We start from the raw sequence: 115,343 nt of genomic DNA on the forward strand, positions 1-115,343 counted from the left end.
GAAAAGCCGCAGCCGAACGCAACTTGGGCATGGTGTTTCAAAACTACGCCTTGTTTCCGCATATGAGCGTATCGGAAAACATAATCTACGGCCTCAGAGTGCGCAAAGTCGCCAAAGCGACACAGCAAGCCTCGTTGGAACGTGTTGCTGAACTGATGGCGCTGAGCAAGCTGCTCGATCGCAAGCCCGCGCAGCTGTCCGGCGGGCAACAACAACGGGTCGCGCTGGCGCGTGTTCTGGTGTCGGACCGCCCGCTTGTCTTGATGGACGAACCGCTGTCCAATCTGGACGCCAAGCTGCGCGTGGAAATTCGAAGCGAAATACGTGCTCTGAACAAAAAACTGGGCATTACCGTGCTCTACGTGACCCATGATCAAAGCGAAGCATTGTCCATGTCGGATACGGTGGTTTTGATGAGCGAGGGTCAGGCCGCGCAAATCGGATCGCCCCAGGATCTCTATGACCGGCCGGCAAACACATTTGCGGCCAGTTTCATTGGTACGCCACCCATGAATTTATTGTCGGCAGAGGATGTAGAACTGCCAGAATGGGTCGCGTCTCACGTCAAGGGGCAGGTCTCTGATGTATTGGTCGGCGTGCGCCCGGAAACCATGCGGTTAGCACCGAAAGGCGCCGATTTCAGCGCCGCGTGCAAAGTAAACAGTGTTGAGTATGAAGGCAGCGTCTTTCTTGTTCATCTCAAAACACAATCAGGTGCCAGTTGCATTCTGGCGCATCATGGATCTGACGCGCCATTGCCCGGTGATGATATCACGGTCGGTTGGGACACCACCGCCGCACACTTGTTTTCCAGAACGTCAGGACAACGCATTCAGAGCAGCTAATCCAAAAGGCGAGATAACCGCCCAGTCCACAACTCAATCGGGGAGGAGACCCAATGAAGATTTCTAAATATTTCGCAAGCACTTGCTGCACGGCGGCAATGTTCGCCCTCAGTTCCACAAGCGTTTCGGCGGCAGATCTGGAATTCTATTTTCCTGTTGGTGTGAATGCACCAGCCGTTGAAACGATTCAGGCTCTGACCGATGCCTGGGCGGCGCAGAACCCGCAGCATAGCGTGAAGGCGGTTTATGCCGGCAACTACGAAGAAACCACGACAAAGGCGCTGACGGCTGCGAATGCAGGCCAACCGCCGCAAGTGGCCGTGCTGCTGTCCATCGACCTTTTCACATTGATTGAAGAGGATGTCATCGTGGCGATCTCGGACATCGCAAACACGCCAGAAGACCAAGCATGGATTGACGGGTTTTACGGCGGCTTCATGAAGGATGCGCAATTTGAGGGTAAAACCTACGCGATCCCGTTTCAGCGCTCCACGCCGGTTTATTACTACAACAAGGACGCCTTCCGGGCTGCAGGTCTGGACCCGGACGCTCCGCCCACGACGTGGGACGAAATGCTGGAAATTGGCAAGAAGCTCACAATCAAAGACGACAATGGCAATGTCAGCCAATGGGGCACGCGCATTCCGACCCTCGGTTTGGGTGGCGCATGGTTGTTTGGCGGTCTGGTCGTATCCAAAGGCGACGTCTTGACGACGGAGACGGGCATCGAGGCACGTATGGATACACCTGCCACCAACGCGTCCCTGGAATTCCTGCTGGAGTTGTCAGAGCAGGGTGTCATGGCCCCGGGTGGCATCTCTTGGGGGGACACGCCCAAGGCGTTTCTTGAGGGTCAGACAGCGTCGATGTGGACATCAACTGGCAACCTTGCCTTTGTCGAAGAGAACGCAACCTTCGACTGGGGCGTCGGTTTCCTTCCGGGCGGTGATGGTCCGGGCGCGCCTATTGGTGGCGGGAACTTCTACATCTTTGAAGATACAACCGAGGAAGAGCGCGAGGCCGCGCTGGACTTTATCAAGTTCATGACATCGCCTGAAAACGCGGCCAAATGGAGCATTGCAACAGGCTATGTGGCTCCGCGTCCTGATGCCTGGGAGACCCCGGAGATGAAGGCCTATGCCGAACGCCTGCCGCAAGCGCTGGTCGCGCTTGATCAGCTTAAATATGCTGAGCGTGAGTTTGCGACGTTCCAGCGGGCGAAGGTAACGCAGTATCTTGTCGATGCGATCGAAAGTGTCGTGACAGGAAATGCTGAACCGGCCGAGGCCCTCAAGGCGGCGCAAGAAGGCGCTGACAGCGTTTTGAGCGACTACCAGTAAGAGGTGACCCAAATCCCCGCGCGTCAGATTGCACGCGCGGGGTTCCGCGCGACGCGCATGTAAGGACGGCTGATCATGAACAAGCGATTACCATTCGGGTTGGCGATGATACTGCTCGTCGCGCCTTGTCTGCTGCTAGTCGCTTTCACGCATTACCCGGCGTTGCGCGCCCTGCTGAATTCTTTTTGGAACAATGCCAGCTCGCGACGCCCCTCAAAATTCGTTGGCGTGGAGAATTACCAGACCCTGCTGGAAGATGACCGCCTTTGGCAGGTCATGCTGAACAGCACATTCTACGCTTTAGGGACCATTCCACTGGCCATCGGGCTTGCGATCGGGATGGCGCTTCTGGTGAATGCCAAATTGCCGGGCACATCGTTGATGCGCCTGTCCTTTTTCATGCCTACAATGTTGCCGATGATCGCAGTGGCCAACATCTGGCTGTTCTTCTACGCGCCCGGCATCGGGCTTGCCTCACAAATCCTTGGCCTTTTCGGCCTGCCGCCAATCAACTTTCTGGGCAGCACGGAAACGTCGCTGGTCTCCATGATGCTCGTCGCCGTCTGGAAAGAAGCCGGTTTGTTCATGATCTTCTACCTAGCAGCGCTGCAGGCTGTCCCCGAGAACCTGAAAGATGCCGCCAAGCTCGAAGGCGCGGGCCCGGTGCGCATCTTCTTTGACATCGTACTGCCGTTGCTGCGACCGACGACCATTTTTGTTGCAGTCAACGCGCTGATCAACGCCTTCCGACTGGTGGATCATGTGATCGTAATGACCCGCGGCGGGCCCAACAACTCAAGCGCGCTGCTGCTCTATTACATCTACGAGGTCACCTTCTCGCAGCGAGACTTTGCCTATGGTGCGACCCTTACCGTCTTGATGGTGTGCCTGTTGGGGATCCTTGCAGCGGTACAATACTGGGTGCTCAACCGAAAGGCGCATTATCAATGACGCAAGGCTTGAACAGAATTATGTGGTCTACTTTCGGCCTGCTACTGGCCGCGCTCTGGGGGTTGCCGTTTCTCTATTCGGTCTGGACGGCGTTTCATGACGAGATTTATTCCGCCAATTTCGTCTGGAACGCCCCGCTGACGCTTGAGAACTTTACCGAAGCGTGGCGGGCGGCGCCGTTTGCGCTCTATTTCCTGAATACCGTCATATTGATCACCATCGTTCTGATTGCAAACCTGGTGCTGTGCACGTTGGTGGCCTACGCGTTCGTACGATATCGGTTTCGATGGGCAGGCTTCATGTTCGCGCTGATCATGGTTCAGCTGCTGGTCTCGCCCGAGATCCTGATCGTCGAGAATTACCTGACGTTGTCGAAAATAGGCATGATCGACACGATCATGGGGATCGCGCTGCCTTATCTGACCTCCGCCTTCGGGATTTTCCTGTTGCGTCAGACCTTCCTGACCGTTCCGATATCGCTGGACGAGGCAGCGCAGATCGAAGGCGCTGGTGCATGGCGTGTTCTTTGGAACATCTACGTGCCCCTCGCCAAACCCGTCTATCTGGCCTACGCGCTTGTCTCGATCAGCTTTCATTGGAACAACTTCCTTTGGCCGCTGATTGTCACCAATTCGCCAGAAGTGCGCCCCGTGACAGTCGGTCTCAGCGTGTTCGCAACAGTGGAAAGCGGCGTGGAATGGTCGCTGGTCAATGCGGCGACCCTGATGACGACAGCACCGCTTATCATCGCCTTTATCATCTTCCAACGCCAGTTTGTCGCAAACTTCATGCGCGCGGGTATCAAGTAGGGGCTTCGGCCAAACCATGCTGATCGCACATATCTCGGATTTTCATATCTTCGCCGACGTACCGGAGACGTCGCTGGTGCGCGCAGACATCGCCGATGCAACCCGTAAAGTCGTGGCAGATATCTCCGCTCATCAACCCCGGTTTGATGCTATCGTTTTCACCGGCGATCTGACGGATGGCGGGTCCGGGGCGGACTACGCACTGCTGAAAGACATCCTGGCACCGCTCGACATGCCTATCTTTGTCGTTCCCGGCAATCATGACACCCGTAGCGGGCTGCGCGCCGCGTTTGCGGATGTTTTGCCTTTTGAGCAGGGCCCTTATCTGAATTACCACGCGCAGCTTGGCGATCTGCGGGTTCTGGCGCTCGATACGCTTGTTCCGGGCAAGGTGCACGGGGCGCTTGATCAGACCCAACTGAACTGGCTGGCGGACCATCTTTGCGCGCGGTCCCGCGGACCTACCGTGATTGCAATGCACCATCCGCCTTTTCCGTCAGGTATAACCGAACTCGACGCCATGGCACTGATCGAGGGGCGCGATGCGCTCGGGGCACTTGTGGCGGGATATGACGCACCGCTCTACATCCTTGCAGGTCACATTCACCGTCCGTTTCAGGCCATTTGGAATGGCGCATTCTGCCAGGTTGGCGGCGGCCCCTCCTTTCAGCATGCACTGGACCTGAGGCCAGACGCCCCGGAACCCGGCAGTGCTCCCGAACCCTACGCCTATTTCATATTGCGCCGGGACGCGCAGGATACTTTGACCATCAATAAAAGGTATGTTTCGCTGTGACTCAAGCCACAACAGATGACTGTGCTCGGACCGTCGAGACCATTGCCCGGACGGCAGGCGACCTGGCCCTCTCGCATTTTAACAAGCTCAATACGGTGCTGGTCGAGGCCAAGGGACATCTTGATCTTGTTACCGCCGCGGACCAGGAGGTCGAAGCCTTTGTTACGAGATCCCTGATTGAAGCGTTCCCCGAAGACGGCGTGTTCGGCGAAGAGGGGGCATCACGGCAAGGCGGCTCTGGGCGGACCTGGGTGATTGATCCGATCGACGGGACATTCAACTTCGTGCGTGGCGGGGATCAATGGGCGGTTTCAATCGGCCTGTATGACGGCGAGCGGCCGATTTTTGGTGTCGTATACGTCCCCGTACGCGGGCAAATGCTTGTCGGGGGCATCGGCCGCGCCAGCACTCTGAATGGCGCAAGAATGACCCGGCGCGCGGGCATGAAGGCCGAGCAGGCCGCATGCGGGGTTGGCTTTCATCCCGTGATCCCCGTTGATCTCAGGCTTGAAACACTACGCTTTGTGCTGGAGAACGCACAAATGTCCTTTCGGTGCTGTGGCTCGGCAACCCTCTCGCTGATCGAAATTGCGCAAGGTCAGGTGGACGGATATCTGGGCACTGGCGAATCCACTTGGGATCTTATGGCGGTCGTCCCGATTCTGGAACAAATCGGTATTGGCTGCACCGTCGATTGGGCGCAGACGGATCTGAGTGACAAGTTGCGATTTGCCTGCGGAACACCCGAATTTCTGGATGCCGTCGCTCCGATTGTGCCTTTTGGTACTGCTTTACGGCTGAACTGAACGCAAGCTTGTCTTTTTGCGGCGTTGCGAACGCGTCGATTGAGGGAACCGCAGCACGTCTAAGTGTTATTAATGTCGCGGCGGCTGCTGCACTCTCGCACTGGTCCGTGCGATATGTTGCAATCCCGATTGCAAAGGCAGGATTGCGATGTTTGCCCGCCGAGGGAGCAATGTTGTCCCACACAAACGGCGATTGAAGTTCTTAGATCACTACAGGAAACCGCTAGCGATTTTATACGCAATACTCGCAAAGCCGCAGTCCGGATGAGTTCGTTTATGCGATGAAGAAAATTTGCAACAGCCCAAAACCTATGGAAATTGGCAAGGCTGGTGCCGACGACGCAGATGATATCGGCGAAAGAGACGTCGGGCATCTCTGATCTACGCTCAGGACAAACCAAAGGCTGCCATTTTAAAAAGTAAAAAAGCGCTCCTGCGCTGCGGCTGTGCCAAAGGCCGCTCTGCGTGCCTCCCAACTTCTGAAGGCACCACTCTCAGACGCAGACATTAGCGCATCGCGGTACTGGAAACGGTGTTCTGGCCACGAGAATGCTCGTCAACCAACCCGAGACAGACTTCCGAAACCATTTTGATTCCCCAAGGCATTCAAAGGTGTTCGAGCCGCCAATCGGCAAACAGGCTTGATTGCTGTGAAAATGGCCGTGTATCGTAGCCCGCAAACAGGCTATCATGGGTGGCAAATACAGTGCGCCATCCACCGCAGCCTTGTGTATATCTGTATGAAATGTATCACCGAGCATCGCGATGTGGACCGGTGTCAACCGCGGTAATGACGCTTTGAAAAGTTGGGGTAGGGTCCGCCAACACTGACACAGCACGGGAAAATATCGGCAATTTAATAGCCAAAATGTCCGGGCTCAATCGAGAAACCATCATCGCGGGGGGGGGCGGCCAGATCTGCGTATGCGATGCGCAAACTCAGCAGTCATTGTTGCACGGACTTCACGAACAGATCTTGTCGCGTTGACGTTCAATTCGCCGTCGGCGGAATAAGAAACTGATCAACACTTTCATTGTGACCAGGGTGGTCTTTCAGGCGCGTCACTTGCTGGGGCAAATCGCGAGATGGATCTTTGTCAACCGCCATGACACTCCAATACCCGTTGCCCAGACCTTGAAGGACGGCCTCCCGGCTCGTGATGATTTCGTCATCCTAGATGCGCAATGCGAGGCGCTTGAACTCGGTAATTTCGCCTTTATGGTCGCAGCGGGCAGTATTGCTGAGGACGCGAATGGCACACAGTTGGTCCAGCCGTGCATCCGGGTCGGGGACTATCGTTTCTTTTCTATGCAGCCCGCCAGAAACGAAAAAAATATTGTCTTCGACTTGATTGCGGATGTCCAAAAATGACGTGACTTAATGCGAGCCTTCACGTCGCGCTACATTTGGGAACCATGCTCGACGTTCTGACGACAATCAAAATCGACTGCGTTGACAGCATTCTTGCCATTTCAGCATATCGCCGACCGCCGCATCATCGCGTTACAGGAAAATGTCACCAGCGAAAGGCAAAACAACAAAACAACAAAATCCAGTGAGCCGCAAATCCCATCTGGTGGCTTTTTGGTAGATTTGGCAAAAAATGTTGGCGTATGCGGTGTGAATGGTGGATTAAAATGTTGTTTTGTCGCTTCTAACGTTGCTACATACCCATAGTCGGGGAGTGGTATGTCATCAAAGAAGCAAAGACGACGCGAAGCGATCTCGGCTTTGGTTTTGGAGCGAGGCGCTGTGACTGTGGGCTCACTGGCTGAGCGGTTTGACGTCTCCATGCAAACGATCCGCCGCGATGTTGACGCCATGTGCGAAGGCGACATTCTGCATCGTGTACATGGCCGCATCGAGTTGAGTAAAGAGTTCCTCAATACGCCTTTTGATCAGCGTGCGGGCACCAACCTGATGGGCAAGCGCGCCATTGGTGAGGCCACCGCCAATTTGATCCCTGATGGTTCCACATTGTTCATCTCCATTGGATCCACCCCGCTCAGCGTGGCCCAAGCCCTGCGTTGCCGCAAGGGATTGACCGTCATCACCAACAATCTGAGTGCCGCGATGGCGCTCAGCGATGAGGTCTCGAACAGGATCATCCTGCCCGGCGGTGAAGTGCGTTTGCCTGATCGCGACATTCTGGGAAATGACGTGCTGGAATTCTTCGGCCGGTTTCGGGCAGATTTTGCGGTTTTCGGGGCTGCGGGGATTGCCGAAGATGGCGGCCTTCTTGAATTTCACACAACTGAAGTGCGCGCGACACAAAAGATCTGTGAGAACGCGCAACAGTCCCTCTTGGTGATTGATGGTTCGAAATTCGGACGTCAGGCGCCAGCACTGGGCAGCAATATTGACGACATGGACAGGATTATCACCGACCGACGTCCGTCCGAACTTTTTGCACCGCTACTGGCCCATATCAATGATCGCCTGCTTGTGGCTGAAGGACATATAACATGACGACATCACCGTTTGTGAAGCTTGACGGCGTGGCAAAGCGATGGAACGGCCAGTTGGGCGTCGAGGACATCACACTGGATGTACCAGAGGGTAGTTTCACAGCGCTTCTGGGGCCGTCGGGGTGCGGGAAATCCACGACACTTCGACTGTTGGCCGGGCTGGAGTTGCCGGACGAAGGCAAAATCCTGATAGATGGTAGGGACGTCACCACAAGCGCGGCATCCGACCGGAACCTTTCGATGGTGTTTCAGTCCTATGCCTTGTTTCCGCACTTGTCTGTTGCCGAGAACGTCGTTTTTGGCCTGAAAGTCCGTCGTGTCGCAAAAGCCGAACGTCAGAAAAAACTGCACCGCGCGTTGGAAATCACCGGGCTGCTCGGGCTGGAAGATCGCAAGCCCGGCGAATTGTCGGGTGGTCAGCGGCAGCGGGTTGCTCTGGCGCGCGCCATCGTGGCGGGGCAACGCTTGTGTCTGATGGACGAACCGCTTTCAAATCTTGATGCGAAACTGCGCAACGCGGTACGTAAGGACATCAAGAAACTCCAACGCGACCTTGGCATCACAGTCGTCTATGTCACTCACGATCAGACCGAAGCCATGAGCATGGCTGACACCGTCGTTCTGATGAAGGACGGACAAATTCAACAAGTTGGCGCGCCAGAGGATCTCTATAGCAGGCCCAACAATACCTTCGTTGCAGAATTTGTCGGCGCGCCGCCGATGGCATTGATTGACTCAGCCGTCCTGAACGGATTTGGCGTGGACAAGACCATCGGGATACGGGCCGAAAACATCCAGATTGTCCCGAAGGGTGAAGGGCGGATGCGCTGCGTTGTCAATGAAAGCGAATTCCTCGGCGCAGAGACATTGGTCGGTCTGGATCACCAGGGTACTGCGGGGCTATGCGTGATCAAGCCGGGATTGTCGCTGATGCCTGAAGGCAAAGAAATCGATATCGACTTCAGCGACGAAAATCTACACGTCTTTAACGCTGAAGGCCTGCGTGTGTCAGGGTGACAAACGACTTGCCGATACTAAGGCAAAAATAACCAAGGGAGAGAGAAATGAAGTTATTTTCAACTACTGGGCTGGGGTTGGCTACTGCGATGGCAGTTGGTCTTGCCGCACCTTCAAGCGCTGAAACCGAACTGACGATGTATTACCCGATTGCAGTCGGGGGGGCATTGACCGAAGTGGTGGACGGCATCGTCGCCGACTTTGAGGCCGCCAATCCCGACATCAAGGTGAACGCGATCTATTCGGGCAACTATGATGACACGCGCGTGCGGGCCTTGTCTGCACTTGCATCCGGTGAACCGGCGCAGCTGGCCGTGATGTTCTCCATCGACGCCTATGATCTGATCGAGCAGGACTTGATCCTTCCATTCGAGGAAGTTGCAACGTCCGACGCCGACAAGGAATGGCTGGGCAGTTTCTATCCTGCGCTGATGGCGAATGGTCTGATCGAAGGTCAGACTTGGGGCATTCCGTTCCAGCGGTCCACGATTGTTGCCTACTACAACAAGGATCTGTTCCGCGCGGCTGGCCTGGATCCGGAAGCACCGCCCACGACCTGGGATGAAATGATCTCGATGGGCAAGGCCCTGACCCAGGGCGACACTTATGGTCTGATGATCCCGTCCACCGGCTACCCTTACTGGATGTTCCAGGCGCTCGCGATCCAGAATGGCAAGGAAGTCATGTCCGGCAATGGTCTGACCACATACTTTGACGATCCGACGGTCGTTGAAACGCTGGAGTTTTGGAAATCGCTTTCGACCGAACACAGCATCATGCCGACCGGTACCGTCGAATGGGGCACGTTGCGTCAGGCATTCCTTGAGGGTCAAACCGCGATGATGTGGCATTCGACTGGCAACCTGACAGCGGTGAAGAATGGCGCAAGCTTTGACTTTGGCGTTGCCGAGCTGCCCGCCAATGTACGCAAGGGCTCGCCCACGGGTGGCGGTAACTTCTATCTGTTCAAGGACACAACGGATGAGGAACGTGCCGCCGCGCTCAAGCTGATGCAGTTCATGACATCCCCTGAACAGGCGGCTGCATGGTCCATCGGTACCGGCTACATGGGTGTGTCGCCGACCGCTTACGAGACCGAGGCGCTTCGGGCATATACGGCCGAATTCCCGCCTGCGCTCGTGGCGCGTAACCAGTTGGAAAACGCTGTCGCCGAATTTTCGACATTCGAGACAGCCCGCGTACGTGATGGCTTGAACAATGCGATCCAGTCTGCATTGACCGGCGCGAAAGAACCCGCTGACGCTTTGGCCGAGGCACAAGCCGCCGCCGTGCGCCTGCTGAGCGACTACCAGTAACGACCCGGATGGGCCTGTGCGCATCGCGTGGCGGCCCATCCTTTCGCCAACCCCGGAGACGCGCCATGTCAGCCCATGCCAACCTTGAACGTCGCAGGCAGGCCATCTATGGCTGGCTACTGCTGTCGCCCGCGGCCGTTCTGCTGACGCTGTTCGCGTTCTATCCCTCTATCGCGACTCTGTGGTCGAGCCTGTTTTCCCGCGGCACCCGACGCAAACCCACCGAATTCGTCGGTACCGAAAACTACGCCGAGCTTTTCGCCGACCCGACCTTCTGGCTCGTGGTCAAAAACAACCTCCTTTATGCGGGCGTCACAATTCCTGTGTCGATTTTCATCGCGTTGTCCATGGCACTTTGGGCAAATGGCAAGATCCGTGCGCGTGGCTTTGTGCGTACTGCCTATTTCACGCCAACTGTTCTACCGATGATCGCCGCCGCCAATCTGTGGCTGTTTTTCTACACGCCCGGTCTTGGCGTGCTGGACCAGATTGGCAGTCTTTTCGGCCTGCCGTCGGTCAACTGGCTGGGCCAGCCGGAAACGGCACTTTGGGCCATCATCATCGTCACGATCTGGAAAGAGGCGGGGTTCTTCATGATTTTTTACCTTGCCGCATTGCAAACTATCCCCGAGGATCTCAAGGAAGCCGCCGACATCGAAGGGGCAAGCCGATGGACCTATACGCGGCGCATCGTGTTGCCGCTCTTGATGCCCACGACGTTGTTCATCGCAGTGAATGCCATGATCAACTCGGTCAAGCTGATCGACCACCTGTTTATCCTGACCAAAGGGGGGCCGTCCGACGCCTCCAAGCTGATCCTATATTACATTTGGGAAATGGCGTTCGCCTTCTTTGATGCACCAAGTGCGGCGGCTATGACGATCATGGTGATCGCGGTCCTTGGGATTGTGGCGGCGATCCAGTTCTTTTACCTCGACAAAAGGACGCACTACCAATGAAGAGCTTGACCAATTTCATGGACAGCTTCGGTGCGATCCTGCTGGCGATCATCTGGATTGCACCTCTGCTGTTTGCGTTCTGGGCCGCCACCCACTCGACCTCGGATGCCGTCAACCTGAAACTCTTTTCGCCCTGGACGCTTGAGAATTTTCGCGTGGCCTGGGCCGGCGCCCCTTGGCTGAAGTACTTTATCAACACCTTCTTGCTCGTGACCGTGATCCTTATCGGACAGTTCGTTCTGACAACGCTGGCGGGCTTCGCTTTTGCCCAATTGCAGTTCCCCGGCAAAGACTTCTTGTTCATTCTGGTTCTGATGCAGCTTTTTATCCTGCCCGAAGTCCTGATCGTAGAAAACTATGCCATGATCTCACGTCTTGGGTTGTTCGACACGATCCTTGGCGTCGGCATGCCCTATATGGCCAGCGCCTTTGGCATCTTTCTGATGCGACAGGCTTTCAAAGGCGTGCCCATCGAATTGCACGAGGCCGCCCGCATCGAAGGTTGCGGATTGCTGGGTATCCTGTGGCGGGTCTACGTGCCCCTCGCGAAACCTACGTATCTCGCCTATGCGTTGGTATCGGTGTCGACCCACTGGAACAACTTCTTGTGGCCGCTGATCGTCACCAACTCGCCTGACACAAGGCCCCTCACAGTTGGTCTGTCGATTTTTGGTGCGCCGGAAAACGGCGTGGACATCAGCATTATTTCGGCTGCGACACTGATGTCTGTCGCCCCGTTGCTGATCGCCTTCCTGATCTTCCAACGCCAGTTTGTGCAAGCCTTCCTGCGTGCAGGGATCAAATGACGGCAATCTTGCAGATATCCGACACCCATATCGTGCCCGAGGGTGCGTTGGTGTCGGGGCGGCTGGACACTTCTGATGCGCTCGCGCGGCTAGTGGAACGGATCACCAGCATCCGCGACCAGATCGGACCGGTTGATGCGCTTCTTGTTAGCGGCGATCTAAGCGATGATGGCAGTGTCCAAAGTTACGCACGGTTCAAGTCACTCATCGCGCCTCTGGACCTGCCGTTATATGTCATCCCCGGGAACCACGATGCCCGTGATCCGATGCGGACTGCCTTTGATAACAAGCTGCCTCAATCCGGCCCGCTAAACTGGACCCACCAGTTGGGTGACGTCCTCCTGATCGGGCTTGATACAATGGTCGAGGGACAGGGCTTGGGAACGTTATCGCCCGACAGCCTTATGTTTTTGCAAAGCGCCTTGTCTCAGTCAGGTGGCGCGCCGGTGCTCTTGGCGCTTCACCATCCCCCCTTTGCCTGTGGCATCGGCTTTATGGATGAAATCGGGTTGACCAACAGGGATGACCTGCATGAAACTGTGGCTGGATATGCTGGCACGCTGCGCATGGTCTGCGGTCACATCCACAACATGATTGTCAGCGACATTGCAGGTCATATCGCCATCTCTGCGCCATCGCCCTGCAGCACCTTCGCCTATGATCGCCGCCCGGATGCAGTTGTCGGTTACATGACGCAGGAAGATGGATGTTTGTTGCACCGATGGGACGACGGGTTTCATACTATCCGTATTGGGCCGATGGCCGGATCGGGTCCATTTCTCTTCTGACCGTGCCAACTGACAGAAAGCAAAACCGGTGAATGAACCGCACATCTTCCAGATCTTGATCCATATCGCAGGTGCGGCAGCCCTGTTGATCTGGGCCGTGCGATTGGTTCGCACAGGCGTCGAGCGTGGTTTTGCAGCACCCCTGCGTATCTGGCTGCGGCATTCAGCCAAGAACCGACTGCTTGCGGCAGCAACTGGCATGGGTGCGGCTGTCTTGTTGCAAAGCGCCACCGCCGTTGCAGTTCTGGTGTCCAACTTTGTCTCCAAGGGCGGACTTGGGACGGCGACCGGGCTGGTGATCTTGTTGGGAGCCGATGTTGGATCGGCTGTGGTGACACAGCTCTTGATGGTGCGGCAGCCAATCCTTGTTCCATTGTTGCTTGTCATCGGGGTGGCTGTGTTTCTGCGCGGCGAAGGCAGCAACACACGGCAGATTGGCCGGATCATGATCGGACTTGCGCTCATTTTCGTGTCGCTGGACATGATCCGCGCAGCGACCGAACCAATGATATCCAACCCGGCCACGCAAGCGGTTATGGCCTATCTCGCTCATGATCTGCTGACCGCCTTTGTCATTGGCGCGGTGTTCGCTTGGGCGGTTCACTCAAGTGTTGCGGCAGTCTTGCTGTTTGTCACGCTTGCGGGACAATCCATATTGCCGCCGCTTGCAGCCGCCACAATGATACTGGGGGCAAATCTGGGGGGAGGCTTGATCGCATTCCTACTGACCTATTCTGCACCTATTGCCGTGCGACGGATGGTTATGGGCAATTTGCTCCTGCGTGGTGGCGGCGCCGCGCTGGCGGTGCTTCTGATTGCGGCAATGCCGGAAGTATTAAACCAACTTGGGTCAACACCCGCCCGACAATCCATCAATTTGCACCTTGTGTTCAATTTGTTGCTGGCGCTTGTTGCGCTCCCGTTTGTGGGGCCGATAACGGCCGCTCTGTCCTTTATCATGGTCGAAAAACCCGATCCGGACCGCGCTTTGAACATTGCCAGCGCCCTGGATCCCGCGCTGCTGGACCGCCCGCAACGCGCAATTGATTGCGCGGCGCGCGAACTGCTGGGGATGGGCCAGAAGATTGAACAGATGCTGATCACGGTCGAACCTCTCTATGATCAATGGAACGGTGCCACCGCGAACCTGATCGCCGATCAGGACAGGGCGATCAAAAAGACGCACCTGGAAATCAAACTCTTTCTCGCACGCCTTGGTCAGAAAGGTATGGATGAGGATTTAAGCCGCCGGTCGATGGAAATGGCCTCGATTTCAACCAGCCTCGATTCCGCATCTGATGCCATCGCGAGGACTATGCTGGAACTCGCCAAGCGTCTGGATATGCAGAAACTGCAATTCTCACCGCAGGGCCGCGATGAAATTCGCGATTTCGCGGATCGGGTCCAAAGCAATGTGCAGCTCGCCTTGAATGTGATGATGAACCAGAACCCGGCCGAGGCGCGCGAGCTTGTTGCGGCAAAGGAAAAGGTGCGCAAAATAGAACAGAAACTGCAACGCAGCCATATCGGCCGCCTGCGCGAGGGGTTGGCAGAAAGCATCGAGACGAGCAACATTCATCAGGAAACACTTCGGGCTCTGAAGCAGATCAACACCGCATTTTCGATGGTAGGCCACCCGATTCTACTTAAATCAGGTGATCTGTTGAAAAGCCGCCTCGCTTAGGGCCAGAGTCTCATCCCGGACAAGCGCGGCGGTATGCTGCTATGTCGGAGTGAGTTGTCTGACATGGTGTCTGTGGCGCTAGGGACCCAACCTGCAATGTCTGATCTGCAGTCATCCTGCTCTTTCGGACCAGGCGCAGCATCGGGCACCTTGGGTTAGCGGGCCGTCATGTGCCACGATCCGAATTAAAATCGGGTCTCACGGCTTGCGTTGGTTCACGTATAGCCAAGCCGATGGAGACGCGGTGCATTACTGAGTTTCCTTGAGAGGTTGCGGAACGACTTGCCCGTAGGGAGTAGCTGGAGTGTTCAGCTTTTCGGCGCTTTTTCAGAAGCCCGTTCCGGTCTGCTCCCAGCGGTCGAGAAAGGGCCGACGAACACCGGCTTACCCAATCACACCGTCTGCCTGTCTTCGCTCTTTGAGGGGCTAAACGACCCCAAGCCGTGCGGAGTTAGTGTGCAACATGGACGCGACAATCGGATCGTGGACCATAGGAAAGCTAGGAAGACCCAACGTCCCAGCCACTGCCGCAGCGAAACTGCTGTTGTACCTATGGTGGATTGTACGAGTGCACGTTTTATTCCAATGAGTTGATGGGCATCCTGTGCTCTGTGTGTGTAACATGATATCGCCTTCTGCCGCGCTCTATCAGGTGTTTGGTGGTTGTATGGCCTTGGTTAAGTCAAAGGTCGTTGGAACCGCAAGGTCTCGGGAGCCCCGGCCAAACCAACTGGCCAGATGTGCAGAAAGCCGAGGTATGCACGTGCTGCCAATGATGACGCAGCATTTATTCATAGCCACTGCAGGTCGTCGCTTCATTCCAGCTAATACCGTCATACCGGACATAAGAAAGCACAATTGCTGCCAGTCGGACTCCCGGCTTAAGACACGTCGGCTGTTTGCATCATGCTCGGGGGCAGTCTAGCTCAAGGTCTCGTCTTCAGCTTCGATGATCAGCTCGTTGTCATGATGACAACGCCCTTATTCGAAGGCCTATCAGGTGTCGCCGCTCAATCTGACAACGCGAGCGGCATGTCTCGACGCATACGCTCAAACAGTTGACCCGCATAATCAGAAGGAAAGTCAGTTCGATCCACGATACGTGCTTCAGGTGCTCGCGGGCATTTTGGGTCCTCGCGATGTGTCACGCCAGTCCAAAGAAATTCACCCTTTCGTTCGCCTTGCCGAGGCGGAACATGCACTCCTTGCGGGCTCCTTCCTTTGATTTGGACTGGGTTGACCAATTTCTCATTCTGTGTCGAACGCTTCCGCTATGCAAAACTGTTCTTTGCACGCTGCCTCGGCATCGGAAGGCGGGTCATATGCAATGACAATTAGTGCTGCCCCCTAAACGTCATCAACCGACCGGGAGCGCTGAAAACCCAAGTTTTCCGAGAAACCAGCCCAATGAAAAAACGTAACGTGGTCTCACCGGAGTCCAAGCCGCTGTCTTGGGTGCGTCCGGTCTAATTCACACTTGTTACCTCACGGCGATACACGCGATAAAAAGGGAAGGTGGTGGAAATGAAGAAGGTTACCAGACAGGTCAGAGCGACGGGTCCAAAAACATCAAATCCAAAAATCTCCACCATGAGGGCTATGGCAGTCAGAGGCGTGCGCAAGAGCGCCGCTAGTGCAGCCGCCATTCCGGTCACAAAAAGCAGCCGCGGATCGCTTGGCGGGGTCCAAGCGGTGGCTTCCAGAATGCGACCAACAAGGGCCCCGCTCACCGCCCCGAAAAAAGCGGCTGGCGTGAACAAGCCCACTGATCCACCTGACGATACTGAAAATGCGACAAGCGCCATGCGCCCGAGCAAGAGTGCCAAGAGGAGACTGACGGGTCCTGTTGCCAACCCGTCCGGTTGAAACACGTCAATCAGGGTCAGGTGAGCCATACCCAGCACATATTCCGGGTGAAGATCAAAAGTACCCCAAAGGGCAGCTGTCGTTGCGACGCTACCAAATGCGCCGATCAGGATACGCGCACCGGGAGTCAAATGCGCTGAAAGTTCGCGAACGAGTACAAGGATGCTGGTGAAAATCAAAGCGATGGGCCCGGCGACAAAAACAGCGATACCCGCAGCAATGAAATAGTCATTCACCCCCAAACTTACCGAAAACGAGACCGCGACGTCTGGTTCGGCCAAAAACAGGTGGGACAGCGAGAACGCAACCAAAGCTCCCATCGCGCAGCATAGAGCATCCTTGAGCTCTATTTTCTCACGGCGCACGGTCTCCATCGCGAAGAGAGCGCCCGCAATTGGCGCATGGAAAAGGGTGGTGCCCATTGCGGCGATTGCAACGAGACGGGAGGCCCGTTCAATGGCGGGCGGCTTTATCCCAGCCAAGCGCGCTGCCGCTGAACCGAAGGCATTTGCCGTCAGGACCATCGGTGCCGCTATTCCGCCTGCCCATCCGGGGCCAACGGTCAGGATTGTTGAAATGGCTTTACGAAAGCCAAAGCCAAAACCATACGCTGCAGGCTCAATGGGCTTCCAAACACCAGGCAGGCCGTGCCCCACTTCATGCACCCAAACAGGCCCGATGCCGAGCCATTTGCGTAGGAAACCAGAGCCGACAAGAACAGCAAACAACACCCCCATGCTCCTGGGCGTATCAAGAGTCGTGAGACCGGAAAACAAGACCAGATTCAATGCGATGACGCACTCTCGAACGCTCAATGTCACAGCCCAAGTCAGTGCCGCAGCAAGTGTCATGATCAGAGAAAAGCGAAGCAATTTTGCGCGCACTGCAATTTTCATAGGTATACTGAACATTTTATAGGCACGAAATTTCCCTTTACTCAGCGGTACTTCGCTAATTGTACGGGCCCAATTCCATCCATGTCCATGTTTATGCGATTATGCTTGCAGACCCTAGACAGCGCCGTAGTTTTTAGATGTTCTAGTGTCGCGGGAATGACAACGCGGGTCTCTTTTCCAATCAAAGAGAGTTTTGCTCAACAGAACTTCAATCAAAAGGGGGAGGCTAAATGCCAGTACATCCAATTCAAGATCACAGTGATCAGCACCTGAGCGACATTTATGCGTCAGAGACTTCGGAACGAAGTCTGCCCAAATACCGAATGCGGGAGGAAATGGCCGAACCCCATGCCGCGTATTCGCTCATTCGCGATGAGTTGCTGCTTGATGGTAATGCCCGACAAAACCTTGCGACCTTCTGCACCACCTGGATTGAAGATGAAGTGAAGCAGCTCATGGAGGATGCTGTTGACAAAAACATGATCGACAAAGACGAGTATCCCCAGACCGCAGAGATTGAAAACCGCTGTGTTCACATCCTGGCCGACCTTTGGCATGCCCAAAAGTCATGGGATACCGTCGGTTGCTCCACGACAGGCTCAAGCGAAGCTGCGATGCTGGGCGGGCTTGCTTTGAAATGGAAGTGGCGTCAGCGCCGTGAGGCCGAAGGTAAGGACACCAGCAAGCCGAACCTTGTTACGGGTCCGGTACAGATTTGCTGGAAGAAATTCGCCCGCTATTTCGATGTCGAAATTCGCGAAGTTCCGCTTGAGGGCGATGCCCTCGGCCTTCAACCGGAAGACTTGCGGAAGTATTGCGATGAAAACACCATCGGGGTGATACCTACGCTGGGTGTGACCTTTACCGGTATTTACGAACCTGTTGAGGCGCTTGCCCGGGAACTGGATGCGATGGAGCGCGAGCTGGGCATCGATATCCCCATACATGTGGATGCGGCCTCCGGCGGCTTTATCGCTCCCTTCATCCAGCCTGACCTCAAGTGGGACTTCCAGATTGAACGTGTCCGCTCGATCAATACATCCGGCCACAAATACGGGCTGGCTCCTTTGGGTGTGGGCTGGATCATCTGGGCATCGAAGGACGATCTGCCGGAGGATTTGATTTTCAATGTCGACTACCTCGGTGGGAACATGCCGACGTTCGCGTTGAATTTCTCCCGTCCGGGCGGCGAGATCATTGCGCAATACTATAACTTCCTGCGGCTTGGGCGGGAAGGGTACACGCAAGTGCAGCAAACCTGTGCTGACACCGCACAGTGGCTGGGTGAAAAGCTGGCTGAGATGGACATCTTTGACATCGTCTATGATGGCTATGGCGGTTTGCCTGCGGTGGCCTACAAGCTCAAGGACGGCAATCATGGATTTACGCTCTACGATCTTTCAGAGCGTGTGCGCATGCGCGGTTGGCAAATCGCGTCCTATCCGCTGCCCTCAAACAGGCAAGAGACGGTTGTGCAGCGCATTTTGGTGCGCCACGGCGTGACGCGCGATCTTGTCGGGCTTCTGATCGAGGACATCAAACGCGCGATTGAACACCTTAAGGAAAACCCGCAGCCGAACTCAAAGGCCGGGCCAACCTTCCATCACGGCGGCGGGGAACAGAAATAATGCGACACCTTAAAGCACTCTACCTCGGTCTTCTGACGCTGCTGAGCACGACAGCCGTGGCGATGGCCCAGACAGCGAATGCAGACGACGTCGGCGTGATTGGTCGCATCTTTGAGGAAATCGAGCCAGTCACTGAAGCCGGTTTGCATGGCTTTTTCCAACTGATGGATCACCAACCCATCGCCTTCATTTTGCTCGCACTTGCCGGCGGTACGTTCCTCGGCAAGTTCAGCTTGAAGGGAATCTCGCTCGGCTCAACGGCGGGCACCCTGTTGATCGGTGTCATAATTTCAATGACGGCGCAGGGGGTCTACGGGATCACCTATTCTATTCCGAGCATTCTTTCTTCGTTCATGTTGCTGCTGTTTATGTACGCCCTCGGCCTCAAGGTCGGGCCGCAGTTCTTTTCCGGTTTGCGCAAAGACGGCACGGCCATCATCGGGATCGGCTTGATCGTCTTTGCGCTCAACTGGGTGATCTGCTTTTACGGCGCGAGGATGCTTGATCTTGCGCCCGGCTATGCGACTGGCCTGATTTCCGGCAGCTACACGATCACGGCCATTCTGGGTGTAGGTCAAAGCGCGCTGGATAGCGGTGCCTATGTGCCACCTGAAGGCATAAGCGTTGAGGAAGTCGGCGCCAATATGGCGGCGGGCTACGCGATCAGCTACGTGTTTTCCAGCATCGGGATCATCCTTCTGATCCGGTATCTGCCGCGTATTTTTGGGCGTGATCCGGTTGCGGATGCGAAAACGGCCGAAGCTGATTTCAGCGGCGGCGCAACCCACCCTGTCCCGGGCGCACCGGGTGCGCTGACAATGGGTTTCTCGCCCTACGATCTGCGGGCGTTTTCTGTGACTCATCACGAATTCGTGGGCAAGAAGGTCTCTCAACTGTCGACTCAGCATCCCGAAGCGCCAATCCTGCGCATTGTGCGCGGTGATGCGATTGTCGAACTCAACGACGATCCCGTCATTGCAAAAGATGACATCATCACGGTTCGTGCCGACGTGCATGATCTGATCCTCAAGGAAGATGCATTGATCGGACCGGAATCTGACAACCTTTTGGCGCGCAGTGTGCCAATGGAAGTCGCGGATATCCGCGTCGGTTCGCATTCAGTGTCAGGCAAAACGCTGGAAGAATTAGCGCGGCATGGCACGGGTGGTGTAACCATCCAAGCATTGTTTCGCGGCGGGAACGAATTGCCACTCGGTCCTAACTCTGACGTGCGGTTCGGAGATGTGGTACGTCTGACCGGTTCAGATGTGGCGCTTCAAGGTGCCGCGAAAGTCTTTGGCGGGCGTGCGATCTTACCCACAATGTCGTCCGAAGTAATGTATCTCGCGATTGCCATGCTGATCGGATACCTTGTCGGTATCATCTCGGTTACAGTCAGCGGCATCCCCTTCGCGCTTGGCACCTCGGCGGGCTGTATTCTGGCCGGTGTCGGTGTGAGCTACATGCGCAGCCGCAATCCTGAGTTTGGCGGGCCAGTCCACGAGGGTGCGCGCAGCTTCCTACAGGACTTTGGCTTGAACGCCTTCGTTGCGGTCCTCTCCGCGAATGTAGGGCCGAAAGTCGTTTCGGCGCTTGGTGGTGACACGATCATCTGGCTCGCCTTGATCGGCGTCGCTGGTGCACTGATTCCGCCGTTCGTGGCGTTTTGGGTCGGCTTCAAGTTCTTCGGTCTCAACTCAATCATTGCGGACGGTGCAGCCACGGGTGGACGCAACAGCACGCCCGGCCTGAATGCCATCGTTGAGGAATCAAAAAGCTCAGTTGCCGCAGTACCCTATCCTGTGAGCTACGCGCTGACGACCGTTCTGGCACTCATCGGTGGCTACATGTCAATGATCTTATCCTGAGGCCGTGGTTTATCTAAACAGCGTCAGGGGGCGGCTGCAGAAACGCGCGCCCTTAAACTGATACCTCTCTCAAGGCCATGCTAGGCCCTGTAAATGGCATGACTGTTTGACCGGGTACTTCGACCGCCCGAACCGTCTCTCGTTGAAAGTAATGCATATGCCGACTGGCAAGTTACGCCTCCAACCCACTTCGTGACCTTCCTCCAAAAAACCTCCGGGCTCATTGTGTCGGCGGCCACATTTGGGACAATACACTACCTGTTCCTGCGTTTGCCCGCCTCAATCGGCATTCTGCTGGTCGCGCTGCTTGCCTCTCTGATGGTGATACTCTTGGACTTTATCGCGCCGGGGCTTGGTGCGGCAGCGGTGGTCGGAGATGCTGTTGCAAGCATCAACTTCTCTGAGGTGCTGTTGGAAGGGATGTTGGGTCTCTTGCTCTTTGCAGGGGCCTTGCATGTCACGCTGTCAGATTTGCGCCAAGAATGGCTTGTCGTGGGCGTCATGGCCACGGCGGGTGAAGTTCTTTCCAGGGCGGTCGTAGGTTTGGGTTTTTCATGGCCGACGGGCATGCCCATCGTGCTCGCCTTGTTGTTTGGTTCGCTGATTTCACCGACTGATCCTGTCGCGGTGTTTGGTATTTTGTGGCAAACGAACTTGCCAAACGATTGAGACACAGAACGCGGGTGAGAGCCTGTTCAATAATGGCGTCGGCTACGTCATATTCCCGATCATCTTTGGCGTCGCCTTTCCGCAAGGCGAAGCGCATGGCGATGGCTTCACAGGCGCGGCGGAACTATTTCTGCGAGAGGCTGTTGGCGGGGCAGTGTTGGGCGTTATTCCGGGCTGGTTGGTGTTTCGTGTCATGCGCCTTGTGGACGACTATGCGCTTGAGGTTCTGATCACGCTGGGACTGGCGTTTGGGGCGGGTATGAGATTGCGGTCTATCTGGATGTGTCCGCACCCATCATGGCCGTCTGCGCCGGTCTTCTTATCGGCGAAATTGGAACGCGCTACAGGATGTCCGAAGAAACCCGCCGTTTTGTTGACGCGTTCTGGAAGCTGATCCACGAGATTTTGAACGCGGTCCTGTTTCTGATGATCGGGTTCGAAGTCTTTTCGATCACCATGGACGTCCGGTATCTGACCGCCGGGGTTGCCGCGATTGCGCTTGCGCAACTGGCGCAATTCATCGCAGTCAGCGTCCCGATGATGCTTTTGCAGACTTTCCACAAGTTTCCAAAAGGCGTGGTGACGATCATGACGTGGGGAGGTCTGAAAGGCGATATCTCCTTCGCCCTCGCATTGTCATTGCCCGATGGTGACTGGAAGCCAGTCATTCTTACAGCCACCTACGTAGTCGTCGTTTTCACGGTCCTCGTGCAAGGACTTACGATTGGTCCACTCGCCAGCAAGTTCATTGGAGACACACAACAGTGGTGACCAAACCGGCCAACTGGCACAAGAGCGTATACTGATGTCCGTACTTTGGATGGATGATTTTCAACCAAGTCATGACGTCGTGTGCTAACGCGACGATTTGATGGCGGTGGGCCTCCAAAACTTCGATTTCGCATCAATTTCAGACTTCAGAATTTCGTCGCGCGCTTTTAGTTTACCGTTCGAAAACTGATGACCATCATGAAGCCTATGCTGGAAAGCCAGTTTCTCACGCGCGGCGTCATTTTTCATGGCAAGGTCATCGAGGCGGCTGTGCATTTAATCTCTGTTAGGCATTTAAGGCTCCTGATATTTTTACGCGAGCAATGACAACATGTCTCTGTCGCATCATCTCTGCTTTGCCAAATGACACAACTCACCAGTTGTGCGCATTAGGGCTGTTTCCTACGCCGTGCCGCGATACAGATTTTTCGTTCAACCGTCAGTTCCCACGATGAGAGCGCATGTGGTGATGTATTGAGACTTCTGCAATGGCTTGTTCCCGCCATTTTCGTCTGAGGCGACGAAAGTCCGGTTCAGACAATTGATATGAGATACATGCGGATCTGTTGATAGGGAAGCGCCGCCAAATCGATGTTACATGAAGAGCCAGTTTTTGGTGTGCAGTAATGAGCCGCCCAAAGCAGGCGTGCTTTCTGTGTTTTTGAGAGTCGCGTTCTGTGTCGGTTTTGCGGAAAAGGAGGGGCTCGAAATCACAAATCTACCCAATCACCGCCGCCTGCCTGTCTTCGCTCTTTGGGGTGGGGTGAACGAACATCTAGGCCGACGAATTCAAACTGTTGCCGGCAAGAATACTTTTAGAGCCTTTGGAGAGCCTGCGATACCTTTCAAAGGATTGATATTTGCAGTCGAGGTCGAGATCCGACTCTCATTACCCACGATGGCCTGAACCCGGACAGTGTTGCGATTTTTGCGGCACACTGCTGCGAAAGAAACACTAGACCTTATTGCCTGTTAAATGCGTTTCTTGGCCAATGAGGTTCCTGTGGGGTGCAGCAATCTCAGACAAAAAACAACTCTTGATAGTGAGTGAACAGGTCACAGCTACTGCGCACTTGGGATAGATATGTGACTGTTAAAACAAAAGGACTTTCAGCAACAAAGCGTGCAGCGCACACCGCGCCAGCATCAGCAAGTTTTGCCACATCTTGGATGAACAAATTGCGGTCTGCGTCTTGGGTCGTGCATATCACCGGACCTGCAATCTTGATCGCAATCTGGTGGGTCGCCTATGTGTTTCAATTGGTCGACAAGAACCTTCTGCCGTCTCCTTTTGCGACGCTCTATGACACCGGCGTAAACATCTTGAGCGGAGATGTTCTGACCGATTTTTGGTTCACCATGGTCCGGGTTTTTTATGCCTTTATCATAGCTGCGATTGTTGGTGTGCCATTGGGGATCGTTTTGGGGGCCAACACCAAAGTCTACCGCTCGGTCGAGTTCATCATCGATTTCTTTCGGTCCACGCCAGCCACAGCGATGTTCCCGCTCTTTCTTTTACTATTTGGTCTCGGAGACTTTTCGAAAATCGCAGTGGCCTGTTTCGCGGCACTCCTGGTGATTGTTTTTAACACTGCCTACGGGGTCATGAATGCCCGCCAAACGCGTATTTTGGCTGCGCGTTCCATGGGCGCGTCGCGCACTCGTATTTTCATTGGCGTAATATTTTTCGAAACACTGCCTCAAACTTTTATCGGATTGCGCACTGCGGTTTCGATGGCACTCGTGGTGATCATTGTCGCGGAGATGTTTATCGGCGCGTCCGATGGGCTTGGACACCGCATCATTGACGCGCAAATTTCTTACAATTTGACCGACATGTATGGCTCGATACTGGTCACCGGAGCCATGGGCTACGGGCTGAATATCTTCTTTCTGGCACTGGAAAAGCACTTTGTTCATTGGTCAGGAAAGTGACCATGGATCAAGAGCATGGATGCCAAAGCGCTCTGAAAAACTTCTCAACTCAAAGGACACGAACAATGAAAAAACAACTTGCCGCCGGGGGCCTTGCGGTCCTGTTGTCAGCCGGCGCGGCATCCGCCGCCTGCGACAGCTATGAAGAAGTAACATCGGCATGGCTGCCCATTATGCAGACCACAGCTTACTACGTGGCCCATGAAGAAGGTCTTTTTGAAAAAGCCTGCATCAAGGTCAACTCAAACAAAATGCAGTCGCCGAACCATATTATTGATGCTCTCGTCGGAGAGCGTGCTGATTTCGGCCCGCCGGGTGCGGCGGCTGGTATTGCCATGATCGCTGAATCGAAGTTCCCAGGCACGTTTAAGGTCTTTGGATTGCAAGGCGGCGGGATCGAGATCGATTTGATCAATGACGGTCTGATTGTAAAAGATGGCAGCGGGATTGAGTCCTTCGCCGACTTGAAGGGCAAGACCATCGGCCACGTGCCCGGCATTCAATGGCGCACAATCACGCGGCATCTTGTCCGGGCCGCGGGACTTGACCCTGACACCGATGTGACGCTGGTCGATCTTGCGGTTCCTCAGCAAGTCCCAGCCGTTTTGGGGGGGAGCGTTGACGCGACCTTATCGTTGGAACCCGTCGGTTCGATCGCCGCAGCCACAGATGGCGTCACCCGCGCCGTGATCAATCCGGTTGCGGCTGTCATCGCTGACCCGTTTTATTCCGGTGCTGCGGTTCTGACAACGAAGTTCATCAGCGAGCGGCCCGAAACAGCCAAAAAGATCGTCGACATCATTGACGAAGCCACTGCCTTGGCCATGGCTGATTTCGACAAGTACAAGGCTATCATTCCAAAATATACCGCGATACGCGACACGCAGCTTGATCTCCTCGCCAAGCCTTATCTGCGCAGCTTTGCCACCTTGAATGAAACGGACCTGAATTCCTATCAGGCTTTTGTGGATGTTTTTGTATCGGAAGGCGTGATGAGCGAGCCAATGGACGTGCGCACGAAGATGTTGAAAGATACAGATTTCGGGGGAAGCTAGGGTTCAATGCTGAATCAACCCATCATTGATCAGCCCAAAAGTAGCGAGGCCGTGAAAAGCGGCCTCGCGCATTCGGCACCGGCTCGCAAACGCAAGTTGACCATTGGAGGGCTGCAAAAGTCTTTTGACGACACTCTGGTCTATGACGACTTCGACCTAACGCTGCCGCTTGGATCATTCACCAGCATTTTTGGGCCCAATGGTTGCGGCAAAAGCACGTTGATAAACATGATTTCCGGGCTGATGCCGATGGATGCGGGCGAGGTCCTTTATGATGGTCGAACGATCCGGGAAACTCGGATTTCTTACGTCTTTCAAAACTACCGGGAAGCTTTGTTTCCCTGGTTGCGCGCCATTGATAACATTCACTACCCTCTCAAGTTGCAGGGCGTTCCAAAGGCGGAGCGCGAACGACGTGTCGATCAACTGGTGACAGACTTTGGGATCAAGATCGATCTGAATGCCTACCCCTATGCGCTGTCGGGCGGCCAACAACAGGCTGTCTCTATTTTGCGTGCCCTAGTGCGTGAACCAGAAGTCCTGTTCCTTGATGAGCCGTTTTCAGCGCTTGATTATGAAATGACACTCTTGATGCGGGAAAAGCTACAGATCATCTATGAAAAGACGGGGACAACCATGATCTTGGTGTCTCATGATCTCGAAGAGGCTGTTCAAATGGCGGATCAGGTGCTGTTACTCACACGCCGTCCGACACGGGTCGCGGCTTTGGTCGATAACCCACTTGCTCGTCCGCGGGATTCAGCGACGCTTGTGAGTGCCGACTTTGTCGCGTTGCGCAGCCAGTGTCTGGAGATCTTTCAGCGGGAAGCCAACGCGACAGCTTTATGAAAATAATGACAAAAAAGGAGAGTTGATGTGAAAGGCTACCACGACATCGGCGGCGACAAAGCCGGCGCTGTTCCTCAGAAAGAGCTGCCTTGGGTACATTGGGAAAAGCAAGTCGAAGCCATACGTAACTTGCTTGGGGACGGGACACGCCGCATTATCGCGCTTGATGAAATGCGTCGCGGTTTTGAGAGTTTTGGCGAGGACAAATACAAGGCGCTTTCTTTCTATCGGCGGCGTCTGGAAGCCATGACTGATATTCTGGTCGAGAAAGACATCATTACCCTGGCTGAGCTCGAAGCGGCAATCGAAGCCAGAAAGAAAGTCTGGGCGCCGGAAACGGAGGAAGGTGCCAAACCGTGAGCCAGCGCTTTGAACTTGGTGATACGGTCGAGGTACTTGCGCTGGAAAAGACGGGTCATGTGCGCATTCCGGTCTACATTCGCGGTCAGATTGGAACCGTCGTGCAGTATTGCGGTCGATATCTCAACCCCGAAGATCTGGCGGTCGGCAAAACGTCCGGGCCGGGCATCGACCTTTACAGGGTGGAATTCGAGCAACATCACCTGTGGGCATCACCTGAACACCCACCGCAAGACCGCCTGATCATAGAAATCTATGACCACTGGCTAAAACCGCAAAATCGCAAAGAACCGACACCGACTGACCACCAGGAGACGACATGAGCCATGCCCACCACCACGATGACCATGAAGCATTGGTCGAAGAAGACGAGGCTGGAAACCTTGAGGCTCAAATCATCATTGACGCCTTGCAGGACGTTCTGATCGCAAAAGGTCTGTTGACTGCGCCCGAAGTCACCAGCGAGATTGAGAAACTGGAGTCCAAGGGCATCCATCTGGGGGCTAAAATTGTCGCCAAAGCCTGGACGGAAGAGGATTACAAAGCGCGCCTGCTTGAAAACGGCAAAAGCGCCATTCAGGAAATTGGCGTGCCGGTCGGAGAAGCTCAGATCGTAGTCGTTGAGAACACCGAGAGTATTCATAATCTGATCACCTGCACGCTTTGTTCATGCTATCCGCGCTCTATTCTCGGGCAACCTCCGTCTTGGTATATTTCCAAAGCCTATCGCGCGCGCACGGTGCGCGAACCCCGCAGCGTGCTCTCCGAATTTGGCCTTGATTTGAGTGACGACATTCAACTCATTGTCCATGATAGCAATGCGGACATGCGCTACTTGGTGCTGCCTCAACCGCCTGAAGGTGTTGAGCAGCGTGACCTTAAAACCTTGGAAGCGATGATAACACGCAATCAGCTTGTCGGAGTGAGCCGCTAGAGCGCTTTTCGCGTGCCACTCAGACCGTTCCAATTGAGGTGCGCGATACATGCTCACGTTCTTAGACGCGTTTGACGAAATCACCGATGAAACCAGCAAGGCTTGTGTCGCCTGCGGGGATTGCTTTGAGGCATGTCCAATCACGGATGACGCGGGCCTGACCGGCGCAGATTGTGAAACCGTCACTGTCGGCATTCTGCAAATGATCGCAGAGGGCACCGGTCCAGATGCGGCAAAACAATGGGCGAATGCCTGCGTCCTGAGCGGCGATTGCATATCCGCTTGCGCGCATGGCGTAAACCCACGGCTCTTGTTGTCGATGGCGCGGATTGGCGAAACACGTGATGCAGCACCCCTAAAAGAGCGGCGGCGTGACGGTGTTGATGCCTTCAAAGGGCTGGGGCGCGATGTGCGGGTCTTGAGCCAGATCCAACTCAATGACGCTGACCTCTCACGGCTGAACCCATCTGTGGCAACGCGGGATAGACCAAAGCCGCCTGACGTTATCTTTTACACCGGCTGCAACGTGCTTAAGACGCCTCACATTGCGTTGCTGTGTCTCGATATTATGGACCTGCTGGGCGTTGATTACATGGTCCAAGGGGGCCCCAGCCATTGCTGTGGCATTCTGCAAATGCGGACCGGAGACATTGAGGCTGCAGGCCGCATGGGAGTGGCAACCCTGGACAAATTCGCAGCGACCGGTGCCAGTAGGGTGCTGACGTGGTGTCCTTCGTGCTTTGTCAACTTCAGTGAGGCGATCATTCCAGCAGCAAAGCGCGCTCAGAACAACATCGACACTGAAATGACGCCATTTGTTATCTACCTCCTCGAACGACTTGAAGATTTGCGGCCCCACCTGAAGCACCGCGTGCCGATCAAGGTCGCCTTGCATGCCCATCGCGGCGTCAAAGACGTACCGGAGGCCGCGCGGCAATTGCTTGCTGCGACGCCGGGGGTAGAAGTGATTGACCTCGGCATGCCTGATCCCGGTTTGATGAGCAATTCGTTCCGCGCCCTGCCGGATTTTCGGCGCGATCTGCATACGCGCGAATTGCGAGCAGCGGCAGACGCTGGCGTTGATGCATTGGCCGCTGTCTATCATGCCGATCACCGTGAGCTATGCGCCCATGAACGCGATTGGCCCTTCTTGATCGTAAATCTGCTCGACATTGTCGGTGCCGGTTTGGGGTTGCAGCAGGATGACATCTATAAACGCCTGAAGGTGACGCAGGACGCGGACGCGATCCTTGAAGATTGCGCGGAAAAACTGAAACAACGCGGTATTTCACTCGATGCAGCGCGGCCGGTTGTTGAGAATGCGCTACTGGCTGACCAACCGCTACCGCTTCTACCCGCCAGTCAAGAAACTGGTTGAATAAGCGCCAATAGCTATGCGAGTGCTCAGTTATTGCGCATGCCAAAGGCTTGCAATCGCGAACACAACCCATTTCCGAATGATTTCTTGACCAAAAGCCGTTCTTGCGAGGGGCTAGGGTCAGGAGCGCGTGAGTGCGCGCCATGGGGAAAAGGGGAATGCAATGATTTCATATATTAAGAGCATTTTGACCGCTGGTTTTGCTGTTGCCGCTGCAATCAGTCTTGGTGCATATTCTGCCACTGCGGAAGAGAGCTATCCAAGCAAACCGGTCCAGCTGGTTGTCGGCTTTGGTCCGGGTGGCCCATCTGGCATCGCGGCACGTTTCATGCAGAAACGTTTTGAGGCGGTGACCGGGCAAGAGTTGGTGATCATCAACAAACCCGGTGCCGGAGGTGCTAAAGCCTGGTCGCAAATCAACCAGGATCCGACAGATGGCTATCACCTTACCTTGTTGAACTTCCCGCACACGGTTTTGCAGCCGATCGCGCGGGGTGAGAACGCAGGCTACACCGATGAAGACATTCACCCGGTGCTCTTTTACACGTCTGTTCCGCAAGTGATTGCCGTGCCCAAAGACAGCCCCTTTGAGAGTTTCGAAGATCTGCTTGCCGCAGTTAAGGCCGCTCCCGGTTCCATCACCATTGCCGGGACAGGCATCGGCGGATCCAATCACTCAGCCTTCTACAAATTTACGCAGGCCGCAGGTGTTGAGGCCGCCTATGTGCCGTTTAAAGATACCTCCTCAACTGTAACCGCCTTGAAAAGCGGCGCAGTCGATGCGGCCTGGACTTTTACCACCCAAGGCGTGCGGGACGGCGACGCAATCCGGATGCTGGCCATTGCGTCAGAGGAACGCATGCCACTCTTCCCGGACGTCCCGACGATGGGTGAACTTGGGTATCCGATGATCGACAAAGCATGGTGGAGCATCGGGGTCCCTCCTGGGACTTCAGACGAGTTGCGCGCGCAAGTATCAGCCGCGTTCACAAAGGTCGTGAGCGATGAGGCTGTTGCAATGGACATGGAAACCGGCGGATACGCACCGATGCTGGTGCCGTTTCCCGACAGCAAAGAGTTCAAGGCTGGTATCTTAGAAGACTACACCGCCATCGGCCAAGCCCTCGCAACGACGAACTAGTGGTCCTTTGTTCCGGCTTGGGGGCTTTGTGATCTTTGAGGCCGGGAGTTTGGGCGCGAAAAGGGTCGAATGATGGAATTCCTCAGCTTGGCGTCAGAAGCATTCACGCTTTACAACGTCATGATCGCGATGGCGGGCCTGTTGCTTGGCATCGTGATCGGTGCCCTGCCTGGGCTGAGCTCTACTTTCGCGCTTGCCGTTCTGCTCCCGCTGACGTTCACCATGGGCGGAACTTCGGCCCTGCTGTTTCTCGGCACAGTCTATATGGGATCTACCTATGGTGGGTGTTTTGCAGCGATCCTTGTAAACACGCCGGGCACGCCGCAATCGATTACCACAACCTTTGACGGCTACCCGATGGCCAAACGTGGCGAAGGCGGGTTTGCGCTGTCGATTGCCTGTTTTTCATCGGTGGCTGGTGGTTTGATCGGCATCGTTGCTTTCTTGTTTCTTGCGCCCCAATTGGCGAAAATCGCATTGCTTTTCAGGCCACCTGAGTACTTTTGGCTCGCCATTCTGGGGCTGACAATCATTGCCTCGCTTAGCGAAGGAAACATGATCAAGGGATTGATCGCGGGATTTATCGGGTTGTTGCTCAGCCAGGTTGGCGTGTCCGTCGTTAGCGGCGATGCACGCTTCACCTATGAGCAGACCGCCCTGATTGGGGGCATTCCCTTTATCCCGGCCACAATCGGCCTTTTGTGTTTGCCTGTTGTTATCGACCTGATGGCGCAGCCGGGGCATCACCTTGATGCGCCCTTGGATGCGCGAGACGGTCAATTTCGCAGAGCCGCCCGCGAGGTTTGGACGCAGAAACTTAACGTTATCCGCAGTTCGGTCATCGGGACGGTGATTGGCGTTATCCCGGCTGCGGGAGGCGCTGTGGCCAGTCTTGTGTCCTACTCTGAAGCCTCACGCGCAGCGCGAAAGGGCCAACAGTTTGGCCAAGGAGAACCCAGCGGCGTGGTCGCATCAGAAACCGCAAACAACGCAACGGTTGGGTCCGGTCTTGTGCCGACCTTTGTCCTTGGCATTCCGGGCACGCCGCCTGACGCGGTGATCCTTGCGGCCATGCTTGTGCACGGTGTCCAGATCGGACCAAAACTGTTCACAGAGCATGGCGATGTTGTCTACACCTTTGTGGCGGGGATGCTCTTTGCGACTATCATGATGCTGCCCGTGGGTCTCATATTGGGGCGCTATATCTATCTGCTCGTTATGCAAACGCCCAAGGCGGTTCTGGCACCCACGGTCGCACTCATGACGCTGATTGGGGCATTCGCCATCCAAAACAGCTATCACGACGTGATCATCATGCTGGCGCTTGGTCTCTTTGGCTGGACGTTGACACGCTTTGGGTTCCCGGTTGCGCCCATCGTGCTGGGCTTGTTGCTGGGTCCCATCGCCGAACAAGGCTTTGCGCAATCGGTGATGATCGGGCGCGCCAAGGGTGACATCGTTGGATACTTCTTTAGCAACCCAATCTCGATCATCCTGATTACAGCAATCATTGCCGCCCTCATTTTACCCACGCTTCTGCGTATGTTGAGCCGAAGAAGATATCGCCATCTGCAAGAGACATCCCATGTCGACTAAAAATCATCATCACAAGGACCGGTCTACAAACAGCATCGCTGGTCTAATCTTTGCAGCCCTTGGCGTGCTCGTGATCTGGCAATCGCAGCAATTCGAATCCAGCGGTTCGGTTACGCCGATCTTCATTGGCACCGTGTTAATCCTCCTATCCGCCGCACTTATTCTCACGGCTTATCTCGCGCCGCACCAAATTCCAGCGATCAAAAGACCCGAGGGGTCTCTCTCACGTCGCTTCACCGCCGGTATGATCATTGCCCTATGGGTGGCTTTGCTTCCTTTGCTGGGGTTTGTAGCGACCTCAATCGTCGCGTTTCTGGCAATCTCGCGGACTGTCCCATCCGAGGACAGATGGCGCTTACGCACCTATCTCATACGCGGCTTCATCGGCGCAGTGATCGTCGTGCTCTTTTGGTTTACGCTGACGACGTATCTAGGCATCGCTTTGCCTCAAGCGCGCCTTTTCTTCCAAACTTAAGGATCATTTGAATGTTGGATCTTGTACATAGCCTTGTCCCCGGTGGACCAAAAACCGTCGGGCCCTTTCATCACGCTGTGACGGCGGGGGACTACCACTTTGTCACCGGGCAAATGCCGACGATGCCGGATGATCCAACGCAGGTTGTGCCCGGTGGGATTGAAGCACAGACCCGCAGGGTCATGGACAATCTTCAATTGGTTCTGACCGGTTTGGAAAGCGGTTTTGATCGCGTCGCCTTCGTCAGGGTCTATCTTGTGAACTTTCAGGACTTTGCCACCGTGAACCAGATCTATCGGACATACTTTGACGCTGACAAACTGCCGGCACGCACCTGCATCGGTGTAACCGGATTAGCCGTTGGCGCACTCATCGAGATTGATTTGATAGCGGCGTGTTGAGTTTCTATCTGCTCTCGAAATGCCGCGCTTTCAACGTCTTCGCAGCCAGCAAGTTGAGTAATACACAGCCGAATCCAAATATTCTCACACTCGAAGTCACAACAGATGCAGAGGCCTCAGACTACAAACTCGAAGACGAATTTGTTTTTGACTTCGCCTAAGGATATCCAGAGAAAAATTGGATCGAATCTGAGGCAGCACGCGTGAGTTGGACGTTGATATGCACCCCGGAGTAGTCAGCTTTTAGGAACCTTTTCCTATATCTGTCCTGGTCTGGACGACACGGAAGGGCAGGGGTTCAAGATCCTAATACCTGCCAATCACGAACGTTCACCTGTCTTTGCCCTCGGGGGCTAGTGCCCCAATTCTTGTGCAGTGTAGGTGCAACTTGAAATCGTCTTTTGTCTCGCTTCGACGGGCGTTTGGCGGTTGAGTGGGCTGGGTGAAATTGAAGAGCGTTGGAACCGCAAGACCTCGGAAGCCTGGCCAGACCTGCAACGCGACTTGTTCATGCGTCCTGCATTGCGCGGATCAAAGAATTAGTGAGTTCAAGGTCGCCTCGGGGCATTCTTTGATAAATGACTGTTCCGTTCGCCAGCCAATTCTGTTGAAAAACTCTTGCTTGATCGGGTGTCCGTTCGCTGATTCAATTCCTTAATTGGTTGGAGGATTTGGCGCTGATGGGAGCGAAACGAGAAGCTAAGGCGGCGCTATTTTACGAGTTTTCGCTTGAGGATCATGTCCCGCAAGATCACCTGCTGCGCTCGATTGATCGGTTCCTCGATCTGAACGACATCCGGGAATATTTGAATGAGTTCTATAGCCATACAGGCCGTACATCGATTGATCCCAAACTTCTGATCCGCATGCTGTTGGTGGGCTATTGCTTCGGTATCAGGTCAGAATGCCGTTTGTGCGAAGAGGTGCATCTGAACCTCGCATATCGCTGGTTTTGCCGGCTTGATTTAGTCGATCCGATCCCAAACCACTCGACCCTCTCAAAGAACCGACACGGGCGTTTTCGGGAAAGCAAACTGCTATGGCATCTGTTTGAGAAGACTGTTGCGCTGTGTATCGCAGATGGCTTGGTCAGCGGCCAGCGCCTTGCAGCAGACGCCAGTTTGATTGAGGCCGATGCGAACAAACAGAACTCGACGCCAAAGGAAGATTGGGATCGCTGTGCCATTGATCCGACCGATGCGCCGCGTGCCGTGAAGGAATATCTGGATGTCTTAGATGACGCAGCTTTTGGCGCAGCATCGGAGGTTGTGCCCAAGTTCACATCCCATTCTGATCCCGCCGGTCAGTGGACAGCGGCCCGCAAAGGCCCTGCATTCTTCAGTTGTTCGACCAACTACCTGATCGACACCGATCACAGCGTAATTGTTGACGTCGAAGGTACGAAATCAATCCGACAAGCTGAAGTCGGCTCTGTGCGAACCATGCTGGATCGCATCAAGAATATGCACAATATTTATCCCGAACGATTGATCGCAGACAGTGCCTATGGATCAGGACCGATGTTGGGCTGGCTGGTGGATCGCGATATCAAACCCCACATCCCTGTGCTGGATAAAGCAGGTCGCACAGATGGCACATGGTCCCGCACAGACTTTGAATGGGACCCTGAAAACAACCACTACGCTTGCCCAGAGGGCGAGCCGTCGAAACATTTCCGACGCGACTATTCTGAGTCCAACCGTGGGCCCACCGGCAAGGGCGTCGCCAAGTATCAAGCGCTCAAACACACCTGCAAAGCCTGTCCATCGAAGATGAAGTGCTGCCCAAAAGCAGAGGCGCGCAAGATCACCCGCGAAGAACATGAAGATGCCCGACAAGTCGCTCGCGACATCGCCAAGACAAAGCAATATACGATCTCAATGCGATTTCGAAAGAAAGTCGAGATGCTCTTTGCACATCTCAAACGCATCCTAGGGTTGGGACGGCTTCGACTTCGCGGCCCATGCGGGGCAAATGACGAATTCCTGCTCGCCGCAACCGCCCAAAACCTCCGCAAACTAGTCAAGATTTTTCCCGCACCGCAGCAAACGTGCAAAGCCTGATAAAAAAGGCGCTCAAACTTTATTTGGAACGCCACGTTCTGCACTCGCAAAAAGTTGTCTTTCTACAGAATCGGCGGGAAACAGACCTTCGCTGCAGGTGCGAGGTCAATGGCCCAATTGCGGACTTTCCCGTCTTTTGCTCACGCGGCTATTGCTAGCGCAGCATCCGTTAGCGGCTGCGGCACGCTCGCTGCTGCGTTGCAGTGAAAGTCATCAGATCGGTCGTTTAAATCCACGCTGAGCGACAAAACTCAAACGGTCCATTCGCCGCAGGCGGCTCCAACGATTCAATCGCGGAAAAACTGGACTTATGTAGTTGCGGCTATTTCTCAAGCAGATTGTCGTTGCGCATGCAGAGATTTTTTCACCGCACTGTGGCCAGATTCGGCAAACCGATCGTAGCCCAGAGGAAGCATTTAACACAAGCGACCCATTCCTGAAGGTCCTTGCCCTCAAAAGATCGTTCTGAGGTCGGTTATCTTGCTTGAAAGCCGATAAAGCGCGTGCGGGTCTGTTCGCCTCTAACGCTTCGGCGCATTACTGTTGCGTCGATAAAAGTGCCTCGACTTCTGCGCGACGTGGAAAACCAGACTCCAACAGAACACTTGCCTCGAGATTCATGGTGCCAGCCTCAATCTGGCCAGATCGCAGCTGCATGCGCCCCAAGAAAAAGCGGAGCCATGGGTCGTCGGGAGCAACTCTGATAGCGCGATTTAGCAGCGGCAGAACCTCACTGCCTTCGTCGTTTAGGGCCTTCGCAAGCGCGTATGTCCCCAGGACTGAGCCGTTATGTGGCAGCTTTGAATAGACGTAGTCCGCATGTACCAATGCCTCGTCAGCATGCTTGCCCGAACGGATCAACGCCATTGCTAGGTTGTTGGCCGCAACCACATTTCCTGGGTCGACTATGATTGCCTCTCGGTACAGACTTATTGCCTCGTCAGCGTTCTCCAATTCCTCGGCGACGTATCCACGAGCCACGAGAACCGGCGCCGTTCTGCGCTCAGACAGAGCTTCATCAAGGGTTGTGCGGGCCTCCTTGAGCAGACCAAGCCGCATCTGCGCATCGCTCAGCGCGACGAGAATCTCATATCTGCCTGCCTCTGCACGATCGAGGCCGCGCATGTACCAATAGCGGGCACCGATCTGGTCACCCGTTTCAGCGAAGAGGTTACCAAACCGAACCTCGGCCAGTGGCTGCGCGGGATGAAGCGCTTCAGCCTTTTGCAGGCTTGAATAAGCCGCATTGAAATCTGCAGCAGCAAACTGGTGTTCGCCAAGGAAATCCCAGACAAGGCGGTGCTCTGGGGCCAGTCGCGTTGCAGTAGCGTAGTAGTCGCGCGCCTTCTCCTGTTGACCCCTGAATTCATAGTAGCGACCGAGATTCAGCTTGGTGACAAAGAAGTCGGGGGCAAGTTCTTCGGCGCGTAGATAGGCTATCTCGGCCTCTTCAAGAGCCCGTGATCGCATCGCTTGCTCGGCACGGATGAGGTAGAAATGAGGGTTGGACGCATGCTTCTCCGATGCGGCCTCTAATTGTGCGCGGGTTGCCTCGGCATCGCCGAGGCCTTGCTGCACAAATACCTCTCGAACGTCGGCCATCACATCGTCGGGCGCATAGACCGGGTCAAGCTCGGCCGCCTGCGCCCAGTCCTCACGCGCTGCTTCTTTCATCCCGAGATGGTAAAGAACAGTGCCACGGCGATGAAGAAGAGCGGGCTCCTTTGGCCGTTCGGCAAGCGCAGCATCGAGCGCGTCGCGCATCTGTTGCAGAGGCGTTTCTGGTGTGACCTGCAGGTGCTCGGGAAGGTTTGGCGCGGGTGCCGGATTGAAGTTCAGGTCGACAGTTGCGGCCAGCGTGCCAAAAGGCAAAAGAGTAATAAGAATAATTGCAAAGAGACGCATCACAAACACCGTTACTTGTTTTAGGAAAATCCAGCATTGCCGGCATTGCCAGCGTCTGCCACAAAAACGGCCGGCCAATATGGCCAACCGTCGGTCGCATAGTGCAACATGTCAGGCGCGCCGTGCACGACGCAAGCCGAAGAGGGCCGCGATGCCGCCCAACAACAGCCATGCGGCTGCGGGAAGCGGAACCGCTGGAGGGGTATCTAAGGTGGTCAGCCGCACGTCCGACAATATCGGCGTAGCGGCGTTTGGCCCGCCTGGCCGTGTCAGAATTCCTCTGATCTGTGCGTACTGCCCTGTCAGACCCAGCGAGTCGCCACTGAGATACTCCGTCCAAAGCCCCCCCGCGAGGCCTGCAATCGTATCCGCCACGCGTACCTGCAAGTTGATGCTTGTACCGATGGGAACAGCGCCCTCTGCTTCTTCATTCCAGAACACTTTGTCCCACATGGCTCCGACGCCGCCGTCGATTGCACCCGACAACCAGGTTCCGGTTGGGTTCGTGATGCCACCAACCAGAGAACCTGTCATGTCAGAGTAATTGTAAGGCGAGGCACCCGCCCCGAGTTCAACCGTCAGGTCGACCGCGGCTACGCCGACCCCTCCAGCATCAGGATCAATACGCATAACGTCGTTGGACGCCAGATTGGTTACCCAGACCTTGCCATTACTATCCACCGACACACCGGTCGGGTAACCTCCGACAGCGATTTGTTGCAGAACGGTGCCATTGTTGTCCAACCGGGTCACGTTATTATTGTTACTGTTTGCGACCCAGATGTTGTTGTCAGCCGTCACTGCGACACCACGGCTGGCCGTATTTGTCCCCTGGCCGAGCGAATAGGTGCTGATAACGGTGCCCGCCGCGCTCAGTTTGGAGATGGTGCCGCTGTTATAGTGGCTGTTCCAGATATTGCCGTTGTTATCGACGGCCAAACCGTATGACGGTCCGCCAGTCGGAACGCTCCCGATATAGCTCGATCCGGGATCTGCTGCAGTAGTATCATACCGCGCAATCGTACTCGCGGACCAATCCGACGACCACAGGATGCCGTTTCCGTCGATCACGCCACCATAACCACCCTCACGCACAGTGCTGGTGGTCCCAACCTGCACCCCGGTATCGCCGTCATATTTGGCATGATTTCTGTTCCCAAGGCCACCGATCCAGACGTCGTTGTTTGCGTCGATGGCAACCGTGCGGTTGTTCGTACTGTCCGTGCGGATAAATTGTTTTATCGCCACATCCTGCGCCGTGCTTGTGCCGCCGTTCGTGTCGGCTCCACCGGCATTGGTCCACGCGAGTGCGTCGAACGTAGAGCCATTCCAGACCCCACTAGAGGTCGCTCCAGCACCTGGGGTCGAGGTGATCTTTGCTGCAGAGCCGCCGCCAGTGCTTGCATCGCGGTTCCCGACCCAGACGTCGCCATTGATGTCCACTGTCGTGCGGGACGGGTTGCCTGGTTGACCAATTGGCGCGGTTCGATACTCGCCAACCACGGCTCCGATGCCCGCAGCCGCATCGCTCAGCGACGACACCCCATCGGCATCCACATGGTCAGTGTCGATCAAGACGGCTGCATCACGCCCCGACGCCGCGACCCAGATAAAATCGAACTGCGTGACGATGTTCGGGTTAAGCTGTACCTGATTGTCGGCACCCGGAGGACCGCTATTCGTACTGCTATACGACCCGGTATCCCAGTCCGCGTCATTGGTGAATTTGAAACTATCCGCACCTGCTGTGCCGGCAGCAACCGTAAACGCAAGCGTGGTTGCCAATGCTGTTGAATGTCTCAATTTGAATCCCTCCACAATAATTACCCCAATGGCCTTCGAAAAAAATCACGAGTACCATTTAGTGTGTGAAGCCGCGGCTACGCACACATTTGCCAGAGTACAAAATGCTCAGCTTCATAAATTGATATTTATCAATATGTGAAAATCTCTTTAGAAACCTATGTCGCGCGGATTTGCAGTGGTCCTGCGCATGCGAAATGTAGCAGGATTGTCAACGAACCCTGTTCACTGGCTCGCTAAGGATGTTTGTGTCAGGCCATAACACACCTCAGCCTGATTTTGTGTTGCATTCACCCAAGTCAAGCAAGAAAACGCCAAAGCTCAGGCAATTCAACAGCGATGGCTTCCGCGCAGATTCTGTCTTTTGCCTTGATTGGCAATACACGGTGCGTCGAATTCAGCAACCGCTTTCAATAGCATGTGGTGACAGTGGGGAACTGTCTTGTCAGTGTGATCTGCTGCTGTCCCTTGCAAATAATCCGCCGACGTAAATGATCAATATCTGCTGCCGAGGTCGCGACGCGAGCGAAGCTATCGGTTAGATGGGGTGGGTGGATGAACACTGGTTTACAAGTAAAGGGGTGGAGCTGTAGGAGGAACCGACATGCAATTGTTGGAAGAGGCAGACCCTACCTTTTGGCGCAATCCGGCGCAAGAAAGCGTTTGCCAAATGGCGTCGAAAACAGCCTTGTTGCGATGTCGGAGGCCGACTATTTGGTGCTTCAAAGTTGAGATGCGTACCTATTCCTGGGCACGGGAGACATCGGTGCAAAGGTGGAGAGGCTCTGAAAAGCCCCGCGGCTTGTGAATGCGATGTCTGATACTCGCTGCGGTCCGCATGAATTACCGATCCTTTCGCTGATGCCGCATATTTGAGTCTGCGTGCACACGCAGCGAGAAAATCGAATTCACAGGTTGGGCTGACAGTGTTCATCAGAGGAACCTCTCAGGCATGCCGACCGCCGAAAACCGAGTGCCGCACCGCCGCTTCAAGCCTTTTTGCATTTTTCGGCGACGCAGCATTAACTCGATCAATGTTCATAAACCCATAATGAAGGTCAAGCGGATTGAGCTGCAAACACATTTTACTTACTGGCTGTTCGTGCGGCGGAAAATCGACGCTGCTGAAGGCTTTGAACCAACTGGGATATGCGACTGTATCAGAGCCGGGACGACGAATAATCGCGGACGAAACCGTTATGGGCGGCAAGGCTCTGCCATGGGTCGACATGAGGGCATTCGCGCTGCGTGCCGTCGAGATGGCGAGGTCGGATCTGGAAGCTGCCCATCAATATGAAAGCGTTGTCTTTTTTGACAGGGGTCTCATAGATGCAGCAATTGCTTTAGAGCATTCAGGTGGCCCATCAGTAAGGGAAACACTCGGCCAGACCCGCCCCTACGCGGAGTATGTTTTTGTGTTCCCACCTTGGGAAGAGCTTTATACGGGAGACACTGAACGCAGACATGATTTTAAAGCGGCGGTCCAAGAGTATCACCGTATTAATCAGGCGTTGGATGACCTCGGATACAGGATCAAAGAGATGCCTCTGACAACGGTTAGTGAGCGGGCTGATCTGATCATAAATGAGTGCAATGCTGTCTGATTTCTAGGTCCGGTTTGTCCGTACAGCCAACATCTACGTAGCTACAATAAGGAGCCAATGTCAGCTTCGAGCCCAACCTGTGAATCTGATTTTCTTGCTGCATGCGCACGCAGTGTAGTGTCTGACGTCAGCGCTTATGGATCCAAATAGGGTTATTTGCTAAGGGAGTGTTTGTTGCTCATCGTAACCACCGAGGAGTGGACGATGAGAAAGACAGCGAAGAGCCCTGGCGAGAAGATCGTCAAAGATATTAAACGTGCAACGCGCAAGCACTATTCATCTGAAGAGAAGATCAGGATCGTGTTGGATGGTCTGCGTGGTGAAAACAGCATTGCTGAGCTGTGCCGCCGTGAAGGGATATCGCAGGGCATCTACTACAAATGGTCGAAAGACTTCATGGAGGCCGGAAAGAAGCGGCTAGCTGGGGATACAGCACGCGCTGCGAACACTGATGAGGTCAAGGAACTGCGCCGCGAAGCCAAGGAGCTCAAAGAGGTGGTGGCAGAACAAACGCTCGAACTGCGTCTTCTCAAAAAAAGCATGCTCGGGCCCTCTCAGTGAATGCAAGACATTCACCTGCCGGGTAATAGATGGGGGCGACCACGAATGAGGTACCCCGCATCTGAGAAGCTTGAGATCATCCGGCTGGTCGAGGGGTCGCATCTGTCGGCCCGTCTGACATTAGCCAAGCTCGGCATTCCGCGCACCACGTTCTATCGCTGGTACGGCCGGTATCTTCAACGCGGTGAGGCTGGTCTGCAGGACCAATCGCCCAAGCCAAAGCATGTCTGGAACCGCGTGCCTGACGACGTGAAGCGCAAGGTTGTCGACTTCGCCTTGAAAGAGACAGAGCTGTCACCGCGCGAACTGGCAGTGACGTTCACGGATCAAGAGCGCTACTTTGTGTCAGAATCCACTGTCTATCGCGTGCTCAAAGCGCATGATCTGATCACCAGCCCAGCCTTCATCGTCATGAAAGCCGCCAGCGAGTTCAAAGACAAAACCACGGCCATCAATCAGCTTTGGCAGACCGACTTCACCTACATCAAGGTCCTTGGTTGGGGCTGGTTCTATCTCAGTACGGTTCTGGACGACTACAGTCGCTACATCGTCTCCTGGAAACTCTGCACGAACATGCGGGCCGAAGACGTGACCGATACACTGGACCTCGCGTTGCAAGCGTCTGGCTGTGATCAGGTCCATGTCGTTCACAAGCCACGTCTGCTCAGCGATAACGGATCAAGCTACGTCTCCGGGGATCTGGCGGAATGGTTGAAAGACAAAGGCATGAAGCACTCGCGCGGAGCCCCCTATCATCCGCAAACCCAAGGCAAGATCGAGCGGTGGCATCAAACCCTGAAGAACCGCATCTTGCTGGAAAACTACTTCCTGCCAGGTGACCTCGAAGCGCAAATCGAAGCCTTCGTCGATCATTACAATCATCAGCGATATCACGAGAGCATCAACAACGTCACACCTGCTGACGTCTACTTCGGGAGTGACAAAGCCATTCTAAAACAACGCGAAAAGATCAAACGAAAGACACTCGAAGCGCGACGCTTGCATCACCGCCAGCACGCCGCATAATCAAACCAACCAGATGAGCCAAACTCTCTCTTAGCTTAGGCCGCCTTTGGTGCCAAAAACCCTGACGACGGACAGGCTACGACATCCCGATGTAATTGCAACATTTGTTTTAACTCAATTGAAAAGGGGCTCGGGTGCGCTTGAAACGAACTGAAATGATGCACTGGCGGGATTGCATGCACTGCGGTAAGCGTCAGTAATAGAAGGAAAATCGAGTAATATCGTACCTTGGCGTATGTCTTGCGCCCCTGTGACGGACGGAACATTATTTCTATTTTCAATAATTTGGTGGGTGCCGTGTGCACTGTGTGTGCAACCTAATATCGCCTTCTGTCGCGCTCTATCGGGTGGTCTACGGTTCTACCTACTAACTCCTGCACCGCTTTGTTTCCGTCGGTAAAACCCGAACACCGAAGGGGACTATCTCTGTTTTTCAGAGATGTAGTGATCACGTCGTGGCAGGGTTGGGGATCGTTTGCGGGGAGGGCGTTAGTGAAACCTGTTTCAGAAGCCCGTTGGTAACTCCTCGCTCGCCAATTGCAGCGCATAGCCAAGCTGATATTGGATTATCATCAAGGAGCAATGCAAGAGTTCGAAAAATGCCGAGAGCACAGCGACAATCTCAGGCTTTGGTAAGGGTTATGTCTGCAAGGCTGGTCTCATTCAGTTCCTTTAGAAACGATGCCTCTGCCGCGCGGAGCCTTGATTTCAAACGACATCGTCCATCTAAAGTGCAGGTATTCGTCTCTTCGCTTAGACATTCAACCAACGGCTGATCCTCCTCGAGGAGACGCACAATTGTGCCAAGACGCAATTCGGATGGCGTTACTGCCATGACCGCACCTCCGCCCCCGCCGCGTTTTGTTTGTACGATCCCTTCACGTGAGAGCCGTTGCATGATTTTGCTCAGGTGGTTGCGGGACAAATTGAGTTCCTGTGCCAATTCCGCGGTCGAAAATGCCCGATCTGGCGCGCTGGCCATCCGCATCAACATCCGTAATCCATAGTCTGTAAAGGATGTCAGTCTCATTGCTATCCCGTTCTTGAATGGGTATTTACAATACCTATTACCAAGCGTATCGAAAGATACAAGCGAAAGCTTCCAAGGTCTCGTATATGAGCAGCACATCCGCACCGATCCGCAAATGGACGGGCGCCGCAATCTTAACTTACGGTTTTCGGCCCTTTTTCTTGGGGGCGGCCCTTTGGGCAGTCTTGGCAATGCTGCTCTGGATGCCGATGATCTCGGGTCTTATTACGCTGCCGACGGCTTTTGATGCTGTCTCATGGCACGCGCATGAGTTTCTGTTCGGATACCTAGCGGCAGTGGTCGCCGGGTTCTTGTTGACGGCAGTGCCCAATTGGACGGGCAGGTTGCCCATCGTTGGATGGCCGCTGGGCATGCTCGTAATCCTCTGGGTGCTGGGGCGGGTCGCGGTCGCGTTTTCGGCAGCGCTGTCGCCGCTTGTTGTGGCGCTGCTCGATCTTTCCATGCCAATTGCACTGGCCGGTGTCATTACCCGCGAAATCGTGGCAGGCAAGACTTGGCGCAACTTGCTGGTGCTTGGGATGCTGGTCATCCTTACGCTGGGCAGCGCTGTGTTCCACTGGGAAGCTGCCAAGGGTGCCTATGCCGCACAGGGGTACGGGATGCGGATCGGGCTGGGGGCAGGGATCATGATGATTGCTGTCATCGGCGGGCGCATCGTACCCTCATTCACGCGCAATTGGCTTGTAAAAAACACTTCAGAAATACTCCCGACTCCTCCTATGCAGACCTTTGACAAGATAGCGTTGCTCAGCTTGCTTGCGGCTCTCATCGCTTGGGTTTTCTTGCCTTCATCGGGTATTGCCGCTGTGTTGCTTGCCGTGGCTGGTGTGCTGCATCTTGTGCGGCTTACCCGCTGGGCAGGCATCCATACAAGAGGGGAACCGCTCGTGGCGATCCTGCATGTTGCCTACCTTCTCGTCCCGCTTGGCGCGATTGCATTGGTTGGCGAGATCGTTCTGCCGGGGTTGGCAGGCCTTGGGGCGGTGCAACACATATGGATGAGCGGGGCGGTCGGCCTTATGTCATTGGCCGTGATGACACGGGCAACCCTCGGGCATTCCGGACAGTCTCTGAAAGCCGGAGCCGGGACGGTCATGATCTACATTGGTATTTTGACGGCGACGATCCTGCGCGTCATTGCGGGTCTATGGCCTCTCTATGCATCCGTCTTGTACGGCGTTGCAGGCCTGATCTGGATCATGAGTTTTGCTGGATTTGCGGCCCTTTTTGGTCCACTGTTGTGGCGCGCTGCCCCGGCAAAGGCCATCTGATATGGGATGGGTGGAATTCGGTGCTGCCTTCGTGGCCTTTTTCCTCAGCCATTCGATACCAGTGCAGCCCCCCGTGCGCACAGTGCTGGTGCGCCACCTTGGGTCTCGTGGGTTCACGCTTGCCTATTCCGCGATGTCGCTTGCCATTCTCGCATGGCTGATCGTTGCGGCGGGGCGTGCACCCTATGTATCGCTCTGGGCGTGGGCCCCTTGGCAAAACCACATCGCAATGGCGGTAATGCTGGCTGTCTGTCTGTTCCTGGCTTTCGCGATTGCCACCCCAAATCCGTTTTCATTTGGCGGCTCGCACAACGAAAGGTTTGATCCCGATAACCCGGGCATTCTGCGTTTTTTGCGACACCCGCTTCTGGTGGTATTGGGTCTATGGGCCTTTGCTCATGTTTTACCGAACGGCAATCTGGCACATGTGATTCTGTTTGTCGTCTTTGCGGCATTCGCCTTGTTGGGGCAAAAGATTATCGACAGACGAAAGCAATGGCAGATGGGTGACGATTGGGACCGTCTTTGGGCACAAACGTGCGAGGCACGAATTGCGCTCCCACGGCAGTCGCTCATCCGGCTGATGCTGGCTCTGGGGATTTATGGTGTATCGCTGTGGTTGCACCCTGTCTTATTGGGGGTGAGCCCGCTGCCATAATCTACACACCACCAATGAGCAAAGGGTCGTCTGGGGTGATCCGATTGGGCAACAGTGTATGAAATTTCCGTTGTCGAAAACACACGCAGAGCCAAGATCACAAAGCGCAAGCGGTGATCGGTCATCAGGCGTCGTTTTCCCTTTGGGTTCTTATCGCACTATGCCATTCTTGAATGGCCAAACTGGCAGACCCACGAAGGAGAAGGATGTTTTAGCATTACTGCTCCAAAAATACCGGCAGGAGGAAAGCAGATGACGCAGCATGGGTTGTCAAGGCGCAGGGTCCTGCAGATTGCGGCAGCATTGCCAGTGGTGGGACTGTCCACTCGCGCAAAAGCGTCTGCGCCGGCCGCGTATTGGCGTGGAGTTGCTCTAGGTGCATCCTCCCAGATTGTGCTGGCAGGCCTGACCCAAGGGGAGGCAGCGCCTGTGTTCGCGCAGGTGCGTGACGAAGTTTCACGACTTGAGGGCATCTTTAGCCTGTTCCAGCGTCGTTCCGCTCTCTCGCTGTTGAACCAGACAGGCCATCTAGACGCGCCCGCGCCGGAACTCCTTGAGGTGTTGAGCTTGTCCCAAAGTGTTTGGAACGCTTCTTGTGGGGCATTTGATCCGACGATCCAGCCGACGTGGCAGGCGCGTTCGCGTGGGGCTAACCCCGCCCCCCATCGCAGCTTCAGCGATCTGCGGTTTAACGCCACGAAGGTGACTTTGGCACTGGGGATGGCGCTGACGTTCAATGGGATTGCGCAAGGCTATATCACTGACCGTATCACGGCCCTGCTTTCGCGTGCAGGTCTTGTCGATGCTGTCGTGGACGCGGGCGAACAGCGCGCAACTGGCCAACGTCCCGACGGCGGCCCGTGGCGTGTCGGCATTGCAAACCCTGCCGGTGTACTGCTGAAACAGGTCAGCCTTCGCGATCGGTCTTTGGCGACATCCTCGAGCTATGGCACGCGACTGGCGGGCGGCGCGGGCCACATCATTGACGCGCGCGATGGTCTGCCTGCAACGCGCTGGAGCACGGTCAGTGTGATGCATGACAGTGCCGCATTGGCCGATGCGCTTTCGACGGCGGCTTGTTGCCTGTCTGTCGGGGAAACCGACGCCATGCTCACCCACTTCCGCGATGCACGTCTGATCCTGCGCACGTAGGGGCGGGGTAGTCTCAGCGCTTGCTGATCAGGGCGCGTAGGGCTTCACGATCCTTGATCACGGCGTTCTGACCGCTTGTCTTTACGCCGTGTTGCTGCAATTCGGTGAAAGTCCGCGAAAGCTGTTGCGGGCTGGTTCCAATCTTTGCGGCAATCAGGGACTTGCTGAACGGTAAGGCAAATTGTTGGCCATCTCCGGTATTGTCAGAGTGCTGCAACAGAAATTTAGCCAGCCTTTCGCGGATTGTACGGGACTTGAGCCATTCCACATCATCCACCAACCCGTGCAATTTTTGAAAAAGCGCCGAGAGCGAATGTGTAAGGATCGCACGATTGCTCTGCATCAAATCGAGCAGCTGCGAGCCATTTATCGCAAGGGCGCGTATATCGGTCATGGCCTGACAGGACGCGGGATAAGCTTTGCCGAGCAAAGCAGGGGCCTCGGCCAAACAGTCACCTTTGTGAAATGACTCGACCAGCGTGTGCGACCCGTCGCTTTCATCGCGGGCGATCTGTGCCCAGCCATCCAGGATGAGGAACAAATTATCAGCCCGTTCGCCTTGCTCAAAGAGGTACTCCGAACGCTTCAATTTTGTCAGCGCCCCCCGCGCCGTGATGCTCGACAAATCCTCCTCGTTCATGGCGGAACACAAAACAGAATGTCGAAGTGCGTCACGGTCACTATCGTTCAGAAAAGCTAAGTTCACTGGGGAAGTCCTGAAGTTTCAAACATACCGGCACCCTACACTTTTGATAGGGATCGTAAACATCGCGCGCCCCAAGTTTGTCAGGTTGTTTTTACACTTTTGATCAGAATTGAGAATCCTCAAAGACAGGGTTTTGTTAACGATTAAGCTGGATCGCGTGGGGGTTTTTCTAGTTTCAGGTGAATCGCCAGACCACGCGTCGTTAGCCACCTCGCTTCGGAAGCAACAGAAAGACAATAAAATGAAAACCATGTTGGAGATAGCAGGGCGCGCCCCGATCTTTAAACACGTGCCCTTCGCTGAATTGGAGCGATTTTTGCGAAGGTCCACGGTACGCAAGCTGGATCGCGGAGCCTCGCTTTATTTGCAGGGCGAAGCGGCGCACAGCCTGTATTTGGTTTTGAAAGGCTGGGTGAAAACTTACCGTATGACGCCCTGTGGGAACGAAGCAGTCGTTGGCATATTCACGAGCTCCGGCAGTTTTGGCGAGGAAGCCGCGCTGGGAGATCAGCGTTTTTTTGCGGGTGCCGAGGCAGTGTCTTCCTGTGATGTTCTGCAAATCGACGCTCAGGTCGTGGCGCAGGCCTTGGCGGCGGACATGGTTCTTTGCCAGTCCGTTCTGGCAGGCGCGATGGAAAGCAACCGTTGTCTGGTTGAACATGTCGAGCAGCTCAAATCCCATACCGGCGGACAGCGTATAGCTGATTTTCTACTATCGCTTTGTGGTGCAAATACGGGAAACTGTACGGTAATCCTGCCGTATGATAAGGTGCTGATTGCAGCATGGCTGGGTATGAAACCTGAATCGCTGTCGCGCGCTTTCCGCCGCCTCAAAGGATATGGAGTGACGATCCAGAAGGACCATGCCATCATCGACTCGGTCGAAAGACTGGCCGAATATGCAGATGAAGACCCGGCAGAATCCTGGAGTGCCAAACATGAACGCAAAGCTGAACGCTGTACTGCAAGCCATTGATGCGGCGAATCTAGCCGACCCTGTGTTGGAGCCAGACGATGCAGGTGTCGATCACCCCGAGGCCTATCTTTACGGGCTGCGTATGACATCGGAGTTGGAGCAGCTGCTTGGGGATCAGGCCAGCGATGTGCTGCGTATTGCGGCCCGCGGCCAACACATTGAGCGATGGTTGCTCAAGCGGGCGACGTATCCTGAAGGCCGCGCAGGTTATCTTCAGTGGCGCCGTGATCAGGGCTCAGCGCATGGCGCGCGCCTGGCAGGGTTGATGCAGGATGCAGGCTACGGCGCCGACGCATGCGCACGTGTTGGCGTGTTGCTGCGCAAGGAAGGCATCAAGCGCGACCCTGAGGTGCAGCAACTTGAAGACATAATCTGTTTTACTTTCCTCAAATGGTATTTTGCGCCTTTTGCCGCAAAACATCCCGAAGACAAGGTACTGGACATCGTGGCCAAGACGGCTCGGAAGATGTCAGAGGAGGCCCGCGCCCGTGTGTTGGCCGAATTCGATTTGCCGGTGCCGCTTGCGGACGCCGTAAAGGCCGCCGCCTAAGCCGCAAGAAACAAGGTGAGCAACAGCGCAATGAAGCAAAACAGCCCAAAAAGGATACCACCGGACCACCCCGGTACGCCGCGAAGTTCCAGGTAATCCAGCAGCACCAACCTGGCCTTGAGCCCTGCCGCCAACAAGATCAGGCTTCCGGAAACGGTCGCGGGCATGGGGCTGAAATGCAAAACAGTTCCAAGTGCGGTAAAGGCTGTAAGAGCAAGCCATGCACGGATCAGATGCGCGCCAGTCACAGCAGATAGATGACGGGAAAGAGCAGCACCCAAACCAGATCAACCATATGCCAGAAGGCTACACCCGTCTGCATGACACGGTGCTGTGCGTGCCAACCCACCAAGGTCAGAATCACGATGCCTGCGATGACATGTGCGGCGTGAAACCCGGTCAGCAAGTAGTAAAAGGTGTAAAAGGCATGCGTCTCAAAATTGATCCCGGCGGCGGATTTGGCTGCGTATTCGATCCCTTTGAACCATAAAAACGCCATACCTAAAAGCGCCGCTGTCAATAGCCGGAGGCGCGCGGCGCGCTTGGTGTCAGCGATGCAGGCAAGCGCGGCAAAGAGGCCGGATGTCACCAGAATAATCGTGTTGACCCCTGCCAGTTCGACTCTCAGATGGCTTTGAGCGTTGGCGAACCCGATCGGATCCGTCAGGCGCACGCTCATAAAAGCGGCAAGCCCGGCACCAAACACTGCCAATTCGGAAAAGATAAGCACCCACATCATGACCTCGCCCGGCAGCCCTTGGGGCTCAGTACTCATCAGCCATCTCCGACCAGCTGCCGGTAGAGCGCGGGCAGGGCGGTGATCAGTTGCTCGGGCTGTGCGATCACCGCATAGCCGCCAGGTCCGAACATCCGGGGAAACCAGCTTTGTCCCTTCGGATCGACGGTTATGCCAAAAACAGATTGGCCTCGCATCCGCGCCTCATGCACCGCCTTGCGGGTATCCTCAATGCCGTGGCGGCCTTCATAGTGGTCGATGTCATTGGGTTTGCCGTCGGTCAGCACCAACAGCAGCCGCGCCGTTTGCGGTGTGGTCTGCAGATCCGCCGAAACATGCCGGATCGCAGCGCCTAACCGGGTGTAAAAACCGGGTCGCAGACTGGCCAGCTTGCATTCAATTTCGCCGCTCATGGGGTCAGTGAAATCCTTGCAGCGCTCCACATAGACGCGATTGCGGCGCAAAGAAGAAAACGCGTGGATCGCCAGCGGATCGCCACAGGCGTGCAATCCCCAGGCAAGGGCTATGAGCGCTTCGCGTTCGATGTCGATTACCGCGCGACCTGTCACGGCACTTTCGGTGCTGCGCGATGTATCAATGAGGATGGACACGGCCAGATTGCGCGACGTGGGCCGCGTCTGGCACCACAACCGGTCCTGCGCTGATCCGGTAGCGGCAAGATCGGCCCGCGCGCGGATCACCGACGACAAATCCAGCGTGTCCCCATCGGGTTGCGATTTCAGCGTGACAGGGCGGGGGCGAAACGTTTCAAATTGGCGGCGCACGTTGCGGATGCGGCGCTTCGCGGCGGCGTCCTGCGGGGCTGGGGCGTCGGCGGCCTCAGTATCGGAGGCATAGACGCAGCAATGATCGCGCAGATAGCTTTGGCTTTGCACGTCCCATTCGTCATAGGTGTGCTTGCCCGAAGCCGCCTCGCGATTCACATCCGCTGGGGACAGATCGAGGTTCAGTTTGAACTTGCTGGTCGGTGCTTTGGAAATATCAGTGAGGGAGAGTTCTTCAAGGTCATCCAATGCCTTTTTGGCAGCCTCCGGATCGTCATCATCGGTGCGCCGGTTCAGGTTCAGGAAATCGGCAAAACTCAGGATGGCCTCGAACTTGTGCAGGATGAGGCTGTCGCGCCGCTCGGTCTGGTCGGCGGCTTTGCGTGTGCCCTTCTTGGTGGTTTCGATGGCCTCATCGGCGTTTGTTTTGCTCTCGTCAGGTGCCGTGTCGGTCGTGTCAAAACCACTTTGCGCAGCCGGCAGCAACCGAGGCCAAAGCGGCACAGGACGCAGTGGCCGATACTTGCGCGGTGCGGCACCGGGGAGCGGTTCCGGGGCATCACCCTCACCAAGAACGTATCGAGCGAGCTGTTCGGCACTGGCCTCTGCACGGGGCAGGGCGGTGCGCGGGCGGACCGCAAGATGCGCGTCTTTCAAGGCGATAAACAGTGTTTTGAAGCCCGGGTAATCAGTCAGGGCGCGGAGGGCCATTTCCTGCCCCGCATGCAGGTAGGCAATATCGGCGGCCAGCAGATCATCGGGCGGCGCGGGGACATCCCGCACACCTGCCGAGCAGACCGTGAGCCATGTATAAAGCCCTCGGTTCAGCGCGGGATCGGCAAAGAGATCGAGCGTGCGGGGAAGGCGTAGGATCCCGCCGTCAAAGTTGGCTTGCGGCGTGTGTTCCGCCCATGTGCCCAGCCCACGCCTCCAGCTCAGACGGTGATGGCTAGCCGTGTCCATAACGGGGCGTATTTCGACCGAAGCGTCCCCGCCCAGACCCCGGAACAACACAGACAGTCGCGCCATCTCATCTTCCAGATGCACGGCCGCTTGCGGGTGTGTCGGTTCGGGCGCATCGAAATGACTGGCCCAGCGATGCCAGATCTTGCCAATGGTCTCTTCCGGTTCCCAGGGTTCCAGCGCGTGCGACATGGATCAGCCAAAGACCGCAGTCACAATATCGACGAGGCCCTGCTGCACGTCTTCGTCATCCGACAAGGGTTCGATCATCGCGGCATGGATGGCCTGTTGCAGGGGCATACCGTTTGCGATCAGAGTCGCGGCATAGATCACCAGCCGGGTGGAAACGCCTTCTTCAAGGTCCTGCCCCTTGAGCGTGCGGAACTTGGCAGCAAGACGCACAAGGTTGGTGCAGCGATCAGGAGCCAGCCCGCTTTCCTCTGCGACGATGGCGATTTCCTGATCCATCGGCGGGAAATCAAAGGTGGCAGATAAAAACCGCTGGCGGGTAGAGGGTTTCAGGGTCTTGAGAATGTTCTGATAGCCGGGGTTGTAGGAGGCCACCAGCATGAAGCCGGGAGCGGCTTCGAGCGTTTCGCCGGTACGATCAATCGGCAAGATGCGGCGATCATCGGTTAGAGGGTGCACCACGACGGTGACGTCCTTGCGGGCTTCCACGACCTCATCGAGGTAGCAAATCGCCCCCTCGCGCACCGCACGGGTCAGCGGCCCATCGGCCCAGACGGTATCACCGCCCTTGAGCAGATAGCGCCCGATCAGGTCCGCTGCCGACAGATCGTCATGGCAGGCCACCGTGTAGAGCGGCAGGCCAAGTCGGGCGGCCATATGGCTGACAAAACGGGTTTTGCCGCAGCCCGTCGGCCCTTTGAGCAAGAGCGGCATGTTGTTGCGTGCCGCCGCCTCGAAAAGTTCACATTCGGAGCCTTGCGGCATGTAAAAGGGGGCGTTGGCCGCCCCCTTATCGAGTTCCGGGATTTGCATGTTCATTCTGCGGCCACTTTCGCGGAGCCGGAAATGACCTCTTTGCGTGGAAAGGTTACCGCGTATATGAACAACAGCGCTCCGAGAACTACCGCGATCCCGGCGCCAAAGCGCATCCAGTAGAAAATGGCGATCGCGTCCTGCACATCCATGAAGTAGTCACCCTGCACGCGCTGTGCGTGGGTTTGTACGGTCCCCGCAAATGTCAGCACGAAGGTCATGAAGGTCATACCACCGGCCATCAGCCAGAAGGACGCCATGTTGAGCACCTGATTATAGGGATCACGCTGGCGCAGGATCGGGAACGCATAAGTAAAGATCGCGAGGTTCAGCGATACATAGGCCCCAAAAAAGGCGAGATGCCCGTGGGCTGCGGTGATCTGCGTGCCGTGGGTATAATAGTTGATCCCGTGCAGCGTATGCAGAAAGCCCCAGACACCCGCCCCGAAAAAGGCCAGCGTGGCACAGCCCAGCGACCACAGAAGGGCGGCCTTGTTGGGGTGATCCTTGCGGCCTTTCCAGACCATGACGAAAGCAAAGGCCATCATGCCAAAGAAGGGCACAACCTCAAGCGCAGAGAAGACTGACCCGATCCACTGCCAATAGCCCGGTGTCCCGATCCAGAAATAGTGGTGTCCGGTGCCGAGTATCCCTGAAAAGAGCGCCGTGGCGACGATCAGATAGAGCCACTTTTCGATGATCTCACGATCAACGCCTGTCAGCTTGAGCATCAGGAAGGCAAGGACGGAGGCCATGACGAGTTCCCAGGTCCCTTCGACCCACAGATGCACCACATACCACCAGTACATCTTGTCCAAGGCCAAGTTTGACGGGTTGTAGAAGGCAAAGAGGAAGAGCAGCGTCAGCCCCCACAGCCCCAGCAGGAGCACGTTCGTGATGGCAGTCTTGCGGCCCTGCAACACGGTCATGGTGATGTTATACATGAAGATCAGCGCGGCCACGACGATGCCCATCTTGACCCAGACGGGTTGTTCGAGGAACTCACGGCCCTCCTTGCCAAGCAGCCAGTTGCCCTCAAAGAGGTTGAACAAATAGGTAACCACGACGCCGAGTGTCCCAAGCACCATGATGGCGAGCTGCACATAGGCCAGCAGCGGGGAGTGGATCTCACGCTCTGATTCCTCGGGGATGACAAAATAGGCTGCTCCCATGAAGCCGAGCAACAGCCAAACGATCAGTGAATTGGTATGCAGCATGCGCACGATGTTGAAGGGGAGTATGTCGGACAGGAAATTGGGGCTGACATAGATCCAGCCTGCAATCAGACCTCCCGAAACCTGGACGACGAAAATCGCGAGCGCTACCGTAAAGTAGACCAACGCGATAGATTGAGATTGATACTTCATGAGCTTTCCTTATCCAGCGTCGTTTGGTGGCCAGTCCTGATTGCGAATCGTGTTGGTCCACAGCAAGAAATCGCTCAGGGCGCGGTATTCATCATCGTTAAGGCCGAAGTTCGGCATCTGCCGGCGTCCTTCGATGCCCGTGGGCATTGCATCCATCCACCCTTTGAGCGTTTCAAAAGCGGCATCAGGATCGTCTTCAACGCCCCAGCGCGTCATCACGTTGCCCAGTTCGGGCGCGAAGTAGGCACCTTCGCCAAGGATGGAATGACAGTTCACGCAGCCGTGGATTTCCCACAGATGTTTCCCGTGCGCGACTTTTTCGGTCAGGCTTGCCGCATCGGTGGAGGTAGTCACGATATACCTATGCGAATGAACCGACAGACCGACGAAGATAAGAATGAAAAATAATGACCCGCCATAGAATATGTTACGGGCCATGGAGGTCGTGAGAACGTCACGCATCCTTTGCTCCTTTTGATAGCAGGCCTATTCAGACAGGATGGTTAAGGCGACCACTTGCCGCCTTAACGAAAGTCAAGCTGTGCTCAGTCGAATGTCGCGAGGTAAGCGATAACATCTGCAACGTCGTCTTCTTTTCTCAGGCCCGCAAAGCTCATTTTCGTCTTGGGCAAGTACTCTTTTGGTTTAGTTAGAAATGCCGCCATTTCCTCTTCGCTCCAGACAAGGCCATCTGTCGCCTTTGCCAGTAATGCATCCGAGTATTTGAAATCCGGGTTCGCGCCTGCGGCAGCTCCGATGATGCCGTTCAATGTGGGCCCAACCTTGTTTTTGGCGTCTTCACCCACGGCATGGCACGCTTTGCATTTGCGAAAGACCTTTTCACCATTGGCCGCGTCACCTGACGCAAAAGCTGGGCTGCTAAGTGTGAGGGCCAACAGGCCGATAGAGAGTTTGTGGAACATGTTTTTTCCTTTGGATCAGGGTGATGTCGCGCGATTGCGACGTTTGAGAACCGTACAGGTGTGCGGTTCGTGGAAGATCATCTGGCAGCGAAGACAGAGAATGCATTCGTTTGGATTGATGCGCCCAAGCGGGTCGATGGCCCCCACGGTGCACTGTTGCTCACAGAGCCTGCATTCGCGTCCGCATTGGGGACGGCGTCGCAGCCAGTCAAAGATTTTCAGTTTGGCGGGGATGGCAAGTGCAGCGCCCAGAGGGCAGAGGTAACGACAGTAGGCGCGCTCTACAAAAAGACCTATGAACAGGATGGCACCGACAAAAAGCAAGAATGGCCAGCCACGCATGAACCGCATGGAAATCGCAGTTTTGAAAGGCTCTGCCTCTGCCAGTATCAACGCGTCTTTCATGGAATAGAAAGACAGGCCAAGAATGGCCAGAAACAGAGTGTATTTGAGGATCCACAGTCGCTCGTGGACTGCGTTTGGAACTGCAATCTGTTTAATGCCAAGTCGGCGCGCGGCCTGATTTGACAGCTCTTGCAAGGCACCGAAAGGACACAGCCAGCCGCAAAAGACGCCACGTCCCCAGAACAGCAGTCCAAGGGCCGTGAACCCCCACAGCACAAAGATCAGTGGTTCCATCAGGAAAACATCCCATTTGAAACCGTTTAGCAACGAATGGACAAAGGCCACGACCTGAACGACCGAAAGCTGTGCGCCAAGTATAAGGCCAAGCCAGACAAAGGTGACAGAAAGGAACGCGCTACGCGTCCAGAGCCAAAGACGCGGGCGTTTTACGAAGGCATCCTGAAGGAGGAGGATCGCGAAAAGTGTCGCCAACATGACCGCAAGACCAACAAGCGGCACTGTCTTTTGGGCCCATGCGTTGCGCCATGCAGGCGGTGGCGCGGCGACTGGTTGAGGCGGATTCAGGAAGGCCGCACCCAACTCAAATGGCAGGGACATTGGGAAAACAGCATCGCCGCGTGTCGCCGACACCGTGAGGGTGAAAGGTTCGGACAGGTTGATCTGGTCGCGGGGGACGGCAAAGAGGCTTGCCTCTTTTACGTCGGGTGCATCATCGGGTTCGAATTGGTTCAGGCGCTGATAACCGGACGAAAGCGGTGTGTAGTGCCGCCCGCCTTGTTCCAGCGCTACGCGGCCGAATACGCCTGACCTGCGCCAGCCTGTGCCACGGTGCGACTGCAGCCCCCGGCTGGCGATAAGCAGCGCATCGTGATCGGCGGGCAAGGCGGCGATGGCACGACGAAACTCCGGCGCGCCCAGCAGGTTTTGCCCGATCGTGGCAGGGTCAAGCACGCTGACCCAGACCTCCAAAAACGTACCGTCCTTGTCAGGGATCGCCGGATTAGCATCGGGCAAGGCCGCGCGGGCGTCGCGCAGCGTCACGACGCGGGTGGTAAAGGCGCCGAGACGGGTCAGATCGGCCCAACCCGCCGGTTGAAACGTCACCCGGTCAAGTCCGCCACCGTTTGATTGCGACAACAGCCGCGCCATGTGCAGAATCGAATCGCGAATCACGCCGGTTGACACGGTTGCACGGCTGATGATGTCCGGTGCGTCACCTGTCAGGCCCTCAGACTCCATGCGCAAACCGGCAAAGGCGTTCACATAGTCGGCGATATCCTGGTCCGAAATGCCAAGCGTCAGAATAGGCTCTGCATGTTCCATAAGACGCGCACCGGTGATGGTGCCCGTCATATCCACAGCGACCAGAATATCCAGTGGCTTACCGGAATACCCCGTGGATTGCAGCACCTCCCATGTAGAGGCGATCTTACCCAGTGGGCGACGGTCTTCAGCGGTCAGAACCTGCCATCCGGGCACGGGGTCTTCGTGCCGTTGCACCAGAATCTCGGTTTGATCGGAGTCCAACAATGCCCGAGCCAGCGCAAGATCGGGACTGGTCTGTGCCCACGCGCAAGCCACGCTCAAAACGAACGCAACTATCACGTGGGCGAAAAGGATTTTCATGCGTTTTTCCACCTTGAAAACAACAATGCCGAGCGTGGCCGAACGGTGTCTTGATCAAAGTCAAGGCAACACCCGACCCGCATCAACCAGCCTTGGGCGTATCGAATTTACCGCAATTGGAGCCGATATATGTCCCTATCCATTCTTACACGGTCTGTTGCCGTAAGCGCTTTACTGTCGCTTTCCGCCTCGTTTGCCTTTGCACAGGAAAAGCCTGCGGATCACGGCGATGAAGCGTCGGGTGCGTATCAACCATCCATGACAACACTCAGTCAGATTCAGGTCGAAATTCCGGGTCGCAAACCTGGTGATCCGGTGATGACACCGAGCGAATATCAGGATGCCAATACGATCTATTTCCAGCGGTGCGCAGGCTGTCACGGGGTTTTGCGCAAGGGTGCCACCGGCAAGGCGCTGACAACGGACATCACGCGTCCGAACGGGTTTGAGTACCTGCGCGATTTTATCACCTATGGCTCGCCTGCCGGGATGCCCAACTGGGGCACTTCCGGTGATATGACCGAAGAGCAGGTGGACGCCATGGCGCGCTATCTGCTGCTGGAGCCTGCCGTGCCACCCGAGTGGGGCATGGCGGAAATGCGCGACAGCTGGAAAGTCATCGTGGCCCCCGAAGATCGACCCGCCGAAAAGATGAACGACATCGACATTGACAATCTTTTCTCGGTCACGCTGCGGGATGCCGGTCAAATCGCACTCATTGATGGCGCAAGCTACGAGATCAAGACGATCATCGAAACGGGCTATGCCGTCCACATCAGCCGTATTTCCGCTTCGGGCCGCTACCTGTTCGTGATCGGCCGTGACGCCAAGGTCGTTATGATCGACCTTTGGATGGAAACGCCCGGGCCTGTGGCCGAGATCAAAGTTGGCTCCGAGGCGCGCTCGGTTGAAACCTCCAAATTCAAAGGCTTCGAGGATCAATATGCAATCGCCGGGGCTTATTGGCCGCCGCAGTTTGTCATCATGGACGGAGATACGCTGGAACCCCTGCGGATCAAATCGACGCGTGGCATGACATATGACGAGCAGGACTTTCACCCGGAACCAAGGGTTGCTGCGATACTGGGCTCGCACTTCAAGCCGGAATTTCTCGTCAACGTCAAGGAAACCGGCAAGATCATGATGGTGGACTATTCCGACATCGACGCTCTGAAGATCACTGAGATCAATGCGGAACGCTTCTTGCATGATGGTGGTCTGGACAGCACGCAACGCTACTTCCTGACTGCGGCCAACGCACGCGGCAAGATTGTGGTCATCGACACCAAGGAAAGCAAAAAGGTCGCCGTGATCGAAACCGAAGGCGAGACACCACACCCCGGCCGCGGCGCCAACATCAACCACCCGACCTACGGACCTGTCTGGGCAACGTCGCACCTTGGGGATGATACGGTCGCACTTATCGGGACGGACCCCGAAGGCAACCCCGATCACGCCTGGAAAATGGTGCAGCAGCTTTATGCGCTTGGTGGCGGGTCGCTCTTTGTGAAATCGCACCCCACATCAAACCACCTTTATGTGGATGCGACGCTGAACCCGGATGCGGAAACCTCAGGCTCGGTTGCGGTCTTCAAGATCGACGAATTGGTACAGGAGGAGCCGGAATACACTGTTCTGCCATTGGTTGAATGGGCCGGGATTGCCGAAGGCCAGCCCCGTGTTGTTCAGGGTGAATTCAATCAGGCAGGCAACGAGATCTGGTTCTCCATCTGGAACGCCGCAGATCTGGAATCGGCCATCGTGGTGGTCGACGACAGGACGCTGGAACTCAAGCACGTGATCAAGGATCCGCGGCTTGTGACCCCGACGGGCAAATTCAACGTCTTTAACACCCGCGCAGACGTCTACTGACACCATCTGCGCCAAGCTGGCGCGGCAGGTTTCTCCCACCTGCCGCGTCGCTTTCTCTCCCGTCATCTCGGCCAAAGCTCCAGCGTCAAGGATATGATATGTTGAAGAAAATGAACGATGGTCAGGTTTTTTTGGTGGGGGCAGGGCCCGGTGATCCTGATCTACTGACCCTGCGCGCCTTGCGAATGATGCAGTCCGCCGATGTTGTTGTTCATGACAGGCTGGTTTCGCGCGATATTTTGGCATTGGTACCTGCAGGCGTTCGGCGCATTAACGTAGGCAAGAAACCGAACCATCACCCCGTTCCTCAAGACGACATCAACGCCCTTTTGGTGCGGTTGGCGCAGGAGGGCGCAACCGTTGCCCGTCTCAAGGGGGGCGATCCGATGATTTTCGGACGTGGCTCCGAGGAAGCTGCCGTGCTGCGCGCGGCTGGGATTAAAGTCACTTATGCACCTGGCATCACCGCCGCTCAGGGCGTTTCAGCTTCAACCGGTGTGCCGCTGACCCATCGCGGACTGGCGTCCGGCGTGCGTTATGTTACCGGCCATTGTCAAGCCAACCGCCCGCTTGATCTGGATTGGGATGGGTTGGCCGATACTGACACCACGCTGGTCGTCTATATGGGCCATGCGAACATGCAGCAAATCGCGGCGGGGCTGATTGACCGCGGTCTGCCTGCCGAGCATCCGGTGCTGGTCGTGGCGAATGGTACGCGGCCCAACGAGAGCCATCTGATCACGCAACTGGGTGCCTTGCAGATCAAGCGGGCGAACATCCCCGTGCCGGGGCCGGTTTTATTTATTATCGGGCATGTCGTCAGCCTGATTGACGATGAGAACCAAAAGGTGGTGGAAGAAATCCTCGATGCTTCTCATTTGCAGAGTGTGCTGCATGGGTAAGACCGGTGCCTTGGTGTCTGTGGTTTCGGTTTGCGCAATTGGTGCGGGTGCAGAAGTATTGCCGCAGTCCCAACAGGACCGTCTTGCCCATTTGGTCGAACAGGATTGCGGGTCATGCCATGGCCTTAAACTGACGGGCGGGCTAGGCACGGCCATCACGGCCAAGGCGTTGGACGGCCAGACGGTCGAGGGTCTGACATCTATAATTCTGGACGGCATCCCGGGCACGGCAATGCCGCCTTGGCGTCCTCTCTTGAGCGAAACCGAGGCACATTGGATTGCTCAATATCTTTTGGAGGTCGGTGAATGACGCGCCTGACCCGCATGCTTTTGCTGTGCTGCATTTTCGCTTTGCCTGCAAGCGCCGAGGTAAAGGTCCATGCTACCGGCGACATGGGCGTGGTGATCGAACGCACGACGGGATCGGTCCTGATCGTGGATCAATCCGACATGGGGGTGATTGCGCGTGTTGAGGGCTTTGGCGACCTCTCCCATGCCAGTGCTGTTTTCTCCCCTGATCAGCGCTTTGCCTATATTTTCGGCCGAGATGGCGGGCTGACCAAGCTTGATCTGGTAACGCAGTCCATCGCGGGCCGCGTCATGCAGGCGGGCAATTCCATTGGCGGGGCCATTTCCGACGATGGTCGTCTGGTCGCTGTATCGAATTATGAACCGGGAGGGGTGAGGGTCTTTGACGCCAAAACGCTTGATCTGGTTGCTGATTTCCCGACAGCCTCCAAAACCATCGGTCTTGTCGATGCACCGGGCGGGCGATTTGTGTTTTCGATGTGGGACACGGGTGAGACCTGGATTGCTGATATGTCAGGAGGCGCTCCCGAGGTCACCAAGATCACCGGTATGGGGGCCAACCCCTATGACGCGCTGATCACCGGGGACGGGCGGCGTTACATCGTTGGACTATTCGGCGAGGACGGGCTGAGCACACTTGATCTGTGGTCTGAAGCCCCGGTAGTACAACGCATTCTGCCCGGTTATGGGCGCGGCGAGGAACCACTACCAGTCTATAAGATGCCCCACCTTGAAGGCTGGGCGCTGGCGGGTGATCGCTTTGCGCTGCCCGCCGTAGGGCGTCACGAGGTGCTCTGGCTGGACGCGCAGCGGCTCAGCGAACTGGGGCGGACCAAAACCCACGGCCAACCGGTCTTTGCCGTCGCCCGGCCCGACGGACGGCACGTCTGGGTGAATTATGCGCATCCAAACAATGACACCGTCGAAATCATTGAAGCCGCCTCGGGTGAGGTTGTGCAAACGCTGAAACCCGGTCCCGCCGTTTTGCACATGGAATTCACAGCACGCGGGCATCAGGTCTGGGTTTCTGTACGCGATGCCAACCGCATCGACATCTATGACACGCAAACCTTTGAGAAAATTGGCGAGGTTCCGGCGCAAACCCCCTCCGGTATCTTTTTCACCGCAAGGGCGCATCGCATTGGGCTTTGAGAGAAAACACATGACGCTGGATGCACTGGACTGGAGGCTGATGAACGATTGGCAACGTGCTTTGCCTCTTGTGTCGCGCCCGTTTCGGGACATCGCGCGTCATCTCGACACATCCGAAGACTGCATCATCGACCGGCTGCAAAGCCTGCTGGAAACCGGCGCGATCAGCCGGATTGGGGGGACGTGCCGACCGAACACTCTGGCCGCCAGCACGCTTGCTGCCGTGGCGGCCCCTGAGGGCAAGATCGAGGAAATCGCGCATATCATCAACGCGCAGGAGGGGGTCAACCACTCTTATGAGCGCGAAAACCAGTGGAACATCTGGTTTGTGGCCACCGGGCCGACACGCGCCTTTGTCGATGACATCCTGCGCCGGATTGCCGACCAGACGGGCTTGCGGGTGCTGGACTTGCGCCTTAAGCGGCCTTTCAACGTCGATCTGGGATTTGCTCTGGACGGGTCGAACAAGCTGCCGCAACCGCGCGAGGTCGATACCAATGTCAGGATCGAAGCAAGCGATCGGGCTATCATGCAGGCGCTCTCAGAAGGCATGGTGGCTACGGCTTGCCCCTTTGCGGAACTCGCCGACCGTCTGGGTCAAAGCGAAGCAGCTGTGTTGGAGCGGGTCAGGGCCCTGGTCGAGGCGGGGATCCTGTCGCGCATCGGCGTGATCGTGCGGCATCGCGCCTTGGGGTGGCGCGCCAACGCGATGTGCGTCTTTGTCGTGCCACCCGAAGACATCGAGGCCTGCGGACGCGCCTTGACCCGCGTGCAGGGTGTGACGCTGTGTTACGAGCGCCGACCCGTCAAGGGTGTCTGGCCCTACACCCTGTACTGCATGATCCACGGGCGCAGTCGGGCGGAAACCCTTGACGTACTCAGCCAGGCGCGGGTCACCGCACATATGGTGCCCTTTGAGTACCGCATCCTGTTCAGCACCCGGTGTTTTCGCCAACAAGGGGCCTTGATTGATTTCACCTCTGCGGGGCGCAAAACACAGGGGAGACAAGGAAGATCCGATGGACATTGACCAAACTGACCGCCAGATTATCAACGCGCTGCAAACGGGGTTTCCGATTGCGCCGTGCCCTTTTGCCGTGGCGGCAGATCGTCTGGGCTTGCGTGAAGATGATCTGATTGCGCGGCTTGCTCGGATGAAGGACGCAGGCATCATAACGCGCTTTGGCCCATTTTTGGATGCGGCCGCCATGGGCGGCGCGTTTTGTCTTTGCGCCATGGAAATCCCACAGGCCCAGTTCGGCGCGATGACAGATATCGTCAATGGCTTTGATGAGGTGGCTCATAACTATGCGCGCGATCACCGGTTGAATATGTGGTTCGTGTTGGCCACTGAGACACCTGAGGGCATCGCAGAGGTGGCTGCGCGGATTGAGGCCGCGACCAGCCTGTCGGTCTTTCAGTTCCCCAAACTCAAGGAGTTCTTTGTGGGCTTCCGGGTGGCCGCATGAGTATCCAGTCCGCAGACCGCGCCTTGATCAAAGCCTGCCAGGCGGGCCTGCCGCTGGTTGCAAAACCTTATGCGCAGATCGCGCGGCAGTTGGGTTTGCAAGAGGCAGAGGTAATGGAGCGTCTCGACGGGCTGCTCGGGCAGGGGGTGATCCGGCGGATCGGCATCGCGCCCAACCACTACAAGCTAGGCATGGCGGCAAATGGCATGACCGTCTGGGACATTGACGACGCGGAGGCCGAAGAGCTGGGCGCGCTTGTCGGCGCGATGGTGGACGTAACGCACTGCTACCTGAGGCCCCGGAAACGCCCTGTCTGGCCTTATAATCTTTTCGCCATGCTGCACGGATCGACCCGCGCGGAAGTCGAGGAGAAACGCCAACATATCCTGCAGCTGCTCGGGCCTGCGGTCCGCGCGCATGACGTTCTCTATTCAACGCAAATCCTCAAGAAAACCGGTCTGCGACTGGCCACCAAGGGAGGCACCTGATGTTTCGACTGACGCAATACATGGAGCAGTTGATCACCCCGACACAGCCACGCACCCGGCGGGGCCCGGTTCGGCCCGTGGTCATCTGGAACCTGACGCGCCGCTGCAATCTGAAATGCCGTCACTGCTATACGACATCCTCGGATAATGTCTTTCCGGGTGAGCTATCGACTGAACAGGCGTTCGGTGTAATCGACGATCTGGCGGCCTTCAAGATCCCAGCGCTGATCTTGTCAGGCGGTGAGCCGCTGTCGCGTAGCGACATCTATGAGCTGGCGCAATATGCCCGCAGCAAGGTCCCCTATCTGGCGCTGTCGACCAATGGCACGCGGATCGACACACATGCGGTGCAGAAAATCTCCGATATCGGGTTTGACTATGTCGGTATCAGTATCGATGGGGTGGGAGCCACCAACGACTGGTTCCGCGGTCAGGACGGTGCGTTCGACGCAGCCGTCGCAGGCGCACGGCTGTGCAAGGACCATGACATCAAGGTCGGCCTTAGATTTACGCCGACCGAGGACAACGCCGAACAACTGCCCGCAATCCTCGATCTGTGCGAAGCGGAAGGGATCGATAAGTTCTACATGTCTCATCTGGTCTACGCGGGGCGGGGCAACAAGAATCGCGGCGAGGATGCAGGGCACGCGCGTGCCCGTCGCTGTGTAGACCTTTTGATCGACCGGGCCTGGAACGCGCTGCAAGAGGGGCGGCATTTCGAGGTGGTGACCGGCAACAATGATGCCGATGCCGTGCGATTCCTCAACTGGGCGTGCGCGCGCTTCGGCACCGAACAAATCGATCATCTTAGGGCGCATCTTGAGGCCTGGGGCGGGAACTCATCGGGGGTGGGGGTCGCGAATATCGATCCAACCGGGAAGGTGCATCCCGATACCTATTGGTCCGATTACACCGTCGGAAATGTCAAAACAGGCCGCTTTTCCGACCTCTGGACAAGCTCGGACGAAATGCTGGGTTTGCTGCGCACACGGCCGCGTCCGCTCAAGGGGCGCTGCGGGGCCTGCGCACATCAATCGGTCTGTGGCGGTAATACGCGCATCCGCGCGCTGCAACTGACGGGCGATCCCTGGGAAGAAGACCCTGCCTGCTACCTCTCAGATGCCGAGATCGGCATTGATACGCCGGAAACCGGGCGGGTTGAGTTGCGTAAATTCACTGGGAGGCGACATGATCCAGCGCATAATTTCACTTAGCTTGCTAGCGGTTGCACCTTTGGGCGCGCGGGCAGAACCTGCGGTGCATTATGCAACCCATTGTGCGGTCTGCCACGGCGATGACCGTCTGGGCAGCCTTGGCCCCGCGCTGATCCCCGAAAGCCTGCGCAGACTAAGGGGCGAAAAGCTGGAGGCCGTGATCGCCAAAGGCCGGATCAGCACGCAGATGCCGGGCTTTGACGGTCAGATGACGGCAGAAGACATCACCGAACTTGCTGCCTATCTGCACACACCCTTGCCGGAGATCCCGGTCTGGGACGCGGCGCGCATCGCTGAGACTCTTGCAGTCAACCCCGACTACATCGCTCCGGATAAGCCGCAACATGATGCGGACCCGCTGAATATCTTTTTGGTGGTCGAAACCGGCGATCATCACATCAGCGTGCTGGATGGGGACACATTCGACGTGCTCGCACGCTTGCCCACTCCGCTGGCCGTGCATGGAGGGCCAAAATTCACGCCAGACGGGCGGTTCACTTTTGTGATGTCGCGCGATGGGTGGGTGCAAAAGATTGATCTATGGTCGATGCAGGAGGTCGCGCGCCTGCGGGCGGGCGTCAACAGCCGCAATATAGCCATGTCCAAGGATGGCAAATACCTCGCCGTGGCCAATTACCTGCCCCATAGTCTCACAATCCTGTCGACGGCGGATATGTCAGTCCAAAGGATCTTTGACGTGGTGGGCAAGGACGGCGATAGCTCTCGGGTGTCCGCCGTCTATCAGGCCCCGCAGCGCGACAGCTTCATCCTGGCACTGAAGGACATCCCCGAGATCTGGGAGGTCGCGACCGATCCCAATGCCGAGACCGTCTATGAAGGCTTCGTGCACAGCCACGAAAAGGATATGGTGGAGGCTATCGCTTCATCGGAGGGGCTTTTTGCACGACGCCGGATCGAACTAAGCGAACCGCTGGACGATTTCTTTTTCACGCCCGATTACCGGTTTCTCATCGGAGCCGCTCGGGAAAGCGACCGGGGTGTTGTGGTCAATCTGAACGTGGGCCGTGAGACGCATGAATTGCCGCTCTCAGGGCTGCCGCATCTGGGGTCAGGGATCTCTTGGGTGTTTCAGGACCGCCGCGTCATGGCGACGCCGCACCTGCGGGAGGGCAAGCTTTCCGTGATCGACACCGAAAACTGGGAAGTTCTGACTCAGATCGAAACAGATGGGCCGGGCTTCTTTCTGCGCAGTCACGAGAATTCACCTTACGTCTGGGCCGATGTGTTTTTCGGTCCCAACCGCGATGCGATGCATGTGATCGACAAACAATCGCTGGAGATCGTCAAGACCCTGCGCCCGGTGCCCGGCAAAACGCTTGCCCATGTCGAGTTTGACCGGGAGGGGCGTCATGCGCTGGTCAGCCTGTGGGAAGATGACGGCGCGATCCTTATCTACGACGCAAAAACACTTGAGGAAGTGAAGCGGTTGCCGATGCGTAAACCTTCGGGGAAATATAATGTATTCAATAAGATCACCTTTTCTGATGGCACCAGTCATTGACCGCCCCATCCTTGTTGTAACGCATGGATCGCCTTCGGACCCCGAACCGCAGGAGGTCGCGGTTCAGGCTTTGGCGACGCGGCTTGGTCAGTTGATGCCGGAGGTGCAGGTGCGCGGCGCAACTCTCGCCGCCGAGGGCGCATTGGCACGCGCCGTTCAACGCATGGATGCACCGATCCTATGCCCGTGGTTCATGTCGGATGGCTGGTTTGTCAAAACCCATTTGCCCAAGCGCCTTAAGGCTGCCGGCCTGTCGCACTGGCGCGCGACTGCGCCCATGGGTCTTTGGCCGGGTTTGCCTCAACTGATGCATGACCGTTTGCGCCTGCGTCTGGAGACGCTGGGCTGGGAGATGTCGCAGACAACCGTGATCCTTGCTGCTCATGGGTCTCCCAGCAGTGACAAGCCGCGCCAGGCCACCGAGAGCGCTGCAAAGGCTCTTGCTGGGTTCGGTCGTTTCAAGGCGATCCGCCCCTGTTATGTGGACGAACCACCTGCCATTCGTGACGTGGTTGCGTCGGTACGGCGTCCTGCCATCGTTCTGCCCTTTTTTGCTGCCCGTGCTGGCCACGTCACCGACGATTTACCCGAAGAGCTGCAAGCAGCGCGTTTTGATGGGCCGGTACTAGAACCTGTGGGCACGTGGCCTGAAACCCCGGCATTGGCGCTGGCTGTGATTGGCGCAGTGTACAGCGCAGAACTCGCATGAGCGCCGAACGACCCTGGCCGGTGGGGAAGCTGGCGCTGTTGCTCTATCCTTTCGTGGTTGGGGCGGTCGCGATCAACCTCTTCATGTTTGCCCTGATGGCGCCGGTTGTGGGGCTTGATCCACTGGAGCCGGTGAAAGCTCTGAAATGGGCGGTTGGTCTTGGGGTTCCGGCGGCATGGGCTGCTGGTCGTTGGGCGCGCCACTTGATGGACCGCGCGGACGGTCGGACTTAACCAAGGTCAAGGCTCTGGCCGGGTTCACCGGGTTTGATGGGTGAAACATCTCCGGGGGAGCCACCTGCATGAACTACGACGCCTTTTTCGCCGACCAGTTGGATCAGCTCCGTTCTGAGGGGAATTACCGCGTTTTCGCTGAATTGGAACGGGATGCCAGCAACGCGCCCCACGCCACGATGCACGGCGCGGACAGCCCGCGTGAGGTCACGGTCTGGTGTTCCAACGACTACCTAGGGATGGGCAAGGCGGGATTTGTGCGCCAGGCGATTGCTGATGCAGCGCTTCAGGACGGGGCAGGGGCAGGCGGTACCCGCAATATCTCCGGTACTGCCACGCAGCATGTCGCGCTTGAGGCGGAACTGGCCGATCTGCATGACAAGGAAGCCGCGTTGCTGTTCACCTCGGGCTATGTCTCGAACTGGGCAAGCCTAAGTGCGCTGGGCGCGCGGTTGCCGGGCTGCACGATCCTGTCCGATGAAATGAACCATGCCAGCATGATCGAAGGCATCCGACACAGCCGTGCCGATAAGGTGATCTGGAAACATAACGACCCCGAAGACCTGAACCGCAAGCTCAACGCGTTGCCACCTGGCGGGGCGCGGTTGATCGCCTTTGAATCGGTCTATTCAATGGACGGGGACATCGCGCCGATAGCTGAAATCCTTGATGTGGCCGAGGCGCATGGGGCCATGACCTATCTGGATGAGGTTCATGCCGTCGGGCTCTATGGTGCACAGGGTGGCGGCATTGCCGAACGCGAAGGTTTGGCGCATCGCGTCTCCCTCATCGAGGGCACATTGGGCAAGGCCTTTGGCGTGATGGGGGGCTATATCGCGGGATCTGCGGTGATGTGCGATTTCGTGCGGTCCTTTGCCAGTGGGTTCATCTTTACGACTGCCTTACCACCTGCGTTGGCGTCGGGGGCGCTGACGTCCATCCGCCATCTGCGGGGCAGCGATCTGGAACGCCGCCGGCAGCGGGCCAATGTGGCGAAGTTACGTGCGCGCCTTGATGCAATGCGCCTGCCGCATCTGCACAACGAAAGTCACATTGTACCGGTGATGGTCGGCGACCCGTTCAAGGCAAAATTCCTGAGCGACACGCTGCTCGAAAACTACGGCATCTATGTGCAGCCGATCAATTACCCGACTGTCCCAAAGGGTACGGAGCGATTGCGTATCACGCCGTCCCCTTTGCACGACCACCGGGACATCGAGGTGCTGGTGAACGCGCTCTCCGATCTTTGGTCGCAATGTGCGTTGAACAGGGCCGTGGCCTGATATCGGAGGACCGCGTCAAATGTTGATCGGTGAACTCGGCTCAGCGTCGGGCGTGTGAAGGTCGCAGCTTAAAAAGGGAAGGGTATGGAGCGAAAACCCGAGCACTTCAAAACGACATTCACAGCTCTTTTTGTGCTGTTTCTAGGGAGCTGTTTCGATCCGGAAACAGCCACTCATTCATGAAAAGCTTCTGCTCAGTTTTACTTGGTGTCTTACTGTCGGCGTGCTTGGCCTTTTACGGCCCGTATGGCATGTCTACAATGGACGACGGCGCAGTTTTCTCGATGGTGATCTGCGCGGATGGCGTTGTACAAACCGTTCAATTCGACGCGGATGGCAAACCGGTCGAGCCTTCGCAAAACTGTCCGGAGTGCCTGACCTGTTGTCCTGCCATCGGAGCGATGATCTCCGGGGTCTGCGCGTCCAACCCTAGCTTTGCGCTTTTGGACCTGCAGGAAGACCGGCTTGTCGCGTCGGGCACCAGAGTTGAAAGACGCAACATGCGTCCGCCGTTGCGCGGACCCCCGGCTGCGCAGTTTTCCCTGATGCAGAATATACGTGATCGGTCCCCGACCCGACATGTCGGGCACGCTCTGTTGCCGGGTGTTGCCACATGAAGTTCGTTTACTTCCGTTTAAAGCTCCTGACCCTCCTTGCGATGCTCATCTGCTTCGGACTTCCGGCCGCAGCGGAAACGGTACTGTCCAAAATCTTGCCGAAACTCGCCGCAGCAGAGTTGGTCGAGGGCGCGGATGGCTTTGGGATCACCCACCCCGACATTCCCGTGGTCGAAGTCTTGAAAGACGGCGCGCGGATCGGGTGGGCCTATGTCACCTCGGATTTCGTTTCCACCACCGGATATTCGGGCAAACCCATCCACACCATGGTCGTGATTGATGACGCAGCCCGGGTGATCGGCGTGCAACTGGTCAAACACTCTGAGCCCATCGTGTTGATTGGTATTCCAGACTCCAAGGTCAAGGCGCTCGTGGCCAATTACCGGGGCCTTGACCTTGTGGCAGAAGCAGAATCTGGCGGCACAGCGCACCAGCTTGATATCATTTCAGGTGCGACCGTGACGATCATGGTGATAGACGATTCCATCGTGCGGGCGGGTCTGAAGGTTGCGCGCCAACTTGGGTTGGGCGGCCTTGTCGTTGAGGACGAAGGCACCGGCCCACAGTTTGAAATAAACCCGGAGGCCGAGGCTTCTGGCGACTGGATGACGTTGGAAGGCGACGGAACCTTACGCCGGCTGTCGCTGGATGTGGGGCAGATCAACGCGGCTTTTGCCGCGATGGAGGACGAGCGCGCTGGCAAGCGCGCGTTAGACGACCCACCCGAAACCCCCTTCATCGATATGCAGGCAACGCTAGTTTCCCATCCGGCCATCGCACACGCTGTTCTAGGGGATGCCGTGGCGGGCAATCTGGCCGATTGGTTGGAAGACGGCGACCAGGCTGTCGCGATTTTCGGGCGTGGGCTCTATTCCTTCAAGGGATCGGGGTATGTGCGGGGCGGTATTTTCGACCGGATTGTCCTGATCCAGCAGGATGTCTCCGTGCGGTTTCGGGATCGCATGCACAAACGGATCAACACGATCGCGGCTAACGGCGCGCCGGTTTTCGCTGAAGCGGATCTGTTTAAAATCCCTGCTGACAGCGGCTTTGACCCCACCAAATCCTTTCGCATTCAGCTTCTGGTGCAACGTGAAGTCGGTGCGATTGAAAAGGTATTTACCACCTTCGATCTCGGCTACCAGTTGCCCGCGCACTATATCCGCGCCGTCCAACCGCCCCCCGCGAACATTCCGGACAGCGTTGAAACGGTCACATCACAAAGCGAAGCCGCCGCGCACCAGGAATTGTGGAAACGCATCTGGGTCGGGAAGCAAGTTGAAATCGTCGTCTTGGGGGTCATGCTGGCCCTGCTCACGGGTGTCTTTTTCTTCCAGAGTTTCGCCGTACGCAATGCGCGCGCATTTTACATTTTCCGGATCGGATTCCTTGCGGTGACGCTGGTCTATCTGGGCTGGATGACCAACGCGCAATTGTCGGTGGTCAATCTCATGGCGCTCTTTGGCTCCTTGGTCGCAGGCTTTAGCTGGCAAGCGTTTTTACTTGATCCGTTGACCTTCATCCTTTGGTTCGCGGTGGCGGCAGCGCTGTTGTTCTGGGGGCGCGGGGCCTATTGTGGCTGGCTTTGCCCGTTTGGTGCCCTTCAGGAGCTGCTCAATCAGGTGGCACGCAAACTGCGCGTCCCGCAATGGACTCTGCCGTGGGGGTTGAATGAACGTCTCTGGCCGCTGAAATACATGATCTTTCTCGGTCTGTTCGGCGTCTCTCTGACCAGCATCGAACAGGCGGAACGTCTGGCCGAGGTCGAACCTTTCAAGACCGCGATTATCCTGAATTTCATGCGCGCCTGGCCTTTTGTGACCTATGCCGTGGCTTTGTTGATTGCCGGTCTTTTCGTGGAACGTTTCTTTTGCCGTTACCTCTGCCCTCTTGGGGCGGCGCTGGCCATTCCCGCGCGGTTGCGGATGTTTGACTGGCTCAAGCGCTACAAGGAATGTGGCAGCCCTTGCCAGACCTGCGCGCATCAATGCCCCGTGCAAGCCATCCATCCGACGGGCGAAATCAACCCCAACGAGTGCATCAACTGCCTGCACTGCCAGGTGCTTTATCAGTCCGAAACAACCTGTCCCGTGGTCATCAAAAAGATGAAACGGCGGGAAAAAGATCAGGCTGGACCAGACCTTGAACGGTTTGTCGGACATCCCAATCAAAAACGCGAAGTTCCGAACACATGAAAGGAAAAAACATGCCTGTTGATAAAAAACTCTCCCTCTCACGGCGCGGTCTGCTGGGCGCGACGGCAGGGGGCGCAGCACTGGCCGGTACATGGGGCGGTCGCGCCCTGTTGGGCGCCGGTGCAGCCGGTACGGCGACACTGGCGACAACCACCAGCGCGCGCGCGGCGGCAGGGGCCGAGGTTGCGCCGGGCCAGCTTGATGAATTCTACGGGTTCTGGTCATCGGGTCAGGCCGGTGAACTGCGTATTCTGGGGGTTCCTTCGATGCGCGAGTTGATGCGGGTTCCCGTTTTCAACATGTGTTCTGCTACAGGCTGGGGCACCACCAACGAATCCAGAAAAATCCTCTCCGAAGGGCTTATGCCTAAAACCAAGGCGTATCTTGCCGCAAACGGTCTGGAATTCCCACAAAACGGTGATTTGCACCATCCGCATATGTCCTTCACCGAAGGCACCTATGACGGGCGCTTTCTGTTCATGAACGACAAGGCAAACACCCGCGTCGCGCGTGTGCGCTGTGACGTGATGAAGTGCGACAAGATCATCGAGATTCCGAACGCCAAGGGAATTCATGGATTGCGTCCCCAAAAATGGCCCCGCACCAACTATGTCTTTTGTAACGGTGAAGACGAAGTGCCAATGGTGAATGATGGGCAGATCCTCGACGCATCAGAGCAATATGTGAATTTTTACACAGCCATCAACGCCGATGAAATGACCGTGGCCTGGCAGGTGATGGTGAGCGGGAACCTCGATAACACCGATTGCGATTATGAGGGGAAATACGCCTTCTCGACCTCGTACAATTCGGAAATGGGCATGACGCTGGCCGATATGACCGAGGCTGATATGGACCATGTCGTGGTCTTTAACATCAAGGAAATCGAGGCAGGGATTGAGGCTGGCGATTTCGTCGAACTGAATGGCGTCAAGGTGCTGGACGGGCGCAAGGGCACGACCAACAAATACACCCGCTACATCCCGATCCCGAACAACCCGCATGGCTGCAATATGGCACCGGACAAGATACACCTCTGTGTTGCGGGCAAGCTGTCGCCAACGGTGTCGGTGATTGATGTGCGTAAACTGGATGCGGTATTTAACGAGGATGTCGACCCACGCAGCGTCATTGTGGCGGAACCTGAATTGGGTCTCGGGCCGCTTCACACCTGTTTTGATGGCAAGGGCAACTGCTATACCACGCTGTTCCTTGATAGCCAGGTCGTGAAATGGAACCTTGAAGACGCGATTAAGCTCTATAATGGCGAGGACGTCGATCCGATCCGCCTTAAGAAGGACGTGCACTACCAGCCGGGGCATAACTCGACCGTGATGGGCGAGACGCTGGAAGCGACAGATAAATATTACATCACGATGAACAAGTTCTCCAAGGATCGGTACTTGAATGTCGGACCTCTGAAGCCTGAAAACGAACAGCTTTTTGTGATTGACGGCGATGATATGACTCTGGTCCATGATGGGCCTACTTTTGCTGAACCACACGACTCTATCATCGTTGATCCGTCCAAAATGAACCCGAAATCGGTCTGGGATCGCGATGATCCGATGTGGTCGGACGCGCGGGCGCAGGCCGAAGCGGATGGCGTGGACCTTGATGATTGGCAGGAGGAAATCATCCGCGATGGCAACAAGGTGCGCGTCTACATGTCCAGCAACGCGCCCAATTTTTCGCTGGAGACCTTCACCGTTCAACAGGACGACGAGGTGACCGTCTATGTGACCAATCTGGATGATATCGACGATCTGACCCATGGGTTTACCATGGGCAACCACGGTGTGGCGATGGAGGTGGGGCCGCAGGCAACGGCATCTGTAACTTTCGTAGCGGCCCAGCCGGGCGTATACTGGTATTATTGCCAGTGGTTCTGCCACGCGCTCCACATGGAGATGCGCGGTCGGATGTTCGTCGAACCAAGGGCGAGCTGAACCAAGATGCGTGTTCTGATCCCATTTCTCACACTGCTCGCCGCGCTGCCTCTCTGGGCAGAGGAGCGGCATGTGATGGCGGGTCAGGGCAGGCTTGCCACTGCCATCGCCGGGGCCGGTCCCGGCGATGTGCTGATCCTCGCTCCCGGCCGACATGAGGGCACGGTCACCATTGATCGCCCCCTGACCCTCACCGGTGGGCAAGGTGCCATCGTCGATGGGATGGGGCAGGGCACGGTGATCAGCATAGATGCCTCTGATGTCACCATCCGCAATCTGACTGTGACCGGGTCAGGAATGAACAGCCAGAACACCGACGCTGGCATAAAGATCCTGCGCAAAGCGGACCGTGCCATCGTTGAAAACAACCGCGTCCTGGGCAATCTGCACGGCATCGACGTACATGGGGGGCACGATGCGCAGGTGCGCGGCAACACCATCGAAGGGACACGCCACCCACGCATGAATGATCGCGGCAACGGTATTTACGTCTGGAATTCACCGGGCACCGTGATCGAAGGGAATTCGGTGCGCTGGGGCCGTGACGGGATATTCTCCAACACATCGCGCAAGGGGACGTACCGCAACAACCTCTTTCGCGATCTGCGTTTCGCCGTGCACTACATGTACACTAACGACTCCGAGGTGTCTGGCAATGTGTCCATCGCCAATCACTTGGGCTATGCGATCATGTTTTCCAACCGGGTGGTCATCAAGGACAACCTGAGCCTGTCGGATCGAAGCCACGGTATCATGCTGAACTTCGCCAACAACGCAGATGTGTCGGGCAATCTGGTGCGGGGCGGGGCCGACCGCTGCACGTTCATCTATAATGCGCACAAGAACCTGATCTATAACAACCGCTTTGAGGGCTGCACTATCGGCATCCATTTCACTGCCGGGTCAGAACGCAATGTGCTGACGGGCAATGCCTTTTTGGGAAACCGTACGCAGGTGAAATATGTCGGCACACGCGATATCGAATGGAGCTTTGAGGGCAGGGGAAATTACTGGTCCGATCACGCCAGTTTTGATCTGGGCGGGGATGGCATCGCCGACAGCCCATTTCGTCCTAACGACCTGATGGATCATATTCTGTGGTCACAACCTGCGGCGGGGCTTTTGACAGGGGCGCCGGTGGTGCAATTGATCCGCTGGTCGCAATCCAATTTCCCCGCCACATTGCCGGGCGGCGTGGTGGACAGCGCGCCGCTGATGGTTGCGCCTAATATTGAAATACCCCCCGAATTCCGCGCGATGGAAGCCGAGAGGGCGGCGCGCGGATATGAAAGTGAACCAGATGACTTCGACCTTAACGATCTCTCATCTCACTAAGTCCTTTGACGGGGTCACGGCTCTGTCGGATGTGTCTTTGCACGTGGCCCCTGGCGAGCGGGTTGCTTTGCTGGGCCACAATGGGGCGGGGAAATCGACCTTGATGAAACTGATCCTGGGGTTGATCGCTGCCGATCATGGCGCGATTTCAGTTTGCGGTGCTGCCCCTGGGGGACGGGGGGCGCGCGCAAAGGTGGCCTACCTTCCGGAGAACGTCAGATTCCATTCTGCGTTGACCGGTCTGGAGCAAATTGCTCACTATTTACGCTTGCGGGGGCTGGAGGCCTCCGGGGCGCTGGCGTTGCTTCACAAGGTCGGACTGGGCGATGCGGCAAAGCGGCGGATCGGCACCTATTCCAAAGGGATGCGTCAGCGCGTCGGGCTGGCGCAGGCGTTGATTGGCCAGCCAAGCCTTCTTGTGCTGGATGAACCGACGAGTGGCCTGGATCCAGTCTCGCGCCGGGATTTTTATGAGCTTCTCGATGGGCTTGCGGCCAAGGGGGCAGCTATACTGTTGTCCAGCCACGCATTGACAGAGGTCGAGGCGCGCACGGACAGGTTGGTGATTTTGTCGGGGGGGCGGATCGCGGCGACGGGCTCCCTGAGCGACTTGCGCCGTGAGGCCGCCTTGTCGGTCTCCATGCACATCACCGCGATCAACGGGTATGTCACCGATATTCTTGCAGCGTTTCCCGATGCTATTCACGCGGGTGGGGCCGTGCAACTCAACTGTGCCCAAGACAACAAACTCGCCACCCTCGCACAAATTGCAGCACTTCAGGACAAAGTGGCAGATATCGAAGTCATACCGCCAAGTTTGGAAGACATTTACAGCCACTTCAGCCGGAGGGATGGCCAATGATCGCCCGCATTCTCGCGACGGCAATCTGTGAGGCGCACATCGCGCGCCGCAATCTATGGATTGTCATTGCCGTTGCTCTGATGGTGATGTTCTCCTTGGTTTTATCCGCGGTGGGATCCGTACCCAGCGGTGAGCTTGGCGCAGATCGGTTGTCCATCACAGTTGCCTCTTTGACCTCGCTTGCGGTCTATCTTGTTCCCTTAGTCGCTTTGTTGATGTCATTTGACGCGATTGCGGGCGAGGTAGAACGCGGCACGCTGCCTCTCGTACTGACCTACCCCATTGGGCGTTGGGAAATCCTTGCTGGCAAGTTGCTGGCACATACGGGCATTTTGATCATCGCGCTTGTGGCCGGATACGGCGCAGCGGGGCTCGTAGCGGTGCTCAATGACCCGGCGGCGGTCAGCGGCATCGACGCCCTCTGGCGCTTGACCTGGACGTCGGTTCTTCTGGGGGCAAGTTTTTTGGGCCTCGGCTATGCCTTATCGGCGCTGGCAGGGCGCGCATCGGGTGCGGCAGGCCTGGCGATCGGGGTTTGGCTGGGACTGGTGGTGCTCTATGATCTGGCTCTCCTGGCGGCGGTTGTCGTCGATCAAGGCGGCGCATTTTCCACGCAGATTTTTCCTTCGCTTCTGCTGGCCAACCCGGCGGATGCGTTTCGCCTCTTTAACCTGACGGCGTCACAGGCCACGGCGGCGGCCTCAGGGATTGCGGGTGCTGCCGGCGCTATCGCCTTGTGGCAATCGCTGCTCTCTCTTTTACTCTGGCCCTTCGTCGCCCTGGGGCTGGCTACGGTTGCATTCCGAAAGGTGGAACCATGATCCGTATCTCGGCTGTATTGGCGCTCGTGATGGTGACCGCGTGCAAGGAAGAGGTCGTTCAGGATGTATCAGCCTTGCCCTTCACGGTCGAAGCCGTCGGTCATTTTTGCCAAATGAACCTGTTTGAGCACGACGGCCCAAAAGCGCAGGTGCATCTGGGGGGGCTGCCCCAATTGCCGCTGTTTTTCAGTCAGGTGCGCGACGCGGTTGCCTATCAACGTTTGCCCGAGCAAACACACGAAATTCTAGCCATTTGGGTCAACGACATGGGCGTGCCAGGGGCGACATGGGCCACACCTGGCAGCACCAATTGGATCGCCGCACAGGATGCGTATTACGTCGTGGGCAGCCGGGTCATTGGCGGGATGGGCGCGCCCGAACTCGTGCCCTTTTCGCAAGCGGCCAAAGCCGGGGCCTTCGCGAAAGCGAATGGGGGCGAGGTCATGCATCTGGGTGATATCCCAGATGATGCCGTTTTGGCGCCTGTTGAGCTGGTGGATGACGAAGATGATGCGGATTTCGAACAACGGTTGCGCGCCCTGTCGCGTAATTCGGGAGGGTGATTTCATGACAACACGTCGTCGTTTTCTAGCCATTGCTGCCGCCGCCACGGCCAGTCCCGGCGTCGGGATGGCGCAGCCTCTTCATGTCTGGCAAGGGGTTGCGCTTGGTGCACGCGCGACCCTGCGATTGGCCCATCCGGATGCAAAGGCGATCGGTGCGCGGGTCGCCAATGAGATTTCCCGACTGGAAGATATTTTCAGCCTTTACCGCCCCGACAGCAGTTTGATGCAACTGAACCGCACCGGGCAACTTGTAGCGCCCCCCTTTGAATTGCTGGAGTGCCTGTCGCTTGCCAGGGCGGTGCATCGGGCGAGCAGCGGAGCTTTTGATCCTACGATCCAACCGATTTGGAAGTGTTACGCAGAGGCTGCTGCATTGGGGGCAATGCCAACAGAACACGCTCTGATGCGCGCGCGGGCTTGCACAGGCTGGCATCGCATAACAATGGATGCGTCCTCTATTGTCATGCAAAAAGATATGTCGCTTACCCTGAACGGCATAGCCCAGGGCTATATCGCCGATCGCGTGGCGATGATGCTGAGAGATGCAGGTTTGACGAACATCTTGATCGATACGGGCGAGTTTCGCGCCCTTGGAATGCATCCAGATGGTGGTCACTGGCCCGTAAGACTTGCAACTGGTGGCGAAGTCCCTTTGGCATCACGGTCGCTCGCCACGTCCGCGCCGTTGGGCACGACATTTGACCGGGATTCGACACTCGGGCACATCCTTGACCCACGCAGCGCGAGGCCGACATCCAACATCTGGCAGGAAATCACTATATCTGCGCCATCGTCAGCCCTCGCAGACGCACTCTCAACAGCGGCCTGTTTGTTTGAGTATCGGGAAGAGATCGACTCCCTTGTCGCGACATTCGCGGACACCGCTGTCGTGGCCACCGTTGCGTCCAAGCCCTGACAATAGCGATCATGAGAGGCAGCTATTTGATTTCTTGTTTACCATTTCACTGGCGTCAATCGACAGAATCCCCGTTGAAATGGTAGGTCTGACGCGGAGGTGCATCCCGCAATTCGTTTAATATCCCGCTTGAGTCAAAGGATTTTGTCACACAAGTTGCTTTGCCCAGAACTTAGGTTCAGCGTGTTTGTTGATGGTGCGCTGGCATCAACGCTCCTGAATATTTTCTCCGTAGTAGTCCGCTGCCGAAAACGCCGAATAGACTCAAATTGTTGTTTGCCATTACATCAGCTATGCCAAATACCTAAAGTGCTCATTGTGTCGGATGGGAAGCATCCATCCTCAGCATCACCCATGGAGGAGTGGATTGAATCCGACTTTGGACTAATAGATTGGAGAGTTGGTGTGCACGTAAATTGCAAACGGGATTGCGCGGAGTTCTGGGCTTTCTTGAAAGCTCATGCTTTCACCAGGCTTGGGTCGGAGTAGGCGGCTCTTTTAACAAATCTACCCAATTACCGCCATTTGCACGTCGTTGCTCTCGGGGGGCTAGACTGCCCCAATTCATGTGCAGTATGTGTTCAAAATGGTCCCGTAAATCGGGTCGCGGACCATAGGAGAGCTAGGAACGCCCAACAACACAGCCACCACGGCAGCGAGATTATCTTGTGCGCCCATGATGGATGGAACAGGTAGTACTAAATTCGCTATTTATTTCCAGTGCATTGCGGATGCGCATCGAGTGATGTTGTAAAAAATGTTGTAACTTCCGTGCACCCGTTCAGAGCCCGCCACGCCGCGCAAACATGCGAAAGCTTTCGCCATCATGTCCCTTGGTCGATCGGTCGCAGACCACGACTACAATGACGGTTACCTGTGGTACCTATCTAAACCCTGAGTACCGCGTCTTGTGAGTTCGTTCACGGAGAGACGACACGGCGATTTCCTCATATCTGCCATTCGTTCAGCCCGCGGCGAATGTTAGTGAAGAGCCCAATTCGACCAATGCTGCGCAAATCGCGAAGGACAGCTTTTGGCCATTAATACCGAGAGGTTTGATAGCCTCATTCAACCCATTGGTGCTACAACATACTTGCCTTGACCAAGCTTTTTGCAGACATTGAACCAGTCGAAACGAAGCGCTTGGGCATAGCAACAATTTGCCCAGTGTGGATAAGGGAAAAGTATGTCACCGGAAGGTATTATAGCGGCAATATCATTGCTTCTCGCGGCGGAACCTGATCCCGCTTTTGACACTTTAAGCGCAGGAGGTTTCGATGATCGGTATCCCGTGACAGTCGCGGCCTGCCCCGAGACAACATCTGCCTTGGATATCGAAGGACAGACGATCATCTGCGGTACTGTTGACGTGCCAGAAAACCATGACGCGCCGGATGGCAACCGCATACCACTACGGTTCATGGTCGGCAAAGCGCAGACGACCAACCCTTTTTCTGACCCGGTCCTCTATTTACATGGGGGTCCTGCTGGCGGTGCAATGAAGTCTATCGCGACCGTCACGGACACCATTCTCGGCGACCACCGCACGCATCGTGATATTGTGACCTTCGATCAACGCGCGGCGATGCTGTCGTCCACTACGGTACGGTGTTACGATGAAATCTCTGAAAATATCCTAGCTATTGCCCGCGAGGCCGAGGGGGTTACACCACCCGAAGGCACTGATGCAATTGATATGGATGATTTTACCAAACTCTGCGTGAACGAGCTTTATGAAAGCGAAGCAGATCTAGCGCAGTATAACACCCGCAATAATGCCCGCGATGTACGGGCCTTGATGTCCGCGTTGGGGTACCCGGAGTACAATATTCTGGGGATTTCCTATGGCACTCGATTGGCATTGGAGGTGTTGCGCACAGCGCCCGAAGGCGTCCGCTCTGTGATCATCGACGGGGTCGCGCCACCGACTGTCAGGCTGTATGATGATCTCTTCCCGCCACATGTAGATGCTATGGAGGCACTGTTTGACCAATGTGCCGCCGATCCAGACTGTAAGGCGGCCTATCCTGAATTGCGCGAAAAGTTCCAAGCCTTGGGGGACCAATTAACAGCGACGCCGATCCCTGCCATACGCGGACGGCCCACCATTGATGTCGAAACTTTGTATGCTGTTATCAATGCGCGTACGAAATTCAGCGAAACCTGGGTACGGTCGCTGAACAATTACCTGCCGCGCATGATTTATGAGCTTGTTAACGGCGATCCATCGACCTTTGATTGGTTTATAGAGACTTATGGTGAGGACACCCCCCGCGACGTATTGGCTGTTTTGCGCGGTGTCGTAACACTTTCCGATGATGAAATAGCTTTGGCGGCGTCGGTGCTGCGCAGCGCACAGGCAATGACTGATCTCTCTGAAGGCATGCGCGACACGCTGGCGCAACTCAAGCACGACATTTCTTTGAACGACGCGGAACTGTCGGTTGCAAAAGCGTTCGATGACCGTGCGACCAAGGCGCTCCAAAACATGGACCGCATCGATACAGCGGCAGCTATCGTTGAATATGTAAAATTCCAAAAAATGGTACCTAGTCGCCCTGTGTTGGAAGACTGGGTAAAGGCACATTTTCTGGGTCCCGACCGTGCAGTATTGCTGAGCTTGGTCGCAGCCATGACACCAGAAGATATCGCGCGCACCTTTGTCATCGCAGATAAAGAAGTCAGCCCTTACCAAGAAGTCATACAGAACGAGTTGGGTCTTTATATCTATGCATGCCAGGAGGACTTCCCGTATAATTCTATCGCCGGATACGAAGCATCTGTTGCAGATATTCCCTATAGTATGATCGCTTCAGAAAGAGCTGTAGAGGACTTCAAAGCGCTGTTTGCGACTTGTGCATTGTTCGAGCCTATTGATGTTGCAGGTTTTCATGAGCCCGTTGTATCAGACATCCCGGTTCTGTCGCTTGGTGGAACGAATGATCATCAAACGTCGTGGCGTTGGTCTCAACTTGCGGCGGAAACTTTGACAAATGCGCGGGTGGTCATTTTCCCGAACTCCGGACATGGCTCGAGCCTGTATTCCTCCTGTGGGCGGGATATGACAGCCCGTTTCATTCTTGATCCTAAAAGCGAATTGGATGAGGAATGTACCGCTGACCTTTTGCCGAAATGGGTGATGCCGGATGCTCCGCTCAGGTAGTGGTTTTCTTTGTAACAAAGGGTAGCAGTCTCTTCGATTGAAATAATTACGAACACACACACAAGCGGTCATTCGTTTTATTCCTTCAAGGTCGGTTTTGTCCGCATTCCGTGAATTCGAGCGGCGCGGGACGAACGGCGGCAAACCTGCGCGTACGCCTTGGAAAGTAACACCCACAGAGAAACGGGGTAGGGTGGGGCTGGGCTACAACATGGCGATTTAGTCGCAACATTTGTTGTAACTCGACCGAAAACGGGCTCGGATTGGCCTGAAACGGACTGAAATGATGCTCTGGCGTGATTGCTCGCTCTGCAGTAAAATTCAGCAATGGAAAGAAAATCGCATCATTTCGCTCCCTGGCGTCTGTCTTGCGCACCCATGATGGATTAGACCGGTTCGTGTTAGCTTTCAGTAATTTAAGTGAGGTCGTGTGCAATGTGTGTGCAACATGAAATCGCCTTCTGTCGCCTTCTGTCGCGTTCTGTCGGGTGTTTGGCGGTAGTGTGGACTTGATCAAACTGAAGAACGTTTGAACCGGGGTGAATTAAGGGTTGCGCCAACGCCGCACCGGGAAGCATTTATCTAGATGACGGTGCAGTGCCCAAAGATTTAGTCAATCGAATGTCGGCTCGGGGTAGGGGCAACGGGTAGCCGTTGCCGGTCGGATCGGGAGATATTTTTGCAAAAGACTTAGTCGGCAATCAGTGAGCCGACCTTTGCCACGTACTGTGTAAATGTCTCTATAGCGGGACAAGCTGCTTTTTCGCCGCGGATGCGCCAACAGCTGGTTTCTGCGAACTACGTTTCCATCGAAATACACGAAGTATTTCGGAACTAAGATCTGCACTTCCGTCAACGCGCAACATCGTTCAAATAGATGCATTGGAATTTTGTTGAAGAGTTAGCAACACAAAAGTTGCGGTGGTTGATTGGCGATTGCGAATGCAGATCACCGATCCGATCGGCATCACCGCGCCAATCTTTGTCATTTCAAAGCGTTTTTTGGGATGTTTTCTCGGTAGTATCGGTCAAAATTCTCAGCCTGCTTAAGGGCTCGATACGTTTTTGCTTACATGTCATCAATACGGTAGAGATACCCGTTGGCGAATTCGACCTGGAGCGCGCGGCGCTTAGTGTCGTATCCAATGGATAAAAATATGTCTGAGCAAACAAGCATGCGCTCGATTTCTGGCTCGGACAATGGGTCTCGCCACAGCTCATTGCGCACCAGCAAGGGGCGCTTCAGGGTCTGAATGACAGCAAACAGCAGCCTTGACAGAAATTCAATTGAATACCCCAAACATATCTCCAACCCGTTGGTATTCATCTGAAGATTCGCTCGATCAGGGCTATGCTGTCATTCGCCTGCTCAATTAAATGACACAAAAGGCTACCGATGCTGCGAATTTCGGCGCGCGTCAAAATAGAACACCAACACTGTCGATGATTTCGAGCACGGCGCAGCGAATCTCTTAATTTGGGACCATGGGCGTCGTGATCTGGCCCAAGGTGCATGTTTGGAAAGAAGTGAAGAGATGCTGTTGAAACGCTTGGGACGACGTACCGTCCGACGACCTAAATTGCGCCGAAGGGTGATTGCGATTTTCGCCAGTATTCTGATGTCATCTTTCCAACCGGTCGCTGCTGACATGACAGACAAGGAATTCGAAGAGCGGCTGCGCAGCTATATTCTGGCGCACCCAGAGATCATCCTGGAAGCGATGGAAACACTATCAGAGCGAGAGAGACGTGCGACGCAAACTGCACAAATTGCCAAGTATGCTGAGATTTTTGAGGAGCCACCCATTCTGGGCATTGGCCCAGCTGCGGCTGAACACACTGTCATTGAGTTTTTTGATTACCGCTGCGCGCCCTGTAAAGCGTTGCATCCAAAATTGAAGGCTGCTTTGAAAGATCATCCCACAATTCGGGTTGAAATGCGACATCTGCCCATTCTGTCGCCCGGTTCCGAGCGCAGTGCGCGCTTTGCACTGGCGGTCAGGACTGTGGGCAGTCCTGCGCAATACCGCCGCGTGCATGAAGCATTGTGGACGTTGAAAGGCCCCTTACAGGAGCCCGCTTTCGAAAAGATTGCGTTGGCGCAGGGGTTGGATTGGGCGACGGTGCGTTCAGAGATGAAAAGCGATGCAGTCTCAGCGCGGATAAGCACCAATCGCGACATAGCAATTGATCTGCAAATCCTTGGAACACCGGCCTTTGTCACTCCCACATCCGTCAGTTTTGGGGGCACGGATGCAGAGGCTTTGGTGGTTGGTTGGCTTAGTCAATAAACGCTTTTTCGACCACAAAATGTTTGGGATCGGAATTGGCCCCCTCAAGTAATCCGTGGGCCTCGCAGATCGACATGATATCCTTGTTCAGGGCTAGATTGCCGCATACCATCACGCGGTCCTCGGTGTTGTTCCATTCGGGCGTACCGAGCGTTTCGAACACGCGGCCCTCGCGCAGATGATCGCTGATCCGGCCTTCGATCTCGGATGGCTCGCGCGTGGTGGTGGGGTAGTATTTCAACTTGTCATCGACCAGCTCTCCGATCAGCGGATCGTCGGGCAATGCCTTCACCAGGGTGCGGCCATAGGCCAGTTCCGCGTTGGTGCGGCAGGTGTGGGCAAGGATAACCTCATCATATTGCTCATAGGTCTCGGGATCGCGCAGAAGCGAGGCAAAGGGGGCCACACCGGTGCCGGTGCAGACCATCCACAACCGCTTGCCCGGGAGCAACGCATCCAACACGAGCGTGCCGACAGGTTTGGGGCGCAGGATAATCTCATCCCCCGGTTCGATCTTTTGCAGACGTGAGGTGAGCGGGCCGTCGGGTACTTTGATGGAGTAGAACTCCAGTTCTTCATCCCAGCTGGGCGAAGCGATGGAATAGGCGCGCAGTAGCGGCTTGCCGTCATCCTTGAGCAGCCCGATCATGACAAATTCGCCCGAGCGAAAGCGCAGGGATTGAGGGCGCGAGACCCGAAAGGAAAACAGCGTGTCTGTCCAGTGATGCACGGAGGTGACCGTCTGTGCGTCGGGCATGATTTTGGTGGGGGTGGCGGTTTGAACATTCATGTCGGCGTCCTTTATGCCGCCTCGGCGGCGGGTTTCTCAGAGAAATGACTCTCAAGCTTGCCATCCTGTCCGTCCATCTCGTCGGCGGTGGGCAACGGGTCTTTGGCCTCCGTGATCACGGGCCAGATTTTCGCGTATTTTTCGTTGAAGGTGACCCATTCCTCCATTCCGTCTTCGGTATCGGCGCGAATCGCATCGGCAGGGCATTCGGGCTCACACACGCCGCAGTCGATACATTCGACCGGGTCGATCACCAGCATGTTTTCGCCCTCGTAAAAGCAGTCTACCGGGCAGACGGAAACGCAGTCGGTATATTTGCAGGCAATGCAGTTGTCGGTGACGACGAATGTCATGGCGTTCTCTCTTTGTTGTTTCTGCCAGTTTGCCGCAGCGCAGAATTCTTGTCCGTAAACAAATTGCTATTGAGCGCTTCTGCAGTGCGGCAATCTGGCCCCAACAAGAGGGGACCCTTATGATTGACTGCCTTTCCGCCACACCAGACTGCCGCAACTTGATCGTTGAATGGGACGACGGGGCCACATCGCAATTGCCCGCCACCATACTGCGCCGCGAGGCCCGTGATGCCTATTCTACAAGGGCGCGAATCGATCATGGTGAGATCAAAGTCGCCGATGGATTGACCATCACCAACCTCGTCCAGGTGGGGCCCGCGGGCGTAAACGTCCATTTTTCAGACGGTCATGACCGCGCTGTCTATCCTTTTGTCTACCTTCGCGAACTTTCCGAGCAATACGGAAACTAATTGACATATGCCGCGCCGCAGCGCCGCGCAGGCTGAACACAACCTCATAGGACTGGAGCCTTTTCATGGACGAAATATTGGATGGAACGACGCAGATTGATTGCGACATCCTGATCATTGGCGGCGGCACGGCCGGTCCGATGGCGGCGATCAAGGCTAAGCGCAAGAACCCCAATGCAAATGTGGTCTTGCTCGACAAGGCCAATGTGAAACGCTCAGGGGCCATTTCGATGGGCATGGACGGGCTGAACAACTCGGTCATTCCCGGCTATGCCACGCCAGAGCAGTACACCAAGGAAATCACCATCGCCAACGACGGGATCGTCGATCAAAAGGCGGTCTATCGCTATGCCGAGGAATGCTACAGCATCATCGAAGAGCTGGACCAGTTCGGCATCCGTTTTCAAAAGGACCAGAACGGCGAATATGACGTCAAGAAGGTGCATCACATCGGCACCTATGTGCTGCCTATGCCCAATGGTGACACTGTTAAAAAGGCGCTCTATCGCCAGCTGCGCAAGGCGCGCATCAACGTTGTAAACCGCTATATGGCAACCCGTCTGCTGACTGGCGAGGGGCGCATCGCGGGTGCGATCTGCGTGAACACCCGCACAGCCGAGTTTCTGGTCGTGCGCGCCAAGGCCGTGATCATGTCGCTGGGGGCCGCCGGGCGTCTGGGACTGCCGTCGTCCGGCTATCTGTATGGCACCTATGAGAACGCGTCAAACTCGGGCGAGGGCTATTCCATGGCCTATCACGCCGGCGCGGGCCTCGCGAACCTTGAGTGTTTCCAGATCAACCCACTGATCAAAGACTATAATGGCCCTGCCTGTGCGTATGTCGCGGGTCCGATGGGGGGCTATACGTCGAACGCGCAGGGCGAGCGGTTCATTGAATGTGACTATTGGTCCGGTCAGATGATGCAGGAATTCTATGATGAACTGCAGGGCGGCAAGGGACCTGTGTACCTCAAGCTCAACCACCTGGCCGAAGAAACCGTGGCCGAGATCGAGCGTGTGCTGCACATCGTCGAACGCCCCACCCGTGGGCATTTCCACAAAGGGCGTGGCACAGATTATCGCAAGGACATGATCGAGATGCACATTTCTGAGATCGGATTTTGCTCCGGCCACTCCGCCAGCGGCGTGTTTGTGGACGAGCGGGCGCGCACGACGATTGACGGACTCTATGCTGCAGGTGACATGGCGAATGTGCCGCATAACTACATGCTTGGTGCGTTTACCAACGGTGCTTTTGCGGGTCTGGATGCGGTTGATTTCGTCAAAGACGTGGATTTCGCGGACTTCGACATGGGCGAGGTTGATGCCGAACGCATCCGTGTGTTGGCACCAACCAAACGCGATGATGGCGTTCCACCGAACCAGATCGAATATAAAACACGACGCTTTGTGAACGATTACCTGCAGCCGCCAAAAGTGACCGCCAAGATGGAACTGGCACAGCGCCGGTTCGAAGAAGTGCGCGATGACATGGAAAACCAGATGTATGTGCGCGACAGCCACGAATTGATGCGCTCGCTTGAGGCCTCCGCGATCATGGATTGCGCAGATATGGCGGCAGCCGCCTCGCTTTACCGGACAGAGAGCCGTTGGGGCCTGTATCACAACCGCGTGGAATACGAGCGCGATGATGAGAACTGGTTCTGCCACACGATCCTCACCAAAGGCGAGGATGGCAAACCCGCGCATGCCAAAAAGGCGGTCGATGACTACATCGTCGAAATCGATGATGACGAAAAGGACGCTTACAACAACCAACGTGTGACCAAAACGGTCGCGGCAGAATAAGGAATAATATCATGCCCTTGGCTCAAACCTCTACTATTGTTCCGGTCGTTGTGGATGATGCGCTTTGTATCGCTGACAAAGGCTGCACCGTTTGCGTCGACGTCTGCCCTCTGGATGTTTTGCGTATTGTCGAAGGGCCCGATGGTAGTCCAGTCACTGCACATATGAAGTACGACGAATGTTGGTACTGCATGCCCTGCGAAGCGGACTGCCCCACCGGTGCCGTCACCGTGAACTTGCCCTTTTTGTTGAAGTGAGACGGATATGAACGCGCTCTTTGAAGACTTTGACGAAATCGCCGAACTGGCCGAGGCGCTGGACGATCCATCGCCGGGGGTGCGGATCATGGCCGTGATGGAGCTGGCTGACAGCGCTGATCCAGCGGCGATCGCTCATCTGGCCCGCGCGATTGCGGACGAAGATGCAGGCGTACGCAAACAAGCAGCGCTGGCTTTGACTGATTTTGACGGGCCAGAAACCGCTGCAGCCTTGGTGTCGGCGTTGACCGACAGCGATGTAGCTGTGATCGAAGCTGCAGCGACAAGCCTGACAGAGTTGAAAGATCCCGCAGCAGGCGATGCGATCCTGCCGCAGCTGGGCGAGACAGAGACCGTCAAATTGCATGCTTGTCTTGCCGGGATAAAGGAATTGCGCCGACCCGAGGCGATGGGCCCTGCGATACAAGCGCTGAAACACAGCGATGCGGGTGTGCGGGTGGAGGCTGTTGGCGTGATCGGCTGGTTGCAGGACGAAGGATCACTGCCAGCATTGCGCGATGCGGCCAAGGATGGTGACCCGCAAGTCCGGCGCACGGCGCTTGCGGCGTTGGGGTTTTCCAAGTCCGAACATGCCGAGGCCACGCTGGTTGCCGGGTTGAAGGACCCTGAATGGCTAGTGCGTGAGGCGGCAGCGGAAACACTTGCCAAGACCGGAGGAGCAGCCTGCGTGGCGGCACTGCGCCCCGCTTTGGCGGATGATTTCTGGCAAGTCCGGGTCAAGGCGGTGCGGTCTTTGGGCAAGCTGAACGCCACTGACACCGCCATCGAAATTGCGCCGATGATGGACATTCCTGTGCCGAATTTGCGCAAGGAATGTGCGGCGGTTCTGGGTGAAATGGCCGTGCCGGAGACAGCGCCGTTTCTGGAAAAATACAAAGACGATCCTGACCCGGATGTACGCAAAAACGTACGTTGGGCTTTGGGGAGAATAGGCATTCAATAGCCCCCATCAGGGGTCACATTCAGTTTATTTATGCACTCTTTGGCTTGTGTCGTGGGGTGCTTTTCTCGTCTGCATTTTTTCGTTTAAGTATATGTTTTAAAACATAAAAAAGTGCGCCCGATTCTTAATCATTCATTCATTTCTCCCTTTCAATGAGTCTAATTTTCACCCGAGCCGCCGCTTTTCCCGCCCATCTTTTGTGCGTCCGGCAATTTCGGTGAATTACACGCGGAAAAAGCTGCGAATATCCCGCATCGGCCCGGATACTGGCGTGGACAATGAATTTAAATACCACCGAGGAACGGAGAATGACATGGAACTCAAGACAAGTTTAAGATCCGCATTACTGGCGGCGACGATGATCCCCTTTGGATTGGCCACTCAGGCGGAAGAGATCACAATCGCAGTCGGCCACCAGTCGATGTGTACGGACACGTATACAGCCGGCATCGTGATCAAAGAGCTGGGTCTGCTGGAAAAGTACCTGCCCACCGATGGCAAATACGCCGATGCAGAATATGACATCAGCTGGGCGGACTACAGCTCTGGCGGCCCGATCACCAACCAGATGCTGGCCAACAAGCTGAACTTTGGGGTGATGGGTGACTATCCGTTGATCGTGAACGGTGCCAAGTTCCAAGAGACCGACAGCCTGCGCACCGTTTATGTCGCGGGCACAGGGTATAACCTCAAAGGCTCCGGCAATGCCATTGTCGTACCGGTGGACAGCGACATCTATTCCATCGATCAGTTGAAGGGCAAAGAGGTCTCCACCCCTGTGGGGTCAGCCGCTTGGGGCATGTTGCTCAAAGCGATGCAGGACAACAACATCCCGACCTCCGAGTATGTGTTGAAGAACCAAAGCCCGGCTGTAGGCGCGGCCAACATTGCTGCTGGCAAGATCGACGCGCACTCTGATTTCTGTCCATGGTCCGAGATCATGGAATACCGTGGCACCGGTCGCAAAATCTATGATGGTTCAGAAACCGGCGTGCCGTACCTGCACGGCGTTGTTGTGCGTCAGGACTTTGCCGAAGAATACCCGGAGGTCGTGCAGGCCTTTATCAAGGCCGTCTATGAAGCCGGTGAATGGATCCGCGAAGATCCAATGCGCGCTGTGACCGAAATGGAAAGCTGGACGGGCGTCGAGAAAGAGGTGCTTTATCTCTACTTTTCCAAAGGGGGGCACCTGACGCTGGAACCGTCGATCAAAACCGAATGGGTTGACGCGCTCAAGTTCAACCACGGTGTGCTGGTCGCCGAAAAAGCGATCCCGCCGCTCGATTTTGATGCGTGGATCACTGAGGATTACCTCAAAGCCGCCTATGCCGACATGGGTGTCGACTATGAGGCGTATAAAGCTTCAATGGTTGACCCTGAAGTCGCCAACAAAGGCTTGCCGATGGAAATCTGGCACTCTCGTGACGGTGTCAGCACCTATGAAACACCGGCTGAATTCCTCAAAGGCATGGCGGACATCCGTGCGACAGCCGCGCTGGTCAATGCCACCTATGTCTATGACGTGGAAACGGGGCTGAAGCTCTTTGGCAAGACCGCCTTCTGGGTCAAAGCGGGCGATGCCTACGCCACCTTCCTGCGCAAAGGCGAGGCTGAGGCTTTTGCAAGTGCAAACGCCGGAGAAGTTGTGACGTTTGACGACGCGATTGCGGCCTACGCCACCGACGGCTGATGAGGCCTTCTTGCAGGTCCCGGACGGCACGATCGTCCGGGACCATCCAACGCGCACACCAAACGGAAAGCCGAAGTCATGCAGCCACTTGCAACGAAAACCGACCCTGCACCGTCCTCGGATGTCGCGAAAGATGTCAGCGTGCCGGCAGAGTCAGAACCGCCGGTGTCACCGGTGTTCAAACTGTCCGCGATCCCGCCACAGGTTTTGCAAAACATTGGCATCGCTTTGATCTCGCTCAGTATTGGTGTTGTGCTGTGGCACATCGCGACTGCGATCAATCTCGACTTCTATATCAACTTTTCCAATGTGCCTGCGCCGCTAAAGGTTTTTACGGCCTTCATCGCCCATATCCAGACCGAGATTTTCTGGACCCATATCGGCGTCTCCATGCGGCGCATTCTGATCAGTTATTCCATTGCCGTGGTCCTGGGCATCGGGATCGGTTTGATCATGGGCCGTTCGCGCATCGCGCGCGCCTTTGTGATGCCCTACATCGAGGTGATCCGCCCCATTCCTGCGGTGGCCTGGATACCGCTCGCCATTCTGATGTGGCCGACCGAGGAAAGCTCGATTATCTACATCACCTTTCTGGGCGCGCTTTTTCCGATTGTTCTGAACACTCTGCACGGGGTTGAGCAGACGCCGGAAGTGCTGGTTCGTGCCGTGCAATCGCTGGGCGCTTCGCGGCTGGATGTGTTTCGACATGTGGTGATCCCTGCGGCCTTGCCCTCCATTGCCGCAGGGTTGGCGATTGGCATGGGGGTCAGCTGGTTTTCCCTGCTCGCGGGCGAGATTATCTCGGGCCAGTACGGGATCGGCTACTTCACATGGAACGCCTACAGCCTGATCAACTATCAGGACATCGTCGTGGGCATGCTGGTGATCGGGGGCCTTGGGACCGCCTCAACCGCAGCCGTCAAATACGCAACGTCCCCGATGTTGAAATGGCAAAAGAGGTCGCGGTGATGGAGGTTGTAAAAACACTTGGTCGAGCCGTGCGCCGTGATTGGCGGCGCATGATTGTTACCGGGCTGATGTTTGCGGTGGGGATGCAGGTGCTGATGATGATCGCCCTTATGGTGCGGTTTCAGGGGCTGCCGAATTACGCCGTCGGATATGACTGGATCGGCAACGTCATCCACATCATCAAATCAACGCCCTCATGGGGCGATATCATGCCAATAGTCAATCAGGAATGGCTGATCGAGATCGGCAAGATGAACTATGACTACGGCACGGGCATCTCTGAATGGAGCCTTAACGTCGTGCCTGTCCGCATGATTGTGCTGTTTGTGCTTGGGGCCTTGGTCGCCCTGTGCCTGAGCCTGCTGCGTGCGGACGGGTGCGATGTGGCCACCGGCACCACCCTGCGCGCCACAACCGGATTGGGCACGGTGCTGATCGCTATGACCAACGCCACGATGAGCTGGGTTGTCTGTTGTGCAGCGCCGTCCTGGGTTGTTGGCCTTGCGATGCTGGGGCTTGGTGTTTCGACTTCTCTGGCGCTTGAATCCATGGGCCCTGCGCTCAACCTTGCGGGGTTCGGATTGTTGCTGTGCACGGCCCTTTATCTGGCGTGGCGCAAGGTGCGCCGCGCGCAATACCTCTCTGGGAGCCTGAAACATGCTTGATGTTCTAAAGTTCAAACAGCCCAATGGCGCGCCCGTCGCACAAGCCGACAAAGGTGAGATCAAGATCAAAGATGTCTCGATCACCTTTGGGCGCGGCCCAACCGAATACCGCGCGGTTGAAACCACCTCCATCGATATCAAAGCCGGAGAGTTCGTATGCATTCTTGGCCCTTCTGGCTGCGGTAAGTCCACACTGATGAACGCGGTTGCGGGCTATGTGCAGCCGACCACCGGCGCGGTCACGGTCGATGACATTGAGGTCAAAGGCCCGGGCCCTGACCGGGGAATGGTGTTTCAGCAATATTCCTTGCTGCCCTGGAAAACCGTTTACGAAAACGTCGCCTTTGGCCCCAAAATGGCGGGTGCTACCAGAACCGAAGCGGGGTCGGTTGCGAACACTTTCCTTGGCCTTGTTGGCCTGAGAAAATTCGGAGACCGCTATCCCGCAGAGCTATCGGGCGGCATGCAGCAACGTGTGGGGATCGCCCGCGCGCTGGCCAATTATCCCAGCGTTTTGCTGATGGACGAACCCTTTGGCGCGCTTGACGCTCAGACGCGGCTGATGATGCAGGAAAGCCTGCTTGATATCTGGCGGCAGTTCGGCACCACGGTTGTCTTTGTAACCCATGATGTGGATGAGGCGGTGTTCCTTGCCGATCGTGTATTGATCATGAGCGCAGCCCCCGGCCGCATCATCGAGGATGTGCGGATCAAGCTACCACGCCCGAGGTCCACCGATATGGCCGTTACACCGGAATACATGGAAGCACGGCAATTCTGTCTGGACACGATTAAGTCTGAAAGCCGCAAGGCCTTTGCGGAGCAGAACAAATGATCCGCTTTGCACCTCTCGGTTTCGCTCTGGCTATTGGGGCTGGCGCACAGGCACAAGTGCAGGGTGTCATGCTGGACGAACCTGTCGCGCTGCCAGCGTTGTCTTTTCACGATGAAAACGGCCAAACCTATGAAACTGCGGACCTCACCGGTCAATGGACGCTGATCATGATCGGCTTTCTCACTTGCCCGGATGTCTGCCCCTTCACCCTCGGCAATCTGGAAGCCGCCGTTGCCGAAACCGGCCTACGCGTACGGCCTGACAATCTGCCAAAGGTCTGGTTCCTGTCCGTCGATCCCGCACGCGATACGGACTATGTCAGCGAATACGGTCCGTTTTTTCATCCCGACTTTCGCAGCATGACCGGCACCCGCGAAAACATCGACACTTTTGTCGAGGTCTCCGATGGCTACTACCGTTTGATGCCCCCGGATGCGGATGGCTTTTACGACGTTCAGCACACATCCGCCGTTTCTGTCATCGCACCGGACGGAACATTGCTGGCCAAGCTGCAGCCGCCGTTTGATCCCGGCCTCACGGCAGAATTCCTGTCGCGTCTTCAAATCTCATACCGCAAGGAGCTTTCCCAATGATCCGATACTTCTCAACCACGGCTCTCTTGATGACCGCCACCGCGCTCGCAGCGCAAGACATCAAAGCAACCAACGCCCATGTCCCGCAATCCCCACCCGGCTCCATGGCGCATGCGGCTTACATGCAGTTGGAAAACACGACAGATAAAGTCCGAAGTGTGATCGGCGTTGAGGCGTCTGGTTACGGCATGGCCCACCTGCACAGCAGCGAGATGAAAGACGGTGTCGCCACCATGACCATGGTGCACCAGTTGGACATCGCACCGGGGCAAAGCGTTTCGCTTGAGCCCGGCAGCTTCCACATCATGCTGATGCGCCCCGAAGCAATGGCCAAAGTGGGCGATAGCGTTGATCTGAAAATTCTGTTTGCGGATGGTGATACGCTGGAGGTGGCAGCCGAAGTTACATCCCGCTCCGATGGGTCGTGAAATTTCTGCTCGCCTCATGTGCGTTCGTTTTGGCGCCGCCTGCTGCAGCCGATTTCGATGCGGCCAGCTATCCCCCCTATGAGACTTGTGCGTTGTGCCATGGATTGTTCGGGCAATCACGGACAGCGAAGTTCCCACACCTTGCCGGACAGAAACCAGCCTACCTGCGTGCCCAACTCGATGCGTTCCTTGCCGGTGAGCGTTCCAACGACGGCGGCCAGATGGTGAGCATCGTGACAGAGCTCAAACCAGAGGATTTTGAAGTGGTGGTCAAATGGTTTTCGGAGCAAGACCCGCCCGCGCCATCATCCGTGCCCACTCATACTGTCGGCAAAGAGCTTACTAGTGAGGCCGGATGCCTGACGTGTCATGGCGAAGGTGGTGCAGAGGACGTGCCACACCTGACGGCCCAGCACGCCGGATATCTGGCGAAACAAATGCACGACTTCCGCGACGGAGCGCGCACACATGGCGCGGCGGCTGATCTGCACCGGCAAGTCTTTCAATCAATGGACGATGGCATCGATCAAATCGCCGCCTACTTGTCTTCGCTGGAAAGGTCCCCATGACAGAAATGAAGCCCATTCCTGACACCGACCCAAGTGCGATTTTCCTGTCGGAATACCTGCTTGAAATCAACACAGGTGCCGGCTTTCTGTCCTCGCTATCGCGGGATGACCAGAAACAGGTGCGCAGACACGGGACAAGATGCAAGATCGCCAAAGGCGAGGGGGTGTTTTTTCAAGGTGATCCGCACACGGGTGTGTGGGTTGTCGAAAAGGGGCGCATCAGAACCTACTATGCCGGACCCTCCGGGCGCGAAATCACACTGGCCTACTGGAGTGTGGGACATTTTATCGGCGGACCCGAAGTGTTCGGTATGGGACGTCACGTCTGGTCCGCTGACGCACTAGAAGATTGCGAACTGCTCTTTGTGTCCGGTGCAAGCCTCCTGCGGCTGGTGCGCGAAATTCCGGATGTTGCGGTCGCTGTGATCAATGGCTTGGTCAACAAAGGAAAGTGCTACTCTGCTCTGATCCAGATGCTGGGCACACGCACAGTTTCTGAACGGCTCCGGCAGTTGCTGGTGATTTTGGCCGAAACGTATGGCCGTCACGAAGAAGGCCAAATTGTCGTTGACCGCGACATCACATACGATCAGATCGCAACCATTGTGGGGGCCACCCGTCAATGGGTGACACAGTCGCTTGACCGGCTTCAAAATGAAGGCGTTCTAAAGGTGAGCCGCAAAGAAATTACCATATTGGAGCTGGACCAGCTCTATTCCTGATTGTGCTCAAATGTGAAAAATTCCTCAACGGACCACTTGTATGACACCATAAGGCACACTCTGCGATGCAGATAAATCCTAAAATCCGCACACCGGTTTTTTGGCAATACCTGATATGATTGCGAACTTCGATGACCGCTTAGTATTTAATAAGAACCTTGGCGCAACCTGCAGCATTCGGCATTACGGGCTCTAAGCATGCGTAATCGGGCTGCCCTGTGTTCTGAAGTCGAGCTCCCGATAGGAACACAGCATATCTGTGAACAAGGGGGATAGATAATGGAATACTATGTTGGCTTGGATGTGTCGCTGCGGCCGTGCGCGCTTTGTATCCTGGATTCCACAGGGTAGGTGCTGTTGGAGCGCGAACTGCTTTGAGAGGTCCGTGATATCGCATAGTACCTTGGCGTTTTTCCGCATCCGATTGAACGGATCGGCTTTGAAGCATGGCAGCTTCGACGGAATCGTCCGACCCTTGATCGAAATGGCCGAAGTTCTGGCGCATGCACTGGTGCCACTCCTTGATGCGCGGCTCGTTTTATATCAGCACTTTCTGGAACTTGACCCGCGGGTCGAACGCGCTGCAAGCCACGATGACGTATGCATGCGCATGATGACTGTGCCGGGTGTAGGCCCCATCGCCGCTTTAACCTTCAAGGCTGCTGTCGATGATCCCGCTCGCTTCAAGCGTTCCTGGACAGTTGCCGCGCATTTTGGACTGACGCCGCGACGCTATCAGTCGGCTGAACACGACAACCCTGGCCGTATATCGAAGGCAGGCGACCCAGATGTCCATGCAAGGCTCTACTCAGTGACAAATGCGCTTCTGATGCGCACGATGGCGAGGTCGCAGATCAAACCATAGGGCACGCGGCTGCTCCGCACCAAAGATCGTCGTCGCGCTGTCGTAGCCGTTGCCTGTAATCTCGCCGTCTTGCGCCACCGCATGTGGACATACGGCACAGAGTTCCGTTCGGCACAGGTTGAAGACATAGCATGAACTGATACGCGAGACCGCGCTTTGCTCAGGACATTCGGGAACTGTCGGCACCCTATGAATTTGACTTGCGGTAGCTTGCGGGTGTTACGCCAAACCATCGCTTGAAAGCCCGTGTGAAAGAGCTTTGCTCGGAGAATCCAGTGAGGAAGGCAATATCGGTAAGGGAGTATTGTGCGTCGCGAAGAAGGCCTACGGCCAATTCGCGGCGCGTTTCCTCGGTTAAAGTCTGAAAACTCAGCCCATGTTCAGAAAGCCGGCGATGAAACGAACGTGCGCTAAGACCTAAGCCCTTTGCAATATCCGCCATAAGCGGGCCACCGTCGTTCAAGGCTTGCGCAATGGCGCCTTTGGCTTCGGTAACAAGGGGCGGCGCACTTTGGAAATCTGCAAGTTCTGCGTCGAGGTGGAGCGTCAAATAGCGTGAGATGCCTTCGTCGCCGAGTTTGTTCGGACGCTCCATCGCTTGCCGCGATATGAGGACGGCATCAAAGTCGGCGTCAAAAGTCACGGGGCAACCAAACCATTCCTCGTGAAATGCTTTGGACTTCGGCCCGGTGTGCTGAGCAAAGACCTTAACTGGGGCAAACGGCACAGTGCACACCTCGCGGCTTAGCGAGACAGCACTTGCCAGCGTTGCTTCATTGGAAAGGCGCAGCCCCAATCGTCTTTCGCCTGCGCGGTGCAGGACAAAGAGCGTGCCGCGCGGATGCTCGCGCAGCTCATAAGTTACTACGTCCGTCCAAAGCCGCGCATAGCGTTCGATCCGCGAACAAGACCCGTAAAGCGTCGGTGCGGCCTTCCACGCGAGGCCAAGTGCGCCGTAGTCGTCACACCTCATCGACGCGCCGACATGCACAGGCAGCTCTGTCATGTCGACCACATCGGCCATCGCCTCAAGCATGTCATAGTAGGCGACGGCGGGGATCATGTGTTTTGGATCCCAAGGCGCGTCATGATCAATGCCAACATGCGCCAGCGTCGCCTTAGGATCAATCGCGGTTCCGGCGGCGGCGACCATCTTACGCGCAAAAAGGGAGGTCACATAAGGCATATTCAGAGGGATTTCCGTAAACCGACATCGTACATACAGAGACATTAGCCGCGGTTCTTCAAAAAGTCACAGAGCAACTCTGACTGTTTTGACACCGGAGCTGCTGAACCGCCCGTTGACGCGTTGTTGGCGAGCGCGGTCAAATCCTTGGCATTCTCGGTCAATATCTGAGGCCTCCGCGTGGCCTATTCCTTGGTCACAAAAACTCACCCAAGGAGAAAACCATGACCACCCGACCCACTCTCGTCGTCGGCGCAACCGGTAAGACCGGCGCGCGTGTTGCGGCCAAGCTGGAAGGCAAAGGCGTTGACGTGCGCCGCGGCTCGCGCGGTTCGGCCACGCCATTCGACTGGGAAAATCCCGCCACCTGGGCACCAGCATTGAGCGGCGTCTCCAAAGCCTACGTCACATACTTTCCTGACCTCGCCTTCCCCGGAGCGGTCGAGAAACTCGAAGCCTTCACCAAGGTTGCTGCCGCCAGCGGGCTTCAGCATCTCGTTCTGCTGTCGGGTCGCGGTGAGCATCATGCCCGCCTCGGAGAGGACGTTGTACGCCACTCTGGCATTCCATTTACCCTTGTACGGTCCGCCTGGTTTGCGCAGAATTTCAGCGAAGGCTACCTGCGCGATCCGATCCTAGGTGGTATACTTCCAATGCCCGGTGGCGACATCGCAGAGCCAATCATCGACATTGACGACATTGCGGATGTCGCCGTCGCGGCGCTGACAGAAAAGGGGCACATTGGTGAACTGTATGAAGTCACTGGCCCGCGCCTGATGACGTTCGCCGAGATGGCCGGCGTGCTGACGCAAGCCACCGGTCGGACGATCCAGCACATCCCCATTACGTTTGAGGAGTTCCACGTCAATGTGGCCGCGTCCGGTGATGATTTCGTCGCCGACGTCTTCACCGCAATCGCGCGCGAAACACTCGATGGGCGCAATGCACACACCAACGACGGCGTCGAACGTGCACTTGGGCGCAAACCTCGCGACTTTGCTCAATTTGCGGCTGCTGCGGCCTCTCTATCGGCGTGGATCACTGCCGCCTGACCGAAATCCATCAATAGAAAGAATGTCTCATGTCTTTAACACTCTTAGAAAAAACTACGCTCGCCATCTCTGGCCTGACCGCTGTCGGCATTGGCGGCTTCATCATGGTCGCGCCCCACGCCTTTTATGCCGGCTACGGTATCACACTCAACGATGATCCAAGTTTGCTCAGCGAGCTTCGCGCCCCGGCAGCAGGCCTTTTGACCCTAGGCGCTCTCATGCTTATCGGCATCTGGCGCGCTACGATGGCCCAATTGGCAGTCGCGGCGACACTGATCGTTTTCCTTGCCTTTCCAATGGGTCGGCTGGTCGGTCTTGCGGTCGACGGAGTCCCATCGGGCGGCATCATTGGCGCACTGGTGCTGGAAATCGCCATCGCAGGTCTGTGCATCGTTGCCTTCCGCCGTCGGGTGGGGCGCACCGTCGCAACAACCTGATCCGCATATACGGCGCGGACCTTCCGGCACGCTGCTGTCCAAATCCATAAGGAGTAGTCCCTATGTCCCCCTTTATCTTCGTTGTTCTACAAGTCTCTATCGTCGCCTACGCTCTTATCGGCGGCGTGTTCCTGGCATTCTCAGATTTCATCATGCGTTCTCTTGCCCATACCGGCGGCGTTGGTGGAGTAGAAGCAATGCAAGTGATTAACCGCGAAGTATTTCGTTGGATTTTCATGGCCCTCTTCCTCGGCATGGCTGTCGTCTCAGTTTTCGTTGTGATCTATAGCGTGACGAACCTGGCTGGCGGTCCGGGAACGCTCATCCTGATCGGCGCGGTCGTCTATCTTCTGGGTTGTTTCGCGGTCACAGTGTTCTTCAACGTGCCGATGAACGAAGCGTTGGCCGGCATGGATCTGACCTCTGATACGACCAAGGATTATTGGACCAACACCTATTTGCCGCGCTGGACCATGTGGAACACGATACGTACCGTCGCTTGCGCAGTTTCGGCCGCACTGGTGCTCATTGGGCTTATCTGGTTGACGCACGTGCAGATGCGCCTCGCCTAATCTTGGATCGGTCGCCTCAGATGTGGTGGCTGGTTCGCCAGACAAACAGGACCAATTCGCGGAAGAGAAAGGACATCTGGAATGTCCGATTATATTTTGACAGGCAAAGAGTCCAATGCATACGGAAGTCGTCGCTCGGACAATCAATGCCCCTTTGAAATATCACTGATGTAAGTCATCAGCAGACCTTAGATCGTGTTAAGTTATATGCGGGTACGCACCAGAGACTATGATCGTTTTTCCGGAACAGTTCATTCGCGCAAGCCGTGAGTTCACTGCCTCGGTCTCACTGCGTCTTGCTTGAATGTCCGGTCTGCTTGCAGCTTAGGGGCACAGATAACGGTGCATCTGCCGCATTTTCTCTGCTGCGAGCGCACGCAGCGAGAATGTATCACTTCCGCAATGGGCTCAGACCGAGCATTCGCCGCTGAGCAAACTTAGGTCCGGTTTTGGCAATGACTTTGAGCTGCACGTTGATAGTTGGCTGGAAAAGCATAGCGGAACGAAAGTCGCATATAAATGTCAGTGATTGGTGTGAACAAATCGAGTCGTCGAGAGCCAGCTTCTTTCTCGAGGTTTTTTGAGCGTCCATTGCCGTCTGGCTATGGCAGTAGAGCAGGCGTTCGGGATCATCTTTCCAACCAAACACCGCCGCTCACCTTTCTTTACCCTCGGGGGGCTGGACTGCCCCAATTCCTGTGCAGTATGTGTGCATCATGGCCGTGACATCTGCATCGCGGACCATAGGAGAGCTAGGAATGCCCAACAACGCAGCCACCACGGCAGCGAGACTATCTTGTGCGTCCATGATGGATGGCAAATATTGTTGTTTTATTTCAGTGATTTAAAGGGCGTAGTGTGCAGCGCATGTTCATATTCTAGTCGTGTGATTTCGCGCTGCGTCGCGGGCAATTCGGTTCGCTCGGGATATGTTTGAAGCCCACGTGCGCAACGCTGTGTGATCACCGCTACAAGCACTGCAGTAACTCGCTGCCGGCAGTCGCGTGATTGACGTTGCTGAATGATACCTATCCTTCGCATCGCTTAGTGCGAGAGATCAGAATTTCAAAAGCGATAGGCAAGATTTTGCTCGAATCTTGTTGACACAAATGTGATCACTCGTGCACGTTGAAGCTGTGGATTTTGGGGGATTGTATTTTGTTTTTTTCGCGTTTCGTTGGGTTTTTGAAGCCAACTCTTGTTTGTTTTCTCATATTATTTGGTGCACAATCAGCTTTTGCAGCCACGTTTTCCGCTTTGGACATTGATCGATCTTCTTCGATCATTAGTGGGTCGGCGGTTCTCTCATCTACATCGAGCGGCATAAGCGTCTCGTCTTTTGGCCCATCTGTTACGGACACAGTTAGCAGTGCATTGCTATTCCCTTCAATTTCTTTGGCTTCGGACGGAACCGGTTCAGTCTCCTTTACCGGATTGGGATTTCCGCCATCAGTTGCATTGGGTGGAACAGTGCAAGACTTTCGTTCTTCGGCCTCTTTGATCGAAGTGCTTTTTGAAGATGCTTCGTCGAGTGAGCTATTTGTCGCTGATATTTCGAGTGTGCTTATTACAGTAGCGGGGCTTAGCCTGAGCGCCCCATTCTTCGATCCAGCGACGGGCATTTCAGTTTTTTCGGCAACAGATACGAGCGTTGCGCCGATTCCGTTGCCAGCAACTGGCTGGCTTCTTGTTTCCGTCCTTTTGTCAGTGGGCTGCTTTGTGCAGCGAGCGCGCAGAGCATAAGAGTTCTGTAAGCACGACCTTCAGCGCGTAAGATCGCTAGAGGTCAAATCAATGAATTTCAAACTGCTCGACCATCGGTGGGGCGACCACCCGTTTATGGGAGAATGAATTATGTCTATCGATCGCGACTCATTCGATGATGCGCCATTTGAAAACCTGACTGACGGAGACGATCAAGAGTACCGTTTTGCGTCAACGCGGAATGAAGCGATCGATGGTGGTGGTGGCGATGACGTTATTCTCACAGGATCAGGCAATGACGCGGTCAAAGGTGGTGCCGGGAATGACTATATCGCTACTGGCGCAGGGAATGATACGCTAGCCGGCGGTGCTGGATCGAACATTTTGTCTGGGGGCGCAGGTTCGGATACATTCGTTTTCGACGCAACTGACCTCGGTGACCCGAGCGAAGTGAACTATAACACGATTACTGACTTTGACCCGAGCGAAGATACGCTTCGACTTGTTGGCTTCGATTATTCGTCGGTCAGCGACATTCCTGCGTTTGTGACGCCATCTGGATTGATGCTTCAATTGGCTCCAAGCAAGTTCTTGATCTTACAAGGTGTCATGTCAACTGATGCTTTGGCGACAGCGGTTGATTTTGGTGAAACAAGTCAGCCACCTGTCGTGTCTGCCAACCTGGTTCAGGACACCGGCACCGATGGCGACGGTGTGACATCCGATCCAAGCGTTGCTGGTCAGGTAAGCGGTGACACAGAGATTGTCGGCCTTTTCCTCGTCATCAACGGCGGCACGGAAGTCGATGTCAGTGCTGCCTTGAATCCCGATGGCAGCTTTACAATTGATCCGACAGAGTTTGCGGAGCTCACCGATGGGGCAACGACGTTCGATCTACGCGCTGTTGACGCCGACGGGCTTTCTTCTGAAGTGGTTTCGGTAGGTCTGGAGTTGGATCGTTCTGATCCCGCTATTTCGGATCTTGCTTTGGATGTTGCCTCGGACACAGGTGAGTTGGGCGACGGCAAAACCGATCTTCGTGAGATCACGCTGACAGGCAAAACTGAAGCTGGTGCAACAGTCTCTGCGGCGGGTCAGGAAATAGTTGCGGACGAGAACGGCGACTTTTCGATCAGCGGGATCGCGATCGAGACAGGTGTGAACACGATCGCGTTCACAGCGACCGACCTTGCTGGCAACAGCTCCACATCAAGCATTGAAATCGAGGGGACGGAAGAACCCAGCGACCCACCTGTCGTGTCTGCCAACCTGGTTCAGGACACCGGCACCGATGGCGACGGTGTGACATCCGATCCAAGCGTTGCTGGTCAGGTAAGCGGTGACACAGAGATTGTCGGCCTTTTCCTCGTCATCAACGGCGGCACGGAAGTCGATGTCAGTGCTGCCTTGAATCCCGATGGCAGCTTTACAATTGATCCGACAGAGTTTGCGGAGCTCACCGATGGGGCAACGACGTTCGATCTACGCGCTGTTGACGCCGACGGGCTTTCTTCTGAAGTGGTTTCGGTAGGTCTGGAGTTGGATCGTTCTGATCCCGCTATTTCGGATCTTGCTTTGGATGTTGCCTCGGACACAGGTGAGTTGGGCGACGGCAAAACCGATCTTCGTGAGATCACGCTGACAGGCAAAACTGAAGCTGGTGCAACAGTCTCTGCGGCGGGTCAGGAAATAGTTGCGGACGAGAACGGCGACTTTTCGATCAGCGGGATCGCGATCGAGACAGGTGTGAACACGATCGCGTTCACAGCGACCGACCTTGCTGGCAACAGCTCCACATCAAGCATTGAAATCGAGGGGACGGAAAGCGGCGGATCTGAAGTTTCGAGCATCGGGCTTTCCAATGATAGTGGCGGATCTGAAGTTGATTTAATCACGAATGATCCTGTGCTTGTTGGGCAGCTGACCGACACTGGAACTGAAAAGCTCTTTGTTAGCGTAAATGGCGGCCCCCAATTTGATGCATCCGTCGGATTGGACGGAGACGCATTTGAGTTAACTCAAGACCTTTTGGAGCAAGCTGCTGGGAGTTCTCTTCCTGACGGCGAGATTACTGTTTCCGTGTTTGCCGAAGATAACGCAGGACAGCAAGGTGAGGCGGAAGAGATCACCTTTGTTTTGGATACTACCGTTCCTGCTCTTAACGATGTCGGGCTGGCAGCATCGTCGGATACCGGAATACGTGGGGACGGCGTTACCGCCTTGAGATCCGTCAGGTTGACCGGCGAAGGCGAACCAGGTGCAAGCGTCACCGCGAGTGGAGTTTCCACCGTAGTATCTGTTGATGGAACTTTTACGCTTAACGGAGTGCCGGTGGCGGAAGGCGAAAACCTGATTTCGCTGACTTCGGTCGATTTAGCTGGGAACTCTAGCCAAACCGAACTGGCAATTACCGGGATTGGCGCCGTTGAAGGCCAACCCGTGCTTGTCTGGAACGATATCACGCTGGAGGCGATTGCCGACAACGCCGAAGGAGCAACCGGAGCGTCGCGAATACTGGCCTTGCAATCGGTGGCAGTCCACGATGTCATTGCTGCGATTGATAACGCCCCTGCGTTTCTCGTTCAGGAAGATGTTTCCGGGGATGTGAATCTGTCAGCAGCAGTTGCGCAGGCATCGTATCTTGTTCTCAGCTATGCATATCCAGCTTTCCAAGACGAATTGGATGCCTATTTGGCTGAAGCGCTTGCAGGTGTTCCTAATGGTGCCGCAGAAGACGCGGGCATAGCGCTGGGGCAGGCTGTTGCGGAGAGGTTGATCGAAATCCGGGATGCAGACGGATGGGACGACTTTGAAACGGTCAGCGGTAGCGAAGATCCTGGTCAGTGGCGCGAAACAGGTCCGCTCTTCGAACCTGCTATCGATCCACAATGGGCGTCAATGAACACTTGGGCTTTGCAGTCTTCTGATCAGTTTCGCGTTGATGCGCCACCTGTTTTGTCCAGTTCCGAATATGCTGATGCCGTGGAGGAAGTCCGGGTTATAGGCTCAACAGATAGTACCGAAAGGACATTGGATCAGACTGAGGCTGCACGCTTTTGGAAAGATGGTCGAGGCACGGAAACGACGCCAGGTCATTGGAATTCGATTGCCACCGACCTCATGAAGGATGAGGGAACTGGATCGGCCGAGGCAGCCCGCGCGCTTGCGATGCTCAACGTTTCCATTTCGGATGCAATGATTGCCGCATGGGACACAAAATACACTTACACATTGTGGCGACCTGAAGACGCTATCCGGCAAGCTGGCAGCGATGGAAATGCTGGAACGACTCAAGATCCTGACTGGCAGCCACTCATGTTTGCTCCGGCACACCCAGAATATGTGTCGGGTCACGCGGCGGCGTCCGGCGCAGCAGCGGAAGTCCTGACAGAACTTTATGGTGAGTATTCATTTGCCACCGAGAGCTTAGGGCTTGCTGGGGTGGAACGCTTGTTCTCGTCTTTTTGGGAGGCTGCTCAGGAGAATGCAGACAGTCGCCTTTGGGGGGGCGTGCACTTCGGTTTCTCCAATGAAATTGGATTGGACCAAGGTGCCGAGGTCGCGCAGTGGGCTCTTGAGGCGTTCAATAGCCAAACAGATACGACCGCGCCGACGATAGTCTTGGACGTTTCCTTTGGGTTTACAAATGAACTGCCATTCGCGGTCAGTGGCGCTGCGCTCGATCTGTTGTCGGGCGTTTCCAAGCTTTCCGTTACAATCGACAATTCAGCCAATGGAGAAGCCCCGCAAAGTCAAAATGTTTCTCTTGATGAGAATGGATCGTTCGATGTCGAATTGGGCGCAGAACGCGAAGACGGGACATACACTCTGGAGTTCTCGGCAGAGGACGGCGCCGGGAATGTTTCGAACACGGTCACTTCCACAATTGTTGTTGACACTCTTGATCCCGACTTTACCTTTTCGAGCCTTACGGAAGGTAGCCTGAACGGGCCTAATGCGCGCCTAACGGGTACCGTCGACGGCACCGGGGCACCAATTGTTGCACTGGCCTACCAGATTGACGGTGGTCAAACGTTCAATGTTTCATTCAATCAATCGACGGGAGCGTTTGATAGCGGGCTAAACCTTTCAAACATTGGGGCCGGTTCTCATACGGTGCGCGTAATCGCGAGTGACGCGGCCGGCAATTCAAAGTCTGAAGAAATCAAGTTGGTTCTGGAAGAGGCCCTTCCGTTCATTGTCACATCGGTCCTGCCAGCAGAGGGTGCCGACGATGTCGGATCGACGTTTAGGCCCGAGGTGCATTTCTCAAGGCCGGTAGACCCTGAAACGTTGACCCCGGATACCTTCTTCCTGTCGGATGCTGCAGGAAACAAAATTGCCGCGAACGTTCGCCTTGGAGAAGAGGGCCTGAAAGCATGGCTCTTTCCCGACGATCCAATGCCGGGATCAAATACCATTACGCTCAATATGTTGGGCGACGATATTAAGGCACTGGACGGCACGCCCCTTGACGGAGATACCGATGGCGAGGATGGCGGCGCATTAAGCTCCAGTTTTACAACGGTTTCCACAACAACTGTACCCAATACGACCATTTCGGGCTTTATCGTCGACCCAGGCAATGACCTCAAGCCCATGACCGTGGATGACTATTCGGCGGGGCCAGACGGTGCTGACTATACCGATGACGATATCTTCAAGTCCCCCATTGAAGGGGCAACGGTATTCATCCTAGGTCTTGAGCACATCAAGGTTGTCACAGATGAGAACGGCTATTTTGAACTGACCGAGGTGCCTTCGGGCAATGTCAAGATTGCCGTGGATGGGCGGACTGCGACGAACGCACCCGAGGGGATCTTCTGGCCCGAAATGGTCATGGATGCCAACATCGTGCCGGGGCAAGCGAATACGCTGATGGCCGCGATGAACACGGGTGAACAGCGTGATGCGGTTGAAGGGCGTGGGGAGGTTTATCTGCCGCGCGTGTCGGAGGATATCCTTCAGGAAGTCTCAGATACTGAAATCACCGAAATTGGTATGCCTGTCGCTGCGGCGCAGGATTTGACGGCGGAGGAGCGGTCTCAGGTCAAACTGGTGATCCAACCCGGAAGTGCCGTTGACGAGCATGGCAACCCGGTCGAAGACCCGATGGTCGGCATTTCGACCGTGCCGCCTGAACTGGTCATGGACATGCTGCCCGCCGGGCTGATGCAGCACACCTTCGATTTGACCATCCAGGCCCCCGACAGCGCCGTCTTCACGACCCCGGCTGAATTGACCTTGCCGAATGTCTTCGATGCGGCACCGGGGACGAAGCTGAACCTTCTGTCGTTTGACCACACCACGGGGCGTTTGGTTATCGAGGGCACCGGTACTGTGAGCGCTGACGGGCTTACGGTGACGACAGACCCGGGTACGGGGATCACTAAACCGGGGTGGCATGGTATGACTCCTCCTGGCGCCGTTTGTACGTTCGATGATCCCTTTGGTCCTATCCAGCCGAATGAACCGGGTATCATCGATAACCTGAAAGAGTTGGCCGTTCGAACTTTCGCTCCTCTATATGATTTTGACGAGGGCAAAAATTACGCGGCGGACAATATTGTTTACTACTTGGATGACTTCCCGCCAGGTGAGAAGCCTCCTTTGATCTATGATGAGAATTCAGAGATGGGAGAGGATTTCAAGGAATCAAATTCTCATCAAGATATGATTAACGAAATACTTCAAGAGGTTAACAAAAGGATAAAAGAAAACCCAGACCTAGAAGACTTCTCGTTTAACCCAGATTTGTCCGCAGTAAGAGATGATAATGAGTTAATTCCAGGCGCATCATTTTATTCTGGTGCAACTGAGAACCTTAAGAATTCATGGGGGGTGGTTTCAAACGACGACATTCAAATAGACGTTACTGTAAACCGTGATGGCGGTTCCTCGAGTATCGATTATCGGATACGGATGGAGGAAACATACAAGTTCGATTTGAACGACAGTACAAAATCTGGTCAGGATAAGATTCTGTATGACCTTGATCAGAGCGGAAATGCTCAAGAGTATCAGATTCGGCTAGACTATCGGGACAGTATTAACCTCGATGGACCCGAACAGCAGCAATCTCCTTCTGCACAGAGATTTCTGCAACCCCAAGCTGCGACATTTGCGCTGGCTTCATCAAGTGCTCTGACAGGAACTGTACCAATAAATGGGGAAAGCCCATCTGCTAATTGGATTTCATTTGATCTACTCCAGTTTTTGCATGCAGGGAAGGCTACTTCAGCTGATAGCCTGGTAGAAACTCCTGCCGTTGAATTAGAGGGTAGGCCGTTCAAGTCTGGGTTCTTTTACGCGGTATATCAGTCTGAAGAAAAGATCCTCAATGGGTATGAAGTAGGTAGCCTATCAGAATTCGAGGTTTTTGTTCCGGAACGAGAAAATTTATCGATTAGAATTTTTGACGCGGTGACGGGAACTGCGGCCTTAGGTAGCATTTCTGGAGATGCTTCAAGTGGCACCGTTGGAGTGTCTGGCTACGCGGTTGTTTCATCTGGCGAAGTCGATTTGGATTCAGACGGATTGAATGCATTTTTAGAGGACATAATCGGCACCTCGGACGAATTAGCAGACACAGATTCCGACGGCCTTTTAGATGGATTTGAAGTCGAAAACGACCTTGATCCCCTCAGCGGTTTTATAACCACCACCGGCATTGTCGACACGATCCCTTTATCCGGTGCTGTAGAAGAAATCGCGATCACTGCCGACATTCCGGGAGAAGAGACAATTGCCTTTGTCGCCTCCGGTTCGGCGGGTCTGTCTGTTCTCGATTTGTCAGAACGCACAGCGCCGCGACTTTTGGTGCAGTACGACACGCCGGGTAGCGCCGTGGATGTTGCAGTCGATGGGCAATTGGCTTTGGCCGCGGTCGCAACGGGGTCCAGCATCCAAATTCTGGACGTCTCTACGCCCACAGACCCGCAGCTGGTTGCCACAATCGGCGAGTCCGTCAGCCAGATCGAAGTGGACAGCGGACGCCTTTACGCGGCGGATGATGGTGAGATCCTTGTCTACGACCTCGTGACCGGCGACCGTCTCCAGCGCGAAGACCTGCCCTCCAGCGCAAGCAACGTCCGCGCCATGACGATGGAAAGCGGACTGCTCTACGTGATCGATAATGCGAATACACTGAGCGTGTTCGATGTGGTCGATGACGTGCTGAACTTGCGCGGCACCTTGAGCCTTTCTGGCCAGTCCTGGGCAAACGGACTGCGCTCTGACAAACTCTTTGCCTCCGATGGCGTCCTCTATGTACCTGCAGACGCTGGGTTCAACGCTGGCTTTGGCACAATCGACATTTCCGACCCGGGAAATATGAGCGTGTTGAGCGGCCCTGATGATCGCTCATTGTCAGGCACGGATTTCGCTGACGCTGGCAATGGAATTGGTATCACTGTCGGTCGTCTTGGCGGTGTATTCGGCACCAACAGCGTCATGATCGTGGACAATAGCGATCCCACACAAACAGACCAATTTGTTACGCGTTTTGATCTGGATGCTGCCCCAACGGCAACGGTCGTCTCAGCAGGTTTCGTTTATGTCGGCGATGCGAGCGGCAACTTCCACGTAATTAACGCGCTCGGTTTCGATACCAATGGTGTTGCGCCGAATATTGAGTTTGAACCGTTTGATATCGATGCCGATCCGGAAACTGACGGCATCCAGATCGAAGAAGGTACGGACGTCCGTTTGCCGATCAATTTGACCGACGATGTGCAGATTCAAAAAGTGGAACTGTTGGTCAATGGCGAGGTTGTGCGTACGGACCTATCGATCCCATACGATCTGAAATTCCGCGTTCCCAATCTCGCTGACGGGGTCACGCAAGGCAGTTTCCAAGTTCGGGCCACTGACACGGGTGGAAACATAGCCGTTAGTGACCCGATTGAGTTTGATATTATTGAAGATATCACACCACCGGAGATCATCCGCCTGACGCCGAGTGATGGAGGGCTTACTCTTGTAGACGGCACCACTGTTCGTGTGGTGTTCAATGAGGCCATCGATGTTTCTTCGGTGAGCACTGCTTTGGCGACGCTGACTGACGCAAGTAGTGCTGTGATCGAAGCGGTTTCGGTTGATATCCTTGGTTCCGACAGGATCGTTCAGTTTGACTTTGGAACGCTTGATCTTGGCTTATACGACCTTTCGGTTGACCTCACTTCCGTTAAAGATCTCGCGGGTAATCCAGTCGGTGGTTCCGTTGTCTCGCAAAGCTTGGAGGTTGTCGACGCAACAGCCGTTTGGACAGATGCCAGTGGTGGTGACTGGGGTGACGTTTCAAAGTGGCGCGATGGGGCGCTGCCCACAGATACAGACGGTGTGGCCTTAGTGCTCAATGAAGGCTCTACCGTTGTTTATCGAAACCTAAGCACTGAAGTAGAGAGAATTGTTCTTACCGGAACGTTGGACGTTCAAAGTGGCACCCTGCAAGCCGGGTTGATCGAAGGAAGCAACGGTGTCCTGCGAACATCTGGAGGGACGCTGAAGGACACTGAAGTCAACGGGAGTTCGGACTTTTTAGCCAACATCACAGGTGGGACTTGGTCGAATGTTGATTTGTTGGTTGATGGAGAGGTGTCCTGGGAGTTCTCGACGGCGCGTTTGTTTGCTCGGGATGGTTTGACAGTTGATGGTGAGCTGAGCGTTGTCTCGCTCGCGAACCGGACTGCGCAGATTTACCTGCAGGGTGACCAAGTTGTTGACGGGTCGGGCAAGATTGTTTTGGACGGCTCTGATACGCGCGCGTCTTTGTATCTCGATAGCCTGGAAACCAATGTTCGAGAGACGGCTGTTCTAGGCGCTGATCTGTCGATTGAGGGTCAGGGCCGGATCTATGTGGAACGTGGCGAGGATCGATATCAGATTCTTGGCGATGTGACCGCAGTCGGGGGGCAGCTGTCTGTTCAATATGTTGATAATGTTGGTGAGACGCTGTCACTCGACAGTGCTGGCGGTGGATGGATCAACCTTGGACTGACTGAGAATACCGTTCTGGATGTTGCTTCTGGGGCGGATGTTCGGTTGACGGATGGTTGGACCTATACTGATATCACGCTCGGTGGCGCCGGGGCGACGCGGATCCAGAATGCGACTGTGAACGGGCTAACGGTCACCGGCGAGGCCGAGATTGAAGGCGTCACGGTAAATGCTTCTGGCCAGCTCTCTGTGAATGAGGACCTGACGGTTGAGGGTGAACTGTCAGTTGCGGCAACGCAGCAGCGGACGTCTTATTTGTATCTCAACGGTGAGCAAACGATTGCTGGTTCTGGTGAAATCCTGCTGAGTCGGGCGAATGCGATTGGCGATGAGGCCCTGTCGGGACGCAACTTTGTCCAATTGCGCAGCCAGTTCTCGACGGAGCGCGAGACCCTGACCTTTGGAGAAGATCTGACGATCCTTGGCGATGGTACGGTTACAACGAACCGGAGTGAGGACCGGATCCAGATCCTTGGCGAAGCCAAAGGGATTGAAAATGGTACATTGTTCTTGGAACGCGTGGACAATGCTGATGAAACACTGACTGTTGATGCCAGTGAAGGCCGTGTGTTCTTTAGTGACATTGTTGAGAATACGGTGGTGACCGGGATCGGTTCGGTTGGGCTGCGCAGCGGTCTGCGGATGGAGGATGTGACGTTCAACATGGACGCTGCCCTTGGCAGTGTCACGAGTTCAGTTAACGCCTATCTCGAGGACGGCCTGACACTGAATGCACGGATGGAATTGGCCTCAGGCACGAGCCGATCTGCGTACCTCTACGTGAACGGTGAGCAGACCATCGACGGCACGGGCAGCATCGATCTGACGCGGGCGAATGCGCCGTCGGGCAGCTTTGACAACCGCATCCAGCTTCTGAGCCAGTCGGCAGATGCAGAGGTTCTTACCTTTGGCGCGGGTCTCGAGATCACCGGGACAGGTCGGCTTGAGGCAAACCGGGCAGAAGACAGTCTGCAGATCCTCGGTACGGTTGTCGGACGGGATGGCGAGTTGACGCTGACCGATATCGATAATCAGGGTGAAGCCCTAACGGTGGATGCAAGCGACGGTATTGTTGCGCTTCGTGATCGGATCGAGAACACAGTCTTTGAGGCGACGACGAGCCAAACGGGAGAACTGACGATTGGCAGCAGTGCAACGCTGGACGCAGTTACTCTCAATATGGAGACGGCGTTTGGCGGCAATTTTGTAACTGCGTTTATCGAGAACGGTCTGACGCTGAATAGCGAACTCGAGATCTCGGCGAGTCCGAACGCTTGGTCATATCTCTACTTTACCGGAGAGCAGGTGATTGACGGAACAGGCACGATCCGCTTGTCGGATGCGAATGCGCCGCTGTCAAACAGCCAGCAGAACTACGTCTATCTGAATGGCCAACTCAGCGGTTCCGAGATCGTCACGATCGGTGTCGATATGGAGATCACCGGCGAGGGCTTCGTCCGGTCAGGCAACGACCTTGACGAGTTCCTTGTCGAGGGTGCGATCGTTGCCGACAACGGCACGCTTCGGGCCGATGACATTGCCGCCCTTGAAGGTGTGCTCGGGGCGACATCGGACGGTGATCTGTGGCTGAGCGAAGGAATTGAGCTGACCGAACGCGGCACCCTGGCCGTGGGCCTCTCGGGCAGTGGGACGGATGTCTCGAACGGTCTGATCCGCGTGAACGGCGCGCTCGATCAGATGGGCACGCTCGCGCTCGACATCGCGGCGGACTTCGATGCCGAGATCGGCGACGAGTTCATCATCCTGACCGCCTCCAGCGGCTTCACCGGCGCCTTCGACGACTTCCAGGGCTTCGATCTGGCGGGCAACAAAGCCTTCGAACTCATCGAAAAAGACGCCAACACGCTCGCTCTCCGCGTCACAACAGATGCAACGGCCAGAGATCGCGGGTTCATCGATAGAGATCCGTTTGTGCCAGAGGCCCGTCCGCCTTTCGAGAAAACGGACGTCATTCTGCAAGATGGGCAAGCGCGTCTCTCGGATGCCAACATCGTTGGGGACAACTCAACGGGCAACGGTCCAAGCACGTTTGAGAATGTCACGTTCAAGACGGACACGTCTGTTCAGGCTCTCTCTTCGAACCGGAACTTTACCATTGAACAGGGCGTTGAGCTGGGTGGTGTCACGCTGACCCAGAGCGGCTCGCAACAGGCGCGTGTGTCGACAACGTATCAAGGCACGCAGACAGTCTCCGGGACGGGTGTTATCGATTTTGTACGCGACAGCGGCTTTGGCCAGTCGGTACAACATACGGTGACATTGAGCACTCTGTCGAATGGCGAAGAAACGCTGACGATTGCAGAAGGGATCACGCTACAAGGACATGCCTCCATCGGGGTGAGCCAGACGGGTGTCGACAGTATCAAGATGCTTGGCACGCTTGTTGGTGTGGACGGCAGTGCCTTGACCGTGCGCGACTTGGACAATGATGGTGCGAGTGTCTTGGTAGACGCGTCGGAAGGATCGGTGACCATCGGGTCCTGGACACGCGACACGGTGTTTGAAGCGGTGAATGGCACGACCGGTGCGCTGAACATCCTGAACGGGACGTCATTGGACGGCGTGACCTTTTCCATGGATGCGCTTGTTGATGCCAGCTCGGCTCAGAACCGAGTCGATGTTTATTCTGGCCTGACACTGCAGGATGCCAATTTGGGGCTCCAAGGCTTCAGCAATCTGGCTGAATTGGAGTTCCTCGGTACGCAAAACGTAGACGGAATGGGCACCATCTCATTGTCTGCCAACCCGGCCGGGACAACCAGCAATGCAATCCGTCTGAACGGGGTGAGTTCTACCGAGGAAGTTCTGACCTTTGGTGAGGACATCACGCTTCAGGGAACTGGCACAATCTCAGCGGATGATGCTGGTGATGCCATTCGTATCCTGGGTGAAGTCGTTGTAGATGGCGGGTCTCTGACACTGCACGACATAGACAACGGCGATGCGGCGTTGACAGTGAACGCAACGGGAGGCGCTTTGCGGCTCGCAGAAAGTGTCTCGCACACAGCGCTTATTGCCGCGACAGGGAACACCGGGTTTGCCCAACTGCTGAACGGTCTGATCCTCAAGGACGTGGAACTTGGCATGGACGCCCGGTTCGAGGCTGAGTTCTCGAACCAAACCGTCACGTTGCGTGAAGGTCTGACACTCACGGGGAGCGATCTGACCTTTGCCGGTTCGGAATTTGCGACGGCAACCTTGAATGTTGTGGGCCCGCAGGGATTTGACGGCGATGGGACAATCCTGCTGTCGGATGAAAATGCGATTGATGGCCGGTCTGTACGGAACACCATCAACTTCACCGGCCTGAGCTCCGATATGGAAGTGTTTACAATCGGCGCCGACATGACGCTACGCGGCACCGGGAACATCACCGTCTCGGCCGGGGATGTCATCGACCTGCAAGGCGATGTGGTCGCAACCGGCGGCTCTTTGTCTCTGCAGGGTGTGAGTGACGTTGATGGCGGCATGTCGGTGGATGCCTCCGCATTGCTGAATACGGACCGTGATTTGAGTTTTGCGGACAGCACAGATCTGACGATCGCGTTCTCTGGAGCGGGGCTTGATGCGACCAGTGGTCTGTTGAACGTATCTGGGCTGCTGCGCCGAGACGGCACGTTGAACCTGGACATCGCAGCCGACTTCGATGCTGGAATTGGCACTGAGTTCGAGATCATTCGCACAAACGGCGACTTCAACATTGATGGCTTCGATGCCGTTACTGGCTTCGTCATTGACGACACGCGCAGCATTGCACTGATCGAAAGCGGGAACTCGATCTTTGCGCGGGTTGTGGCGACTGATCTGGGTGGTCAACAGTTGACGCGCAGCGACTTACCAGCCGACCCGGTTCTGCCAAACCTGAACCAGAACTACACCGATCAGATACTGAACGCAGCCTTTGTCGGCGCAGATGCCGCGACGATCACAGGTGGGACTTGGTCGAATGTTGATTTGTTGGTTGATGGAGAGGTGTCCTGGGAGTTCTCGACGGCGCGTTTGTTTGCTCGGGATGGTTTGACAGTTGATGGTGAGCTGAGCGTTGTCTCGCTCGCGAACCGGACTGCGCAGATTTACCTGCAGGGTGACCAAGTTGTTGACGGGTCGGGCAAGATTGTTTTGGACGGCTCTGATACGCGCGCGTCTTTGTATCTCGATAGCCTGGAAACCAATGTTCGAGAGACGGCTGTTCTAGGCGCTGATCTGTCGATTGAGGGTCAGGGCCGGATCTATGTGGAACGTGGCGAGGATCGATATCAGATTCTTGGCGATGTGACCGCAGTCGGGGGGCAGCTGTCTGTTCAATATGTTGATAATGTTGGTGAGACGCTGTCACTCGACAGTGCTGGCGGTGGATGGATCAACCTTGGACTGACTGAGAATACCGTTCTGGATGTTGCTTCTGGGGCGGATGTTCGGTTGACGGATGGTTGGACCTATACTGATATCACGCTCGGTGGCGCCGGGGCGACGCGGATCCAGAATGCGACTGTGAACGGGCTAACGGTCACCGGCGAGGCCGAGATTGAAGGCGTCACGGTAAATGCTTCTGGCCAGCTCTCTGTGAATGAGGACCTGACGGTTGAGGGTGAACTGTCAGTTGCGGCAACGCAGCAGCGGACGTCTTATTTGTATCTCAACGGTGAGCAAACGATTGCTGGTTCTGGTGAAATCCTGCTGAGTCGGGCGAATGCGATTGGCGATGAGGCCCTGTCGGGACGCAACTTTGTCCAATTGCGCAGCCAGTTCTCGACGGAGCGCGAGACCCTGACCTTTGGAGAAGATCTGACGATCCTTGGCGATGGTACGGTTACAACGAACCGGAGTGAGGACCGGATCCAGATCCTTGGCGAAGCCAAAGGGATTGAAAATGGTACATTGTTCTTGGAACGCGTGGACAATGCTGATGAAACACTGACTGTTGATGCCAGTGAAGGCCGTGTGTTCTTTAGTGACATTGTTGAGAATACGGTGGTGACCGGGATCGGTTCGGTTGGGCTGCGCAGCGGTCTGCGGATGGAGGATGTGACGTTCAACATGGACGCTGCCCTTGGCAGTGTCACGAGTTCAGTTAACGCCTATCTCGAGGACGGCCTGACACTGAATGCACGGATGGAATTGGCCTCAGGCACGAGCCGATCTGCGTACCTCTACGTGAACGGTGAGCAGACCATCGACGGCACGGGCAGCATCGATCTGACGCGGGCGAATGCGCCGTCGGGCAGCTTTGACAACCGCATCCAGCTTCTGAGCCAGTCGGCAGATGCAGAGGTTCTTACCTTTGGCGCGGGTCTCGAGATCACCGGGACAGGTCGGCTTGAGGCAAACCGGGCAGAAGACAGTCTGCAGATCCTCGGTACGGTTGTCGGACGGGATGGCGAGTTGACGCTGACCGATATCGATAATCAGGGTGAAGCCCTAACGGTGGATGCAAGCGACGGTATTGTTGCGCTTCGTGATCGGATCGAGAACACAGTCTTTGAGGCGACGACGAGCCAAACGGGAGAACTGACGATTGGCAGCAGTGCAACGCTGGACGCAGTTACTCTCAATATGGAGACGGCGTTTGGCGGCAATTTTGTAACTGCGTTTATCGAGAACGGTCTGACGCTGAATAGCGAACTCGAGATCTCGGCGAGTCCGAACGCTTGGTCATATCTCTACTTTACCGGAGAGCAGGTGATTGACGGAACAGGCACGATCCGCTTGTCGGATGCGAATGCGCCGCTGTCAAACAGCCAGCAGAACTACGTCTATCTGAATGGCCAACTCAGCGGTTCCGAGATCGTCACGATCGGTGTCGATATGGAGATCACCGGCGAGGGCTTCGTCCGGTCAGGCAACGACCTTGACGAGTTCCTTGTCGAGGGTGCGATCGTTGCCGACAACGGCACGCTTCGGGCCGATGACATTGCCGCCCTTGAAGGTGTGCTCGGGGCGACATCGGACGGTGATCTGTGGCTGAGCGAAGGAATTGAGCTGACCGAACGCGGCACCCTGGCCGTGGGCCTCTCGGGCAGTGGGACGGATGTCTCGAACGGTCTGATCCGCGTGAACGGCGCGCTCGATCAGATGGGCACGCTCGCGCTCGACATCGCGGCGGACTTCGATGCCGAGATCGGCGACGAGTTCATCATCCTGACCGCCTCCAGCGGCTTCACCGGCGCCTTCGACGACTTCCAGGGCTTCGATCTGGCGGGCAACAAAGCCTTCGAACTCATCGAAAAAGACGCCAACACGCTCGCTCTCCGCGTCACAACAGATGCAACGGCTGAAGCCGGGGACTTTAATCTGGCCGACGATTTTGTCTTTGATTTTGTGTGAGCGAATATACATGTTTTGGTGCATTGATAATGCTCTTGGCGTCGAAAAAGATGGTGGTCACGCAATAGACGCTGACCTGCTTGCCGAGACTGTTTCACTACCATGGCAATAGACTGCACACTGATAAAAGGCGCCAAACTGAAGGAATTTGATCTTTAAATCTGACTCACAACGTTTTGAGCCAAATCGCCGACCGCAAGGTCACACACTTCGACGAATTCCTCTCAAGGCGTAACGTCGTTCAGGCAGCGTGACAAGCTCCTGCCAAGCTCAACACGGCGGGTTTCAAATAACGACACATTTTTTTGGAGGGCCAATTCATGAACCTTGAAATTGAGATCAATGGCGCCGAAACTTCGGTCGAGGGCGTCAAATTTTCCTTGGAGCTTCTTGCGCTAAGTGGAAAATTGCCAGATGGTCGCCCTATCGGCAATTGGAAGGCTCAAGGGGTTGACATAGAAAGGATATTTCCAGTGTCGCGAGGTTATTACACGGAAGCAACGACCCCAGAAGAAGGCACTTTGCTTCAAAATGGCGGCGGTGAAGGATTGGCGATCCTTAGGAATCTGTTTTTTAAAGATAATCCGTCGGTGGGCGACTCCTCAACAGGTTTTGGCGTTCCTTCGCCGGGCGAAACTGCAGAGTTCATTTGGCGCATAACACGGATTACTTAGGTCGATACGCGCTCCACGGAAAAGCGCACGCGCCCACCTTCGAGTGTTTGCATCGATACTCCCCCAATGAAGTGAGACTGGTGCGCCGGTCGTACGGGCTTGGCATAATTACAAGGTAGTAGCTTATTGATGTTCATCTGCTTGTATTCCTTGGCGACGGCAGTCAGGGCACCGGATAGATAGGCGTGTGGTTCGCTTCCGTTGAGCTTGCAGTTTTCGATCAGCGATGCGATGACAACTCAGTTTTGCGCCTCTGCATCATGACCAGGGAGGAGTGCACTGCGTACAGCTTCCTTAGGTTTAGCGTAAACTCTTTTAATGACGTCCCATCCTTAAGTATGATGTTGATACCGTCGGTTTACATTGCAATCGGAAATGCCATGGTTTGTTCACGATGATGCGTTGAACGAAAAACAGTTGGAGGTGATTTGTCCTCACGGAGTCCGGTCCATGGAGGATCGGACCGACTTCATAGCGGTCTGAAGCTTGTAGGGCGTGCCAATGTGCGATCCGTGTGCAAATCGATCCGCCTCGGGATCTACGACCAAAGTTGCCTAACCTTCCTCGCCATCGGATTGCGGTTGCGCGTCCAGCGGCTTCTTGCGGTTCGCCCGCGATCCCGCCTTGCGCGCTGCGGCGAACCCGCGGTCTGTGGACATGAAGCGGTCGAGCATTGGGGCAACGAGGCGCGCAGGCTCCAGATCTTGTCCGGTCTGGTTGCCCAGGACCGCTGCATAGTCGCAGAGGTCGCGGTGGACGTCGGCGGGAAGTTCCACGGTCAGCTTGACCGGTTTGTCGTCATGGATCGGACCAAGCTTAAGCTTCGTCATTGGACTTCTCCCAAGGGCTCGAGGATCAGGTCGCGGGTGACCATGACGCGGACGGGGAAGCCCGGTCGGATGGTCAGTGTCGGCGGGACGGCGAGCTGCTGCCGGACGATCTCGTCTCCGGTCCGTCCGATGGTGTCTTGTGCGGCCTCGCGGATGGCGCGGGCGACGTCATCCTCGCTGTCGGCCCCGCTTTCCAGGCCGAGGTTCAGGATCGTGGCGAGGCCCGCGGCGAGGAAGACGCGACCCCAATGGTAGTTG

Annotated in this window: 98 protein-coding genes and 2 pseudogenes (2 of these 100 only partly in view); 79 read left to right on the forward strand and 21 right to left on the reverse strand. The window is 55.9% G+C overall.

Annotated features, from left to right (window positions below; translation table 11 throughout):
- The 15 genes from R8G34_22970 to R8G34_23040 form a co-directional block, all read left to right on the forward strand.
- Positions 1-845, forward strand: the 3' portion of a protein-coding gene (locus R8G34_22970) for an ABC transporter ATP-binding protein (protein ID MDW3225715.1). The gene continues 217 nt to the left of window position 1, outside the view; 845 of the gene's 1,062 nt are visible here — the last part of the coding sequence; its start codon lies off the left edge, out of view; the stop codon is at positions 843-845.
- Positions 846-898: 53 nt separating this feature from the next.
- Entirely contained in the window at positions 899-2,185 is a 1,287-nt protein-coding gene (locus R8G34_22975) for an ABC transporter substrate-binding protein (GenBank protein ID MDW3225716.1), read from the forward strand.
- A 75-nt stretch (positions 2,186-2,260) separates the two neighbouring features.
- A complete protein-coding gene (locus R8G34_22980) occupies positions 2,261-3,136 on the forward strand; it encodes a sugar ABC transporter permease (GenBank protein ID MDW3225717.1) in 876 nt (291 codons plus the stop codon).
- Positions 3,133-3,945 carry a carbohydrate ABC transporter permease gene (locus R8G34_22985; GenBank protein ID MDW3225718.1) on the forward strand — a complete coding sequence of 271 codons (813 nt, stop codon included), beginning with the start codon at positions 3,133-3,135 and terminating at the stop codon, positions 3,943-3,945. Before R8G34_22980 ends, R8G34_22985 begins: the two co-directional genes overlap by 4 nt.
- 16 nt (positions 3,946-3,961) lie before the next feature.
- Positions 3,962-4,741: a phosphodiesterase gene (locus R8G34_22990; protein ID MDW3225719.1), complete on the forward strand. Its 780-nt coding sequence runs from the start codon at positions 3,962-3,964 to the stop codon at positions 4,739-4,741.
- The gene (locus tag R8G34_22995) at positions 4,738-5,547 is read left to right on the forward strand and encodes an inositol monophosphatase family protein (GenBank protein ID MDW3225720.1); all 810 of its coding nucleotides are present in this window, start codon (positions 4,738-4,740) and stop codon (positions 5,545-5,547) included. Before R8G34_22990 ends, R8G34_22995 begins: the two co-directional genes overlap by 4 nt.
- 1,066 nt (positions 5,548-6,613) lie before the next feature.
- Positions 6,614-6,919, forward strand: coding sequence for a hypothetical protein (locus R8G34_23000; protein ID MDW3225721.1), 306 nt, complete (start codon positions 6,614-6,616; stop codon positions 6,917-6,919).
- Between the two features lie 81 nt (positions 6,920-7,000).
- On the forward strand, positions 7,001-7,225 hold the full coding sequence (locus R8G34_23005; GenBank protein MDW3225722.1) for a hypothetical protein: 225 nt from the start codon (positions 7,001-7,003) through the stop codon (positions 7,223-7,225).
- 12 nt (positions 7,226-7,237) lie between these two features.
- Positions 7,238-8,017: a DeoR/GlpR family DNA-binding transcription regulator gene (locus R8G34_23010; protein MDW3225723.1), complete on the forward strand. Its 780-nt coding sequence runs from the start codon at positions 7,238-7,240 to the stop codon at positions 8,015-8,017.
- On the forward strand, positions 8,014-9,033 hold the full coding sequence (locus tag R8G34_23015; protein ID MDW3225724.1) for an ABC transporter ATP-binding protein: 1,020 nt from the start codon (positions 8,014-8,016) through the stop codon (positions 9,031-9,033). Before R8G34_23010 ends, R8G34_23015 begins: the two co-directional genes overlap by 4 nt.
- Positions 9,034-9,080: 47 nt before the next feature.
- Positions 9,081-10,349 carry an ABC transporter substrate-binding protein gene (locus R8G34_23020; GenBank protein MDW3225725.1) on the forward strand — a complete coding sequence of 423 codons (1,269 nt, stop codon included), beginning with the start codon at positions 9,081-9,083 and terminating at the stop codon, positions 10,347-10,349.
- A 65-nt stretch (positions 10,350-10,414) separates the two neighbouring features.
- Positions 10,415-11,308 (forward strand): sugar ABC transporter permease, encoded by an 894-nt coding sequence (locus R8G34_23025; protein MDW3225726.1) that lies wholly within the window; start codon positions 10,415-10,417, stop codon positions 11,306-11,308.
- The gene (locus R8G34_23030; GenBank protein ID MDW3225727.1) at positions 11,305-12,114 is read left to right on the forward strand and encodes a carbohydrate ABC transporter permease; all 810 of its coding nucleotides are present in this window, start codon (positions 11,305-11,307) and stop codon (positions 12,112-12,114) included. Before R8G34_23025 ends, R8G34_23030 begins: the two co-directional genes overlap by 4 nt.
- Positions 12,111-12,902 carry a phosphodiesterase gene (locus R8G34_23035; GenBank protein MDW3225728.1) on the forward strand — a complete coding sequence of 264 codons (792 nt, stop codon included), beginning with the start codon at positions 12,111-12,113 and terminating at the stop codon, positions 12,900-12,902. Before R8G34_23030 ends, R8G34_23035 begins: the two co-directional genes overlap by 4 nt.
- A 28-nt stretch (positions 12,903-12,930) precedes the next feature.
- On the forward strand, positions 12,931-14,586 hold the full coding sequence (locus R8G34_23040; GenBank protein MDW3225729.1) for a Na/Pi cotransporter family protein: 1,656 nt from the start codon (positions 12,931-12,933) through the stop codon (positions 14,584-14,586).
- A gap of 1,466 nt (positions 14,587-16,052) precedes the next feature.
- Here the strand turns inward: R8G34_23040 and R8G34_23045 are convergent.
- Entirely contained in the window at positions 16,053-17,303 is a 1,251-nt protein-coding gene (locus R8G34_23045) for a chloride channel protein (GenBank protein ID MDW3225730.1), read from the reverse strand.
- A gap of 275 nt (positions 17,304-17,578) precedes the next feature.
- Between R8G34_23045 and R8G34_23050 the strand changes: the two genes are divergently transcribed.
- From R8G34_23050 to R8G34_23130, 17 genes and pseudogenes are all read left to right on the forward strand, one after another.
- Complete coding sequence (locus R8G34_23050; GenBank protein ID MDW3225731.1) at positions 17,579-18,976, forward strand: glutamate decarboxylase; 1,398 nt, start codon at positions 17,579-17,581, stop codon at positions 18,974-18,976.
- Complete coding sequence (locus tag R8G34_23055) at positions 18,976-20,844, forward strand: transporter (GenBank protein ID MDW3225732.1); 1,869 nt, start codon at positions 18,976-18,978, stop codon at positions 20,842-20,844. Before R8G34_23050 ends, R8G34_23055 begins: the two co-directional genes overlap by 1 nt.
- A gap of 192 nt (positions 20,845-21,036) precedes the next feature.
- A pseudogene (locus R8G34_23060) lies at positions 21,037-22,284 on the forward strand (cation:proton antiporter).
- A gap of 598 nt (positions 22,285-22,882) precedes the next feature.
- Complete coding sequence (locus R8G34_23065) at positions 22,883-23,191, forward strand: hypothetical protein (GenBank protein MDW3225733.1); 309 nt, start codon at positions 22,883-22,885, stop codon at positions 23,189-23,191.
- Positions 23,192-23,454: 263 nt separating this feature from the next.
- The gene (locus R8G34_23070; protein MDW3225734.1) at positions 23,455-24,219 is read left to right on the forward strand and encodes an ABC transporter permease; all 765 of its coding nucleotides are present in this window, start codon (positions 23,455-23,457) and stop codon (positions 24,217-24,219) included.
- A gap of 65 nt (positions 24,220-24,284) precedes the next feature.
- Entirely contained in the window at positions 24,285-25,274 is a 990-nt protein-coding gene (locus R8G34_23075) for an ABC transporter substrate-binding protein (GenBank protein ID MDW3225735.1), read from the forward strand.
- A gap of 6 nt (positions 25,275-25,280) precedes the next feature.
- The gene (locus tag R8G34_23080; GenBank protein ID MDW3225736.1) at positions 25,281-26,123 is read left to right on the forward strand and encodes an ABC transporter ATP-binding protein; all 843 of its coding nucleotides are present in this window, start codon (positions 25,281-25,283) and stop codon (positions 26,121-26,123) included.
- A gap of 27 nt (positions 26,124-26,150) precedes the next feature.
- Complete coding sequence (locus R8G34_23085; protein ID MDW3225737.1) at positions 26,151-26,483, forward strand: nitrile hydratase subunit beta; 333 nt, start codon at positions 26,151-26,153, stop codon at positions 26,481-26,483.
- Positions 26,480-26,806 (forward strand): nitrile hydratase subunit beta, encoded by a 327-nt coding sequence (locus tag R8G34_23090; protein ID MDW3225738.1) that lies wholly within the window; start codon positions 26,480-26,482, stop codon positions 26,804-26,806. Before R8G34_23085 ends, R8G34_23090 begins: the two co-directional genes overlap by 4 nt.
- Positions 26,803-27,417 (forward strand): nitrile hydratase subunit alpha, encoded by a 615-nt coding sequence (locus R8G34_23095; GenBank protein ID MDW3225739.1) that lies wholly within the window; start codon positions 26,803-26,805, stop codon positions 27,415-27,417. Before R8G34_23090 ends, R8G34_23095 begins: the two co-directional genes overlap by 4 nt.
- Before the next feature lie 49 nt (positions 27,418-27,466).
- Positions 27,467-28,795, forward strand: a complete 1,329-nt coding sequence (locus R8G34_23100; GenBank protein MDW3225740.1) for a (Fe-S)-binding protein — start codon at positions 27,467-27,469, stop codon at positions 28,793-28,795.
- A gap of 163 nt (positions 28,796-28,958) precedes the next feature.
- Entirely contained in the window at positions 28,959-29,936 is a 978-nt protein-coding gene (locus R8G34_23105) for a tripartite tricarboxylate transporter substrate binding protein (GenBank protein MDW3225741.1), read from the forward strand.
- A 72-nt stretch (positions 29,937-30,008) separates the two neighbouring features.
- Positions 30,009-31,532 carry a tripartite tricarboxylate transporter permease gene (locus R8G34_23110; GenBank protein MDW3225742.1) on the forward strand — a complete coding sequence of 508 codons (1,524 nt, stop codon included), beginning with the start codon at positions 30,009-30,011 and terminating at the stop codon, positions 31,530-31,532.
- Entirely contained in the window at positions 31,522-32,007 is a 486-nt protein-coding gene (locus R8G34_23115; protein MDW3225743.1) for a tripartite tricarboxylate transporter TctB family protein, read from the forward strand. Before R8G34_23110 ends, R8G34_23115 begins: the two co-directional genes overlap by 11 nt.
- Before the next feature lie 11 nt (positions 32,008-32,018).
- Complete coding sequence (locus R8G34_23120) at positions 32,019-32,408, forward strand: RidA family protein (protein ID MDW3225744.1); 390 nt, start codon at positions 32,019-32,021, stop codon at positions 32,406-32,408.
- Positions 32,405-32,569: a hypothetical protein gene (locus R8G34_23125; GenBank protein ID MDW3225745.1), complete on the forward strand. Its 165-nt coding sequence runs from the start codon at positions 32,405-32,407 to the stop codon at positions 32,567-32,569. The genes R8G34_23120 and R8G34_23125 overlap by 4 nt, the downstream gene beginning before the upstream one ends.
- 516 nt (positions 32,570-33,085) lie before the next feature.
- Positions 33,086-34,471 carry an IS1182 family transposase gene (locus R8G34_23130; protein MDW3225746.1) on the forward strand — a complete coding sequence of 462 codons (1,386 nt, stop codon included), beginning with the start codon at positions 33,086-33,088 and terminating at the stop codon, positions 34,469-34,471.
- A 537-nt stretch (positions 34,472-35,008) separates the two neighbouring features.
- On the opposite strand, the gene R8G34_23135 is transcribed toward R8G34_23130, so the two are convergent.
- Both R8G34_23135 and R8G34_23140 read right to left on the reverse strand, forming a co-directional pair.
- Positions 35,009-36,376 carry a tetratricopeptide repeat protein gene (locus R8G34_23135; protein MDW3225747.1) on the reverse strand — a complete coding sequence of 456 codons (1,368 nt, stop codon included), beginning with the start codon at positions 36,374-36,376 and terminating at the stop codon, positions 35,009-35,011.
- Between the two features lie 111 nt (positions 36,377-36,487).
- Positions 36,488-38,179 carry a hypothetical protein gene (locus R8G34_23140; protein MDW3225748.1) on the reverse strand — a complete coding sequence of 564 codons (1,692 nt, stop codon included), beginning with the start codon at positions 38,177-38,179 and terminating at the stop codon, positions 36,488-36,490.
- A gap of 1,067 nt (positions 38,180-39,246) precedes the next feature.
- Between R8G34_23140 and R8G34_23145 the strand changes: the two genes are divergently transcribed.
- A complete protein-coding gene (locus R8G34_23145) occupies positions 39,247-39,783 on the forward strand; it encodes an AAA family ATPase (protein MDW3225749.1) in 537 nt (178 codons plus the stop codon).
- Between the two features lie 204 nt (positions 39,784-39,987).
- A pseudogene (locus R8G34_23150) lies at positions 39,988-41,370 on the forward strand (IS3 family transposase).
- Positions 41,371-41,992: 622 nt separating this feature from the next.
- On the opposite strand, the gene R8G34_23155 reads toward R8G34_23150, so the two are convergent.
- Positions 41,993-42,400, reverse strand: coding sequence for an Rrf2 family transcriptional regulator (locus tag R8G34_23155; protein ID MDW3225750.1), 408 nt, complete (start codon positions 42,398-42,400; stop codon positions 41,993-41,995).
- 86 nt (positions 42,401-42,486) lie between these two features.
- Here R8G34_23155 and R8G34_23160 point away from each other — a divergent pair, with 86 nt between their 5' ends.
- The 3 genes from R8G34_23160 to R8G34_23170 all read left to right on the forward strand — a co-directional run bounded on the left by R8G34_23160 (position 42,487) and on the right by R8G34_23170 (position 45,502).
- Positions 42,487-43,692, forward strand: coding sequence for an NnrS family protein (locus R8G34_23160; GenBank protein MDW3225751.1), 1,206 nt, complete (start codon positions 42,487-42,489; stop codon positions 43,690-43,692).
- Position 43,693: 1 nt separating this feature from the next.
- On the forward strand, positions 43,694-44,350 hold the full coding sequence (locus R8G34_23165) for an NnrU family protein (GenBank protein ID MDW3225752.1): 657 nt from the start codon (positions 43,694-43,696) through the stop codon (positions 44,348-44,350).
- A gap of 252 nt (positions 44,351-44,602) precedes the next feature.
- Positions 44,603-45,502 (forward strand): FAD:protein FMN transferase, encoded by a 900-nt coding sequence (locus tag R8G34_23170; GenBank protein MDW3225753.1) that lies wholly within the window; start codon positions 44,603-44,605, stop codon positions 45,500-45,502.
- A 13-nt stretch (positions 45,503-45,515) separates the two neighbouring features.
- On the opposite strand, the gene R8G34_23175 is transcribed toward R8G34_23170, so the two are convergent.
- Entirely contained in the window at positions 45,516-46,208 is a 693-nt protein-coding gene (locus R8G34_23175; GenBank protein MDW3225754.1) for a Crp/Fnr family transcriptional regulator, read from the reverse strand.
- 241 nt (positions 46,209-46,449) lie between these two features.
- Here R8G34_23175 and R8G34_23180 point away from each other — a divergent pair, with 241 nt between their 5' ends.
- Complete coding sequence (locus tag R8G34_23180) at positions 46,450-47,184, forward strand: Crp/Fnr family transcriptional regulator (protein MDW3225755.1); 735 nt, start codon at positions 46,450-46,452, stop codon at positions 47,182-47,184.
- Positions 47,147-47,734: a DUF4202 domain-containing protein gene (locus R8G34_23185; protein MDW3225756.1), complete on the forward strand. Its 588-nt coding sequence runs from the start codon at positions 47,147-47,149 to the stop codon at positions 47,732-47,734. Before R8G34_23180 ends, R8G34_23185 begins: the two co-directional genes overlap by 38 nt.
- Here R8G34_23185 and R8G34_23190 read toward each other — a convergent pair.
- The 8 genes from R8G34_23190 to R8G34_23225 form a co-directional block, all read right to left on the reverse strand.
- Positions 47,731-47,982 (reverse strand): cytochrome C oxidase subunit IV family protein, encoded by a 252-nt coding sequence (locus tag R8G34_23190; protein ID MDW3225757.1) that lies wholly within the window; start codon positions 47,980-47,982, stop codon positions 47,731-47,733. The genes R8G34_23185 and R8G34_23190 overlap by 4 nt on opposite strands.
- Positions 47,979-48,509 carry a cytochrome c oxidase subunit 3 gene (locus R8G34_23195; protein ID MDW3225758.1) on the reverse strand — a complete coding sequence of 177 codons (531 nt, stop codon included), beginning with the start codon at positions 48,507-48,509 and terminating at the stop codon, positions 47,979-47,981. Before R8G34_23195 ends, R8G34_23190 begins: the two co-directional genes overlap by 4 nt.
- Positions 48,509-50,410: a nitric oxide reductase D protein gene (locus tag R8G34_23200; GenBank protein ID MDW3225759.1), complete on the reverse strand. Its 1,902-nt coding sequence runs from the start codon at positions 50,408-50,410 to the stop codon at positions 48,509-48,511. The genes R8G34_23195 and R8G34_23200 overlap by 1 nt, the downstream gene beginning before the upstream one ends.
- A 3-nt stretch (positions 50,411-50,413) precedes the next feature.
- Positions 50,414-51,226: a CbbQ/NirQ/NorQ/GpvN family protein gene (locus R8G34_23205; GenBank protein MDW3225760.1), complete on the reverse strand. Its 813-nt coding sequence runs from the start codon at positions 51,224-51,226 to the stop codon at positions 50,414-50,416.
- Entirely contained in the window at positions 51,223-52,587 is a 1,365-nt protein-coding gene (locus R8G34_23210; GenBank protein MDW3225761.1) for a cbb3-type cytochrome c oxidase subunit I, read from the reverse strand. The genes R8G34_23205 and R8G34_23210 overlap by 4 nt, the downstream gene beginning before the upstream one ends.
- Positions 52,588-52,596: 9 nt before the next feature.
- Entirely contained in the window at positions 52,597-53,049 is a 453-nt protein-coding gene (locus R8G34_23215; GenBank protein ID MDW3225762.1) for a cytochrome c, read from the reverse strand.
- Between the two features lie 83 nt (positions 53,050-53,132).
- Positions 53,133-53,510 (reverse strand): cytochrome c family protein, encoded by a 378-nt coding sequence (locus R8G34_23220; GenBank protein ID MDW3225763.1) that lies wholly within the window; start codon positions 53,508-53,510, stop codon positions 53,133-53,135.
- Between the two features lie 15 nt (positions 53,511-53,525).
- Positions 53,526-55,502, reverse strand: a complete 1,977-nt coding sequence (locus R8G34_23225; GenBank protein ID MDW3225764.1) for a 4Fe-4S binding protein — start codon at positions 55,500-55,502, stop codon at positions 53,526-53,528.
- Positions 55,503-55,631: 129 nt separating this feature from the next.
- Here R8G34_23225 and R8G34_23230 point away from each other — a divergent pair, with 129 nt between their 5' ends.
- The 21 genes from R8G34_23230 (at position 55,632) to R8G34_23330 (ending at position 79,079) form a co-directional block, all read left to right on the forward strand.
- Positions 55,632-57,374: a cytochrome D1 domain-containing protein gene (locus R8G34_23230; protein MDW3225765.1), complete on the forward strand. Its 1,743-nt coding sequence runs from the start codon at positions 55,632-55,634 to the stop codon at positions 57,372-57,374.
- Positions 57,375-57,472: 98 nt separating this feature from the next.
- Positions 57,473-58,276 carry a uroporphyrinogen-III C-methyltransferase gene (cobA, locus tag R8G34_23235; protein MDW3225766.1) on the forward strand — a complete coding sequence of 268 codons (804 nt, stop codon included), beginning with the start codon at positions 57,473-57,475 and terminating at the stop codon, positions 58,274-58,276.
- Positions 58,269-58,586 carry a cytochrome c gene (locus R8G34_23240; protein MDW3225767.1) on the forward strand — a complete coding sequence of 106 codons (318 nt, stop codon included), beginning with the start codon at positions 58,269-58,271 and terminating at the stop codon, positions 58,584-58,586. The genes cobA and R8G34_23240 overlap by 8 nt, the downstream gene beginning before the upstream one ends.
- Entirely contained in the window at positions 58,583-59,737 is a 1,155-nt protein-coding gene (locus R8G34_23245; protein MDW3225768.1) for a cytochrome D1 domain-containing protein, read from the forward strand. Before R8G34_23240 ends, R8G34_23245 begins: the two co-directional genes overlap by 4 nt.
- Before the next feature lie 10 nt (positions 59,738-59,747).
- Complete coding sequence (locus R8G34_23250; protein MDW3225769.1) at positions 59,748-60,767, forward strand: AsnC family transcriptional regulator; 1,020 nt, start codon at positions 59,748-59,750, stop codon at positions 60,765-60,767.
- The gene (locus tag R8G34_23255) at positions 60,757-61,206 is read left to right on the forward strand and encodes an AsnC family transcriptional regulator (protein ID MDW3225770.1); all 450 of its coding nucleotides are present in this window, start codon (positions 60,757-60,759) and stop codon (positions 61,204-61,206) included. Before R8G34_23250 ends, R8G34_23255 begins: the two co-directional genes overlap by 11 nt.
- The gene (locus R8G34_23260; protein ID MDW3225771.1) at positions 61,203-61,694 is read left to right on the forward strand and encodes an Lrp/AsnC family transcriptional regulator; all 492 of its coding nucleotides are present in this window, start codon (positions 61,203-61,205) and stop codon (positions 61,692-61,694) included. The genes R8G34_23255 and R8G34_23260 overlap by 4 nt, the downstream gene beginning before the upstream one ends.
- Positions 61,694-62,908, forward strand: a complete 1,215-nt coding sequence (nirJ, locus tag R8G34_23265; GenBank protein ID MDW3225772.1) for a heme d1 biosynthesis radical SAM protein NirJ — start codon at positions 61,694-61,696, stop codon at positions 62,906-62,908. Before R8G34_23260 ends, nirJ begins: the two co-directional genes overlap by 1 nt.
- A complete protein-coding gene (locus tag R8G34_23270) occupies positions 62,883-64,430 on the forward strand; it encodes a cytochrome D1 domain-containing protein (GenBank protein ID MDW3225773.1) in 1,548 nt (515 codons plus the stop codon). The genes nirJ and R8G34_23270 overlap by 26 nt, the downstream gene beginning before the upstream one ends.
- Positions 64,387-65,139 carry a CbiX/SirB N-terminal domain-containing protein gene (locus tag R8G34_23275; GenBank protein ID MDW3225774.1) on the forward strand — a complete coding sequence of 251 codons (753 nt, stop codon included), beginning with the start codon at positions 64,387-64,389 and terminating at the stop codon, positions 65,137-65,139. Before R8G34_23270 ends, R8G34_23275 begins: the two co-directional genes overlap by 44 nt.
- Positions 65,136-65,372 (forward strand): hypothetical protein, encoded by a 237-nt coding sequence (locus tag R8G34_23280; GenBank protein MDW3225775.1) that lies wholly within the window; start codon positions 65,136-65,138, stop codon positions 65,370-65,372. Before R8G34_23275 ends, R8G34_23280 begins: the two co-directional genes overlap by 4 nt.
- A 68-nt stretch (positions 65,373-65,440) precedes the next feature.
- On the forward strand, positions 65,441-66,655 hold the full coding sequence (hemA, locus tag R8G34_23285; protein MDW3225776.1) for a 5-aminolevulinate synthase: 1,215 nt from the start codon (positions 65,441-65,443) through the stop codon (positions 66,653-66,655).
- 251 nt (positions 66,656-66,906) lie between these two features.
- A complete protein-coding gene (locus R8G34_23290) occupies positions 66,907-67,272 on the forward strand; it encodes a hypothetical protein (protein MDW3225777.1) in 366 nt (121 codons plus the stop codon).
- A gap of 41 nt (positions 67,273-67,313) precedes the next feature.
- Positions 67,314-69,467: a 4Fe-4S binding protein gene (locus tag R8G34_23295; GenBank protein ID MDW3225778.1), complete on the forward strand. Its 2,154-nt coding sequence runs from the start codon at positions 67,314-67,316 to the stop codon at positions 69,465-69,467.
- An 11-nt stretch (positions 69,468-69,478) separates the two neighbouring features.
- Positions 69,479-71,416: a TAT-dependent nitrous-oxide reductase gene (gene nosZ, locus R8G34_23300; GenBank protein ID MDW3225779.1), complete on the forward strand. Its 1,938-nt coding sequence runs from the start codon at positions 69,479-69,481 to the stop codon at positions 71,414-71,416.
- Between the two features lie 6 nt (positions 71,417-71,422).
- Complete coding sequence (locus R8G34_23305; protein MDW3225780.1) at positions 71,423-72,751, forward strand: nitrous oxide reductase family maturation protein NosD; 1,329 nt, start codon at positions 71,423-71,425, stop codon at positions 72,749-72,751.
- Positions 72,717-73,613 carry an ABC transporter ATP-binding protein gene (locus R8G34_23310; protein ID MDW3225781.1) on the forward strand — a complete coding sequence of 299 codons (897 nt, stop codon included), beginning with the start codon at positions 72,717-72,719 and terminating at the stop codon, positions 73,611-73,613. Before R8G34_23305 ends, R8G34_23310 begins: the two co-directional genes overlap by 35 nt.
- Positions 73,610-74,434: an ABC transporter permease subunit gene (locus R8G34_23315; protein MDW3225782.1), complete on the forward strand. Its 825-nt coding sequence runs from the start codon at positions 73,610-73,612 to the stop codon at positions 74,432-74,434. The genes R8G34_23310 and R8G34_23315 overlap by 4 nt, the downstream gene beginning before the upstream one ends.
- On the forward strand, positions 74,431-74,997 hold the full coding sequence (locus R8G34_23320) for a nitrous oxide reductase accessory protein NosL (protein ID MDW3225783.1): 567 nt from the start codon (positions 74,431-74,433) through the stop codon (positions 74,995-74,997). The genes R8G34_23315 and R8G34_23320 overlap by 4 nt, the downstream gene beginning before the upstream one ends.
- A 4-nt stretch (positions 74,998-75,001) precedes the next feature.
- On the forward strand, positions 75,002-75,916 hold the full coding sequence (locus R8G34_23325; protein MDW3225784.1) for an FAD:protein FMN transferase: 915 nt from the start codon (positions 75,002-75,004) through the stop codon (positions 75,914-75,916).
- A gap of 1,186 nt (positions 75,917-77,102) precedes the next feature.
- A complete protein-coding gene (locus R8G34_23330; protein MDW3225785.1) occupies positions 77,103-79,079 on the forward strand; it encodes an alpha/beta fold hydrolase in 1,977 nt (658 codons plus the stop codon).
- 1,069 nt (positions 79,080-80,148) lie between these two features.
- On the opposite strand, the gene R8G34_23335 is transcribed toward R8G34_23330, so the two are convergent.
- Positions 80,149-80,406 (reverse strand): hypothetical protein, encoded by a 258-nt coding sequence (locus R8G34_23335; protein MDW3225786.1) that lies wholly within the window; start codon positions 80,404-80,406, stop codon positions 80,149-80,151.
- A 208-nt stretch (positions 80,407-80,614) separates the two neighbouring features.
- Here R8G34_23335 and R8G34_23340 point away from each other — a divergent pair, with 208 nt between their 5' ends.
- Positions 80,615-81,370, forward strand: a complete 756-nt coding sequence (locus R8G34_23340; protein MDW3225787.1) for a DsbA family protein — start codon at positions 80,615-80,617, stop codon at positions 81,368-81,370.
- Here R8G34_23340 and R8G34_23345 read toward each other — a convergent pair.
- A complete protein-coding gene (locus R8G34_23345; GenBank protein MDW3225788.1) occupies positions 81,360-82,160 on the reverse strand; it encodes a ferredoxin--NADP reductase in 801 nt (266 codons plus the stop codon). The two genes, R8G34_23340 and R8G34_23345, sit on opposite strands and share 11 nt — an antisense overlap.
- An 11-nt stretch (positions 82,161-82,171) precedes the next feature.
- Positions 82,172-82,513, reverse strand: a complete 342-nt coding sequence (locus R8G34_23350; protein ID MDW3225789.1) for a ferredoxin family protein — start codon at positions 82,511-82,513, stop codon at positions 82,172-82,174.
- 119 nt (positions 82,514-82,632) lie between these two features.
- Here R8G34_23350 and R8G34_23355 point away from each other — a divergent pair, with 119 nt between their 5' ends.
- From R8G34_23355 to R8G34_23415, 13 genes are all read left to right on the forward strand, one after another.
- Positions 82,633-82,923, forward strand: coding sequence for a DUF971 domain-containing protein (locus R8G34_23355; protein MDW3225790.1), 291 nt, complete (start codon positions 82,633-82,635; stop codon positions 82,921-82,923).
- A gap of 65 nt (positions 82,924-82,988) precedes the next feature.
- Positions 82,989-84,731, forward strand: coding sequence for a fumarate reductase/succinate dehydrogenase flavoprotein subunit (locus R8G34_23360; protein MDW3225791.1), 1,743 nt, complete (start codon positions 82,989-82,991; stop codon positions 84,729-84,731).
- Between the two features lie 11 nt (positions 84,732-84,742).
- Complete coding sequence (locus R8G34_23365; GenBank protein MDW3225792.1) at positions 84,743-84,988, forward strand: ferredoxin family protein; 246 nt, start codon at positions 84,743-84,745, stop codon at positions 84,986-84,988.
- Positions 84,989-84,995: 7 nt separating this feature from the next.
- Positions 84,996-85,952: a HEAT repeat domain-containing protein gene (locus R8G34_23370; protein MDW3225793.1), complete on the forward strand. Its 957-nt coding sequence runs from the start codon at positions 84,996-84,998 to the stop codon at positions 85,950-85,952.
- A gap of 313 nt (positions 85,953-86,265) precedes the next feature.
- Positions 86,266-87,642: an ABC transporter substrate-binding protein gene (locus tag R8G34_23375; GenBank protein MDW3225794.1), complete on the forward strand. Its 1,377-nt coding sequence runs from the start codon at positions 86,266-86,268 to the stop codon at positions 87,640-87,642.
- Positions 87,643-87,720: 78 nt separating this feature from the next.
- Positions 87,721-88,611 (forward strand): ABC transporter permease, encoded by an 891-nt coding sequence (locus tag R8G34_23380; protein ID MDW3225795.1) that lies wholly within the window; start codon positions 87,721-87,723, stop codon positions 88,609-88,611.
- On the forward strand, positions 88,611-89,276 hold the full coding sequence (locus R8G34_23385) for a hypothetical protein (GenBank protein MDW3225796.1): 666 nt from the start codon (positions 88,611-88,613) through the stop codon (positions 89,274-89,276). The genes R8G34_23380 and R8G34_23385 overlap by 1 nt, the downstream gene beginning before the upstream one ends.
- Positions 89,269-90,111 carry an ABC transporter ATP-binding protein gene (locus R8G34_23390; GenBank protein ID MDW3225797.1) on the forward strand — a complete coding sequence of 281 codons (843 nt, stop codon included), beginning with the start codon at positions 89,269-89,271 and terminating at the stop codon, positions 90,109-90,111. Before R8G34_23385 ends, R8G34_23390 begins: the two co-directional genes overlap by 8 nt.
- Positions 90,108-90,704 carry an SCO family protein gene (locus R8G34_23395; protein MDW3225798.1) on the forward strand — a complete coding sequence of 199 codons (597 nt, stop codon included), beginning with the start codon at positions 90,108-90,110 and terminating at the stop codon, positions 90,702-90,704. The genes R8G34_23390 and R8G34_23395 overlap by 4 nt, the downstream gene beginning before the upstream one ends.
- Positions 90,701-91,132 carry a copper chaperone PCu(A)C gene (locus tag R8G34_23400; protein MDW3225799.1) on the forward strand — a complete coding sequence of 144 codons (432 nt, stop codon included), beginning with the start codon at positions 90,701-90,703 and terminating at the stop codon, positions 91,130-91,132. Before R8G34_23395 ends, R8G34_23400 begins: the two co-directional genes overlap by 4 nt.
- Positions 91,129-91,701 carry a c-type cytochrome gene (locus R8G34_23405; GenBank protein ID MDW3225800.1) on the forward strand — a complete coding sequence of 191 codons (573 nt, stop codon included), beginning with the start codon at positions 91,129-91,131 and terminating at the stop codon, positions 91,699-91,701. Before R8G34_23400 ends, R8G34_23405 begins: the two co-directional genes overlap by 4 nt.
- On the forward strand, positions 91,698-92,423 hold the full coding sequence (locus tag R8G34_23410; protein ID MDW3225801.1) for a Crp/Fnr family transcriptional regulator: 726 nt from the start codon (positions 91,698-91,700) through the stop codon (positions 92,421-92,423). The genes R8G34_23405 and R8G34_23410 overlap by 4 nt, the downstream gene beginning before the upstream one ends.
- Before the next feature lie 385 nt (positions 92,424-92,808).
- Positions 92,809-93,288, forward strand: coding sequence for a transposase (locus R8G34_23415; protein MDW3225802.1), 480 nt, complete (start codon positions 92,809-92,811; stop codon positions 93,286-93,288).
- A gap of 187 nt (positions 93,289-93,475) precedes the next feature.
- On the opposite strand, the gene R8G34_23420 is transcribed toward R8G34_23415, so the two are convergent.
- On the reverse strand, positions 93,476-94,519 hold the full coding sequence (locus R8G34_23420; GenBank protein ID MDW3225803.1) for an AraC family transcriptional regulator: 1,044 nt from the start codon (positions 94,517-94,519) through the stop codon (positions 93,476-93,478).
- Between the two features lie 179 nt (positions 94,520-94,698).
- Between R8G34_23420 and R8G34_23425 the strand changes: the two genes are divergently transcribed.
- From R8G34_23425 to R8G34_23435, 3 genes are all read left to right on the forward strand, one after another.
- Positions 94,699-95,526 (forward strand): NmrA family NAD(P)-binding protein, encoded by an 828-nt coding sequence (locus R8G34_23425; protein ID MDW3225804.1) that lies wholly within the window; start codon positions 94,699-94,701, stop codon positions 95,524-95,526.
- Between the two features lie 29 nt (positions 95,527-95,555).
- Positions 95,556-95,963 carry a DUF4345 domain-containing protein gene (locus R8G34_23430; GenBank protein MDW3225805.1) on the forward strand — a complete coding sequence of 136 codons (408 nt, stop codon included), beginning with the start codon at positions 95,556-95,558 and terminating at the stop codon, positions 95,961-95,963.
- Between the two features lie 62 nt (positions 95,964-96,025).
- Positions 96,026-96,535 (forward strand): anthrone oxygenase family protein, encoded by a 510-nt coding sequence (locus R8G34_23435; protein MDW3225806.1) that lies wholly within the window; start codon positions 96,026-96,028, stop codon positions 96,533-96,535.
- A 1,115-nt stretch (positions 96,536-97,650) separates the two neighbouring features.
- Here R8G34_23435 and R8G34_23440 read toward each other — a convergent pair.
- Positions 97,651-98,157 carry a hypothetical protein gene (locus tag R8G34_23440; protein ID MDW3225807.1) on the reverse strand — a complete coding sequence of 169 codons (507 nt, stop codon included), beginning with the start codon at positions 98,155-98,157 and terminating at the stop codon, positions 97,651-97,653.
- A gap of 232 nt (positions 98,158-98,389) precedes the next feature.
- On the opposite strand from R8G34_23440, the gene R8G34_23445 reads away from it, so the two are divergent.
- Together R8G34_23445 and R8G34_23450 are read left to right on the forward strand one after the other, a co-directional pair.
- Positions 98,390-113,581 carry an Ig-like domain-containing protein gene (locus R8G34_23445; protein MDW3225808.1) on the forward strand — a complete coding sequence of 5,064 codons (15,192 nt, stop codon included), beginning with the start codon at positions 98,390-98,392 and terminating at the stop codon, positions 113,579-113,581.
- A 320-nt stretch (positions 113,582-113,901) separates the two neighbouring features.
- Positions 113,902-114,255: a hypothetical protein gene (locus tag R8G34_23450; GenBank protein ID MDW3225809.1), complete on the forward strand. Its 354-nt coding sequence runs from the start codon at positions 113,902-113,904 to the stop codon at positions 114,253-114,255.
- Here the strand turns inward: R8G34_23450 and R8G34_23455 are convergent.
- The 3 genes from R8G34_23455 to R8G34_23465 form a co-directional block, all read right to left on the reverse strand.
- Positions 114,252-114,488 (reverse strand): transposase domain-containing protein, encoded by a 237-nt coding sequence (locus tag R8G34_23455; GenBank protein ID MDW3225810.1) that lies wholly within the window; start codon positions 114,486-114,488, stop codon positions 114,252-114,254. The two genes, R8G34_23450 and R8G34_23455, sit on opposite strands and share 4 nt — an antisense overlap.
- Before the next feature lie 321 nt (positions 114,489-114,809).
- Positions 114,810-115,085 (reverse strand): DUF2274 domain-containing protein, encoded by a 276-nt coding sequence (locus R8G34_23460; protein MDW3225811.1) that lies wholly within the window; start codon positions 115,083-115,085, stop codon positions 114,810-114,812.
- Positions 115,082-115,343, reverse strand: partial view of a TrbI/VirB10 family protein gene (locus R8G34_23465; protein MDW3225812.1) — the 3' portion only. It continues 938 nt past the right edge of the window; only the last 262 of its 1,200 coding nucleotides appear in the window; its start codon lies off the right edge, out of view; it ends in the stop codon at positions 115,082-115,084. Before R8G34_23465 ends, R8G34_23460 begins: the two co-directional genes overlap by 4 nt.

The sequence above is a fragment of the Paracoccaceae bacterium genome (assembly GCA_033344815.1).
In the GTDB taxonomy this organism is placed as follows: Bacteria; Pseudomonadota; Alphaproteobacteria; order Rhodobacterales; family Rhodobacteraceae; genus Roseobacter.

Coding starts and splice junctions, on each gene's coding strand:
- R8G34_23080 (MDW3225736.1), top strand. CDS start 25,281: ATGCTGAATCAACCCATCATTGATCAGCCCAAAAGTAGCGAGGCCGTG.
- R8G34_23180 (MDW3225755.1), top strand. CDS start 46,450: ATGAAAACCATGTTGGAGATAGCAGGGCGCGCCCCGATCTTTAAACAC.
- R8G34_23050 (MDW3225731.1), top strand. CDS start 17,579: ATGCCAGTACATCCAATTCAAGATCACAGTGATCAGCACCTGAGCGAC.
- R8G34_23425 (MDW3225804.1), top strand. CDS start 94,699: ATGACCACCCGACCCACTCTCGTCGTCGGCGCAACCGGTAAGACCGGC.
- R8G34_23380 (MDW3225795.1), top strand. CDS start 87,721: ATGCAGCCACTTGCAACGAAAACCGACCCTGCACCGTCCTCGGATGTC.
- R8G34_23100 (MDW3225740.1), top strand. CDS start 27,467: ATGCTCACGTTCTTAGACGCGTTTGACGAAATCACCGATGAAACCAGC.
- R8G34_23095 (MDW3225739.1), top strand. CDS start 26,803: ATGAGCCATGCCCACCACCACGATGACCATGAAGCATTGGTCGAAGAA.
- R8G34_23025 (MDW3225726.1), top strand. CDS start 10,415: ATGTCAGCCCATGCCAACCTTGAACGTCGCAGGCAGGCCATCTATGGC.
- R8G34_23215 (MDW3225762.1), bottom strand. CDS start 53,049: ATGCGTGACGTTCTCACGACCTCCATGGCCCGTAACATATTCTATGGC.
- R8G34_23290 (MDW3225777.1), top strand. CDS start 66,907: ATGTCTACAATGGACGACGGCGCAGTTTTCTCGATGGTGATCTGCGCG.
- nirJ (MDW3225772.1), top strand. CDS start 61,694: ATGTTTCGACTGACGCAATACATGGAGCAGTTGATCACCCCGACACAG.
- R8G34_23330 (MDW3225785.1), top strand. CDS start 77,103: ATGTCACCGGAAGGTATTATAGCGGCAATATCATTGCTTCTCGCGGCG.
- R8G34_23245 (MDW3225768.1), top strand. CDS start 58,583: ATGACGCGCCTGACCCGCATGCTTTTGCTGTGCTGCATTTTCGCTTTG.
- R8G34_22975 (MDW3225716.1), top strand. CDS start 899: ATGAAGATTTCTAAATATTTCGCAAGCACTTGCTGCACGGCGGCAATG.
- cobA (MDW3225766.1), top strand. CDS start 57,473: ATGTTGAAGAAAATGAACGATGGTCAGGTTTTTTTGGTGGGGGCAGGG.
- R8G34_23305 (MDW3225780.1), top strand. CDS start 71,423: ATGCGTGTTCTGATCCCATTTCTCACACTGCTCGCCGCGCTGCCTCTC.
- R8G34_23220 (MDW3225763.1), bottom strand. CDS start 53,510: ATGTTCCACAAACTCTCTATCGGCCTGTTGGCCCTCACACTTAGCAGC.
- R8G34_23370 (MDW3225793.1), top strand. CDS start 84,996: ATGAACGCGCTCTTTGAAGACTTTGACGAAATCGCCGAACTGGCCGAG.
- R8G34_23030 (MDW3225727.1), top strand. CDS start 11,305: ATGAAGAGCTTGACCAATTTCATGGACAGCTTCGGTGCGATCCTGCTG.
- R8G34_23115 (MDW3225743.1), top strand. CDS start 31,522: ATGTCGACTAAAAATCATCATCACAAGGACCGGTCTACAAACAGCATC.
- R8G34_23275 (MDW3225774.1), top strand. CDS start 64,387: ATGTATTCAATAAGATCACCTTTTCTGATGGCACCAGTCATTGACCGC.
- R8G34_23135 (MDW3225747.1), bottom strand. CDS start 36,376: ATGCGTCTCTTTGCAATTATTCTTATTACTCTTTTGCCTTTTGGCACG.
- R8G34_23460 (MDW3225811.1), bottom strand. CDS start 115,085: ATGACGAAGCTTAAGCTTGGTCCGATCCATGACGACAAACCGGTCAAG.
- R8G34_23400 (MDW3225799.1), top strand. CDS start 90,701: ATGATCCGATACTTCTCAACCACGGCTCTCTTGATGACCGCCACCGCG.
- R8G34_23045 (MDW3225730.1), bottom strand. CDS start 17,303: ATGACACTTGCTGCGGCACTGACTTGGGCTGTGACATTGAGCGTTCGA.
- R8G34_23010 (MDW3225723.1), top strand. CDS start 7,238: ATGTCATCAAAGAAGCAAAGACGACGCGAAGCGATCTCGGCTTTGGTT.
- R8G34_23355 (MDW3225790.1), top strand. CDS start 82,633: ATGATTGACTGCCTTTCCGCCACACCAGACTGCCGCAACTTGATCGTT.
- R8G34_23260 (MDW3225771.1), top strand. CDS start 61,203: ATGAGTATCCAGTCCGCAGACCGCGCCTTGATCAAAGCCTGCCAGGCG.
- R8G34_23450 (MDW3225809.1), top strand. CDS start 113,902: ATGAACCTTGAAATTGAGATCAATGGCGCCGAAACTTCGGTCGAGGGC.
- R8G34_22985 (MDW3225718.1), top strand. CDS start 3,133: ATGACGCAAGGCTTGAACAGAATTATGTGGTCTACTTTCGGCCTGCTA.
- R8G34_23070 (MDW3225734.1), top strand. CDS start 23,455: ATGAACAAATTGCGGTCTGCGTCTTGGGTCGTGCATATCACCGGACCT.
- R8G34_23390 (MDW3225797.1), top strand. CDS start 89,269: ATGCTTGATGTTCTAAAGTTCAAACAGCCCAATGGCGCGCCCGTCGCA.
- R8G34_22980 (MDW3225717.1), top strand. CDS start 2,261: ATGAACAAGCGATTACCATTCGGGTTGGCGATGATACTGCTCGTCGCG.
- R8G34_23375 (MDW3225794.1), top strand. CDS start 86,266: ATGGAACTCAAGACAAGTTTAAGATCCGCATTACTGGCGGCGACGATG.
- R8G34_23185 (MDW3225756.1), top strand. CDS start 47,147: ATGAACGCAAAGCTGAACGCTGTACTGCAAGCCATTGATGCGGCGAAT.
- R8G34_23015 (MDW3225724.1), top strand. CDS start 8,014: ATGACGACATCACCGTTTGTGAAGCTTGACGGCGTGGCAAAGCGATGG.
- R8G34_23440 (MDW3225807.1), bottom strand. CDS start 98,157: ATGCCCGTCGCTGGATCGAAGAATGGGGCGCTCAGGCTAAGCCCCGCT.
- R8G34_23410 (MDW3225801.1), top strand. CDS start 91,698: ATGACAGAAATGAAGCCCATTCCTGACACCGACCCAAGTGCGATTTTC.
- R8G34_23195 (MDW3225758.1), bottom strand. CDS start 48,509: ATGAGTACTGAGCCCCAAGGGCTGCCGGGCGAGGTCATGATGTGGGTG.
- R8G34_23295 (MDW3225778.1), top strand. CDS start 67,314: ATGCTCATCTGCTTCGGACTTCCGGCCGCAGCGGAAACGGTACTGTCC.
- R8G34_23020 (MDW3225725.1), top strand. CDS start 9,081: ATGAAGTTATTTTCAACTACTGGGCTGGGGTTGGCTACTGCGATGGCA.
- R8G34_23250 (MDW3225769.1), top strand. CDS start 59,748: ATGACGCTGGATGCACTGGACTGGAGGCTGATGAACGATTGGCAACGT.
- R8G34_23360 (MDW3225791.1), top strand. CDS start 82,989: ATGGACGAAATATTGGATGGAACGACGCAGATTGATTGCGACATCCTG.
- R8G34_23420 (MDW3225803.1), bottom strand. CDS start 94,519: ATGTCTCTGTATGTACGATGTCGGTTTACGGAAATCCCTCTGAATATG.
- R8G34_23315 (MDW3225782.1), top strand. CDS start 73,610: ATGATCGCCCGCATTCTCGCGACGGCAATCTGTGAGGCGCACATCGCG.
- R8G34_23205 (MDW3225760.1), bottom strand. CDS start 51,226: ATGAACATGCAAATCCCGGAACTCGATAAGGGGGCGGCCAACGCCCCC.
- R8G34_23230 (MDW3225765.1), top strand. CDS start 55,632: ATGTCCCTATCCATTCTTACACGGTCTGTTGCCGTAAGCGCTTTACTG.
- R8G34_23350 (MDW3225789.1), bottom strand. CDS start 82,513: ATGACATTCGTCGTCACCGACAACTGCATTGCCTGCAAATATACCGAC.
- R8G34_23170 (MDW3225753.1), top strand. CDS start 44,603: ATGACGCAGCATGGGTTGTCAAGGCGCAGGGTCCTGCAGATTGCGGCA.
- R8G34_23225 (MDW3225764.1), bottom strand. CDS start 55,502: ATGAAAATCCTTTTCGCCCACGTGATAGTTGCGTTCGTTTTGAGCGTG.
- R8G34_23240 (MDW3225767.1), top strand. CDS start 58,269: ATGGGTAAGACCGGTGCCTTGGTGTCTGTGGTTTCGGTTTGCGCAATT.
- R8G34_23345 (MDW3225788.1), bottom strand. CDS start 82,160: ATGAATGTTCAAACCGCCACCCCCACCAAAATCATGCCCGACGCACAG.
- R8G34_23155 (MDW3225750.1), bottom strand. CDS start 42,400: ATGAGACTGACATCCTTTACAGACTATGGATTACGGATGTTGATGCGG.
- R8G34_23320 (MDW3225783.1), top strand. CDS start 74,431: ATGATCCGTATCTCGGCTGTATTGGCGCTCGTGATGGTGACCGCGTGC.
- nosZ (MDW3225779.1), top strand. CDS start 69,479: ATGCCTGTTGATAAAAAACTCTCCCTCTCACGGCGCGGTCTGCTGGGC.
- R8G34_23280 (MDW3225775.1), top strand. CDS start 65,136: ATGAGCGCCGAACGACCCTGGCCGGTGGGGAAGCTGGCGCTGTTGCTC.
- R8G34_23310 (MDW3225781.1), top strand. CDS start 72,717: ATGACTTCGACCTTAACGATCTCTCATCTCACTAAGTCCTTTGACGGG.
- R8G34_23105 (MDW3225741.1), top strand. CDS start 28,959: ATGATTTCATATATTAAGAGCATTTTGACCGCTGGTTTTGCTGTTGCC.
- R8G34_23165 (MDW3225752.1), top strand. CDS start 43,694: ATGGGATGGGTGGAATTCGGTGCTGCCTTCGTGGCCTTTTTCCTCAGC.
- R8G34_23110 (MDW3225742.1), top strand. CDS start 30,009: ATGGAATTCCTCAGCTTGGCGTCAGAAGCATTCACGCTTTACAACGTC.
- R8G34_22990 (MDW3225719.1), top strand. CDS start 3,962: ATGCTGATCGCACATATCTCGGATTTTCATATCTTCGCCGACGTACCG.
- R8G34_23065 (MDW3225733.1), top strand. CDS start 22,883: ATGAAGAGCCAGTTTTTGGTGTGCAGTAATGAGCCGCCCAAAGCAGGC.
- R8G34_23335 (MDW3225786.1), bottom strand. CDS start 80,406: ATGAATACCAACGGGTTGGAGATATGTTTGGGGTATTCAATTGAATTT.
- R8G34_23035 (MDW3225728.1), top strand. CDS start 12,111: ATGACGGCAATCTTGCAGATATCCGACACCCATATCGTGCCCGAGGGT.
- R8G34_23430 (MDW3225805.1), top strand. CDS start 95,556: ATGTCTTTAACACTCTTAGAAAAAACTACGCTCGCCATCTCTGGCCTG.
- R8G34_23385 (MDW3225796.1), top strand. CDS start 88,611: ATGGAGGTTGTAAAAACACTTGGTCGAGCCGTGCGCCGTGATTGGCGG.
- R8G34_23210 (MDW3225761.1), bottom strand. CDS start 52,587: ATGAAGTATCAATCTCAATCTATCGCGTTGGTCTACTTTACGGTAGCG.
- R8G34_23435 (MDW3225806.1), top strand. CDS start 96,026: ATGTCCCCCTTTATCTTCGTTGTTCTACAAGTCTCTATCGTCGCCTAC.
- R8G34_23200 (MDW3225759.1), bottom strand. CDS start 50,410: ATGTCGCACGCGCTGGAACCCTGGGAACCGGAAGAGACCATTGGCAAG.
- R8G34_23445 (MDW3225808.1), top strand. CDS start 98,390: ATGTCTATCGATCGCGACTCATTCGATGATGCGCCATTTGAAAACCTG.
- R8G34_23075 (MDW3225735.1), top strand. CDS start 24,285: ATGAAAAAACAACTTGCCGCCGGGGGCCTTGCGGTCCTGTTGTCAGCC.
- hemA (MDW3225776.1), top strand. CDS start 65,441: ATGAACTACGACGCCTTTTTCGCCGACCAGTTGGATCAGCTCCGTTCT.
- R8G34_23255 (MDW3225770.1), top strand. CDS start 60,757: ATGGACATTGACCAAACTGACCGCCAGATTATCAACGCGCTGCAAACG.
- R8G34_23120 (MDW3225744.1), top strand. CDS start 32,019: ATGTTGGATCTTGTACATAGCCTTGTCCCCGGTGGACCAAAAACCGTC.
- R8G34_23055 (MDW3225732.1), top strand. CDS start 18,976: ATGCGACACCTTAAAGCACTCTACCTCGGTCTTCTGACGCTGCTGAGC.
- R8G34_23365 (MDW3225792.1), top strand. CDS start 84,743: ATGCCCTTGGCTCAAACCTCTACTATTGTTCCGGTCGTTGTGGATGAT.
- R8G34_23270 (MDW3225773.1), top strand. CDS start 62,883: ATGATCCAGCGCATAATTTCACTTAGCTTGCTAGCGGTTGCACCTTTG.
- R8G34_23160 (MDW3225751.1), top strand. CDS start 42,487: ATGAGCAGCACATCCGCACCGATCCGCAAATGGACGGGCGCCGCAATC.
- R8G34_23340 (MDW3225787.1), top strand. CDS start 80,615: ATGCTGTTGAAACGCTTGGGACGACGTACCGTCCGACGACCTAAATTG.
- R8G34_23325 (MDW3225784.1), top strand. CDS start 75,002: ATGACAACACGTCGTCGTTTTCTAGCCATTGCTGCCGCCGCCACGGCC.
- R8G34_23395 (MDW3225798.1), top strand. CDS start 90,108: ATGATCCGCTTTGCACCTCTCGGTTTCGCTCTGGCTATTGGGGCTGGC.